General features: G+C 73.8%; 94 protein-coding genes and 3 pseudogenes (1 of these 97 running past the window's edge). 48 read left to right on the top strand and 49 right to left on the bottom strand.

The features are described from left to right. A protein-coding gene (locus IEZ07_RS23045) for a hypothetical protein (protein ID WP_191896627.1) crosses the window boundary here: on the bottom strand, window positions 1-989 show its 5' portion. Its footprint begins 499 nt before the window's first position; only the first 989 of its 1,488 coding nucleotides appear in the window; it begins with the start codon at window positions 987-989; its stop codon lies off the left edge, out of view. A 539-nt stretch (window positions 990-1,528) separates the two neighbouring features. On the opposite strand from IEZ07_RS23045, the gene IEZ07_RS23040 reads away from it, so the two are divergent. After that, entirely contained in the window at window positions 1,529-2,410 is an 882-nt protein-coding gene (locus IEZ07_RS23040; RefSeq protein ID WP_191896626.1) for a hypothetical protein, read from the top strand. A gap of 163 nt (window positions 2,411-2,573) precedes the next feature. Here IEZ07_RS23040 and IEZ07_RS23035 read toward each other — a convergent pair whose 3' ends face one another. Then, on the bottom strand, window positions 2,574-3,152 hold the full coding sequence (locus tag IEZ07_RS23035) for a hypothetical protein (protein ID WP_301549340.1): 579 nt from the start codon (window positions 3,150-3,152) through the stop codon (window positions 2,574-2,576). Between the two features lie 44 nt (window positions 3,153-3,196). Here IEZ07_RS23035 and IEZ07_RS23030 point away from each other — a divergent pair, with 44 nt between their 5' ends. The 3 genes from IEZ07_RS23030 to IEZ07_RS23020 all read left to right on the top strand — a co-directional run bounded on the left by IEZ07_RS23030 (window position 3,197) and on the right by IEZ07_RS23020 (window position 5,777). Then, window positions 3,197-3,883 (top strand): response regulator transcription factor, encoded by a 687-nt coding sequence (locus tag IEZ07_RS23030; protein WP_191896625.1) that lies wholly within the window; start codon window positions 3,197-3,199, stop codon window positions 3,881-3,883. 10 nt (window positions 3,884-3,893) lie between these two features. Continuing rightward, entirely contained in the window at window positions 3,894-5,171 is a 1,278-nt protein-coding gene (locus tag IEZ07_RS23025) for a HAMP domain-containing sensor histidine kinase (RefSeq protein ID WP_191896624.1), read from the top strand. 186 nt (window positions 5,172-5,357) lie between these two features. Beyond that, a complete protein-coding gene (locus IEZ07_RS23020) occupies window positions 5,358-5,777 on the top strand; it encodes a PepSY domain-containing protein (protein WP_191896623.1) in 420 nt (139 codons plus the stop codon). A gap of 119 nt (window positions 5,778-5,896) precedes the next feature. Here IEZ07_RS23020 and IEZ07_RS23015 read toward each other — a convergent pair whose 3' ends face one another. Then, the gene (locus IEZ07_RS23015; protein ID WP_191896622.1) at window positions 5,897-6,376 is read right to left on the bottom strand and encodes a hypothetical protein; all 480 of its coding nucleotides are present in this window, start codon (window positions 6,374-6,376) and stop codon (window positions 5,897-5,899) included. 225 nt (window positions 6,377-6,601) lie between these two features. Between IEZ07_RS23015 and pip the strand changes: the two genes are divergently transcribed. Next, window positions 6,602-7,570, top strand: a complete 969-nt coding sequence (gene pip / locus IEZ07_RS23010; RefSeq protein WP_191896621.1) for a prolyl aminopeptidase — start codon at window positions 6,602-6,604, stop codon at window positions 7,568-7,570. 10 nt (window positions 7,571-7,580) lie between these two features. On the opposite strand, the gene IEZ07_RS23005 is transcribed toward pip, so the two are convergent. The 3 genes from IEZ07_RS23005 to IEZ07_RS22995 form a co-directional block, all read right to left on the bottom strand. Next, window positions 7,581-8,948: a CoA transferase gene (locus tag IEZ07_RS23005; RefSeq protein WP_191896620.1), complete on the bottom strand. Its 1,368-nt coding sequence runs from the start codon at window positions 8,946-8,948 to the stop codon at window positions 7,581-7,583. Between the two features lie 100 nt (window positions 8,949-9,048). Continuing rightward, a complete protein-coding gene (locus tag IEZ07_RS23000; protein WP_191896619.1) occupies window positions 9,049-10,086 on the bottom strand; it encodes a linear amide C-N hydrolase in 1,038 nt (345 codons plus the stop codon). Window positions 10,087-10,242: 156 nt separating this feature from the next. Then, window positions 10,243-11,469 carry a glycosyltransferase gene (locus IEZ07_RS22995; protein ID WP_191896618.1) on the bottom strand — a complete coding sequence of 409 codons (1,227 nt, stop codon included), beginning with the start codon at window positions 11,467-11,469 and terminating at the stop codon, window positions 10,243-10,245. A gap of 561 nt (window positions 11,470-12,030) precedes the next feature. Between IEZ07_RS22995 and IEZ07_RS22990 the strand changes: the two genes are divergently transcribed. After that, window positions 12,031-13,167 carry a hypothetical protein gene (locus IEZ07_RS22990; protein ID WP_191896617.1) on the top strand — a complete coding sequence of 379 codons (1,137 nt, stop codon included), beginning with the start codon at window positions 12,031-12,033 and terminating at the stop codon, window positions 13,165-13,167. Window positions 13,168-13,312: 145 nt separating this feature from the next. On the opposite strand, the gene IEZ07_RS22985 is transcribed toward IEZ07_RS22990, so the two are convergent. Beyond that, window positions 13,313-13,663 (bottom strand): MerR family transcriptional regulator, encoded by a 351-nt coding sequence (locus IEZ07_RS22985; RefSeq protein ID WP_191896616.1) that lies wholly within the window; start codon window positions 13,661-13,663, stop codon window positions 13,313-13,315. 59 nt (window positions 13,664-13,722) lie between these two features. Between IEZ07_RS22985 and IEZ07_RS22980 the strand changes: the two genes are divergently transcribed. Continuing rightward, a complete protein-coding gene (locus tag IEZ07_RS22980; protein WP_191896615.1) occupies window positions 13,723-14,505 on the top strand; it encodes an alpha/beta fold hydrolase in 783 nt (260 codons plus the stop codon). Window positions 14,506-14,599: 94 nt separating this feature from the next. On the opposite strand, the gene IEZ07_RS22975 is transcribed toward IEZ07_RS22980, so the two are convergent. Beyond that, the gene (locus IEZ07_RS22975; protein ID WP_191896614.1) at window positions 14,600-15,298 is read right to left on the bottom strand and encodes a hypothetical protein; all 699 of its coding nucleotides are present in this window, start codon (window positions 15,296-15,298) and stop codon (window positions 14,600-14,602) included. A gap of 275 nt (window positions 15,299-15,573) precedes the next feature. Here IEZ07_RS22975 and IEZ07_RS22970 point away from each other — a divergent pair, with 275 nt between their 5' ends. Beyond that, window positions 15,574-16,182, top strand: coding sequence for a PadR family transcriptional regulator (locus IEZ07_RS22970; RefSeq protein WP_239320511.1), 609 nt, complete (start codon window positions 15,574-15,576; stop codon window positions 16,180-16,182). Beyond that, window positions 16,169-17,023, top strand: a complete 855-nt coding sequence (locus IEZ07_RS22965; RefSeq protein WP_191896613.1) for an SGNH/GDSL hydrolase family protein — start codon at window positions 16,169-16,171, stop codon at window positions 17,021-17,023. The genes IEZ07_RS22970 and IEZ07_RS22965 overlap by 14 nt, the downstream gene beginning before the upstream one ends. 44 nt (window positions 17,024-17,067) lie before the next feature. On the opposite strand, the gene IEZ07_RS22960 is transcribed toward IEZ07_RS22965, so the two are convergent. Genes IEZ07_RS22960 through IEZ07_RS22955 form a run of 3 tightly spaced genes read right to left on the bottom strand, consistent with a single transcriptional unit; the run spans window position 17,068 to window position 20,501 of the window. Next, window positions 17,068-18,672, bottom strand: coding sequence for an ATP-binding cassette domain-containing protein (locus IEZ07_RS22960; RefSeq protein WP_204054571.1), 1,605 nt, complete (start codon window positions 18,670-18,672; stop codon window positions 17,068-17,070). Further along, window positions 18,673-18,798, bottom strand: a complete 126-nt coding sequence (locus IEZ07_RS35880) for a hypothetical protein (protein WP_275413857.1) — start codon at window positions 18,796-18,798, stop codon at window positions 18,673-18,675. After that, on the bottom strand, window positions 18,795-20,501 hold the full coding sequence (locus IEZ07_RS22955) for an ABC transporter ATP-binding protein (RefSeq protein ID WP_191896612.1): 1,707 nt from the start codon (window positions 20,499-20,501) through the stop codon (window positions 18,795-18,797). The genes IEZ07_RS35880 and IEZ07_RS22955 overlap by 4 nt, the downstream gene beginning before the upstream one ends. A 482-nt stretch (window positions 20,502-20,983) precedes the next feature. Between IEZ07_RS22955 and IEZ07_RS22950 the strand changes: the two genes are divergently transcribed. From IEZ07_RS22950 to IEZ07_RS22940, 3 genes are all read left to right on the top strand, one after another. Then, entirely contained in the window at window positions 20,984-21,802 is an 819-nt protein-coding gene (locus tag IEZ07_RS22950) for a DUF305 domain-containing protein (protein ID WP_191896611.1), read from the top strand. Between the two features lie 136 nt (window positions 21,803-21,938). Continuing rightward, window positions 21,939-23,141 carry a sensor histidine kinase gene (locus tag IEZ07_RS22945; RefSeq protein ID WP_204054572.1) on the top strand — a complete coding sequence of 401 codons (1,203 nt, stop codon included), beginning with the start codon at window positions 21,939-21,941 and terminating at the stop codon, window positions 23,139-23,141. 56 nt (window positions 23,142-23,197) lie between these two features. After that, entirely contained in the window at window positions 23,198-23,917 is a 720-nt protein-coding gene (locus tag IEZ07_RS22940; RefSeq protein ID WP_191896715.1) for a response regulator, read from the top strand. A 20-nt stretch (window positions 23,918-23,937) separates the two neighbouring features. Here the strand turns inward: IEZ07_RS22940 and IEZ07_RS22935 are convergent, their stop codons facing one another. Continuing rightward, window positions 23,938-24,417, bottom strand: a complete 480-nt coding sequence (locus IEZ07_RS22935; RefSeq protein WP_191896610.1) for a DNA-binding protein — start codon at window positions 24,415-24,417, stop codon at window positions 23,938-23,940. 232 nt (window positions 24,418-24,649) lie between these two features. Then, window positions 24,650-25,261 (bottom strand): TetR/AcrR family transcriptional regulator, encoded by a 612-nt coding sequence (locus IEZ07_RS22930; protein ID WP_191896609.1) that lies wholly within the window; start codon window positions 25,259-25,261, stop codon window positions 24,650-24,652. 91 nt (window positions 25,262-25,352) lie between these two features. Between IEZ07_RS22930 and IEZ07_RS22925 the strand changes: the two genes are divergently transcribed. The 3 genes from IEZ07_RS22925 to IEZ07_RS22915 all read left to right on the top strand — a co-directional run bounded on the left by IEZ07_RS22925 (window position 25,353) and on the right by IEZ07_RS22915 (window position 28,773). After that, on the top strand, window positions 25,353-26,090 hold the full coding sequence (locus IEZ07_RS22925) for an SDR family NAD(P)-dependent oxidoreductase (protein WP_191896608.1): 738 nt from the start codon (window positions 25,353-25,355) through the stop codon (window positions 26,088-26,090). Between the two features lie 128 nt (window positions 26,091-26,218). Beyond that, window positions 26,219-27,403 (top strand): amidohydrolase family protein, encoded by a 1,185-nt coding sequence (locus tag IEZ07_RS22920; protein WP_204054573.1) that lies wholly within the window; start codon window positions 26,219-26,221, stop codon window positions 27,401-27,403. 203 nt (window positions 27,404-27,606) lie between these two features. Further along, window positions 27,607-28,773, top strand: a complete 1,167-nt coding sequence (locus IEZ07_RS22915; protein ID WP_191896607.1) for a pilus assembly protein TadG-related protein — start codon at window positions 27,607-27,609, stop codon at window positions 28,771-28,773. An 82-nt stretch (window positions 28,774-28,855) separates the two neighbouring features. Here the strand turns inward: IEZ07_RS22915 and IEZ07_RS22910 are convergent, their stop codons facing one another. From IEZ07_RS22910 to IEZ07_RS22895, 4 genes are all read right to left on the bottom strand, one after another. Next, window positions 28,856-29,434 (bottom strand): TetR/AcrR family transcriptional regulator, encoded by a 579-nt coding sequence (locus IEZ07_RS22910; RefSeq protein ID WP_191896606.1) that lies wholly within the window; start codon window positions 29,432-29,434, stop codon window positions 28,856-28,858. Beyond that, on the bottom strand, window positions 29,431-30,018 hold the full coding sequence (locus IEZ07_RS22905; protein ID WP_191896605.1) for a sugar O-acetyltransferase: 588 nt from the start codon (window positions 30,016-30,018) through the stop codon (window positions 29,431-29,433). Before IEZ07_RS22905 ends, IEZ07_RS22910 begins: the two co-directional genes overlap by 4 nt. After that, window positions 30,008-31,846 carry an ATP-binding protein gene (locus IEZ07_RS22900; protein ID WP_191896604.1) on the bottom strand — a complete coding sequence of 613 codons (1,839 nt, stop codon included), beginning with the start codon at window positions 31,844-31,846 and terminating at the stop codon, window positions 30,008-30,010. The genes IEZ07_RS22905 and IEZ07_RS22900 overlap by 11 nt, the downstream gene beginning before the upstream one ends. Before the next feature lie 167 nt (window positions 31,847-32,013). Continuing rightward, window positions 32,014-32,487: a MarR family winged helix-turn-helix transcriptional regulator gene (locus IEZ07_RS22895; RefSeq protein ID WP_191896603.1), complete on the bottom strand. Its 474-nt coding sequence runs from the start codon at window positions 32,485-32,487 to the stop codon at window positions 32,014-32,016. A 57-nt stretch (window positions 32,488-32,544) separates the two neighbouring features. On the opposite strand from IEZ07_RS22895, the gene IEZ07_RS22890 reads away from it, so the two are divergent. Further along, window positions 32,545-33,321 (top strand): alpha/beta fold hydrolase, encoded by a 777-nt coding sequence (locus tag IEZ07_RS22890; protein WP_191896602.1) that lies wholly within the window; start codon window positions 32,545-32,547, stop codon window positions 33,319-33,321. Here IEZ07_RS22890 and IEZ07_RS36355 read toward each other — a convergent pair. After that, on the bottom strand, window positions 33,284-33,562 hold the full coding sequence (locus tag IEZ07_RS36355) for a response regulator (RefSeq protein ID WP_444980676.1): 279 nt from the start codon (window positions 33,560-33,562) through the stop codon (window positions 33,284-33,286). The genes IEZ07_RS22890 and IEZ07_RS36355 overlap by 38 nt on opposite strands. A 189-nt stretch (window positions 33,563-33,751) precedes the next feature. Here IEZ07_RS36355 and IEZ07_RS22875 point away from each other — a divergent pair, with 189 nt between their 5' ends. After that, window positions 33,752-34,087 carry a hypothetical protein gene (locus tag IEZ07_RS22875; RefSeq protein WP_191896601.1) on the top strand — a complete coding sequence of 112 codons (336 nt, stop codon included), beginning with the start codon at window positions 33,752-33,754 and terminating at the stop codon, window positions 34,085-34,087. 219 nt (window positions 34,088-34,306) lie between these two features. Further along, complete coding sequence (locus IEZ07_RS22870; protein WP_191896600.1) at window positions 34,307-35,176, top strand: GNAT family N-acetyltransferase; 870 nt, start codon at window positions 34,307-34,309, stop codon at window positions 35,174-35,176. Between the two features lie 163 nt (window positions 35,177-35,339). On the opposite strand, the pseudogene IEZ07_RS36350 reads toward IEZ07_RS22870, so the two are convergent. Continuing rightward, window positions 35,340-35,429: pseudogene (locus tag IEZ07_RS36350) on the bottom strand (MerR family DNA-binding transcriptional regulator); the annotation flags it as partial. A gap of 90 nt (window positions 35,430-35,519) precedes the next feature. On the opposite strand from IEZ07_RS36350, the gene IEZ07_RS22860 reads away from it, so the two are divergent. Then, window positions 35,520-36,677: an erythromycin esterase family protein gene (locus tag IEZ07_RS22860; RefSeq protein ID WP_239320513.1), complete on the top strand. Its 1,158-nt coding sequence runs from the start codon at window positions 35,520-35,522 to the stop codon at window positions 36,675-36,677. Window positions 36,678-36,733: 56 nt separating this feature from the next. Here the strand turns inward: IEZ07_RS22860 and IEZ07_RS22855 are convergent, their stop codons facing one another. Continuing rightward, window positions 36,734-37,888, bottom strand: a complete 1,155-nt coding sequence (locus tag IEZ07_RS22855) for an alpha/beta hydrolase family protein (protein ID WP_191896598.1) — start codon at window positions 37,886-37,888, stop codon at window positions 36,734-36,736. Between the two features lie 148 nt (window positions 37,889-38,036). Between IEZ07_RS22855 and IEZ07_RS22850 the strand changes: the two are divergent. Further along, a pseudogene (locus IEZ07_RS22850) lies at window positions 38,037-39,214 on the top strand (RNA-guided endonuclease InsQ/TnpB family protein); the annotation flags it as partial. Between the two features lie 54 nt (window positions 39,215-39,268). Here IEZ07_RS22850 and IEZ07_RS22845 read toward each other — a convergent pair. From IEZ07_RS22845 to IEZ07_RS22820, 6 genes are all read right to left on the bottom strand, one after another. Beyond that, window positions 39,269-40,705 (bottom strand): S41 family peptidase, encoded by a 1,437-nt coding sequence (locus tag IEZ07_RS22845; protein ID WP_191896596.1) that lies wholly within the window; start codon window positions 40,703-40,705, stop codon window positions 39,269-39,271. 61 nt (window positions 40,706-40,766) lie between these two features. After that, on the bottom strand, window positions 40,767-41,816 hold the full coding sequence (locus IEZ07_RS22840; protein WP_191896595.1) for an ABC-2 membrane transporter-related protein: 1,050 nt from the start codon (window positions 41,814-41,816) through the stop codon (window positions 40,767-40,769). Further along, the gene (locus IEZ07_RS22835; protein WP_191896594.1) at window positions 41,813-42,703 is read right to left on the bottom strand and encodes an ABC transporter ATP-binding protein; all 891 of its coding nucleotides are present in this window, start codon (window positions 42,701-42,703) and stop codon (window positions 41,813-41,815) included. Before IEZ07_RS22835 ends, IEZ07_RS22840 begins: the two co-directional genes overlap by 4 nt. Continuing rightward, entirely contained in the window at window positions 42,700-43,092 is a 393-nt protein-coding gene (locus IEZ07_RS22830; RefSeq protein WP_301549339.1) for a GntR family transcriptional regulator, read from the bottom strand. The genes IEZ07_RS22835 and IEZ07_RS22830 overlap by 4 nt, the downstream gene beginning before the upstream one ends. Before the next feature lie 524 nt (window positions 43,093-43,616). Next, window positions 43,617-44,483 carry a Cof-type HAD-IIB family hydrolase gene (locus tag IEZ07_RS22825; protein ID WP_204054574.1) on the bottom strand — a complete coding sequence of 289 codons (867 nt, stop codon included), beginning with the start codon at window positions 44,481-44,483 and terminating at the stop codon, window positions 43,617-43,619. A 91-nt stretch (window positions 44,484-44,574) separates the two neighbouring features. Beyond that, entirely contained in the window at window positions 44,575-45,180 is a 606-nt protein-coding gene (locus IEZ07_RS22820; protein WP_204054575.1) for a TetR/AcrR family transcriptional regulator, read from the bottom strand. 129 nt (window positions 45,181-45,309) lie between these two features. Between IEZ07_RS22820 and IEZ07_RS22815 the strand changes: the two genes are divergently transcribed. The 4 genes from IEZ07_RS22815 (at window position 45,310) to IEZ07_RS22800 (ending at window position 48,017) form a co-directional block, all read left to right on the top strand. Further along, on the top strand, window positions 45,310-46,338 hold the full coding sequence (locus tag IEZ07_RS22815; RefSeq protein WP_191896590.1) for a glycoside hydrolase family 113 protein: 1,029 nt from the start codon (window positions 45,310-45,312) through the stop codon (window positions 46,336-46,338). A 52-nt stretch (window positions 46,339-46,390) separates the two neighbouring features. Then, a complete protein-coding gene (locus IEZ07_RS22810; protein WP_275413858.1) occupies window positions 46,391-46,900 on the top strand; it encodes an NUDIX domain-containing protein in 510 nt (169 codons plus the stop codon). Between the two features lie 306 nt (window positions 46,901-47,206). After that, complete coding sequence (locus IEZ07_RS22805) at window positions 47,207-47,452, top strand: hypothetical protein (RefSeq protein ID WP_068900817.1); 246 nt, start codon at window positions 47,207-47,209, stop codon at window positions 47,450-47,452. A gap of 178 nt (window positions 47,453-47,630) precedes the next feature. Beyond that, window positions 47,631-48,017, top strand: a complete 387-nt coding sequence (locus IEZ07_RS22800; RefSeq protein ID WP_191896589.1) for an STAS domain-containing protein — start codon at window positions 47,631-47,633, stop codon at window positions 48,015-48,017. A gap of 39 nt (window positions 48,018-48,056) precedes the next feature. Here the strand turns inward: IEZ07_RS22800 and IEZ07_RS22795 are convergent, their stop codons facing one another. The 6 genes from IEZ07_RS22795 to IEZ07_RS22770 all read right to left on the bottom strand — a co-directional run bounded on the left by IEZ07_RS22795 (window position 48,057) and on the right by IEZ07_RS22770 (window position 53,557). Continuing rightward, a complete protein-coding gene (locus IEZ07_RS22795) occupies window positions 48,057-49,610 on the bottom strand; it encodes an Ig-like domain repeat protein (RefSeq protein WP_191896588.1) in 1,554 nt (517 codons plus the stop codon). 349 nt (window positions 49,611-49,959) lie between these two features. Then, the gene (locus tag IEZ07_RS22790; RefSeq protein WP_191896587.1) at window positions 49,960-51,168 is read right to left on the bottom strand and encodes a cytochrome P450; all 1,209 of its coding nucleotides are present in this window, start codon (window positions 51,166-51,168) and stop codon (window positions 49,960-49,962) included. Between the two features lie 87 nt (window positions 51,169-51,255). Further along, window positions 51,256-52,017 carry an ABC transporter permease gene (locus IEZ07_RS22785; protein WP_191896586.1) on the bottom strand — a complete coding sequence of 254 codons (762 nt, stop codon included), beginning with the start codon at window positions 52,015-52,017 and terminating at the stop codon, window positions 51,256-51,258. A 9-nt stretch (window positions 52,018-52,026) separates the two neighbouring features. Continuing rightward, window positions 52,027-52,797, bottom strand: coding sequence for an ABC transporter ATP-binding protein (locus IEZ07_RS22780; RefSeq protein ID WP_191896585.1), 771 nt, complete (start codon window positions 52,795-52,797; stop codon window positions 52,027-52,029). Between the two features lie 23 nt (window positions 52,798-52,820). Next, a complete protein-coding gene (locus IEZ07_RS22775; RefSeq protein ID WP_191896584.1) occupies window positions 52,821-53,225 on the bottom strand; it encodes a DUF1048 domain-containing protein in 405 nt (134 codons plus the stop codon). Beyond that, window positions 53,222-53,557, bottom strand: a complete 336-nt coding sequence (locus IEZ07_RS22770) for a PadR family transcriptional regulator (protein WP_068900827.1) — start codon at window positions 53,555-53,557, stop codon at window positions 53,222-53,224. The genes IEZ07_RS22775 and IEZ07_RS22770 overlap by 4 nt, the downstream gene beginning before the upstream one ends. A 472-nt stretch (window positions 53,558-54,029) precedes the next feature. Here IEZ07_RS22770 and IEZ07_RS22765 point away from each other — a divergent pair, with 472 nt between their 5' ends. The 3 genes from IEZ07_RS22765 (at window position 54,030) to IEZ07_RS22755 (ending at window position 56,311) form a co-directional block, all read left to right on the top strand. Next, window positions 54,030-54,434, top strand: a complete 405-nt coding sequence (locus tag IEZ07_RS22765) for an STAS domain-containing protein (protein WP_191896583.1) — start codon at window positions 54,030-54,032, stop codon at window positions 54,432-54,434. Between the two features lie 445 nt (window positions 54,435-54,879). Beyond that, window positions 54,880-55,710, top strand: a complete 831-nt coding sequence (locus IEZ07_RS22760) for a hypothetical protein (RefSeq protein WP_191896582.1) — start codon at window positions 54,880-54,882, stop codon at window positions 55,708-55,710. A gap of 97 nt (window positions 55,711-55,807) precedes the next feature. Further along, entirely contained in the window at window positions 55,808-56,311 is a 504-nt protein-coding gene (locus IEZ07_RS22755) for a hypothetical protein (protein ID WP_191896581.1), read from the top strand. Between the two features lie 103 nt (window positions 56,312-56,414). Here the strand turns inward: IEZ07_RS22755 and IEZ07_RS22750 are convergent, their stop codons facing one another. Further along, on the bottom strand, window positions 56,415-57,170 hold the full coding sequence (locus tag IEZ07_RS22750; RefSeq protein WP_191896580.1) for an MBL fold metallo-hydrolase: 756 nt from the start codon (window positions 57,168-57,170) through the stop codon (window positions 56,415-56,417). Window positions 57,171-57,630: 460 nt separating this feature from the next. On the opposite strand from IEZ07_RS22750, the gene abc-f reads away from it, so the two are divergent. After that, window positions 57,631-59,292 carry a ribosomal protection-like ABC-F family protein gene (gene abc-f, locus IEZ07_RS22745; RefSeq protein ID WP_191896579.1) on the top strand — a complete coding sequence of 554 codons (1,662 nt, stop codon included), beginning with the start codon at window positions 57,631-57,633 and terminating at the stop codon, window positions 59,290-59,292. A 163-nt stretch (window positions 59,293-59,455) separates the two neighbouring features. Next, window positions 59,456-60,133, top strand: a complete 678-nt coding sequence (locus IEZ07_RS22740) for a class I SAM-dependent methyltransferase (RefSeq protein ID WP_191896578.1) — start codon at window positions 59,456-59,458, stop codon at window positions 60,131-60,133. Between the two features lie 209 nt (window positions 60,134-60,342). Here the strand turns inward: IEZ07_RS22740 and IEZ07_RS22735 are convergent, their stop codons facing one another. Continuing rightward, window positions 60,343-61,593 carry an EAL domain-containing protein gene (locus IEZ07_RS22735; RefSeq protein ID WP_204054577.1) on the bottom strand — a complete coding sequence of 417 codons (1,251 nt, stop codon included), beginning with the start codon at window positions 61,591-61,593 and terminating at the stop codon, window positions 60,343-60,345. A 275-nt stretch (window positions 61,594-61,868) separates the two neighbouring features. On the opposite strand from IEZ07_RS22735, the pseudogene IEZ07_RS35875 reads away from it, so the two are divergent. Together IEZ07_RS35875 and IEZ07_RS36345 are read left to right on the top strand one after the other, a co-directional pair. Next, window positions 61,869-62,579, top strand: a pseudogene (locus IEZ07_RS35875) (GAF domain-containing protein); the annotation flags it as partial. 18 nt (window positions 62,580-62,597) lie between these two features. Next, window positions 62,598-63,128: a sensor histidine kinase gene (locus IEZ07_RS36345; RefSeq protein WP_373868877.1), complete on the top strand. Its 531-nt coding sequence runs from the start codon at window positions 62,598-62,600 to the stop codon at window positions 63,126-63,128. A 35-nt stretch (window positions 63,129-63,163) separates the two neighbouring features. On the opposite strand, the gene IEZ07_RS22725 is transcribed toward IEZ07_RS36345, so the two are convergent. Beyond that, a complete protein-coding gene (locus tag IEZ07_RS22725; protein ID WP_191896575.1) occupies window positions 63,164-63,664 on the bottom strand; it encodes a MerR family transcriptional regulator in 501 nt (166 codons plus the stop codon). Between the two features lie 48 nt (window positions 63,665-63,712). Between IEZ07_RS22725 and IEZ07_RS22720 the strand changes: the two genes are divergently transcribed. After that, window positions 63,713-64,648 (top strand): MBL fold metallo-hydrolase, encoded by a 936-nt coding sequence (locus tag IEZ07_RS22720; protein ID WP_239320516.1) that lies wholly within the window; start codon window positions 63,713-63,715, stop codon window positions 64,646-64,648. Here the strand turns inward: IEZ07_RS22720 and IEZ07_RS22715 are convergent. Continuing rightward, on the bottom strand, window positions 64,645-65,010 hold the full coding sequence (locus IEZ07_RS22715; RefSeq protein WP_068900849.1) for a DUF5997 family protein: 366 nt from the start codon (window positions 65,008-65,010) through the stop codon (window positions 64,645-64,647). The two genes, IEZ07_RS22720 and IEZ07_RS22715, sit on opposite strands and share 4 nt — an antisense overlap. Before the next feature lie 54 nt (window positions 65,011-65,064). Here IEZ07_RS22715 and IEZ07_RS22710 point away from each other — a divergent pair, with 54 nt between their 5' ends. Continuing rightward, window positions 65,065-65,778: a LysR family transcriptional regulator substrate-binding protein gene (locus IEZ07_RS22710; protein WP_239320519.1), complete on the top strand. Its 714-nt coding sequence runs from the start codon at window positions 65,065-65,067 to the stop codon at window positions 65,776-65,778. A gap of 224 nt (window positions 65,779-66,002) precedes the next feature. Here IEZ07_RS22710 and IEZ07_RS22705 read toward each other — a convergent pair whose 3' ends face one another. Continuing rightward, the gene (locus IEZ07_RS22705) at window positions 66,003-66,551 is read right to left on the bottom strand and encodes a DUF488 domain-containing protein (protein WP_191896574.1); all 549 of its coding nucleotides are present in this window, start codon (window positions 66,549-66,551) and stop codon (window positions 66,003-66,005) included. 162 nt (window positions 66,552-66,713) lie between these two features. Between IEZ07_RS22705 and IEZ07_RS22700 the strand changes: the two genes are divergently transcribed. Beyond that, complete coding sequence (locus tag IEZ07_RS22700; RefSeq protein ID WP_191896573.1) at window positions 66,714-67,922, top strand: RNA-guided endonuclease InsQ/TnpB family protein; 1,209 nt, start codon at window positions 66,714-66,716, stop codon at window positions 67,920-67,922. 110 nt (window positions 67,923-68,032) lie between these two features. Here IEZ07_RS22700 and IEZ07_RS22695 read toward each other — a convergent pair whose 3' ends face one another. Further along, window positions 68,033-69,097, bottom strand: coding sequence for a helix-turn-helix transcriptional regulator (locus IEZ07_RS22695; RefSeq protein ID WP_191896572.1), 1,065 nt, complete (start codon window positions 69,095-69,097; stop codon window positions 68,033-68,035). 157 nt (window positions 69,098-69,254) lie between these two features. Here IEZ07_RS22695 and IEZ07_RS22690 point away from each other — a divergent pair, with 157 nt between their 5' ends. Together IEZ07_RS22690 and IEZ07_RS22685 are read left to right on the top strand one after the other, a co-directional pair. Further along, the gene (locus IEZ07_RS22690) at window positions 69,255-69,677 is read left to right on the top strand and encodes a VOC family protein (RefSeq protein ID WP_191896571.1); all 423 of its coding nucleotides are present in this window, start codon (window positions 69,255-69,257) and stop codon (window positions 69,675-69,677) included. Window positions 69,678-69,882: 205 nt separating this feature from the next. Continuing rightward, complete coding sequence (locus IEZ07_RS22685; protein WP_191896570.1) at window positions 69,883-70,365, top strand: class I SAM-dependent methyltransferase; 483 nt, start codon at window positions 69,883-69,885, stop codon at window positions 70,363-70,365. A gap of 69 nt (window positions 70,366-70,434) precedes the next feature. Here IEZ07_RS22685 and IEZ07_RS22680 read toward each other — a convergent pair whose 3' ends face one another. Beyond that, on the bottom strand, window positions 70,435-71,280 hold the full coding sequence (locus tag IEZ07_RS22680; RefSeq protein ID WP_191896569.1) for an alpha/beta fold hydrolase: 846 nt from the start codon (window positions 71,278-71,280) through the stop codon (window positions 70,435-70,437). A gap of 247 nt (window positions 71,281-71,527) precedes the next feature. Then, window positions 71,528-72,139, bottom strand: coding sequence for a TetR/AcrR family transcriptional regulator (locus IEZ07_RS22675; RefSeq protein ID WP_191896568.1), 612 nt, complete (start codon window positions 72,137-72,139; stop codon window positions 71,528-71,530). A 101-nt stretch (window positions 72,140-72,240) separates the two neighbouring features. On the opposite strand from IEZ07_RS22675, the gene IEZ07_RS22670 reads away from it, so the two are divergent. The 3 genes from IEZ07_RS22670 (at window position 72,241) to IEZ07_RS22660 (ending at window position 75,067) form a co-directional block, all read left to right on the top strand. Further along, window positions 72,241-72,843 carry a flavodoxin family protein gene (locus IEZ07_RS22670; RefSeq protein WP_373868876.1) on the top strand — a complete coding sequence of 201 codons (603 nt, stop codon included), beginning with the start codon at window positions 72,241-72,243 and terminating at the stop codon, window positions 72,841-72,843. Next, window positions 72,843-73,931 (top strand): NAD(P)H-dependent flavin oxidoreductase, encoded by a 1,089-nt coding sequence (locus IEZ07_RS22665; protein ID WP_191896566.1) that lies wholly within the window; start codon window positions 72,843-72,845, stop codon window positions 73,929-73,931. The genes IEZ07_RS22670 and IEZ07_RS22665 overlap by 1 nt, the downstream gene beginning before the upstream one ends. 191 nt (window positions 73,932-74,122) lie before the next feature. Continuing rightward, window positions 74,123-75,067: an acyltransferase domain-containing protein gene (locus IEZ07_RS22660; RefSeq protein ID WP_191896565.1), complete on the top strand. Its 945-nt coding sequence runs from the start codon at window positions 74,123-74,125 to the stop codon at window positions 75,065-75,067. A gap of 129 nt (window positions 75,068-75,196) precedes the next feature. Here the strand turns inward: IEZ07_RS22660 and IEZ07_RS22655 are convergent, their stop codons facing one another. After that, window positions 75,197-75,700 (bottom strand): winged helix-turn-helix transcriptional regulator, encoded by a 504-nt coding sequence (locus tag IEZ07_RS22655; protein WP_191896564.1) that lies wholly within the window; start codon window positions 75,698-75,700, stop codon window positions 75,197-75,199. Window positions 75,701-75,776: 76 nt separating this feature from the next. Here IEZ07_RS22655 and IEZ07_RS22650 point away from each other — a divergent pair, with 76 nt between their 5' ends. Both IEZ07_RS22650 and IEZ07_RS22645 read left to right on the top strand, forming a co-directional pair. Continuing rightward, the gene (locus tag IEZ07_RS22650) at window positions 75,777-76,373 is read left to right on the top strand and encodes a dihydrofolate reductase family protein (protein WP_191896563.1); all 597 of its coding nucleotides are present in this window, start codon (window positions 75,777-75,779) and stop codon (window positions 76,371-76,373) included. Then, entirely contained in the window at window positions 76,367-77,206 is an 840-nt protein-coding gene (locus IEZ07_RS22645) for an MBL fold metallo-hydrolase (protein WP_191896562.1), read from the top strand. The genes IEZ07_RS22650 and IEZ07_RS22645 overlap by 7 nt, the downstream gene beginning before the upstream one ends. A 103-nt stretch (window positions 77,207-77,309) precedes the next feature. Here IEZ07_RS22645 and IEZ07_RS22640 read toward each other — a convergent pair whose 3' ends face one another. Further along, window positions 77,310-80,444: a non-ribosomal peptide synthetase gene (locus IEZ07_RS22640; protein ID WP_191896561.1), complete on the bottom strand. Its 3,135-nt coding sequence runs from the start codon at window positions 80,442-80,444 to the stop codon at window positions 77,310-77,312. Further along, window positions 80,441-87,073 carry a non-ribosomal peptide synthetase gene (locus IEZ07_RS22635; protein WP_239320522.1) on the bottom strand — a complete coding sequence of 2,211 codons (6,633 nt, stop codon included), beginning with the start codon at window positions 87,071-87,073 and terminating at the stop codon, window positions 80,441-80,443. Before IEZ07_RS22635 ends, IEZ07_RS22640 begins: the two co-directional genes overlap by 4 nt. A gap of 259 nt (window positions 87,074-87,332) precedes the next feature. On the opposite strand from IEZ07_RS22635, the gene IEZ07_RS22630 reads away from it, so the two are divergent. From IEZ07_RS22630 to IEZ07_RS22620, 3 genes are read left to right on the top strand one after another with little or no spacing between them, the layout of a single operon-like run. Then, window positions 87,333-88,673, top strand: coding sequence for a thioesterase II family protein (locus IEZ07_RS22630; protein ID WP_191896559.1), 1,341 nt, complete (start codon window positions 87,333-87,335; stop codon window positions 88,671-88,673). Window positions 88,674-88,688: 15 nt separating this feature from the next. After that, window positions 88,689-94,190 carry a non-ribosomal peptide synthetase gene (locus IEZ07_RS35865; protein WP_301549338.1) on the top strand — a complete coding sequence of 1,834 codons (5,502 nt, stop codon included), beginning with the start codon at window positions 88,689-88,691 and terminating at the stop codon, window positions 94,188-94,190. Continuing rightward, on the top strand, window positions 94,187-99,748 hold the full coding sequence (locus IEZ07_RS22620) for a type I polyketide synthase (protein WP_191896558.1): 5,562 nt from the start codon (window positions 94,187-94,189) through the stop codon (window positions 99,746-99,748). Before IEZ07_RS35865 ends, IEZ07_RS22620 begins: the two co-directional genes overlap by 4 nt. Before the next feature lie 126 nt (window positions 99,749-99,874). Here the strand turns inward: IEZ07_RS22620 and IEZ07_RS22615 are convergent, their stop codons facing one another. From IEZ07_RS22615 to IEZ07_RS22605, 3 genes are all read right to left on the bottom strand, one after another. Beyond that, window positions 99,875-100,939: an LLM class F420-dependent oxidoreductase gene (locus IEZ07_RS22615; protein ID WP_239320540.1), complete on the bottom strand. Its 1,065-nt coding sequence runs from the start codon at window positions 100,937-100,939 to the stop codon at window positions 99,875-99,877. A gap of 457 nt (window positions 100,940-101,396) precedes the next feature. Then, entirely contained in the window at window positions 101,397-102,902 is a 1,506-nt protein-coding gene (locus tag IEZ07_RS22610) for an ATP-binding protein (protein WP_191896557.1), read from the bottom strand. Between the two features lie 7 nt (window positions 102,903-102,909). Next, complete coding sequence (locus IEZ07_RS22605; RefSeq protein ID WP_191896709.1) at window positions 102,910-103,584, bottom strand: response regulator; 675 nt, start codon at window positions 103,582-103,584, stop codon at window positions 102,910-102,912. A 443-nt stretch (window positions 103,585-104,027) separates the two neighbouring features. Between IEZ07_RS22605 and IEZ07_RS22600 the strand changes: the two genes are divergently transcribed. Then, on the top strand, window positions 104,028-104,528 hold the full coding sequence (locus tag IEZ07_RS22600) for an SRPBCC family protein (protein ID WP_191896556.1): 501 nt from the start codon (window positions 104,028-104,030) through the stop codon (window positions 104,526-104,528). On the opposite strand, the gene IEZ07_RS22595 is transcribed toward IEZ07_RS22600, so the two are convergent. Both IEZ07_RS22595 and IEZ07_RS22590 read right to left on the bottom strand, forming a co-directional pair. Then, complete coding sequence (locus IEZ07_RS22595; RefSeq protein WP_191896555.1) at window positions 104,525-104,974, bottom strand: nitroreductase family deazaflavin-dependent oxidoreductase; 450 nt, start codon at window positions 104,972-104,974, stop codon at window positions 104,525-104,527. The two genes, IEZ07_RS22600 and IEZ07_RS22595, sit on opposite strands and share 4 nt — an antisense overlap. A 173-nt stretch (window positions 104,975-105,147) precedes the next feature. After that, complete coding sequence (locus IEZ07_RS22590; protein ID WP_191896554.1) at window positions 105,148-105,306, bottom strand: hypothetical protein; 159 nt, start codon at window positions 105,304-105,306, stop codon at window positions 105,148-105,150. A 52-nt stretch (window positions 105,307-105,358) separates the two neighbouring features. Between IEZ07_RS22590 and IEZ07_RS22585 the strand changes: the two genes are divergently transcribed. Further along, on the top strand, window positions 105,359-106,291 hold the full coding sequence (locus tag IEZ07_RS22585) for a hypothetical protein (RefSeq protein WP_191896553.1): 933 nt from the start codon (window positions 105,359-105,361) through the stop codon (window positions 106,289-106,291). Window positions 106,292-106,367: 76 nt separating this feature from the next. On the opposite strand, the gene IEZ07_RS22580 is transcribed toward IEZ07_RS22585, so the two are convergent. After that, window positions 106,368-111,653 (bottom strand): diguanylate cyclase, encoded by a 5,286-nt coding sequence (locus IEZ07_RS22580; RefSeq protein WP_191896552.1) that lies wholly within the window; start codon window positions 111,651-111,653, stop codon window positions 106,368-106,370. A gap of 439 nt (window positions 111,654-112,092) precedes the next feature. On the opposite strand from IEZ07_RS22580, the gene IEZ07_RS22575 reads away from it, so the two are divergent. Together IEZ07_RS22575 and IEZ07_RS22570 are read left to right on the top strand one after the other, a co-directional pair. Continuing rightward, window positions 112,093-112,419, top strand: coding sequence for a flagellar basal body rod protein FlgB (locus IEZ07_RS22575; protein WP_068901043.1), 327 nt, complete (start codon window positions 112,093-112,095; stop codon window positions 112,417-112,419). A gap of 709 nt (window positions 112,420-113,128) precedes the next feature. Beyond that, on the top strand, window positions 113,129-113,435 hold a 307-nt coding region (locus IEZ07_RS22570), incomplete at its 3' end, for a hypothetical protein (RefSeq protein WP_301549337.1).

Here is a 113,435-nt window from a genome sequence, read left to right as displayed (position 1 = left end):
ACGTAGAACAGGTACGGCAGGGCGCTCGCCGCGGCGACGGCCGCCGCCAGCAGCAGGGGGCCGGGGCGGCGGCGGTCGCGCCAGGCGGTCCACAGGCCGACCGCGGCCATCAGCGGGATCGCCAGCCACCAGGCCAGGGCCAGGGGGGAGACGTCGCCGCAGTCGGTGCCCCAGCGGCACAGGGACGGGCCGTCCAGCGCGCCGGCGTGCTCGGTGACGGAGACGGTCAGGCCCGTCAGGTTGGCCCGCCCGGCGGCGTGCATCCGGGCGGCGGCACCGCCGTACCGCAGCTCGGCCTCCAGCAGCCATTCGCCCCAGCCCACGGCCAGTCCGGCGGCGACGGCCGCCAGGGCGGCCGGGCGGCGCGGGCGGGTCAGGAGCGCCGCGGCGGCCAGGGGTGCGGCGACGACGAGCGCGTCCGAGGGGCGCAGCAGCGCCATGGCGGCCATCGCGGCGGCCAGGCCCGCGAGCGCGGCGCGGGAGCGGTGGGGCAGGCAGAGCAGGCCGGTCGCGGCGACGGCGGTCAGCGCCACGTACAGGTTGGGCATGGCCTCGTTGCCGTAGAACAGCGACAGCCAGCAGCCGGCGAACAGCAGCGCGGCCAGCGGGGCGGTGTAGCCGGGGCGCACGCGCGTCCAGATCAGGAAGGCGCCGTACAGGGCGAGGGAGGACAGTGCGGTGAGGTAGAGGCGCAGCGCGGTCACCGAGTCGGTCAGCGCGGTCACCGGTGCGACCAGCAGGGGCACGCCCTGGGCGCGGGGCGCGCTGAACTCGGCCGGGGGCGCGTGCGCGGCGAACTGGCTGGCGTAGATCGCCTCGTCCCAGCCGATGCCCATGCGGGGCGAGACGACCACCAGCTGGGCCGTGCCGTACAGCGCGGCGACCAGCCCGAGCAGGGCGGCGGGGCGGGTCAGCGGGTGCCGCGGGATGCGCGGAGGGCGCGGCGGCGGGGTGGGGGAGGAGGGCGTGCGGGCGAGGGTGCTCGTCATCGCGGCCGTCCGGGGGCGTGCTGCCGGGTGGTCGTCGCAGAAGGCGTCATGTCGGGTGTCTCTCCTGGTCGCCGGTGGTGTCCCGGCACGCCGTGCCGCGGGGCGGCGGTCGGGCGGAGGGAGGGATACCCGGGCGGGGCGGGGCGCACGGCGCACGGCGCGTCAAGGTTGGAGAAACCGGCTGGGGCCGGAGTTGACGCTGATGCGGTGGCCGCGGGTGTGACCGCGGCGGGGAACGCAGTGGGGAGCGGGGCGGGACGTTCCGGCGGCGCCTGGCCGCCTCTGCCGGATTTTTCGGTGTTTTTCTACCGGATGGATCTCGAGGGTGAGCTGGTGGAAGGCGGCGGGCGGGCGGGGCCGGTCGCCGGAGCGGTCGCATGGGCCGCGCGGGAGGGGGAAGTGCCTCGGGGTGCCCGCCGAAAGATCACCGTTACGGCGGATCCGTCGCGATCGTCATCCGCGGCGGAGCGAACGGGCGGTGGTCCCACGCCGTCCCGGCCGGCGGGTGTTCAACCGGATACCGCAGACGGGAGAACCTGGTGACACCGACCGATCACGACAGACGGAACGGACGGAAGCGGGCCGGCGCGAGCGGAGTCCGCCGCGGTCTTCCGCGGCCGCTGATCCTCACCACCGCCGCGGCGCTGCTGGCTTCGGGCGGTCTCGGCGCGGCCGCGGCCTCGGCGGCCACGCCCCCGCCGCCGCAGAGCCCGCCGCCGCAGAGCCCGGCGCCGACGGGGACGGCCACCGAGGCGCCGACCGGCACTCCGGCCCCGACAGGGAGCTCGACAGCGAGCCCGACCGGGAGCCCGACCGCCCCCGGGACCCCCCTGCCGCCCGCGCCGGCGCCCGTGCCCGTGCCCGCGCTGCCCACCGTGCACCCGCTGGAGTTCGCCGGCGCGGTGCACGGCGAGTTCCTGGTGGGCACGGAGGACCCGTGCGTGTTCACGACGGTCTTCGCCCAGACGGGGCAGGTGACCGCCGTGGCCGATGATTCGCTCGCGGTGCGCAGCGCGGACGGCTTCGAGCAGGTGTACGCGCTCACCGACGACACCCGCGTCGTCGCGGGCAGGCGCGGCGACCGCCCGGTCCGCCAGGACGACTGGGTGGTCCTGACCGCGACGCGCGAAGGGGACTCGGCCACGGCCGCCTACGTCTACGACCTGTCCCGGCCGGTGAGGAAGCACCGGCGCGGCTGGTGGTACCAGCGGCAATGGCCGCCCGGTGCGGTCAAGTGGCGGACCCCCGCCCCCTGCCCCACACCGCCGCAGACGCCGGTTCCCACCGCCAGCGCGACCCCTACGGCGATGCCGACCGCGACCCCGACGGTCCCTCCGGAGGCGACGCCCACGGCGACCGCCACGCCCACCGATCCGCCGCCGGCCCCCGGCGGAACCCCGACGGCGACCCCCGCTCCGTGAGCCCGTACTTCCCGAGCGCCTGAAGCGGGTGAAGCGCGGCCCGAAGAACTGAGGCGCGGCCCGAGGTCCTGAGCCGGGTGAAGCGGGTGAAGCGCAGCCCCAGGACCTGAGCCGGGGCCCGGCCCGGCCCGTTCCGGTCCTGCCCCGGTCCGCTCCGGCGGAGTCAGTCGTCGTGCTCGGCGGCGGAGCGGACCTCGGCGGCGGGCGCCCCGGACGGACACGTCACGGTCACCGTGGTGGTGCGGTCGTCGGATTCGAAGACCACCGACACGGCCGGAGCCGGGCCGCGCTCGACCTCGTCGACGCCGTGGCCGGGGGCGGGCGTCCACGACAGCAGCAGGGCCCGGCCCGCGTCGCACGCGGCGGTCACCGATCCCTCGGCGTAGGAGAAGCCGCCGGTGGCCGCGGACGGCCCGGTCGCGGCGGCGGGCGGGACGGCCGGGGCCGCGGAGGCGGTGGCCAGGGCCCGCTCGACCTCCTCCAGGGTCATTGAGCGGACGGCCTGGCCGGCGAGGTCGTCGCCGGCCAGGGACAGCGCCCACAGCCCGGCGACGGTGGTGGCGGCGGCCGCCGCGAGCCAGCCGCCGACGGCCAGCAGCGCGCGCCGGCTCAGCGGTGCGCCGCCGTGCCCCGTGCAGCGGCGCGCCGCTCCGCTGGTCCCGCCCGGTGCCGTGTCCCGCCTGCCCGCCCGCATCTGTCGGCGCCCTCCGGTGTCTTCCGCGTTCCACGGGGAACTTCCCATCCTCGTCGGAATCATCGCTTTCCAGGAGAGGCAGGCGTGTTGCCGTGGCCCACCTGCTGCTCGTCGAGGACGACGCCCGGGTCCGCTCGGCGCTGACCCGCGCGCTGACCGGTCACGGCCATGCCGTGACATCGGCGGGCGCGGGCATGCCGGGGCTGACCCGGGCGCTGGAGGAGCGGCCCGACCTGGTCGTGCTCGACCTGGGCCTTCCCGACCTCGACGGCTGCGAGGTCCTGCGCATGCTCCGGGCCGTCAGCGCCGTCCCGGTCATCGTGGCGACCGCGCGCGACGCCGAGCCGGAGATCGTCCGGGCGCTGGACGCCGGCGCCGACGACTACGTCGTCAAGCCGTTCAGCGCGGCCCAGCTGGACGCGCGGATCCGGGCGGTGCTGCGCCGCGGCCGCACCGACGGAACCGAGCCGGCACCGGTGCGGGTGGGCGGCCTGCTCATCGAGGAGGCGGGCAGGGAGGCGTTCCTCGACGGGGTGCGACTGGAGCTGACGCCCAAGGAGTTCGACCTGCTGCACTACCTGGCGGCCCGGCCCGGGCAGGTCGTCTCCAAACGGGAACTGCTGGCCGAGGTGTGGCGGATGGCCTACGGCGGCGGCGACAAGACCGTCGACGTCCACCTGTCGTGGCTGCGCCGCAAGCTCGGTGAGAGCGCCCAGCACCCCCGCTACCTGCAGACCGTGCACGGGGTCGGCGTCAAGCTCGTCGACCCGGGGGCGTGAGGGCCCCGCGATGAGACGACGCCTGGCCCTGCTCGCGGTGGCGACCACCTCGCTGGTCCTGATCGCCTTCCTGGTCCCGCTGGCCGTGCTGGTGCGGACGCTGGCGGCCGAGCGGGCCACGGCCGCCGCGACCACCTGGGCGCAGTCGGTGGCCACCGCGGCGGCCCTCGGCGACCGCGACACGCTGGAGGCCACCGTACGGCAGGCGCAGGGCTCCGGCGGCGTGCCGATCACGGTCTTCCTGCCCGGACACGGGTTCCTGGGCGCAGCCGCGCCCCGCGGGCCCGGGGTGGAGCTGGCCGCGCGCGGGCGCAGCATCACCGTGGACACCCCGCAGGGCAGGGAGATCCTGGTGGCGGTGCAGGGCGGGGCGAGCGGTCCCACGGTGGTGCGCGCGTTCGTCGGCGCCGACCGGCTGCGGCAGGGCGTCGGGTGGGCGTGGCTGGTGCTCGGCCTGATCGGGCTGGCGCTGCTGGCCGTCGGCATCGCCGTCGCCGACCGGCTCGCGCGCTCGCTGACCGGGCCGGTCGGGCAGGTCGCGGAGGTCTCCCGGCGGCTGGCCCGCGGTGACCTGGCCGCGCGGGTGGACCCGGCGGGCCCGCCGGAGGTCCGTGAGGTCGGCGCGGCCCTCAACCACCTGGCCGCCCGCATCCGGGAGCTGCTCGCCCACGAGCGCGAGGCGGTGGCCGACCTGTCCCACCGGCTGCGCACGCCGGTCGCGGCGCTGCGGCTGGAGGTCGACACGATGCGGGACGCGGAGGAGGCGGCCCGGGTGGGGCAGGCGGTGGCGGGCGTCGAGCGCATGGTCGACCAGGTCATCCGGGAGGCCCGCCGGTTCGACCGGGACGGGGTGCGCGGCTGCGATGCGGCCCGGGTGGTCGCCGAGCGGGTCGCCTTCTGGTCGGCGCTGGCGGAGGACCAGGAGCGGCCGCTCGGCCTCGACCTCGCCGACGGACCGATCGCCGTGGGGGTCAGCGGCCCGGAGCTGGCGGCCTGCGTCGATCTGCTGCTGGAGAACGTGTTCGCCCACACCCCCGACGGCACGCCGTTCACCGTCACGCTGACGGCCCGGCCGGAGGGCGGGGCCCGGCTGGTGATCGCCGACCGGGGGCCGGGTTTCCCCCATCCGGCCCCGCTTGGCCGCGGGGTGAGCGGGGGCTCCTCCACCGGCCTGGGGCTGGACATCGCGCGCCGGACGGCGGAGGACTCGGGCGGGCGGCTGCGGGCCGGCTCCTCGCCTTCGGGGGGAGCGGAGGTCACCCTCGAACTCGGGCCGGGGACGGCTTAACGATTCCTTAGGAACTCCGCAGCATCCCGCTATCGCCCGCAGAGGCACTCTCGGAGAGTGGCCACGGCCGCGGCGGGACCCGCCGGGTGACCGCGGCCTGACCGGCTCCTCACCCGGACCGCTCCCGGCGGCTCCTCACCCGGACCGCCCCTGGCGGACTCTTCTCACGGATACGGAGAAACCCCCATGCGCAAGCCAGTGATCGTCTTTTCCGGACTCGCCCTCGCCGTCCTCGCGGTCGGCGGCGGCGTCGCCTTCGCCGAGCAGCACGAGGCCGCTCCGGCCTCCCCGGCGCCGGCCGCCACGGCCTCTCCCGCTCCGCAGGGCGACGACGACGCGGCCCCCGCGGTCAAGCCCGCCGTCCTGGCGGAGCAGGCCCAGAAGACCGCGCTGTCCCAGGTGAGCGGGGGCTGGATCGTCTCCTCGGAGCTGGAGACCGAGGGCGCCGCCGCGACCTGGGAGGTCGAGGTCGCCGACGGCAAGGGCGCCGAGCGGACGATAGCCGTCGACGCCGCCAGCGGAAAGATCGTTCCCGTGGCGGCCGACACCGAGGACGACGGCCAGGAGGGTGCCGAGCAGGAGAGCGGCGAGCCGGACGACGACTGACCCGGTCGCGCCCGGTGCGCACCCGCCGGTCCGCTCCCGGCCCCGCCGCCCGCTTCGCCGTCCGCTCCGCCGTCATTCGGCTCGCTGTCGTCCGCCCCGCCGCCCGCGGGGCGGGCGGCTCAGCCCGCCAGCTGTGTGCGGGCGGCCCGGATCAGGGACGAGTCGGCGTCGGGGGTCGCCACGGTGAGGGCCGTCTCCGGGGTGCGCTCGCGCACGTCCTGGGCGCGGATGGCCAGCACCGCGGGCGCGCTGCCCAGGTCGCCGTAGGCGGCGGCGACGGCCGCGATGATCGCCGCTCGGGCGTCGGCGAGAACCTCCCTGGCGGACGGGCGCGAGGTCCCGGGGGCGGCCGACAGGAACCCGAGCAGCGCGGCGAAACGCAGGTCGGCGGGGACCGGGCCTAGTGCCCCGGACTCGGCCGGGGGCGCCGGCCGGTCCAGCCAGAACACCCGGCCGTGCAGGTGACCGGGGTAGGGCGCGCCGTCGGGTGAGGGCAGGGCGGCGACCGCGCCGGCCAGCACGCGTCCGAAGGCGGCCAGGTCCGTCTGCGGCGGCAGGTCCGTGGTGACCAGCACGGGAACGCTCAGAAGATGGGTCATGGCGGCCTCCTCGTCGTCAGGAGGCCGATGTTACTGACCGTCACCGACAATGCGGGGCGAGGCCGTCGACGCCGACCCGGCCGGCCACCCGGCCGGGCGTGCCCGGGTGAGTGACCGCACCGCCGCCGCAGGCGACGGGCGACGGTCCGGGTGCGCCCCGGTGCCGCCGGACCCGGTGATCGGCCGAGGTTCATAGATGTAACAGTGCTGTTGTATCTTGGGGCGGTGTACCCACCGATCGAGCCCCACGACCACGGCCACCTCGACACCGGCGACGGCCACCTCGTCCACTGGGAGGTCTGCGGGAACCCCGCGGGCAAACCCGCACTCGTCGTCCACGGCGGACCCGGTTCGGGCTGCACGCCGAACCAGCGCCGCGGCTTCGACCCCGAGCGCTACCGCGTCATCCAGTTCGACCAGCGCAACTGCGGCCGGAGCCTGCCGCACGCCGCCGACCCGGCCACCGACCTGACGACCAACACCACCGGTCACCTGATCGCCGACATGGAGCGGCTGCGCGAGCACCTGGGCGTCGACCGGTGGCTGCTGTACGGCGGGTCGTGGGGTTCCACGCTGATGCTCGCCTACGCCGAAGCCCATCCCGAGCGGGTGTCGGAGATGGTCGTCTGCGGCGTCACCATGACCCGCCGCTCCGAGATCGACTGGCTCTACCGCGGTGTCGGGCGGTTCTTCCCCCAGCAGTGGGAGCGCTTCCGCGACGGGGTCCCCGAGGCCGTCCGCGGCGGCGATCCGGACGACCTGCCCGGCCTGCTGGCCGCCTACGCGCGCCTGGCCTCCGACCCCGACCCCGCGGTGCGGACCAAGGCCGCCCACGACTGGACGGCGTGGGAGGACACGGTCATCTCCCTGGAGGTCAACGGCAAGCCGAACGCCTACAGCGACCAGCCGCCCGCCGACCTGCTGGCCATGGTCCGCATCTGCAGCCACTACTTCTCCAACGCAGCCTGGCTGGAGGAGGGGGTGCTGCTGCGCGAGGCGCACCGGCTGGCGGGCATCCCCGGCGTGCTCATCCACGGCCGCTTCGACCTGGGCTCGCCGCTGGACACCGCCTGGCAGCTGGCCCGGGCCTGGCCCGACGCGCGGCTCGTCGTCGTGGAGGACTCCGGCCACACCGGCAGCGGCACGATGCGCAAGGAGGTCCTGGCCGCTCTGGACGGCTTCGCGGACCGGTAGGACCGACCGGTCAGTCAGCCCAGACGGGACGGTCGCCTCCCCACCGGGTCGGAGGGCGGCTCCACGTTCCGGGCGCGCCGTCGTAGGCGACCGGGGGGAGGGCGTGGCGGAGTGCTCCGTACGGCGAGGCGGTCTCGGCCAGGCAGGGCCGCGGGTCGTAGGCCCCGCCCCCGGCGGGCGCGGGGCGGATGCCGTGCAGGAGCCAGGAGGCGGTGCCCGCCAGGGAGAGCCGCAGCAGCCGCCCGCCGCCGGTGAGCTGCCGGTCGCTCAGCGCCCGCAGGACCGCGGCCGCGAGCAGGTAGCCGGTCGCGTGGTCCAGGGCCTGCGCGGGCAGCACGCCGGGACGGCCGTCGGCTGCGGACTCGACGACGGCGATGCCGCTCGCCGCCTGGACGAGGCTGTCGAAGCCGCGCCGTCCGGCCCAGGGCCCCGACCACCCCCAGGCGCAGAGCTGGGCGACGACCAGGCCGGGGCGGCGCGCGAGCAGCGCGTCGGGGGCCAGGCCGTACCGGTCGAGGCTGCCGGGCCGGTAGCCGGTGACCACGACGTCGGCCGAGCCGAGGAGGTCTTCCAGGACGCGCCGCCCCTCGGGGGCGGACAGGTCCAGCAGCGCCGAGCGCTTGCCCATGCCGGTGTCGGCGTGGGAGTCGGCGTCCTCGGGGATGCCGGGCGGGTCGAGGCGCAGCACGTCGGCTCCCAGCAGGGCGAGCGTACGCGTCGCGACGGGACCGGCGATGACCCTGGTCAGGTCCAGCACCCGTGTCCCGCAGGCCGGCAGCGACGCGGGCGGGAGAACCCGGGGCCCGCTCCCGGCGGCGAGCCGGGTCTCGACGAGCGGGAGCGCGGCCGGGGAGGGATCGGCCACGGCCACGGCCACGGCCAGGCCGCCGGCCGCGTAGACGGCCTCCTGGATCCACCGGGCCGGCCGCGTTGCGATCCGCGCGGCGAAGACCTCGGCCAGCGCCCGGTCGTCCCCGGTGTCGCCGACGCCCACGGCGTCCAGCAGCCGGGAGCGGTGGTGCGGGTAGTTGGCGTGGGTGCGCACCCAGCCGTCGGACGCGCGCCAGAAGCCGGAGAGCGGGGCGAAGGGCGTCGGAGCCCGCCCGTCGATCCGCAGGTGCCGCTCGCTGGTGAAGGCCGTGGCCACCGCCGCCTCCCGCACCCGCACCGCGGGGACCGGTACGGCGTTGCGCCGCGCCAGCAGCTCCGCGGCGGCCAGCGAGCACACGCCCACGCTCGCCCGCGCCAGTTCGCGGACCGGGAGGCGGGCCGGCAGCACTCCACCCGCCCCCTCGTAGGAGACCGCCTCGGCCAGCCCGTCCCGGCCTCCGAGAGCGGCCCACGCGTGAACGGTCGCCGCGTCTTCGCCGTATGCCATCGGGCCAGTCTGCCCGATCGGCCCGCGGTCGCGCGGGCGGCGCCTGGGCCGGGTCTTCCACGTCACCCTGCGGATCGGCCCGCGGCGGGCGGTGCCGTCCTCAGCCCATCGGCAGCCGGAACTCGTGCACGGTGCCGTACCTGCGGCCGGTGGCCAGCCGTACCTCGCCGCTCTTCCCGCCGTAGACGATCGACCACTGGGTGTGGCCCTGCCTGAGGCGGGCGAGCAGGTCCATGGCGCGGTCCGCCGACAGCCCGCCTCCGGCGGCCTCCAGCGCCGCGGTGGCCGTGCGGTAGCGGTGGTCGGCCTGCCGGCTCTGCTCGGTGGACCCCGTGACGGCGAAGTTCACCATCGCCTGCCACGGTCCCCGCCCTCTGTGCACCACCATCTCGCCGTCGACGAACTCGACGACCGCCGACCGGCCCGCGGCGTCGGCGACCATGTAGTGCAGCGGCGGGCTGTCGGAGGGGTCGATGTTGTGGCGCCCGAACACCGCGAGGGCCTCGTCCACCGTCGCGGCCCCGTCCAGCACCAGCCGCATGATGCGGACGCTGCCCACCGTGCGCCGTGCGGGGTCGGAGCCCGGCCGCCACGAGGGGACGGTGGCCATGCCCACGACCAGGCCCTTGGAGTTCATGCCGTCGAACGGCAGCAGCGGGGCCTGCAGCAGCGCGCTGCGGCCGGCGGCGGTGGTGAAGTCGGCCTCGGACTTCAGGCCGAGGTAGGAGACGTCCACCATCGACACCGACGCGTGGCCGTCCGGCGGCGTGGTGAACAGCAGCAGCGCGGGCTGGTGGTCGTAGTCGAAGTTGCGGCCGAACACCGGGGCGGCGGGATCTCCGTGCGCGGAGAACAGTGAGCAGCCGAAGCCGGTCGGCGTCAGTGCGGGCGCGATCTCCGCGAAGCGGTCGTAGCCGCCCCGGTAGCGCATGGTCCACAGGGGGTGGTCGTCGACCTTGCGCAGGCTCGCCAGCGTGGCGGCGTGGTCGGCGGACGGGGCCGCCCGGCCGCTCGCGGACGCGTGCGGGTCCTGCGTGGAGCGTCTCTCCGCCGGCTGCGCGGCCGTTCCGCTCGCGCAGCCGGCGAGCAGCGCGGTGGTGAGCAGGAGCGCCGCCGCGACTCGTGAAGATTCGGCCATCCCGCCATGGTGCCCCGTCGCGGCGGCCTCCGCCAGACCCGTGCGGAGACCGCCCGGGAGGATTCTCCCGGGGCGCCTGGACCCGTGCCCGGGGCTTCGGGCGAGGTCCCGGCGGCGGTTTCGGGACGGGCTTCGAGCGGAGCCCCGGCAGCGGTTTCAGGACGGGCTTCGGGCGCCGGCGTCCGCCAGCAGCCGTGCGGCGGTCTCCGCGCCGTCGGTGCGCACCGCGGCGGCGACGGATCGGGCGCGGGCGGCCACTTCCGGCCGGAGGACGCGGCCGAGGGCCTCGGCCAGCGAGTCGGCGGTCGGCGCGCCGGGCGCGTGCGCGGTCCCTGCGCCGAGGTCGCCGATCCGCTGCGCCCAGTAGTGCTGGTCGAACTGCTGGGGGACGACGACCTGCGGCACTCCGGCCCGTGCGGCGGCGGTGGTGGTGCCCGCGCCGCCGTGGTGCACGGCGGCGGCGACCCGCCGGAAGAGCGCCTGCTGGTTGACCTCGCCGATGGACAGGCAGTCGGGCCCGTCGTCCGGTGGCTCCAGGCCGGCCCATCCGCGGAGCACGACCGCGCGGCGGCCGGCCGCGCGGGCCGCCCGGACCATGTTCCGGCCGAGGTCCCGCGGAGCGCGGATGCTGCCGAAACCGAAGTAGACCGGTGGTTCCCCGGCATCGAGGAACGCCTCCAGCTCCGCGGGGAGCGGGCGTTCGTCCGGCAGGATCCAGGCACCGGTCTGGACGACGCCCGGATCCCCGGGGTCGGGCCAGGGCGCCAGGGCCGGGTCGGCGGCCAGCCAGGGCCGGTCGGTGAGCATGTGGCTCCGCACGTCGCCGACCGGCGCCAGGCCGGCCGACGCCCGTACCGCGTTGAGCGCCGCGCCGAAGAGGTCGTTCCAGCGCCGGGCGTCCCGCTCCCAGAGTGTGCGGTTGTCGGCCGCGCCGTCCGCCGCCGCGTCCCCCTGCATCGGCAGCGGGGGCGGCGCATGATGCGGGGAGGGCAGGGCGATCGGGCAGTAACCGGCGAAGACGTAGCCGATCCCCATCCGCTCGGCCACCGAACGGGCGGCCGGCAGCAGGTAACCGCCCGCCACGATGACGTCGCAGTCCTCGGCGGCCGCCGGCAGCGTCTCGAACTGGACGGCGATCGTGCCCTCCACCATCCGGCGCCGCTGCTCGGGCGAGGGCGGGGGCGCCGCCGGGTCGGCCTTCCCGGTCGGGCGCAGTTCGGGGCCCAGCGGCGTGAACGGGATGCCCAGGCCCTCGACCCACCCGCCGAAGTCGGGCGGCGCGCACACGCGGGCCTCCTGGCCGAGGGCCCTCAACCGCACCGCCAGCGCCACCACCGGCTGGACGTCGCCGCGCGACCCTATCGCCGACAGCAGAACACGCATGGAGAACTCCCCTTCCGAGTAAAGGCCCCGGTCACGGCCGACGTGAGGGCCCCGGTCGCGGCCGGCCGCCGCACGGTCCGACGCGGAGCCCGCACGCGCGTCCGCCTCCGTACGGCGCGCACCGGTCCGGCCCACGGCCTCGAATTCTGGACCGGCACCGGGGCCTTGCCGCAAGCCCCCCTCTCCGCTATAGCTTGAAAGTGGCGAGGAAGATCCAAGGCTTCCGCCCCGCCGTCCTTTCCGCTCCGTGCTCCTGGGGTCCCGCGGTGCCCGGTGTCAGGCCCGGGCGGCCGCCCGGGCGATGAGGAGATCCCCGCCGCTCTCCGCCTGGCCGCCTCGGCGGCGGCTATCAAATGGGTAGATAGTTCTCAAAGGGGACGTATATTAACTAAAACGACTTCAATGGTCTGGTGTCGCGATAGGCCCCGCGTCGTCGCGCGCGGCCGTACCGGCGGCACCACCGTCCGCACGGCCGGAGGCCGTCCCGGAGCGCACGAGAAGCGATCCGGGAGCGCCGTCCGGGTGGAGACGGAGGACCGCGATCCCGGAAAGGAGGCCGCCGTGCTGCGCCCGCTCGGCCATGTCCTCGACCGTTGCGAACGGCTGCGGCGCGGGGCGCGCGGCCGTTCCGGCGACGGCGCGCACCGCGGCCGGAGTGCCACCGCCGCGGGAGCGGCCGTCCTCCTGGCGGTGCCGGTCTTGGTCTGGCTGGTGGCGGTGCTCCCGCCGCTGCTCGCGGACGGCCCGCGGCTCCTGCGCGACGCCGCCTGGACGCAGGTCTTCACCCGGCCCGTCCATTCCTACCTGACCGAGCACGCGGGCGGGCTGGCCGTCACCGTGGAGCAGATCGAGTGGGCCTGGGCGGTGGCCGGTTGCGCGATGTGGCTGCCGGCGGTGCTGTGGCGGTCGTGGGGCGCCCGGGTGGGCTGGACGCTGTACGGGATCGCGGGCCTGACCATGGTGGCCGCCGGCAGCGCGCCGCAGACCCGCTGGGCGGCGACCGGCGTCACCGCGGCCTACTGGGTGGTGCTCACGCTGCCCATGCTGCGCCGGAGCTCCCTCCGGCTCCGCGGGGACGGCCGCCGGGCCTTCGAATCATGGGGGAGCGCGCGCCACGGCCGGGAGCTGGCCGCCGTGCGCAGGCGGCTGGACCGGCTGGAGGCCACCGCCTGGGCCCCGGCCGCCGGTGAGCCCGCCGTACGGGCCCGGCACGTCTGGCCGCCCGGCCGCACCGCGGCGGACGCCGCCCTCCGGCCGCCCGCCGCGGCGGGGCCGGTCCTCACCGGGAAGGACGACGCGGGGGAGGAGGACGGCGGTGCGGGCGGGCTCGCCGGGGGCATCGTGGCCGGGTCCGCATACCTGGTGCGCGTGCCCGACGAGCTGTCACCCGCCGACGACCCGCACGGCGACCTGGGCGCCGCGCTCCACCGGGAGTACGGCCCGCTGCGCGGCGGCGCCTTCACGATGACGGTCACCGCCTGCGGCCCGCACCTGGCCGAGGGGGTGCGCGTGGTGGAGTCCGACGGCGTCGACCTCGAACTCACGCCGGAGCAGGTCGGCGCGTTCGGCCTGCAGCCGGGTGTCTCCTACCGGGTGCGCGGCGAGCTGTGCGACGACGCCGGCCGGGCGGTGGCGATGCCGCTGGCGGTGACGGTCCGGGTCCCCGTCCGGTGGCTGCGCCCGCTCGGCGCCGTCTGACCGGCGCCGTCTGACCGGTGGCGCCGGGTCAGCCAGCGCAGTCTGATGGGCGATGCCGGGCCGGCCGGTCCCGTGTTCCGCGCGGCGGCGCCCGACCGGCGGGCGATCGCTCCGCCGGTGTACGGGGACCGGACTGCCGGGTCCCTCACCCCGGGCGCAGGGTGTCGGCGTAGGCGGTCAAGGCCGCGTGGCGGCGCTGGAGCTCGGCGATGTCCCGGGCGAGGCGGAAGCGGTGGGAGTCGAGCATGTCGGTGTAGCGGGCGCAGCCGGAAGGCTCCGGCCCGTTCTCCGCGCAGGGCAGGAAGTCGCGGATCGTCTCGGTGGGGAGGCCCGCGTCGAGCAGCTCGCGGATGCGGGCGACCCGCTCGACGGACTCGAGGCGGTAGCGGCGGTAGCCGTTGCCGTCCCGTTCGGGGTGGAGGAGGCCCTGCTCCTCGTAGTAGCGCAGCAGACGGGTGCTCACACCGGTCCGCCGGGACAGTTCACCGATCAGCATCACTTTCCCTCCACAGGGACTTGACCTTCACACCGATGTGAAGCCCCAACCTCGTGGACATGAAGCGGATTCCCGAACTCTCCACCACCGTTGTCGGCTCCGGCCCCGGCATCCTGCTCGCCCACGGCGCGAGCGGCAGCGTCGCGGACAACTACGGGGCGTTGATACCTGTCCTGGCCGAGGGCCACACCGTCGTCGGGCCCGACTACCCGGGCTCGGGAGCCACTCCCCGGGCGGCCGCGGGCCTCACCTTGGACGAGCTGACCGACGCGGTGGTGTCCTCCGCGGTCGACGCCGGGGTGGAGTCCTTCACCCTGATCGGTTTCTCCCTGGGGACCACCGTCGCGGTGCGGGCCGCGGCCCGTCACCCGGGACGGGTGCGGGGGCTCGTGCTGACGGCGGGCTTCGCCAGGGCCGACCACCAGATCGATCTCTCCTTGGGTCTCTGGGAGCACCTGCTGACCCGCGGCGACGCCGAGGGCTTCGCCCGGATGCGCACGGTGAACGGCTTCAGCGTCGAGTTCCTCAACGGGCTGCCCGCCGAGCAGTTCGCCGAGCTGCTGGACCCGGGCCCCGCAGGGCCGCCGCTCGGGGTGGTGGAGCAGGCGGCGCTGGGCCGGTCCGCCGACACCCGGGAGGACCTGGCCGGGATCACGGTGCCGACACTGGTCATCGCCACGACCCGTGACGTCCTGGTCGACCCGGCCAACTCCCGCTACCTGGCGGACCGCATCCCCGGGGCGCGCTACGCCGAGGTGGACGCCGGGCACGTGGTGATGGCCGAGCGGCCCGCGGAGTGGCAGGAGCTGATCGAGAAGTTCCTGGTCGAGCACGGCCTCTGAGGAGGCGGGCCCGTCCCGCCGGGAGGGGTTCCCGGCGGGACGGGCCATGGGGTGCGGCGGAGCGGGGCGGAGGCGGAACCACGCGTCCGCTCCGTCACAGGCACACGCCGATCCTGAGCAGTGCCGCATCCGCCTGGACGCCGAGCCGGCAGGTCCGCTCGGGCATCGGCTCGGGCCTCGGATCGTCCGGAGCCGGAGCCGGAGCCGGAGCCGCCGGCCGTGCGGCCGGAGGGGGCGGCGGGGGAGACGACGGCGGGGTCGCCGGGCGCGCGGGCGCGTCGCGTTCGCGTTCCGGTGTGCGTTCCCGGCCGGACTCCCGCCCCTGGCCGGACTCCCGCCCCCGGTCGTGCTCGCGGTCGTGCTCGGTGTCGGGACCCGGCACCGATCGGGGAGCAGGGCGCGGCGTGTCGGTGGACGGCCTGGCCGGGCGCGAGGGTGCCGTGGCCGCCCGTGACGGGCGCGGTGAGGGCCGGGACCTGCCGGCGCTCTTCGGCGGGGGTACGGCTCCGGGCACGCGGAAGGCCTGGGGGGCGGGAGCCGGGGCGCTCGCCAGGACCATGGGGCGGTGTTCGCGGGGCGCCGGTTCGGGGGGCGCCGGTTGGGGGGCCGGGGGCGTCGAGGCGGCGGCCGCCGGGGCGGACGGCGCCGCCGCGGTCGCGGGGACCGGCGTGGGGGCGGCGGCGGGAGCGGAGACCGCGGGCGGCGGCGGTTCGGCGCCGGTGGGGGCGAGCACGCCCGTGTAGACGACGGCGGCTCCGGCCAGCGCGGTGACGGCCGCGGTGCCGGCGCTCACCCGGGCCGGACGCCGGTGGACCCCTCGTCCTGTTCCCGTCCGCGGCCGCAGGGCGGCCGGGGCGGCAGCGGCGGTTTCCTCACCTGGAGAAACTGACATGAGCACCTCGAGACCCGATGGGGACTGGGAGGTCTTCACTTTTGCCGCGTCGCCGGAACGTTGCCCACCAAGAGGACTTCTTGTAATCAGATGGTTACATGGGGTGCCGGTTCGAGGTCGCCGCCGAAGAGGTCCGCGAACAGTCAATAATGTGATTAGTCTTATAATTGACTACGATGCACTGGTCTGTCCGGCCGAAACGAGAGGCGGTGCCGATGGCCCTGCGGCACGCCGTGCTGGCGGCCCTGCTGGACGGGGAACTCAGCGGCTACCAGCTGGCCAAGGCGTTCGACCTGGGAGTGGCCAACTTCTGGCACGCCCTTCCCCAGCAGCTCTACGCCGAACTCGCCAGGCTGGAGCGGGACGGCCTCGTCAGCGGCCGCGAGATCGTGCAGGACACCCGGCCCAACAAGCGGGTGTTCACCGTCACCGACGCCGGTCTGGCCGAGCTGGAGCGGTTCGCGGCGGCCGACGGCAAACCCTCCTTCATCCGCGACGACCTGCTCGTCAAGGTCCAGGCCGCCGACCACGTCGACGCCGGCGAGGTGATCGCGCGGCTCACCGAGCGGGCCGCCTTCGCCGACGCCAAGATCCGGCTGCTCGGCGGCCTGCTGCGCAAGCTGCGCGGCGACCGGGGCGAGGAGGAGTTCCTCCGGCACGGCGAGCGGATCGGCCCCTACCTGACGTGTCTGCGCGGTCTCGCCTTCGAGCAGGGCAACCGCGACTGGTGCCGCCGGAGCGCGGCGATCCTGGAAGAGAGGCGGGCGGCCCATGCCCGGGAGTGAGTATCTGCGCTACGTCGCCCTGGGCGACAGCCAGACGGAGGGGCTCGGCGACGGCGACGAGACCGGCGGCCTGCGCGGCTGGGCCGACCGGCTGGCCGACCGGCTGGCCGACCGGCTCGCAGAGACCAGCCCCGGTCTCCGGTACGCCAACCTCGCCGTGCGCGGACGCCTGGCCTCCCAGGTCCACGCCGAGCAGCTCGGCCCCGCCCTCGCGCTCCGCCCCGACCTGGCCACCGTCGTCGCCGGGGTCAACGACCTGCTCCGGCCCCGGTTCGACGCCGACGAGGTGGCCGGCCACCTGGAGGCGATGTTCGCCGCGCTCACCGCCCAGGGCGCCCTCGTGGCGACCCTCACCTTCCCCGACATCGCGCGGATCACCCCGCTGGCCCGTCCGGCCGCCCCGCGCGCCGCCGCGCTCAACCAGCGCATCCGCGCCGCGGCGCTGCGCCACGGGGTCGTCGTCGCCGAGACCTCCCACCACGCGGTCGTCACCGATCCGCGGCTGTGGAGCCGGGACCGGTTGCACGCCAGCCCGCTCGGACACGAGCGGATCGCGGCGGCCGTCGCCCACGCGCTCGGACTGCCCGGCAGCGGCGACGACTGGACCAACCCACTGCCCTCCCCGGCGGCCGTCCCCTCCGGCTGGCGGGCCGCAGCCGTCGAACTGCGCTGGGCCGCCGCCTTCCTCGGCCCCTGGCTCGGCAGGCGCCTGCGGGGCCGGTCCTCCGGCGACGGCCGTACGGCCAAGCGCCCGCACCTGCTTCCCGTCGCGATCCTCCCCGCGGGAAACCGGCCGGGCGGGCCCATGGACGGGCTCGGCGCGCCCGCGGACACCGCCTGACCGGTGCCCGGGGGCGGCGGGGCCCGTCCACGGGCCGTCACCGGTCACGGCACCGCCGACGATCCCGGCTCGTCCAGCGGGCCGAGCGACCACAGCCGCCGCATCTCCGGGCAGGTCTCCAGCAGCTCGGCCAACGGCCCGCAGCCCGCCACCCGGCCCCGGTCCAGGACGACGACCCGGTCGGCCCGCTCCAGCACGGCGGGCCGGTGGGAGACGACCAGCAGCGTGGTGACGCCGCTGATCCGCTCCCACAGCAGCCGCTCGGTCTCCACGTCCAGCGCCGAGGACAGGTCGTCGACCACGAGCAGGTCCGGCGAGCGGACCAGCGCCCGCGCGGCGGTCGCCCGCTGCGCCTGGCCGCCCGACAGGCGTACGCCCCGGGAACCGACGACCGCGTCCAGCCCGCCCGGCATCCGCGCCAGGTCGCGGTCGAACGCCGCCAGCCGCACCGCCCGCTCCAGCCCTTCGGCGGACCGTCCGAGCAGCAGGTTCTCCCGCAGCGAGGCCGAGAACAGCCGCGGAACCTGCCCGGCGTAGGCGACGCGGCCGGGCACCATGAAGGCGCCCGGATCGGTGACCGGCGCGCCGTTCCAGCAGATCGTCCCGGCCGTCAGCGGTTCCAGCCCCAGCAGGGCGCGCACCAGCGTCGTCTTGCCCGCGCCGACCGCGCCGGTGACCACCGTGAACGATCCCCGTTCGATCTCCAGGTCCACCCCGTGCAGGCCGCGGGCGGTGGTCAGGCCCCGGGCCCGCAGCACCCGCAGCGGGTCGTGGCGAGCCGGGGGGAGCGCGGCCGGGTGGTCCCGGTGGAGCCGGACGCCGCCGTCGCGCGACAGGTCCTCTCCCGGGCCCATGAGCTCGGTGAGCCGCCGGGCGGAGACGGCCGCCTGGGGCATGCGCGCCAGGATCGAGCCGATGGTCCGCGGCAGCGCGGTGAGCCAGCCTGCGTAGGCGGTGAACAGTGCCAGGTCGCCCACGGTGAAGTCGCCGCGGCGCATGGCCGGGGCGGCCAGCAGCAGGAGCAGGCCGATGCCGACCTCGATGCTCGCGCCGGTCGCGGTGCCCAGCAGGTCGGTCGCGAGCCGGTCCCTGACCGCCGCCTCGCGGCGCAGCCGGTTGTGCCGGCGCAGGCGCTCCAGCGCCGCCTCCTCGGCTCCGGCGGTCTTGATCGTCTGCACGCCGGTGAAGATCTCGCCCAGGTGGCCGGTGACGGCCGCGCCCAGTACGGCGGCCCGCCGGTGCAGTCTCCCGATCCGCCGGTTCATCAGCCGGCCGATCAGCCCGACCGCGACCGTCGGCAGGACCAGGACGAGTGTGACGACCGGGTCGACGGACGACATGATCGCCAGGGCCGCGACGCCGAAGAGCGCGGCGCCGGCCAGCGGCACGCTCTCGTCCACGAACTCCACCACGGTGCTCACGTCATCGCGCAGCCGGGCCAGCGCCTCGCCGGAGGACCGGGGCGCCCGCCCTCCGCCGATCAGGACCGAGCGCAGCACGTTGCCCCGGAGCAGGGCCGCGGCGGCGCTCCACCAGTAGTCGCCGTAGGTCCAGGCGACGACGATCGTCAGGCCGCGGACCAGCTCGATCCCGGCGAAGGCCGCGCAAAGCAGCAGCGGCACCCGGTCGGCGGCCAGGTGGTCGAACACCTACTGCAGGACCAGGCCGCCGCCGAGCGGCAGGACGCTGGCCGGCATCCACAGCAGGCCGCCGACCAGGTAGCGGCGCAGATCGAAGCGGATCAGCGCGAGGGCCGTCGCCGTGACGGGGCTCATCGGCGCGCCTCCGCGAGCATGCGGGAGAACCGGCTGCCGGAGTCGGCCAGCAGGTCCCGGCGCGCGCCGTACTCGGCGATCTCACCGTCGGACACGACGGCGATCTTGTCGACGTGGGACAGCGAGGCGAGCCGGTGCGCGATGACCACCCCGGTCCTGCCGGTCAGCAGCCGCGTCATGGCGCGCTGCAGGCCGCGTTCGGCGGCCGGGTCGAGGCGGCTGGAGGGCTCGTCCAGGATCACCAGCCCGGGGTCGGCGAGGAGGGCCCGTGCGAACGCCAGCAGCTGTGCCTGCCCCGCCGAGACCGCGCCGAGCGGGGCGTCCAGGTCCCAGCCGGGGAGCCCCGCCTCGGCCAGCGCCGCCCGCAGGCGGTCGTCGCCGGGGTGCGACCGGAACAGGGTGAGGTTGTCGCGGACGCTCGCGGTGAACAGGTGGACGTCCTGGGTGACCATGCAGACCCTGGCGCGGACCGAGGCCGGATCGGCCTCGCGCAGGTCCACCCCGCCGACCCGGACGGCGCCCGCCGCCGGGTCGTACAGGCGTGCCACCAGGCGGGCGACGGTGGTCTTGCCGCCGCCGGTGCGGCCCACCAGGCCGAGCGTCTCACCCGGCGCGAGGCGCAGGGTGACGTCCCTGAGCACGGGTTCGCCGTCGTAGGCGAAACCGACGGCGTCCAGTTCCAGGCCGAGCGGTCCGGCGGCGGGCAGGGGCCGGGGGGCGGCGGGCACCCGCAGCGCGGGCCGTTCGGCCAGCAGACCGCCGATGCGCGCCAGGCCGGCGACGGCCGTCTGGTAACGGCGCAGCTGGTCGATCAGCCGCTCGAACGGCGTGCGGACCATGAGCGTGTACTGCAGCAGCAGCACCGCGGTGCCGGTGCTGAGCGTGCCCGACAGGGCGAGCATGAGCGCGGTGCCCGCCGCGAACGCCGCGCCCGTACCGGCCAGGATGCCGCTGCCCACCGCGTCCGAGCGCCGCTCGGCCCGCCACAGCGCGGCGCTGAGCTGATGGAACCGGCGGAGGGCGTGCTCGCCGGCGCCGTTGGCGCGCAGGTCCTCGGCTCCGGCCAGCCGCTCCTCCAGATGGCCGAGAAGGGCCGCCCTGGCCGCCTGCGCACGAGTGGCGGAGGGTACGGCCAGGCGCTGCGCGCGGACCGTGCCGAGGCCGGTCAGCATGCAGAAGGCCAGCAGCACCGCGCCGAGGTCCGGGTCGACGGTGAAGACCGTCACGACCACCCCGCACAGCAGCAGCACGCCGACCACCACGTCCAGCAGGAACGCCACGACGAACCCGGCGACGGCGGCCACGTCGCCGTCCACGCGTTCGATCAGCTCACCGGGCGTGTGCCCGCCGTGGAAGGCCGCGTCCAGGCCGAGCACGTGCTCGGCCAGCCGTTCGCGCAGCCGGTCGGTCCCCTCCCAGGCCACCTTGCCGGCCAGCCAGGCGGTGACCAGCCGGGCGGCCTGCCCGGCGACGGCCAGGCCGAGGTAACCCAGCGCGATGAGGGTGAGCCGGCCGGCGCCGGCGCCGGCGGCCGCGTCGTCGACGAACCGGCGGGTGAGTTGCGGCGCCGCGAGCGGCAGGGCCGTGGCGGCCGTGACGGCCAGGGCCAGGAGCGCGGCCGGGCCGGGCCCCGGAAGAAGGGGACGGAGGAGGCGCCTAGCGGAGGCCCTCCCCGAGGTCGATGCGGTCGATGAGGTGACCAAACGTCATGTCCTTTGCGCACAGGGTCGGAGTGTTCCGGATGGACATGGACGTGCGCCTCATCGATCCTCCTCGGTAGCCGGCGGGCGGAACCGCCGATGGCGAGTAGAACAGGCGGCTCGCGCGGGGGGCAACCGGTTATCCGGGCGCGCAGCCGCCGGGGTCATCCGCGGCCCTGCGTTTTACGTCCTCCTGGTCCGTCCCGCCCGCCCTCGGTCGTGATCACGTCAGGGTTCCGCCACCCGCCCGCGCGGCCCCGTGTCGCGCTTGAGCGCGCGGCGCGGTTACACGACGATCACGCGTGACGGTGCGGCACCCGCCCGCCCAGCGGGCGGATGGGAGGGACGCCTGCGGGGACGCCGGTCAACGGCGGCGACCGGCCGGTCGCCGTGTACGTGATCCGGGGGACCCGGCGATCCGGCCGCCCGTCCGGACGGCCCGTTCAGCCGACCCGTTCAGCCGACCCAGAAGAGGTGCCCGCAGCATGCGCCTGACCGCTCTCCGCCGAAACATCGCCGTCGCCACGGCCGTCGCCGTCGGGGCGATCGTCGTTCCCGTCACGATCGCCTGGAGCACCTCGCCCGGCAGCTCCGTCGCGGTCACGTGGAACGCTCCGAACGTCGCCGCCGCGCCGGCCGCGCCGGCCGTGTCCCGCGTCGCGGCGCCCCGGGGCCACCACGACCACGACTCCGACCTCCAGCCGTATCCCACCCCGCCGAGGGCCTACGACTTCGGGGAGACCCTGGCCAAGCTGGAGGGCGATCTGCTGGAGATCGCGTTCTTCGCGCAGATGATCCCGCACCACCGCGCCGGGGTCGAGATGTCCCGGCTGCATCTCCAGCGCGGCGTCGACCCGCAGCTCCGCACCCACTCCGAGAACATCATCGCCTTCCAGGGCTTCCAGATCGGGCAGTTCACCCGCTGGCTGCGCGACTGGTACGGGCTCACTCCGCGGCAGGCCGTGCAGCGGCTCCCCCGAGAGGCCCGCCGGGAGATCGAGGACCTGGACGAGGAACTGGCGATGATGGTCGCGGAACTGCGGGAGGTCTCCGCAGGCAGGCGGTTCGACGTCGAGTTCGCACGGATGATGATCCCGCACCACCTCTGGGGCATCATGGAGTTCCTGGAGCCGGAGGCCCGCGCCGTCCACCCCGAGCTGCGGGTGGCGTCGGCCACGGGCATCGTCGCCCAGCAGGCGCAGGTCGCCGACCTGCGGACCTGGCTGTCCGGGCGCCCAGACGGACGCGACGGACGCGACGGACGCGACGGACGCGACGGACGCGACGGACGCGACGGACACTAGCGCGCCGGGCCGGTGATCCGGTCCGGCACATCCGACCGGGGTCGGAACCTCCGCCCGGCGGTATGACCCCGGACGGACCCGGTTGTCCTACCGTGGGCGGATGCCGCATGATCGGTAAGGCGATACCGTCCTGTTCATGCAATGGACTGGGCGGCGGCTCGATGGGAAGGGCGTCACCGACGCGGTGGTGGCGGTCGCCATGGCGCTGATCATCAGGTACGCCTTCGTCGATCCGCCGGGGCCGTCGTCGCCGTGGCCCGCCTGGTCGGCCTGGCCGGCGGCGGCGGTCGTGAGCTTCCCGATCGCCGTCCGGCGGCGCCGGCCGCGGGCCGCGCTCGCTCTCGCGTGCGCCACGGCCGCGGTGGCGACCATGGCCGGCGCCGTCGCGGTGGGTGCGATCTGGCTGACTTTCGCGCCGACCGTGCTCGTGCTGTACCTGGTGGCCGCCACCGCCCCGATCGCATGGTCGGCGGTGGCTCTGGCGGCCTGCCTGTCCGCCGCGGTGACCGCGATCCTGGTCTTCTACGCGCAGGTGTTCCCCGGCCTCGAACCCGCGGCGACCCCCAGTGAGATACGGCCGGCCTGGCCGATCGAGATCGGTACGACCGGTGTGCTGCTGACCGTCGCGTGGGCCGTCGGAACGGTCGTCCGCTGGAAGCGGAACACGACCGCCCGCCTCGTCCGCCACCTCGCCGACACCGCGGTGACCGACGAGCGCAGGCGCATCGCCCGGGAACTGCACGACATCATCGGCCACAGCATGAGCCTGATCACTGTCAAGGCCACCGTCGCCAACCACGTCGCCGAGGCCCGCCCGCAGGAGGCCCGCGCCGCGCTGGCCGTCATCGAGCAGACCAGCCGCAGCACACTGGCCGAGATCCACCGGGTGCTCGACCTGCTGCGCGCCGACGGCGATCCCCACCAGGCCCCCATGCCCGTCCCCGGCATGGGGGACCTGCCCGAGCTGGCCGCCCACGCCCGCTCGGCCGGGATCGAGGTGGAGCTGACCGTCCGAGGGGAGACCGCGCTGCCCGCCGCGGTCGCGGTGTCGGTGTACCGGATCGTGCAGCAGGCCCTGACCAACGTCGTCACCCACGTGGGGCCCACCCGCTGCACGGTCGACGTCGACGTCGACGGGCGGGAGGCCGTGATCGAGGTCGTCGACGACGGCCCCCGCCACGGCCGTCCGCCGCGCGCGGACCACGGCGGCCACGGTCTGATCGGTATGCGCGAGCGCGCCAAGATGTACGGAGGCGCGTTCGAGGCGGGGCCCCGGCCCGAAGGAGGCTTCCGCGTGGCGGCCCGGCTGCCCTACGACCCGGACGGAACCCAGGCATGAGCACCGAGGACATGAGCACGGACGGCATGAGCACGGACGGCATGAGCACGGACGGCATGAGCATCGAGGACCTGAGCACCGACGTCGCCCCGCACGACCCGCCCCGGCCCGTCCGGGTCCTGCTCGCCGAGGACCAGGTGCTGATCCGCGACAGTTTCAAACTCCTCATCGACGCCACCCCGGGGCTGGCCGTCGTGGGCGAGGCCGGCACCGGTGCCGAAGCCGTGTTCCTGGCCCGCCGGCACCGGCCCGACGTCGTCCTCATGGACGTGCGCATGCCGGACATGGACGGCATCGAGGCGACCCGGCGCATCTGCGCCGACCCCGTCAGCGCCGGCGCGCGCGTACTGATCCTGACCACGTTCGACCTGGACGAATACGTGTACGCGTCGCTGCAGGCCGGGGCGAGCGGCTTCCTGCTCAAGAGCGCCGCCGCGACCGAGCTGCTGGCCGCCATCCGCATCGTCGCCTCCGGTGAGGCGCTGCTCGCGCCCACCGTGACCCGCCGGCTCATCACCGAGTTCCTGCAGGGCCCCCGCCCCGCCCCGGCCGTACGGGACCTCGGCGACGTCACCCAGCGCGAGCGCGAGGTGCTCGCCCTCGTCGGCAGGGGCATGTCCAACTCCGAGATCGCCGAGCACCTGCACCTCACCGTCGGCACGGTCAAGACCCACATCGGCCGCCTCCTGGCCAAGCTGCAGGCCCGGGACCGGGCCCAGCTCGTCATCGCCGCCTACGAGGGCGGGCTCGTCGCCGGTCAGGACGGCCGCCGGTAACCGGTCCGGCCCGGCGCTCCTCAGGAGCGGTCGTCCGGTGATCCGGAGGCGGTCGTCCGTCCGGCCAGCCGTTCGTAGCGCTGCCTGGCGGCCTGCGGGGTGCCGAGTCCGAGGCCGAAGGCGATCTCCTGCCACGTCATGCCGCGGCCCCGCGCCATCCGGATGAGCCCGGCCTCCAGATCGTCCGCCTCCGCACGGGCCTGGAGGACGAGGGTCAGGGCGGCGACGATGTCGGCCCGATCCACCTCCGGCTCACCGTCGTCCGGCAACGCCGCCCCGCTGAGCAGGAACGACACGATCCTGACGGCCTCGTGCGGCCCGAGGACCGAGGGATGGACCTGCCGCCGGCGCTGCGCGTCGGTGGCCGCGTGCCGTTCGGTGATGCGCAGGAGCGACGCGTACTCGCGGTGTGCTCGCGCCTGTCCCGCGGGCGGGGGAGTGAAGGGATCTGCGGGCGGGGGAGTGAAGGGATCTGCGGGCTGCTGGGGAATCGACGACATGCGACCAGGATGATCAGAACACGAATGGTTGTCAACTATTTGTTTTGAACGATTCGTTCAATTCTTGGGAGTGTCCGCGGGCGCCTCCGTCCGCGCGGGCCGGACCCGGCGTCGGTACGTCCCGCCCGGGGTGGGGCCCGCTTCTCCGCCGGGGCGGACGGACCTCGGGATTCCTGCGGAGAGGCGCGGGTGAACCGGCCGTCGCGGTCCGTGGTCCCGGAGTGCCGGGACGTCAGGGCGGCGGCGCGAGGGAGCGCAGGTAGCCGCCGGCGGCGGTGAGGGCGGCGCGCAGCCGTTGCGGGTCGCGGGTCGTCTTGGCGAGCAGGAGGCCGCCCTGGATCGCGGCGAGGGTGGCCTGGGCCAGCGTCGCCGTGTCGGCGTCCGCCCGGATCAGGCCGCGGTCGCGCAGCCGGTCGAGCACCGTGCGCAGCTGTGCGGCCCAGGCGTCGAACGAGCGGGCGAGGTCCTGGCGGGCGGGCTCGTCCGTGTCGGCGAGTTCGGCGGCGAGTGATCCGATCGGGCAGCCGATGCGGCAGTCCAGGGCCTGCTGGTGGGCGACGAGCGCGTCGAACCAGGCGTCCAGGCCCGTCCAGGAGTCGATCGCGGCCAGGTGCTCCGCGATGCCGTCCACGATCGTCGTGGTCTGCCAGGCGATGATCGCGCGGACCAGCGCCTGCTTGTCGGCGAAGTAGTGGTACAGCTGGCTCTTGCTGGCCCTGGCCTCGGCCAGGACCTGGTCGAGGCTGGTGGCCTCGACCCCCTGGCGCTCGACGAGGCCCGCGGCGGCGGCCACGATGCGCTCTCTGGTGCGCCGTCCGCGCTCGGTCCTGGGTTCCTCCGGCACGTTCCGATCCTACCAACTGATTGGACCGTGCAGTCCAATTGTGATTAGGGTGGACCGGACAGTCCAGTTATTGCTCGGAATGAGGCCCCTCATGCAACTCACCGGTTCCCGCGCCCTCGTCACCGGAGCGACCTCCGGCATCGGCCGCGCCATCGCCGAGGCGTTCGGCCGCGAAGGCGCACACGTGCTCGTCGCCGGGCGCGACGCGGCACGCGCCGCCGAGGTCGTCGCCGGCATCGCCGCGTCCGGCGGTACCGCCTCACCGGTCATCGCGGACCTCGGTGCGTCCGGCGGGGTCGCCGCGCTCGTCGAGGCGGCGAAGGCGCACGGCCCGGTCGACGTGCTCGTCAACAACGCGGGCGTCTACCCGGTGCGCGGCACCGCGCAGACCGACGAGGCGACGTTCGAGGCCACCATGAACCTCAACGTGCGGGCCCCCTACTTCCTGACCGCCGCGCTCGCCCCGCTCATGGCGGCGCAGGGCCGCGGCCGGATCATCAACATCACCTCGATCGCCGCCCACCTCGGCACCGACAACATGGGGTTGTACGGCGCCTCCAAGGCCGCGCTCGAACTGCTGACCAAGTCGTGGGCGGCGGAGTTCGGGCCGTCCGGCGTCAACGTCAACGCGATCGCCCCCGGCCCGACCCGCACCCCCGGCACCACGCCCATGGGCGCCGGGCTGGACGAGTTCACCAGCGGATTCCCCGCCGGGCGCCCGGCCGTGCCGGAGGAGATCGCAAGCGCCGCCGTCTATCTCGCCGGACCGGGCGCGGCCTTCGTGCACGGTGCCACCATCACCGTCGACGGCGGCCGGACGGCCATCTGACCGACGCCCGCGGCGGCCGGGAGGGGCCGGGGCCGGCAGGGGCCCCACCGCTCCCGGAACGGTGCCCGGCCGCAGAGCCGCCGCCGCTCCGGGAGACGGCGTCATCGCTCCTGTCCTACTGTGATCCGGTGACTTCTCTGGCGATTCGGGTGGCGAGGGTCTTCGACGGGGAGCGGCTGCTCGACGGGATCTCCGTGGTGCTGGTGAAGGACGGCCGCATCGCCGGCGTGGAGCCGGGTCCGGCCGTACCCGACGGGTGGCCGGTGCGGGACCTGCCGGGCGGCACCCTGCTGCCCGGTCTGATCGACGCACACGTGCACCTGTGCGCCGACGGAGGCCCGGGCGCGCTCGACCGGCTCGGCGGGCGCACGGAAGAGCAGACGGACGCCATCATCGAGGCGTCCCTGCGAGCCCACCTGGCCACGGGCGTCACCACCGTGCGTGATCTGGGCGACCACCGCGACGCCGTACCGGCCTGGCGGTCGAGGGGCGGACCGGGTCTGCCGGCCGTCGTGGCGTCCGGTGCGCCGATCACCAGCGTGGGCGGGCACTGCGGGTCGATGGGAGGCGAGGCGCGAGGCGCGGACGGGCTGCGCGAAGCCGTACGGCTACGGGCCGAGCGCGGCGCCGACATCGTGAAGATCATGGCGAGCGGCGGCGTGCTGACACCGGGCACCGACACGATGAGCCCGCAGTTCACCGACGACGAGCTGAGGGCGGCGGTCGCCGAGGCGCACGCGCTCGGGCTGCCGATCACCGCGCACGCCCACGCGCTCGCGGCGGTACGGCAGGCGCTGGACGCGGGTGTCGACGGCATCGAGCACTGCACCTGCCTCACCCCCGCCGGCGTCCGGCTCGACGACGCGCTGCTCGCCGCGCTCGCCGGGTCGCGGGTCGCCGTCTGCGCGACCCTGGGGTCGGACCCGGGCGTGGTGGTGCCGCCGCAGGTCGTGGCGATGGCCGAGCGCGCAGGCATCACCGAGGCCGTCCTGCAGGAGGCCGTCGCCCGCCTGCACCGGGGCGGAGTGCGCCTGGTGGCCGGTTCGGACGGGGGCATCGGTCCCGCCAAGCCGCACGGGCTGCTGCCCGCCACCCTCGGCGAGTACGTCAGGTCCGGCCTGCCGGAGACGTCCGCGCTGGCCGCGGCGACCTCGGCCGCCGCCGGCGCCTGCGGCGTGGGAGACCGCAAGGGCCGCATACGGACCGGCCACGACGCGGATCTCCTGGTGGTCGACGGCGACCCGACCCGTGACATCGCCGCGCTGGGCCGGCCCCTCGCCGTCTATCTCGCCGGCCGGCCGCCGACCGGCTGAACGGATCGCTCCCCGGCGCCGCCCCGTGGCGAACAGGACGGTCATTCCGGCGAGAGCGAGCGTTCCATCCGGAACGGGTTTTCTTGAAGAGCCGCCGGGCACCGCCTGCGGCCGCACCCGGCGGGCAACCGTCCCGCAACCGCTCCGCACCTCACTCCGGCTTAGCGTGATCGCGTTGTCACGTAAAGGCATCGGAGGCGGGAATGGGAACGAGGCGTTCGGCGCGGCGGCCCGGACGGGTGTCCGGCGTCGTGCGGGTGCGCCCGAATCCGCCGGTCCGCCCGCGTCGCGGGGATGACGGCGGCGGCGTCGCCGTCCTGCTGTGCGTGCTGCTCGCCGGCGGGGTGCTGCTGGCGATGGCCGCGCTCACCATCGACGTGGGCCGGCTGTACCTGGAGCGGGAGGAACTGCTGAGCGGTGCGGACGCGGCCGCCATGGCGGTCGCCGAGCAGTGCGCGCGCGACGGCGGCCGGTGCGGGCCGTCACCGCACGCCGTCGCGCAGCGGTACGCCGACGCCAACGCCAAGGACGGCGTCTCGGCGGTCGAGACGGTGTGCGGGCGGACCGGGCGGGGGGAACTGCCCGGCTGCCCGCCGCCGGCCGCCAACCTGACGGCCTGCCTCGGCGACGCGCCGGTCACCGCGACCTACGCCGAGGTGCGCACGCTGTCGCGGACGCCGGACGGCCGGACGCTGCTGCCGCCGGTCTTCGCCCGGACGCTGCTGGGGCGCGGCGACTACGCCGGGACCCGGGTGCGGGCGTGCGCGCGCGCCGCCTGGGGGCCGCCGCTGCGGACCCGGGGCCTGGGCGTGACCGTCTCACTGTGCGAGTGGAACGACGCCACCGCGGGCGGCACCGCGTTCGCCCCCGCCCCGCCGCAGGCCGCGCCCGCCGCGGCCGAGACGGTGCTGCGCCTGCACACCACCTCACCGGGGCACTGCACCACCCGCGGCTCCGGCGGCGACACCCCGGGCGGGTTCGGCTGGCTGGACGACGCCGACGACGACTGCTCGGTCCTGGTGGAGACCGACGGCACCTACGGCGGGGATCCGGGCGTGTCGGCGTCCCAGGCGTGCCGGTCGCTCCTGCCCCGGCTGCGCGCCGACGGGACGGTCACCTACCTGCCGATCTTCCGCGGCGTCGCCGGAACCGGCCAGCACACCACGTACACGATCGAGGGCTTCGCTCCGTTCGTGGTGACCGGCTACGCGCTGCCCGGTGCCTCCGAGCCGTCGAAACTGACCGGCGCGCAGCACTGCGACGGCTCCGACAAGTGCCTGTACGGGTACTTCACCCGGGCGCTGATCCCGGCGAAGGGCGTGATCGGCGGCCCGGACCTGGGCGCGGTCATCGTGACGCTGATCGGCTGACGACGTGCCGCCGCGGTGCTCCGCCGGCGGAGGGCACCGGCCTTCCGGTCACGGAGGTGCAGGCGGAGCAGGGGCGGGATTGTCAGCGCAGGTACCGGTGGATGGCGTGGCGGATCTGCCCGGGTGTCATCGGATCGGTCGACAGGGCGCTGTGCAGCACGAGCCCTTCGATGAGCGCGTCGAGTCCCCGGGCGGTCGCGGCGTCGAAGTGGCGTTCCAGCGCCCGGCGGCTGCGCGCCATCCAGGCCTGGGTGACGGCTCTCAGGGCGGGGTTGCGCGCCGCCGCCGCGTACAGCTCCACGGCCAGGACGAGGTCGCGCTCCGACCCGAGCAGGGCGTCCGAGACCAGTGCGACGACGGCTTCGACCGCCGCGTCGCGGTCCCGGGCGGCGCTCAGCCGTTCGTCGAAGACGCGGGCCACCGACTCGGCGTGCCGGGTGAACGCCTCGGCCAGGACCTCCTCCAGGGAGCTGAAGTGGTAGGTCGTCGACCCCAGCGGGACATCGGCGACGCGGGCGATCTCCCGGTGCGTCGTCGCGGCGGCGCCGCGCTCGGCGATGACGGTCAGGGCGGCGTCGATCAGCCGGTCCCGCCGTCCGGGGTCGTGCCGCCGGGGCCGCCGGGGGACGGACGGCCGCGGGGGGGAGGCGGGGTCGCTCATGCCGTGCCGGGCTCGATCGTGCGGATCACACGGGCGGGGTTGCCCACCGCCACGACGTTCGCCGGCAGGTCGCGGGTGACCACGGCGCCGGCGCCGACGACGGTGTTCTCCCCGATCGTGACCCCGGCCAGGACGATCGACCCGCTGCCCAGCCACACGTTGTCGCCGATGGTGATCGGTGCGGCGGCCTCCCACTTGGCCCGGCGGGGTTCCGGATCGACCGGGTGCGTCGGGGTGAGCAGCTGGACGTTCGTGCCGATCTGCACGTCGTCGCCGATGGTGATCGGCGCGACGTCCAGAGCGACGAGACCGAAGTTGGCGAACGACCGGGCGCCGATGCGGATGTGGCCGCCGTAGTCGACCCGCAGCGGCGGCCGGATCTCCGTGCCCTCGCCGAGCGAGCCGAGCAGCTCGGTGAGCAGCCGGCGCCGCTCCTGCGGATCGCGGGCCGAGGTCGTGTTGAACGCGTCCATCAGGTCCATGGCCCGCAGGCTGTGCTCGGCCAGCTCCGGGTCGTCGGCGATGTACGGGTCACCGGCGAGCATGCGCTCGCGCATCGAGCGGTCGTCTCCATCAGATGTCATGCGTACGAGTGTACACATCGAATGTACGCGTGTACGTATGACCGTCCCGTGCAGGATCAGGTGCGGGTACGGCGCGGCCCGCTCGGCCGGTGCGGCCGCCGACCCCGCCGGCCGTCCGCCGGCCACCGGGGCCCCCTGGCCGGCCGCGGTCCGGGCCGGGCGCCGGGACGGGCAGGTTGAGCGTGAAGGTCGAGCCCTCGCCCGGGGTGCTGACGGCGGTGACGGTGCCGCCGTGCGCCTCGGCGATCGCCTCGGCGATGGTCAGCCCCAGCCCGACACCCTGGATGGCGTGCTCGTGGGCGTACCGGGTGCGGTAGAAGCGCTCGAACACGTGCGGCAGCTCGTCGGCGTCGATGCCGGCCCCGGTGTCGGTGACCGCGATCGCCACCTGCTGCCCGGCGGCGGAGGCGTGCACGGTGATCGGCGTGCCGGTGGCCGAGTATTTGACCGCGTTCGACAGCAGCGCGCCGACCGCTCGCACCAGCAGGTCCCGGTCGCCGGGGACGTGCCCGGCCCCGGCGTCCAGCCGTACCTGGAAGCCGTGGCCGCTGTCGCGGGCCGCGGCGGCGGTGACGCGCACCGCCTCCTCGACGATCTCGCCGACCGGCACCGGAGCCGCGTCGACCTCCAGGCGGTCGGGGTTGATGCTGTTGATCGCCAGCAGATCCTCGACCAGGTCCTGCAGCCGGGCGGCGTTGCGGATCATGGCGTCCAGCATCCTGCGGCCCGGCGGCGAGGCCTCCACCACTCCGGCGTCGGCGTCGGCCATGACCTCCAGATAGCCGATCAGAGAGGTCAGCGGGGTGCGCAGCTCGTGGGAGACGGTGGCGATGAAGGCGTCCTTGGCCGCGTCCAGCTCCTTCAGGCGCGCCACCGTGGCCTGCTCGGCCTCGTAGGCCTCCCGCAGGGCGCGCTCGGCACGGCGCCGGTCGGTGATGTCGTGCACGAACGAGTGGAAGGCCCACTCGCCGTCCTCGCGGGTGGCCCACACGACGATCTCGATGGGGAACTCGCTGCCGTCGGGCCGCCATCCGGCCAGCTCCAGACGCCGCCCCAGGACGTTCGACCGCCCGGTGGACAGGAACCGGGCCCGGCCGGCCTCCTCCGCCTTGCGGTAGCGGGGCGGCACGATCGTCTCGTGCAGCAACCGGCCCAGCGCCTCCTGGCGGGGCCGGTCGAACATGCGCTCGGCCACGGCGTTCCATTCGGTGATCCGCCCGGAGGCGTCCATGGAGATGAACGCCTCCATGGAGGTCTCGATGAGCTGCCGCAGGCGGTGCCGGTTGCCTTCGACCAGCTGGTGGACCCGCTGGCGGTCGATCACCCGGCCCAGTTGGTGGCCGAGGGCGGTCAGCATCCGCAGCAGCGGCTCGTCGCGCTCGGCCGCCTGCTCGGAGAAGAACTCCAGCACCGCCGCCACCCCGTCGGCGGCCACGACCGGGAACGCGAACGCGGCCCGAACCCTGAGGTCGCGCTCCTGCTGGGCGCGGAAGAACAGCGGATCGGCGGTGACGTCACGCGACCAGACCGGTTTGCCGGTGGTCACCACCTGGCCGATGGTGCCGGTCCCCGGGGAGAAGAGGGTGCGCAGCGTCACCTCGCGCAGCGCCGGGAAGTCCTCGATCGAGCCGGCCCAGATGTCGGCCGAGACGAAGTCGTCACCCAGGTCGGCCGGCACCCACAGATGCCCCAGCGGCCAGCCGATCAGCTCGCAGACCGAACCCAGCGTCGCGTGGGCGGCCGCCTCGAAGTCGTCGCTGGCCTGCGCCAGGGTCGTGATCTCGTCGAACAGCGCCACCAGCGCCGCGTCCCGCTGCGTGCCCGCCACCGCAGAACCCCCTTTCCCGTGGCCCGTACCCGCAGAGCCGCCGCAGCCACCTCCCGATCGGACCGGGAGTGAGCGGACGGCCGCGCTCGGGCGGGCGGCCGTGGCCCGGGCCGGCCGCGACCCGGCGCACCGGGCCCGGCCACCGGGGTCTTCCCGCGGGAGGACCGTCAGTCCACCTCGACGTCGTCGAGGAGCCGGAGGAGACGCGAGAGCACGCGGACGCACGCGGTGATCTCGGCGTCGGTCAGGTCGCCGCCGATCCGGCGCAGCACCGCGCGCTCGCGCTCGATCACCGCGGTGATGGCGGCCCGGCCCTCCCCGGTCAGGCGGATGAGCGAGGACCTCCTGTGCGCCGGATTGGGCACGGACTCGACCAGGTGCCGCGCGGCCGCGTCGTTGATCATGCGCTGCACGAACTGGCGGCTCAGCGCCTGGGCCCGGCCCATCTGGGGGACGGTCATCGGGCCGTGCTCGCGGAGCAGGTTGAGCACGGCCCGCACCCCGACCGACAGCCCCTCGATGGGCGCGTCCTGCTCGACCTTGCGATGGGCGCGCCGGTACAGCGGTCCCACCAGGTCGAACACCTCGATGAGCCGGTCCGCCGACTCTGCGGAGGCCGGGCCGCGGTCTGCTTCGCTCACCCCACCATGATGACACCGAAGTTGTCATCTTTCGCCAAAGATGACAACTTGGGTGTCATGAAGGATCTGTTCTGGCTCGACACCGGTACCGGCCGCCCTCTCGTCCTGCTGCACGGCGGCTTCCTCGACCACGGCATGTGGGACGACCAGATTCCGGCCCTCGCCCGGCGCCACCGCGTCATCGCGCCCGACGCCCGCGGCCACGGCCGGTCCGCCAACGCCGCCGAGCCGTACCGGCTCACCGACGACCTCGCCGCCCTGCTGCGCCATCTGGAGGCCGGTCCCGCGGTCCTGGTCGGAGTCTCCATGGGGGCGTCCACCGCGGTCGACACCGCGCTGGAGCACCCCGAACTGGTCGGCGCCGTGGTCGTCAGCGGCGCCGGCACCAGCGAGCCGTACTTCACCGATCCCTGGACCACCCGGGTCCGGGCCAGGTGGCACGCGGCGATGGCCGCCGGTGACCTGGACGCCTCCGTCGAGGCGTTCACGCTCTTCGCCGCAGGCCCGCACCGCACCCTCGACGACCTCGATCCCGGGGTCGTCGGCCGCCTGCGCCGGATGACCCGGGGCACCATGTCCAAGCACGCCGCCGGTGAGCCCGACCTGCTCGTCCCCGTACGGGAGACCTGGGAACGCGCCGCCGGGATCGGCGTCCCCGTGCTGGCCGTCAACGGCGCCGCCGACTCGCCCGACCACATCGGCATGGCGGAACGTCTCGTCCGCACCGTCGCCGACGGCCGCGCGGTCTCCGTCGACGGGGCCGCCCACTATCCCAACATGGAGCACCCGGAACTCTTCAACGAGATCCTCGAAGGCTTCCTGCGCACCCTGTGACGCCGAGCCTGGCCAGTTCGGTGACGGCGGTCAGCCCGTCCATGCCGGGCATGCGCAGGTCCATCAGGATCACGTCGGGCCGGAGCTCCCGGGCGAGCCGTACGGCGATGTAGGGCGCGGGGGTGAACAGCCCGAACGCGGGATCCCTCACCACCAGGACGGCTGTGATCACCAGCAGTCCGGTGAAGAACACCCCCATGAGCCGTGGGCGCTCCCACCAGGCGGGACGCAGGGTGAACATGCCGAGCATCCACGCTGCGGCCAGCCCGCACAGGCCCAGGTCGAGGAGGAGCCGGTCGCCCGCCGGGTACCGCGCGATGCCCGGCGGAACCGGCGGAACCGTGGACCGCGACGAGCACCGGCCCGGCCGGTCTTCATCGGGGACACCGGTTAGCCTGATCCCGGGACGACCCGGACGGAGGTGCCGCAGATGAGCGAGACCGATCCGCACATTCACGTCGAGCAGAAAGCGGTGCAGGCCGGTGCCGCCTTCCGCAACGCGATCGTGTCGTCGCTGGGACTCGTGCCCGACGCGCCGAGTACGGTCACCACCGGCTGCGGACTCCAGGTGCCCTATGCGATGACCTCGCCCCGTCCGGAGAGCGTCACCTGCCTCCCCTGCCGGGAACACGCCCACCGCGAGCACCTGCGCTTCGCCGAGCAGGTGGAGCGGCTGAGCCGGATGCCCGGCGCGCCGTTCACCGGCGACCAGGCGGCCGAGGCCGCGCGGTGGGCTCGGGACCGTGCGGAGAGGTTCTCCGGCTGACCCTCCGGCCGGAGATCGGCGGCTCTGCCGCAGCCGGCGGCGGGGGGCGTCCGACGGCTCGGGCAGGAGCGCTGATGCGGTGACGTCGCCGGTCGGCAGCGGACCAGGCCGGTGGACGTCTGCACGCCGGCGCACGGCCTCCGGTCCGGTGCGCCGGCCGCTGATCACCGGCGGGAAATCCCGGTGCGGAGGGGCGGAGGGGTGGTGTGTGATTGGGGGATGGCGATCGAGATGGGCAGGCCGGGGGTCGACGGGCTCGGCTACGTGGTGCGGGTGATGGGGGAGTGGCAGTGCGACGGGGAGCCCCTGCAACTGCATCCGGGGGATGTGGGGTGGTTCTGGCGGTTCGGCGCGGAGCGGACGGCGGAAGCCGTACGGACCTGGAGCCGGGCCGGGGAGGTCCTGGCGGTCGGGCTGCTGGACGGTGCGGAGCTGCTGCGGCTGGCGTTCGCACCGGAGGCGCTGCGGGACGAGGAGCTGGCGCGGCGGGTGGCCGAGGACGTGTCGGCGCCTGAGCGCGGCGTGCTGCCCGGGGGCGAGGCGTACGTCGAGGCGCCGACGGGCGCGGTGGTCCAGGACCTGCTGTCCGAGCACGGCTGGAAGAGCGGCGAGCCGTGGACGCCGCTCCGGCGTGACCTCGGCGCGCCTGTGCCGGATCCCGGCGTCCGCGTCGAGGTGATCGGGCCGGAGCGGGCGCACGAGTGGGCCGCGGTCGTGCGGGCGTCGTTCGAGGGGTCGACGTTCACCGGCGAGCGCTGGCACGCGATGGCGGCTGGCGCGCCGTACGCCGGCGCGCGCTGCCTGCTCGTCCGCGACGAGCAGGGAGAGGCGGTGGCGGCCGTGTCGGTGTGGTCGGCGGGTGAGGGCAGACCGGGGCTGATCGAGCCGATGGGGGTGCACCCGGCACACCGCGGTCACGGTTACGGCCGGGCGGTCACGGTCGCCGCGGCGCATGCGCTCCAGGGGTCGGGTTCGTCCAGTGTGGTCGTCTGCTGCCCGAGTTCCAACGCCGGTGCCGTCGCCACCTACCGGTCGGCCGGCCTCGATCCGCTGCCCGAGAGGCGGGACCTGTACCGCGACGCCTCCTGAGGCTCGCGACGCCAGGCCGGACCGCGTCCTCCGCGGCGCCCCGGTTGACCGCCTGCATGATCGACGTGGCCGTGCGGTGGCCGTGCCCGGGCGCGAGGGACAGGAACGCGCGCAGGGCCTGCGCGTGCAGCGGCGTGTAGGTGCGGTAGCCGTGGGCGGTGCGTCCGGCGGCGGGCAGGACGCCGGCGTCTTCGTAGTTCCTGATCGCCTGGGTGGACAGGCCGTGCTCCCGCGCCAGGTCCACCGGTCTCATGGATGCATCACCGATTGAGGGTCCATCACGGTCAGAGAGGGGATTTCTCCGAAAAGTTTACACCGAATGTTCAACGATACCGTTGAAGGCATGGACATCAAGGACACGGCCCGGCCGCTCGACGGCCCGGGCGTCTCGGCGTTCCTCCGGTCGCTTCCCGCCGAGCCCCTGCTGCTCGGCCTGGGCGAGGCCAGGCACTTCGTCGGGGAGCTGGGCGAGGCGCGCAACGAGATCTTCCGGCACCTGGTCGAGCAGGAGGGATACCGGTCGTTCGCCATCGAGAGCGACTGCCTCATGGGGCTCGTGGTCGACGACCACATCACGACGGGCGCGGGTGCGCTCGACGACGTCATGGAACGCGGCTTCAGCCACGGCTTCGGCGCGTCCCCGGCCAACCGCGAGCTCGTGCGCTGGATGCGGGCGTACAACGAGGAGCACGACGAGAAGCTCCGGTTCTTCGGGATCGACGGCCCCCTGGAGTACTGGGCGGCGAGCCCGCGCCAGGCGCTCACCGCCCTCTGCGACCTCCTCGACGGCCCGCTGCCCTGCAGCCGGGAGACCCTGGACACGCTGCTGGGCCCGGACGACCGGTGGGCGAGCGAGGCCGCGGTCAGGGACCCCTCCCGGTCGATCGGCCGGTCCGGCGAGGCCCGGCGGCTGCGGCTGATCGCCGACGACCTGGTGGCGCTGCTCGACACGCAGGCGCCGGGGCTGAGCGCGCAGGACCGGGAACGGGCGGAGCTGTACGGGCGCACCGCCGTCGGCCTGCTCCGCTACCACCACTGGATGGCCGACGCGTCCCCGGCACGGTGGACCCGGCTGTCGGCCCTGCGGGACGCGATGATGGCCGCCAACCTGCGTGCCGTCGCCGGGCGCGGCCCGGCCCTGGTCTTCGCCCACAACGTCCACCTGCAGCGGTACAAGAGCCGCATGCCGTTCGGCGACCAGGTGCTGGAGTGGTGGAGCGCGGGGGCGATCGCCGAAGCGCACCTGGGCGGCCGGTACGCCTTCCTGGCCTCGGCCTTCGGCACGGCCGGCGACGACGCTCCGCCCCCGGACACCGTCGAGGGCCTGCTGTCCGCGCTCCCGTGGGACCGCTGTCTCGTCGACGCCCGCCGCCTGGCCGAGGCCGTCACGGAGCCCGTCCCGCGCGTCTCCCGCGACTTCGCCTATTTCCCGCTGGACCCGGCCCGGCTCGACACGATCGACGGCGTCGTCTTCCTCGACCAGGCCGTCAGACTGGGCTGACAGGCGCATACGCGTCAGGCTGCGCCGGGGCAGTCGAACCTTCAGGGAGCCGGGGCTCAGGACCGGCCGCACGACGCGGGGCAGAACGCGACCTCGGGATGGCGCGACGAGGGCCCCTCCAGCAGGGGCTGCCGCCGCGACTTCAGGTGCCGGTCGAGAAAGGCCGCCACGTACGTGCGGGTGAGCTCGGCGGAGCGCGCCGCGGGCAGGGCGCCCGGGGCGGGCCTGATGCCGAGGGCGCCCGCCAGCAGCGGCAGGTCGGTGAAGGAATGGTGTTCGGCACGCGACAGCACGAGCCAGCGCTTCCACCCGGCCAGCAGTTCCCAGTCGCGGTCCCAGGAGGTGTCGCGGCCCCCGGGGACGTGCTGCGGCGCACCCATGAACATGAACGGCCGGGAGAAGCCGCTCCCGGGGATCCGGGCGTAGGTGGTGCCGTCCATGTCGATCCCGGCGCGTACGCGGGAGTCCGCCACCATGGTCGCCAGGGCGGCGGCACCGCCGATCGACTGACCTGCCATCGCGATCCGCGAGCGGTCGATCACCTCGGCGCCGTCCCACTCCGATGGCAACCGGTCGAGCACGAAGGAGACGTCGGCCGCCCGGCCCTGGACCACACCCGCGCCGAAGCCCGGGTCGGTGTCACTGTCACAGGCGAGGCATTCGGCGACCCGCCCGCCGGGGAGGGTCGTGGCGTAGCTCTCGTAGGGGTGGTCGATCCCGGCCACGACGTACCCGCGGCTGGCCAGGTCCTCGGCCAGGGACGTGAGCGTGCTCACCGGCTTGGTGAAGCCGGGGGAGAGCACCACCAGCGGGAGCCCCCGCCCCGCGGGGCCGGCGTCTTCGAGGGCGTTCGTCCGGGTCCTGCTCAGCGTGTCGTACGGCACGCCGGTGATCCTCGAGCGTTTCAGGAAGAGCTCCGACTCCTTCGCCGTCATGTACGGCGCGCGCCGCCCGTCCCGCCGCCCGGTCGGATACCACAGGGTGACCTTGAGCTCTCTGGCGCCGGCGTCGAGGTTCCAGGGGTCGGGGCGGGAGGTGTCCTTCAGGTAGAGGGCGGTGGTGCCGACCGGGTGGGCACCGGTGGGGGCGGGAAGGGCGGCGGTGCCGGTCGGCGTGGCCGACGGGACGGCGGACCGGGGCGGTGCGGGTGCGGAGCAGGCGGACGCGGCGAGGACGACCAGTCCCGCGGCGACCGCCAGGAGCTGTCTCATCTGATACCTCCGAGGAAACCCCCGCCTTCAGGCGGGGGAGGAATCGGATGCCTGCGGAGCAGGCAGGAGCAGGGGATTCGCCGCCCGGCGAACCGCCATATCGAACAACCATGCGCTCCTTAACCGAACACGCGATACGGTGTGAGGCGTGGCGCGGATCGTGAAGCGGGCCTACAAGTACCGCTTCCACCCGACCCCCGAGCAGGCTTGCGAGCTCGCCCGGACGTTCGACTGCGTCCGCTACGTCTACGACAAGGCCCTGGAGATGCGCTCCCGCGCCTACACGATCGAGGGCCGCAAGGTCTCCTACGTGGAGACGCCGGCGACGCTGACGGCGTGGAAACGCACCGAAGGGCTGGAGTTCCTGCCGGAGGTCTCCTCCGTGCCGCTGCAGCAGGCGCTGCGGCACCTGCAGGCGGCGTTCGCGAACTTCTTCGCCCGGCGGGCGAAGTACCCGGTGTTCAAGTCCCGCAAGAAGTCCCGCGCGAGCGCGGAGTACACCCGCTCGGCGTTCCGCTGGCGCGACGGCACGCTCACCCTGGCGAAGATGGACACGCCGCTGGACATCGTGTGGTCCCGGCCGTTGCCCGAGGGCGCCGAGCCGTCCACGGTCACCGTGTCCAAGGACGCGGCCGGGCGCTGGTTCGTCTCGATCCTCGCGGAAGAGACGATCCGGCCGCTGGAGCCGGTGGACGCCTCGGTGGGGGTGGACGCCGGGATCACCTCCCTGGTCACCCTGTCGACCGGCGAGAAGATCACCAACCCGAAGCATGAACGCCGCGACCGGCGACGCCTGGCCAAGGCCCAGCGCAACCTGTCGCGCAAGGCCAAGGGCAGTAGCAACCGGGCCGAGGCGCGACTCAAGGTCGCCCGCGCCCACGCCCGGATCACCGACCGCCGCCGCGACGTCCTGCACAAGCTCACCACCCGGCTCGTCCGTGAGAACCAAACGGTCGTGATCGAGGACCTGACCGTCCGCAACCTGGTCAAGAACCACAACCTGGCCCGCGCGATCTCGGATGCCTCCTGGCGGGAGCTGCGCTCCCTGCTGGAGTACAAGACCGCCTGGTACGGGCGGGACCTGGTCGTGGTCGACCGCTGGTTCCCCTCCAGCAGGCTGTGCTCGGCCTGCGGTGCGTTGCAGGAGACGATGCCGCTGGGCGTGCGGGAGTGGACCTGCGCCTGCGGGGCGGTCCACGACCGGGACGTCAACGCCGCGAAGAACATCCTCGCCGCCGGGCTGGCGGAGAGGTGAAACGCCTGTGGAGCCGGTGTAAGACCTCAAGAGGAGTCCTCCTCGGCGGGCGGTCGGCGGTGAAGCAGGAATCCCCTCCCTTCAGGGAGGGGAGCAGTCAAGAAGAGGTCCGTTCACTTGTGCGGTCACTTGTGCAGCAAGGCCAGGGCCTTGGTCAGGGCGGGGTCGCGCCCGGCGGCCGCGTCCTCGGCGGTCAGGGGCACGTGGTGGTCGGGCGGCACGCCGATCCGGTCGATCACCTGGCGGCGGGGTCCCAGGTGGCGCTTGGACGGGAAGGCCAGCAGGGTGTTGTTCGCCAGCAGGTACGACCGGGCCGGACCGGAGATCATGCCGGCGGTCCTGGTGCCGACCAGCCGGCCGGCGCGCAGGTCCTTGACCGCGGAGCCGAAGTGCTCGCAGGCCGAGGCGCAGCCGCGGTCGACGAGCACCACCAGCGGCAGGCCGAGCGGCTCGACGGTGTCGTCGGTCCGCAGGCTCTCGCACCTGTCGTCGGCGGTGCACTGGTAACCGGTGACCTTGCCGCGGGCGAACGCGCTCACCAGCCGGGTCGCCTCCGAGGGGCTGCCGCCGCCGTTGCCGCGCAGGTCCAGCACGACGCCGGACAGCGTCCGGCCGGTGCGCAGCCGGGAGACCGCCCGCAGGGCCCGGTCGGCGGAATCAGGAGCGAATCCGGCTATCCGTACGTAGGCGACATCGCCGTCCAGCAGCTTGGCCTGCACCGCCCGCAGGGTGGCCGGGTCCTGCGGGAAGAGGCCGGGTGCGAGCGTGACGGACCAGCGGCGGCCGGTGGTCTGCCGCAGCAGCCGCAGCCGGACCGGGCGGGCCTGCGGGTACTGCGGGTAGAGGGCCGCGATCGCGGGGCCGGCCCTGCCGTCGATGAAGGGCGCCGAGCCGTCGATGGACTCGATGACGTCGCCCGGGCGCAGTCCGGCGGCCTGCGCGGCGCCGCCCTGCACGGCGGTGACGAACAGCGGGGGGATGGTGGGGCCGGGGGCGCCGCTCGCCTCCGAGCCGGTGACGTTCGTCTGTAGGCCCAGGCCGTAGCCGTCGCCGTCGTAGTGGTCGGGGTGCCGCTGCCGCTCGATGTCGTGCGCCCAGCGGGCGTGGTCGTCGTCGAGGGCGGCCACGACGGCCTCGAGGGTGACGACGGCCAGTTCGTCGCGCAGGGCGGGGACCTGGTCGGTGGTCGTGCGGTAGGCGGCCTCGAAGGCGGCCCAGTCGGCCTTCCGGTCACCGGTCAGCGCCGGGATGGTCGCCTCGGGCACGTCGTGCCCGTTGCGGTTGAGCTCCCGGATCAGGGCGGCGAACCCGGCGGTCAGCAGCGCGCGGGCGTTCAGTGCGGCGCCGCCGTGGTGGTTGCCGAGGATGCAGAAGTACGCCTGCTCGACGACGTCGATCGTGGTGGGCGTCTCCGCTCCGGGGATCGCCCGGGGCGGCGCGCAGACCGCACCGGCCGCCGCGCCCGCCTGGCCGCGCGGCGGCGTCGGCGTGGTGCAGGCCGCCGCCAGCAGGAGGGCGAGCCCGGCGGCCGTGGTCCTGACGGCGGTCCTGACGGCGGTCATGTGCCCTCCACCGGTCGCCCGGCCGGAGTGCCGTGTCCGTCGACGGCCTCGATCGGCCCGGTCATGACAGCCGCCTGCGGATCCACCAGAAGCAGAACCCCGTGAGGCCGGCGGTGAGCAGGGCGTAGATCCCGGTCTCGATCCACTGGAAGGGCCAGAAGCGGTCGAGGGGGTGGTAGGTCGCCCGCTGCCGGTAGCCGAGGCGGCTGACCTCGGCCAGGCATGCGCCCATGTTCGGCGGTCCCGCCGCCGGCGCGCAGGGGCCCGACGTGGTGGAGACCTTGACGGGGCCCTCCTCGCCGCGGCCGGCGATGACGCGCCCGGACGGATCGAGGAGGTCGCTGGACAGGGCCCAGGCCCCGGCGTGCCCGGGAACGGCCGGCCCCAGCACGACGTGCGCGGATCCCGTGTCCCCCTGGATGCCGATGCCGGACACGTTCGCCTCGCTGATCTCGAAGGTCGACGTGACCGGGGGTATCAGGTGGGGCCGGACCAGCAGCGGCATGGCGAGCTGGATCGCGGCGAAGGCGGCCAGGGTGAGGGCCATGGCGGGCAGCGTGCGGCGCACCAGCATGCCCACGGTCACGCCGAGGACGAAGGCGAAGGCCGCATACCCCATCGGGGCGATGCCGCGGGCGCCGAAGACCAGGGGCGCCATCACGGCCAGTTCCGGGAAGGCCGACTTGTCCAGGGGGCCGGACCACCAGGTCACCACGAGGCCGCACAGGCAGGTGGCGGCCGCGGCGGTCAGGCCGATGAGCCCGAGCTTGACCGCCAGCCAGCGGCCGCGGGTGACGCTCTGGTTCCACACCAGCAGATGCGTGCCCGCCTCCAGCTCCCGGGCGATCAGCGGTGCGCCCCAGAAGAGCCCGACGAGGGCGGGCAGGAGCAGCACGACGAGGCTGACGGCCAGGAACGGCAGCTGGTACTCGTCGAAGAAGCGGTCGTAGAAGCGGGCGCAGGAGTCGTCCTGCGTGCAGGAGGCGATCCCGGTGGCGTAGCGGGAGGCCAGGTCCGGGCCGGTCAGCGTCAGGACGGCGGTGAGGACGACGAGCAGGGCGGCCGTCATCACGGCCGAACCGCGGAACTGGCGCCAGGTCAGCCAGATCATCGCTGCACCTCCAGGGCGGCGCGCCGGCTCTCGGCGGGAGGCCCGTCCATGTGGGCCAGGACGAGGTCCTCCAGGCTGAGCCGGCTGACCGTCCAGGCGGGGTCGTGGATGGGGGCGTCGGTGCGGACCACGTACGTGCTCTGCCGGTCGGTGTGGCTGGCGGAGACGACGTGCTGGTCGGCGGGGAGCCGGCCGGGGTCGCGGCGCGGGCCGGTGAGCCGGTGGTGGGTGGCCAGCAGCCTCTCGGTCTCCCCGGCGACCCGGACATGGGAGTCGACCAGCACGATCAGGTAGTCGCAGATCCGCTCCAGGTCGGAGACCAGGTGGGAGGAGAGCAGCACGCTGAACTCGTGCTCGGCGACGGCCTCCATCAGCCCCTGCAGGAACTCGCGGCGGGCCAGCGGGTCGAGCGCGGCGACCGGCTCGTCCAGGATCAGCAGCTCGGGCCGCTTGGCCAGGCCCAGGGTGAGGGCGAGCTGGGCGCGCTGGCCGCCCGACAGCCTGCCCGCCCGCTGGCCGGGGCCGAGGCCGAGCCGTGCGACGCGCTCCCGTGCCACGTCGGCGTCCCAGCGGGGGTTGAGTCGTTCCCCCAGCCGGAGGTGGTCGGCGACGGTCAGCCCCGCGTAGACGGGGGTGTCCTGGGCGACGAACCCGACCCTGGCCAGTTGCGCGGGCGTGGCCCCGGGACGGCCGCCGAGCACCGTGATGTCGCCGGCCGTCGGCTCGAGCTGGCCGCCGGCCAGCTTCAGCAGCGTGGTCTTGCCGGCCCCGTTGGGGCCCACCAGCCCGACGACGTGGCCCGCCGGGACGTCGACGGTGCAATCGCGCAGCGCCCAGCGCCTGCCGTACCTCTTGCCCAGTGCCCGGGCCTCTAAGACGGAAGTCACGCTATGTCCTCCTGAGCGGTGGTCCGAAAGGTGGTCGTGAAGAGGGCCTCGATGCTCTCGTCGTCGAGGCCGGCCCGGCGGGCCTTGGCCAGCCAGCGCTGCAGCTCCAGCCGGAGCGGTCCGTGCGCGGCCAGCGAGGTGTCGGTGAGCGTCTTCGTCACGAACGTCCCCACCCCCGGCCGGGCGGCGACCAGGCCCTCGTGCTCGAGTTCCCGGTAGGCCTTCAGGACGGTGTTGGGGTTGATCGCCAGCTGCGCGACCGCCTCCTTGACGGTCGGCAGCCGGTCTCCCTCGCGCAGCAGGCCGAGCCGGAGCGCGTGCCGTACCTGCTGGACCAGCTGCAGGTACGGCGAGACCCCGGACTTCGCATCCAGATGGAACTCGATCACCGGTATCTCCATTTATCTAGTCTCCTAGTACATTAGATATTGTCATATAAGGAACCCGTCAAGGAGGCATCCGGAAGGAGACTCGCCCGGGGCGCTGCGGGAAAGGGGGTGCGCTCGCCTGCGGCCGTCGGCGGATCCGCGCACCGGACGGGCGGCGGCGACCCTGCTCGGGGTGGCAGTCCCATGCGGGCAGGCCGGGCGCGCCGGGAGGAGCCGGCAGGCCTGGGGCCGTCCCCGTCCCGTTCACCCGCTTCCGGAAGCGAGGGGGCCGGGTGCCGGATGACGGGGCCGACGCGGGCATGTGGCGCAGGCGGTCGCGGAAATCACCGGGAGGCGGGATGGTCGCTGACGGCGCGCCGGGCGAGCGGCCACGGGTGGACGGGCGCGGGCCGGCGGATGGGGACGCGCTTGAAGCCCGTGCACGGAGGGCCGGGTGACGCGGGTGCGCATGCCGACGAAGGCGCCCGAGCCGGAGGCGTCGGCAGGAGGCGGTCGGCAGGGGGCGGTCGGCGGGGCGCCGACCGCTACGGGGTCAGGCCGGTGACCCGGGCGATGGCGTGCAGGACGCCGTGCTCGTTGTTGGAGCCGGCCAGGTAGCGGGCCCGTCCGATGACCTGCGGGTGGGCGTTGGCCATGGCGAAGGACCACTCGGCGGCGTCGAGCATCTCCAGGTCGTTGAGGTAGTCGCCGAAGACCATGGTCTGCGCGGGCGTGACGCCCAGCTCCTGCTGGAGCCGTCGCACGGCCGCGCCCTTGCCGGTGCCGGTGTGCATGACGTCCACCCAGTGCTCGCCGGAGACCACCACCTGGTGGGTCTCGTCGAACGGCTTCAACGCCGGCGCCGTGCTGTGCTCGGCCGTACCGAAGTCGAACAGGGCGATCTTGATGATGTCGTCGTCTACGGAGGCCAGGTCGTTCACCGGGGTCAGGAGGGCGTAGTACTTGACGGCCTCGGCCAGGAAGGCCGGGTCGGTGCGTTCCACGTAGGCGGTGCGCTTGCCGCAGACGACGGCGCCGATGTCCACGCCGTCCGCCGCCAGGTCGCGCGCGGCCGCCACGACGTCGCGGACGAACGGCGGCTCCAGCAGGTCGGAGCTGATCTCCTGGCCGTCGCGGACCACGAAGGCGCCGTTCTCGGCGATGAAGACCGTCCCGTCGAAGGCGTCCTTGAACTGCACGGCCAGCGAGGCGTACTGGCGGCCGCTGGCGGGGCAGAACAGCACGCCGCGGCTGCGCAGCCGCTCCAGCAGGGGCCACAGGTCCGCGGGGATCCGCCCGTCGTCGTCCAGGAGCGTGCCGTCCATGTCGGTGACGATCAGCCGGATGTCGGCGGGCAGGTCCGGCCGGTCGGCGGCCAGGGGCCGGGCGGGAGCGTTGCCGGGGTGTGTCACAGGCGTTCCTCGGGGTGGGGGCGGTCTTCGCATGCTACGTGCGGCGGTTCCGGGCCTCGGACGCGGGTCTCCCGGGAGGCTCGTCGGGCGCTCAGGTCGGGACCGGACCGCGTCGCCGCACCAGGGGGAGGTACACCTCGTCGACGATCTCGACGAGGACGTCGTCGGGCGCGGTGGGCGCTCCGCGCATGACGAACTCGTTGCGCAGCAGGACGATGGCCACGGTCGCCACCCGTGGGTGGAGCGCTTCGGGGGAGGCTTCGCCACGCGCGACCGCGCGGCCCAGGACGGTCAGCCAGGGGGCGGCCGCGGCGTCGCCGGACCGCCCCTGCAACTGCGCGAGGAGTTCCGAAGCGCCGCCGGCCGCGGCGAGCAGCTCGCGCAGGATCGCGCCGGAGGGCGAGCTCCAGTAGCGGTTCGCCTGGCGGAGCAGCTCCAGGACGTCGCCGCGCAGATCGCCGGTGTCGGGGGGCGGGGTCGTCGTGGCCAGCCGCCGGTAGGCGGCGACGCCCAGTGTGAGGCGGTTCGGCCAGCGGCGGTAGATGGCGTTCTTGTTGGTGCCGGCCCGGGCGGCGACCTTGTCCATGGTCAGCCCGGCGTATCCGGACTCGGCGAGCTCGTCGGTCGCGGCCCGCAGGATCGCCTCCTCGAGGGCGGCGCCGCGTCGCCGTGTCTGCCCGGCGCCTGAGCGCCTCATCGGATCGCCCGCCATGGCCCCTTCCTGGAACCGGTACCGACCGTACCTTCCCATTCTGGTTGGCATGCTCGCGTCCGGCAATTAGGGTACGTTCCGTACCTTAACCATCTGGCTGAGAGAAGACGGCACATGCGAGCCAAAGGCATCAGTTACGACACCGGCTTCGTCTACAAGGGAGCGATCGGCCATCCGCGCTTCGACCCGGAGGCGGTCGAGCGCGAGCTGCGCATCATCCGTGACGACCTGCACTGCACCGCGGTCCGCATCATGGGCGGCGATCCGGAACGGATGGAGCTCGCGGCGGCGCACGCCGCCGACCTCGGCCTGGAGGTCTGGTTCTCGCCCTATCCGCTGGAACTGACCGCAGACGAGATGCTGCCGCTGTTCGCCGACTGCGCCGCCCGGGCGGAGCGGCTCAGGCGGCGGGGCGCCGAGATCGTGTTCGTCACCGGTGCCGAGCTCAGCCTGATGAACAGGGGGTTCCTGCCCGGCGACGGCATCGACGAGCGGATCGAGCTGCTGAGCCGGCCGCACCGGTCGCGGGAGCGGATCGGCGAGGTCGGCGCACGGGTCAACGACTTCCTCGGCAGGGCCGTGGCACTCGTCCGCGAGCGCTTCGGCGGCCGGGTGACCTATGCCTCCGTACCGCTCGAGCGCGTCGACTGGGCCCCGTTCGACATCGTGTCCGTGGACCTCTACCGGTCGGCCGAGATCGCCGGCCACTTCGCCGAGGGCGTCCGCGAGCTCGTCGCGCAGGGAAAACCGGTCGCGATCACCGAGTTCGGTGCGGCCTGCTACCGGGGCGCCGGAGAGAGGGGCGCCCGCGGCCTGGAGATCGTCGAATACGACGCGGTCACCCGCGCTCCTGTCCGGCTGAACGGCGAGTACGCCCGCGACGAGGCAGGGCAGGCCGCCTACCTGTGCGAGCTGCTGGAGGTCTTCGACGCCGGAGGCGTCGACGGCGCCTTCGTGTTCACCTTCGCGCTGCACGACCACCCGTACCGTCCCGGCGGTGACCCCCGAGAGGACCTGGACTTGGCCAGTTACGGCATCGTCAAGGTCTACGAGGACCGCCTCGGAGCCGCCTACCCCGGCCTGCCGTGGGAGCCCAAGGCCGCGTTCGCCGCCCTCGCCGCCTACTACCGGGACCCGGGCTGAGGCATGATCGCTGTGGCGGCCCCGCCCGGTGGGCGCCGGGAGAGGGGGCCTCATGGGGATTTCCGCCTACCTGGAGTGGCTGCGGCGGTACGTGGGGCACGACCTGCTGCTGATGCCGGCGGTGACGGCGGTCATCGGCGACGGCGAGGGCCGTTTCCTGCTGGTGGAGGACATCGACACCGGCCGGTGGATGCTGCCCGGCGGGGCGGTCGACCCCGGTGAGGGACCGGCGGACGCCCTCGTCCGGGAGATGCGGGAGGAACTCGGCATCGAGGTCGAGCCGACGGCCGTACTGGGGGTGTTCGGCGGCCCGGAGTTCGTCGCCGAGTACCGCAACGGCGACCGGGTCGCGTACGTGGCGACGGTGTTCGCCTGCCGGATCGTCGCCGGTGAACCGGTGCCCGACGGAGAGGAGGTCGCCCGCTTCCGCTTCGCCGCCCCGGGAGAGTACGACGGGATGCCCATGGCGCCGACGATGCGTCACATCCTGGCCCGGATCGACCCGGCCTCACCCGAGGCCTGGTTCGATCCGCCCGCCCCGCGGCGGTGCGGTTCCTCGTAGGGCCGGTGACGATCCGGGCTGCACGCACCCACCTCATTCACACATTCACCCACCGTAACGGACCGAATGCTGATAGACACATCCGTGCGGGCGGGGACGCCACAGGGGGAGGACCCGTGTTCGCATCCGGGGACGCGGGTGCCTCGGTCGTCGGCGCACGGCGACCAAAGCACCCGCGTCCCCGGTGGCCTTGCGGCAGCCAGGCCACATCCACCGCACAGGACGGCCGAGTCCCCGGGACGGTCCACCGGCCGGTGCGGGCGGCCCACGCGACGGACGCGTGGCAGCCGGACATCCGGAGGCGTCATGGAGATTCCCGCTCAGCTCGTGTGCCGCACCTGCACCCGCGTCCTGGTGGCCGAGGGCGGAGCCGACGGCGGCGTCTACACCCCGGCCCGGGGCCGGCTCATCGTCGCACGCGGCTACTGCCTCTGCCCGGCTCCCGGTGAGCCCTCCGTGGACCAGCCGACCGCGGCCTTCCCGGCGGCGAGGGAGGACTCCGCCGGCCCGTTGGTGCCGTCGCCCCGACCGGCGGACGCCCCGGCCGGCTGAGCCGGCCATCCGGCGCCGGAGGGTGCCGGCCGCTTCCTGCCGGAGGGCGCCGGAGACGCCGCGGACACGAAATCGTACGCTTCATTCCACGCCGAGGCTGCCCGGGCGTTATACGGCGGTGATCGTTGGTAGGGGTGATGGACACGTGACACCCACCCTGCAGGCAGGAACTTCTACGATGACATCCCCGACCGGCTCCGGCCACCGCCCGAACCTGACCGTTTCCCTCGTCCGGCGTGAGCAGATCGTCGTGGTTCGTCTGGGCGGAGAGCTCGACCTGCACACCGTGCCGATCCTGCGCGATGCGCTGGAGTCGGGCGCCGTCTGGGGTCCGCCCGCCACCCGCGCGGTGATCCTGGACCTGAGCGGGATCACCTTCTGCGACTCGTCCGGACTGGGTGAACTGATCGCGACGATGAAACACGGCCAGGCCGCCGGCATCCGGTTGCTGCTCAGCGCGGTGCCCGCCGTGATGGCCCGGCTGCTGGCCATCACGGGTCTGGACAAGGCGTTCATCATCTGTCCCGACACCGATGAGGCCCTCCGCCGGGCCGCGGAGAGCTGACCCCGCCGGTGCCCCGGCAGGCCGCGCCCGGCCGTGCGGTCACAGCAGGCCGACGACGGTGACGGTGCGCGGCGGCGAGGCCGAGGGTTCGCAGTCGGCGTCACCGGAGTAGATGGCGGTGATCTGGTGGGCGCCGCGGCTGCGGAAGGCGGTGATCAGCACGGCTGCGCCGGCGAGCACCGGGACCGTGCCCAGGGTGACGGCGCCGTCCATGAAGCGGACGGTGCCGGTGGGGATGTCGGAGTCGCAGGTGACGCGGGCGGTGAGGGTGACGGGCAGGAAGACGAGGGCCGGGTTGGGCACGGCGAGGACCTGGACGCTGGAGATGCCCTTGTTGACGGTCAGGAGCAGGGGAGGGGAGACCGCGGGCGGGCAGGTGCCGTCGCCGGAGTAGACGGCGGTGATCTGGTGGTCGCCGGCGTCCAGGCCGCTGGTGGTGAGGACGGCGGTGCCGGCCGCGTTGAGCGGGCGGGTGCCGAGCAGGGCGGCGCCGTCGTAGAAGCGGACGGTGCCGGCCGGGGTGCCGGTGGTGCAGGCGACCTGGGCGGTGAGGGCGACGGGCCGGTGGACCTGGGCCGGATCGGGGCTGGCGGTGAGGGTCACCGCCGAGGAGACGGGGACGGCGGCGACCGCCACCCCGCGCGGGTCGTCGCCGGCGGTGACGGTGTCGACCACGGTGCCGGTGGCCGTGTCGATGACCGAGACCGTGCCACCGTCCTCATGGGTGACGTAGACGGTGGCGCCGTCCGGGCTGACCGCCGCGTCGTACGGGTCGGCGCTGACGGTGATGGTGGCGGTCACGGTGCCGGTGGCCGTGTCGATCACCGAGACCGTACCGCCGCTGTTGCCGGGGACGTAAGCGGTGGCGCCGTCCGGGGTGACCGCCACAGCGTACGGGCTGTTGCCGACGGTGATGGTGGCGGTCACGGTGCCGGTGGCCGTGTCGATCACCGAGACCGTACCGTCACCGGGGTTGGCGACGTAGGCGGTGGCGCCGTCCGGACCGAAGGCCACGCTGATCGGGCGGTCGTCGACGTCGATGGTGGCGGTCACGGTGCCGGTGGCCGTGTCGATCACCGAAACCGTGTCGTCGGACTGGTTGACGACGTAGGCGGTGGCGCCGTCCGGGCTGACCGCGACCCCGAGCGGGTCGTTGCCGACGGTGATGGTGGCGGTCACGGTGTTGGTGGTCGTGTCGATGACCGACACCGTGCCGCCGTTGCTGTTGGAGACGTAGGCGGTGGTGCCGTCGGGGGTGACCGCCACGCCGTACGGGCTGTTGCCGACGGTGATGGTGGCGGTCACGGTGTTGGTGGTCGTGTCGATGACCGACACCGTGTCGTCGTCGGCGTTGGGGACGTAGGCGGTGGTGCCGTCGGGGGTGACCGCCACCCGGTACGGGTCGTTGCCGACGGTGATGGTGGCGGTCACGGTGTTGGTGGTCGTGTCGATGACCGACACCGTGCCGTCACCGCCGTTGACGACGTAGGCCAGGGTGAGGAGCGCGGCGGACGCGTCGGCCGTGGCCGCGGCGGCGCGGCGGGCGGGTCCGGAGCGCAGGAAGGGGAGGCGGAGCGGTGAACCGGCGGGCATGGGGAAGGCCCCCTTCTGGATGGCTACGGCGTCCCGCCGGGCGGTCGTCTACGCGGTCGGCACCTGCGGTGATTCACCGTAAATGATCGTCTGATTACCAAAGGTAATGATTTACGGTCGGGCCGCAAGGGCGCGTTACATAGACGTGTCGTGATCGTTAGGCCTGTGGCCTGCATAAACGTGCGAAATCGGCTCTTTTGGCCCACTGGCTGGTAACCGCCGCCCCGCAGGGCCGGACAGTTGGCTGGTAACCGTCGCGCCGTAGGGCCGTACGGTGACCGCCGTGGGTCGGCCGCCGTCACGCTGGGGGGCCGGGTCGCGGAACGGAGTGCCCGTCACCGGCTCGCGGTCATGCGTCCCAGGCGACCGGGAGGCTCTTGACCCCGTGGATGTCCGCGGCCTCCGGGCGCAGGGCGACCTCTTCGGCCGGTACGGCCAGACGCAGCGAGGGGAAGCGGCGGACCAGCGCGGGGAGCGCGACCCGCATCTCGACGCGGGCCAGCTGCTGCCCGAGGCACTGGTGGATACCGTGGCCGAAGGCCAGGTGGCTGCCGTCGTTCCGGCGCAGGTCGAGCACGTGGGGGTCGGGGAAGCGCTCGGGGTCGCGGTTGGCGGTGTTGAGGGACAGGATGAGCGTCGTGCCGGCCGTGATGGTGTGGCCGCCCAGCTCGACGTCCTCCAGAGCGACCCGGTGGAACTGCTTGGCGACGCTCAGATAGCGCAGCAGCTCTTCGACGGCCCGGTCGGCGAGCGCGGGCTCGGCGCGCAGCGCGGCGAGCTGGTCCGGGTTGCGCAGGAGGGCGAAAGCGCCCAGGGCCAGCGTGTTGGCGGTGGTGTCGAACCCGGCCGCCAGCAGGATCAGGGCGATGCCCCGCAGTTCCTCGTCGGTCAGATCGCTGTCGAGCAGGTCGCTGAGCACGTCGTCGGTGGGGTCGGCGCGCTTGGCGGCCACCAGCTCCGAGAGGTAGGCCTGGACCGCGGTGTAGGCCGCGATCAGCTCCTCGTCGCTGGTCTCCCCGTTCATGAATCCGTCGATGTTCTCCTGGAAGCGGCCCCGGTCCGCGTACGGCACGCCCAGCAGTTCGCAGATCACGATGACGGGGATGGGCTTGGCGAACGCGGTCACCAAGTCGGCCGGCGGTCCGGCCTGCGCCATGGCGTCCAGGTGCTCGGCGGTGATCTGCTCGATGCGTTCGGTGAGTAGCCGCATCCGCCGGGCGGTGAACTTGCCCGCCAGCGGTTTGCGGTACCGGCTGTGCTGGGGTTCGTCCATGAGCAGGAACTCGCCGGGCGGCGCCGGGGGGACCTCGATGTCGCCGTAGTCGATGAGCGGGTGGTGGCGCATGAGCTCCTTGCGGGAGCTGAACCGCGCATCGGCCAGGGCCGACCGGACCAGGTCATAGCCGGTGACCAGCCAGCCCTGGTGCCCGCTGGGGAAGGGGAGGCGGCTGATCGGGCCGTGCTCGCGGGCCTGGGTCAGCTCCTCGGGCGGGTCGAAGGGGCAGCCGGGCCGGCGCTCCGCCGGCATCGCCGTGACGGTGTGCAGGGATTCGCTCATGATCTCTCCTCGTTTCGGGGGGAGTGCGTCTTCGGTGAAGGTGGAAGCCGCGTTCGATCCGGATCGGGGCGGGCGCGGGTGAAAGGGCTAGGAGATCTTGCGGCGGTAGGTGTTCATGGCGAAGGCGTACGCGATGACGAGGATGCCGACGCACCAGGCCAGGGCGATCCAGATGTCGGCACCGACCGGCTGCCGGGTGAACAGGTCGCGCAGGGCGTTGACGACGGAGGTCACCGGCTGGTGTTCGGCGAAGGCGCGCACCGGGCCGGGCATGGTGTCGGTGGGCACGAAGGCCGAGCTGAGGAACGGCAGGAACAGGAGCGGGTAGGAGAACGCGCTCGCGCCTTCCACGGTCTTGGCGGTCAGGCCGGGGATGACGGCGATCCAGGTCAGTGCCAAGGTGAACAGGATCAGGATGCCGGCGGCCGCGAGCCATGCCGGCGCTCCCGCCGCCGAGCGGAAGCCCATGAGCAGGGCGACGAGCACGACGACCACCAGTGAGACCGCATTGGCGACCAGCGAGGTCAGCACGTGCGCCCACAGCACCGACGAGCGTGCGGTCGGCATGGACTGGAAGCGCTCGAAGATGCCGCCTTTCATGTCCATGAACAGCCGGTAGGCGGTGTAGGCGATGCCCGAGGCGACCGTGATGAGGAGGATGCCGGGCAGCAGGTAGTTCACATACGAGTCCGACCCGGTGTCGATCGCGCCGCCGAAGACGTAGACGAACATCAGCATCATGGCGATCGGCATGACCGCCGTCGTGACGATGGTGTCCGGGCTGCGCGCGATGTGGCGCAGGGACCGTCCCAGCAGGACGGCGGTGTCGCCGAGGAAGTGCTTGGTCATCATGGTTCCTTATGCCTTCGTGCCGACGAGGGTGAGGAAGACGTCCTCGAGGGTCGGCTGCTTCTCGACGTATTCGACCTTGGCGGGCGGCAGCAGCCGCTTGAGCTCGGCCAGGGTGCCGTTGACGATGATCCGGCCCTGGTGGAGGATCGCGATCCGGTCGGCGAGGTGTTCGGCCTCGTCCAGGTACTGCGTGGTGAGCAGCACCGTCGTGCCGCGGTCGGCGAGTTCCCGGACGGCCTGCCAGACCTCGATGCGCGCCTGGGGGTCGAGCCCGGTGGTCGGCTCGTCGAGGAAGATGACCGGCGGGTCGCCGATCAGGCTCATCGCGATGTCGAGGCGGCGGCGCATGCCACCCGAATACGTCGACACCCTCCGCGTGCCCGCCTCGGTCAGCGAGAAGCGCTCCAGCAGGTCGTCGGCGATCTTTCCCGGGTGCTCGAGGTGCCGCAGCCGGGCGACCAGCACGAGGTTCTCCCGCCCGGTGAGGATCTCGTCGACGGCGGCGAACTGTCCGGTGAGGCTGATGGACTCGCGCACGTCGGCGGCCTGCGTGGCGACGTCGAAGCCGTTCACGCGGGCCGTGCCCGCGTCGGCCCTGAGCAGCGTGGACAGGATCTTCACGACCGTGGTCTTGCCCGCCCCGTTCGAGCCGAGCAGGGCGAAGACGCCGCCCCGCGCCACGTCGAAGTCCACGCCGCGCAGCACCCGCAGCTCCTTGTACGACTTCTCCAGACCCTGCACGCGGATCGCCGGTTCCTGGACCTGATCGACTGTCATCCGTCCGTCCGTTCTCTGTTCCGTCACGGCTCGTCGCCCGTGGCGTGATCGGCGGCGCGGTCGATGGCGTCGGCCAGCCGCTCCCGCTCCCGGTGGATCCACTGGCCCTCGGGGTAGTTGCGGAGGAACGTCTCGGCGAACTCCACCGGGTCCTCGCCGACGACTTCGCGGATCGGGATCCCGTCCGCCGCGCTCTGCTCGAAGAGGTCGGCGAGGTCGTCCAGCATCGCCAGCAGGCTGTCGGCCTTCCCCGGGCCGAAGAACTGCATGTACCGCTCCAGCGCGTCGACCGCCGTGCGGTAGTCCGCGGGGAGCGCTCTGACGCGCGCCTTGTGGCGCCGGTAGCGCCGCTTGTCCTCCAGCGGCCCGGTCACCGTCTCCAGGTACTGCAGGTAGCGGTTCTTCTGCTCGTTCGACTCTGCGGTCATGTCTGCTTGCCTCCTTCGCGGAGCTGTTCGAGCCGTTCTGCGAGGAAGCTCCAGGTCCTCCAGAACTCGTCGAGGTACTCCCGGCCCTGGGCGTTGAGGGAGTACACCTTGCGCGGCGGCCCCTTCTCGGACGGGACCTTCTCCACGTCGACCAGGCCGCGCTGCTCGACCCTGACCAGCAGCGCGTAGATGGTGCCCTCGGCGATGTCGGAGAAGCCCTGATCCCGCAGCCGCGCCGTGATCTCGTAGCCGTACGCGGGCCGGCCGGACAGGATCGCCAGGACGATGCCCTCCAGCGTCCCCTTGAGCATCTCCGTCATCTGCTTGCCCATGGCGGCACCCCCCTCCAGCTACTTGGTGTCACTGACTACTGGTACAAAGTAACACTTACTACCACTACCTAGCAACACTTAATAGCTCGGAGGGGGCCGAGACCGCGAACCCGGCCACGAACGCCGCAGTCCCTGGACACCTCGTGGCACCCACCATCACCGGCCGTGCTGACACCGGGCCGTCGCCGTGCTGACACGGCCGCTCCGGCGGCGCCGCTCGCGGGGGCAGGGGCTGATGGGGCGGCGCGGGAAGGCCGCCGCGGACGGGACCGCCCGGGCGCGATGCCGTTCCGCGGCCGGAGAAAAAGAAAATCCCCATCAGCGCAGGACAGCGTCCGGTGGCGGGCGCACTCCCGACCGCATGGTTAGGGAAAAGGATCCGGACGGCGTACGGTGAAAGCAGCGGTCACCGCCTGCGGGTGTTCTACCTGCGCGCGAAGTCTCCATCCGCCGTGGATCGGGAAACCCCCGCATGACCTTCCTCTCGATCACCGTGAGCGATCACCGCGCATTCTCGGTGGTCACCCTGAACGGTGAACTCGACACCCTTTCCGCCGGACGTCTGAGCCAGGTGATCGAGCGGGCCCTCGCCTGCGGCCGCGTGCATCTCGTCGTGGACACCGCCGGCCTGAGATTCTGCGACTCCTGCGGCCTGCGGACGCTGATCGCCGCATGGCGGCGGACGGACGAGCAGGGCGGGAGCCTGCGCCTGGTCCGGGTGCACGGCCCGCTGGGCCGCCTACTGGAACTGACCGGACTGAGCACGCTGTTCCCCACCGGCGGCACGTTCGACCGGCAGGCGACCGCACCGGCCGGCGCCGGACACACCGGCCTGGCCCGCGCACAGCCCGTCCGCGCCCGGATCGACCACCTCTGACACGTTCCGGCGGCGGCGAGCCCGCAGCCGCCCCCGTGGCATGCCGATCACCGTCCCCCGGATCCCGAAGCCGCGCCGAGGTCCGCAAGCAGGACCGAGGCCCGTGGAACAGCGACCGCCGGTGTCTTCCTCGCGTCTTGCCGGTTTCCCTACGCCGCCGGGCGGATCACCGACGCGATCCGTACTCCTGCGGCCGCACGGCGCGAAGGCAACCGTTCCGCACCGCCGGCGCACTCCTCCTGCTCCAGCGGTCCGGCTCACTGGATGACGAGGACGGCCGCGGCATGTGCGACGCGGCCGTCGTCCGTGCTCACCGTACGAGCCGCTCCGCGGGTGCGCTCACGCCGGTCGGCCTGGACCGGGGCCTCGAGGGTGCCCGCATCGATCCGCCGGACCTCTCGGCCGAGGAACCAGGAGGCCGGATTCCACGGAAGGAACACCCCTCATGCGTTCTGTCTCCCGCCTGGCGGCCGCGCTCGCCGGGACCACCGCCCTGACCACCGCGCTCGTCGCTCTGCCCGCCCTGGGCGCGCAGGCCGCGGCCGAGGACGACGGCCTGCAGCTGGTCGTGCCGACGCTCGCCTCCATGCTGCCCGGCCAGCAGGGCTGGATCAGCGCCGTGTGGAAGGCCGCCACCGACGTGTGCGACGTGAAGGTCACCGCCACCGCGCCCGGGCTGACCATCGGCTATCCCACGAACACCGGCTCCTACACCTCGCTGTACGAGGCGGACAAGCTGGCCGCCGACGCGATGGACTTCACCGCGCTGAACGTGAGCGTCCCGGCGAGCGCGTCCGGCGCGGCGAAGGCGACGTTCGACGTCTCCTACACCCGGCTGCCGCCGGGCCAGGCCAAGAAGGACGACCCGTCCGTGGTGGAGAAGTTCGACTGCAAGGGTCCCAAGGGCAACCAGACGGTGACCGCCACCTTGCCGATCGCCTCGGCGGCCGGTGCCGCGGTGCTGCAGAAGACCACCGCCGTCACCGTGGCCAGGGGCACCCCTTCCTGGGTCAGGATCGCCTTCGAGGCACGCAGGCCCGGCCTGCGGGACTTCCGCGTCACCGTGGCCCCGCCCGCGGGGCTGGAGATCGCCTACCCAGGAGAGAAGACCTCCGCCGGCCTGTACGACGACGTCGCACCGGCGGTGGCTCGCGAGGACTACGCCGCCGTCCGCTTCGACGCCTCCGGTCTGGCCGCGGGCACCTACAGGCTCCCGGTGCGCGCCTCCTACACCGGCGGCGGCCACACCGGCGAGCTCGCTCTCACCGTCGAGTGACCCCGGCGGTGCGGCCGGCCCGTGAGGACCCGGCCGCACCGCCCCGGCCCATCCGCTCGTCCACCACCGTCCGAGCCCTTTGCAGGAGGAACCCGACGTGAAGCACCGCACCGGCACCGCCCCGGCCTCCGCGACCTCCCCGCAGGAGCGGCCGCAGCCGTCCGCGAACAGTTCAGCGGGCAAGCGCCGCGCCGTCGTGGCGGTCGTCGCGATCCTGTCCGCGCTCGCCGCGGCCGCCCTCGTGATGCTCCTGTCCGACGCCACCGGCGTGGTCGGACGGCAGGCCACCGCGGCTCCGGCTGCGGCTCCGGTCACCGCTCCGCGGCCGGCCGCGGCTCCGGTCACCGCCCCGCGGCCGGCCGCGGAGCGGACACCGGAGGATCTCTTCCTGACCTCCCACGCCGGTCACCTGTGCCGGGTGCAGTCGACCGTCTACGCCGACCCCGCGCAGATGGCCGAGGCCTACCGGGCGATCCCGGACCACCCGGGCCTGTCGGAGGCACAGACGGACACCTTCAACGAGCGCCTGCAGAACGACGGAGCCTTCGCCGCCCGGCTGGCCCGGCTCCTGGCCGACACCTGCCGGCCGACCACCCCGTAACGCCCGGCCGGCGTCCGCCGACCCCACCCCTGCGTCGACCCCACCCCTGCGTCGACCCCACCCCTGCGTCGCCCCCGCCGATGGCGGCGGCGAGCCCGCCCGTTCACCCGGTGTATCGGGTCAGTTCGGCGGCGTCGTGGGCACTGAAGACCTGGATCTGCTCGGGCAGTTCCCGCAGCCGGGCCACGTTGGCCAGCCGCTGGGTGTGGTCGACGGCGACGAGCCGCTGGGCGAGGCGCAGCGTCAGCGGGCAGTGCGACGGTGCGGAGAGCTCTCCGTGGAACCAGTAGGCGTCGCCGGCGTGCAGCAGCCAGCCGTCCCCGGTGTCCACGGCCACGCCGGAGTGTCCCCGGCTGTGCCCGGCCAGCGGGACCAGCGCCACGCCCTCCACGCCGTCCAGCGGACGGGCCCGCAGGCCGTACAGCTCCTCCCCGGCGTCGTCGTAGGGGGCCCAGTCGGGGCCGTGTGCCCACTGGGCGGGCAGGTAGCGGCGTCGCTGGGCCAAGCCGCCGCCAGGACGGGTGGCCGCCGCCAGTTCGGCGGCGTGCACGTGGACGCGGGCGTGCGGGAAGTCCCGCAGCCCGCCGGCGTGGTCGGGATCCAGGTGTGTGAGCACGATGTGGCGCACGTCCTCGGGATCCAGTCCCAGGTCTCGGAGCTGCCGCACGGCGGACTCGGCGGGGTCGAGGGAGGGCCGGGCCGTGCGCAGGAAGGCCGCCTCCAGACGGTCCTCGCCGAGGGCGAAGCCGGTGTCGACCAGCACCAGGTCGCGTGCGGTCTCGAGGAGCAGGCAGTGGGCCACCATGCGCGGCGCGGCCGGCGGGGTCATCGTCCCGCAGTTGAGGTGATGGATCTTCATCTGCACATGGTGGCCCCCGGAGGACGATCCGGACAACGCCGGTACGGAGGCGGACCGCCCCGCCAGCGCCCCGGTGTCACAGGAAGTCGCGCACCATGTCGGCGGACTCCTCCGAGCCGACGAGCTTCACGCCCGGCCCTTCGGGTTCGGCCCGCTTCGACCCGGCCCTCGGGAATCCGATGTCGCCGGACCGCGCAAGGAGCTAGACGAGACGGACCGTCTTGACGGGATGAGGACAAGCCGCTACCGTCGTAAATCGAGACGATACGGTTCGTCTCGAAAAAAGCGGCAGATCGGAATACTGCATGTGCACACCCCGGACATGCCCTATCCCTCGGATCGCCCGGGAGGCCGCCGGTTGACCGGCTCCGGAACCGGCCTCTCCGTAACCGGAACCGCCGGACCGCCGGCTCCGCCCACGACCGTCCGGCCACCGTCCCGACATCAGGAGGTCGCTCATATGCGCACCGGTCATCCCTCGTCCGACACCCGGCTCGTCCTGTCCGGCGTCACCAAGCGGTATGACGACACGATCGTCCTGAACGAGATCTCCCTCACGGTCAAGCCCGGTGAGAAGGTCGGGGTGATCGGAGACAACGGCTCCGGGAAGTCCACTCTGCTGCGCCTGCTCGCCGGACGGAGCCGCCCCGACAACGGCTCCGTCACCGTCGCGGCGCCCGGTGGCGTCGGTTACCTGGCCCAGGCCTCGGATCTGCCCGCAACCGCCCTCGTCGGCGACGCCGTCGATCTCGCGCTGGCGGACCTGCGCGATCTGGAGCGCCGGATACGCCGCGCCGAGCTCGGACTGGATCATGCGACACCCGCCGAGCTGACCGGCTACGGCGACCTGGTCGCCCTGTTCGAGGCCCGCGGGGGATATCAGGCCGACACCCGGGTCGAGATCATGCTGGACGCGCTCGGCCTGCCCGGGCTGGACCGCGACCGCCCACTGGGCACCCTGTCGGGCGGACAGAGGTCCCGGCTCGCGCTGGCCGCGACCCTGGCCGCGGCCCCCGAGGTGCTGCTCCTCGACGAACCCACCAATGACCTCGACGACCAGGCCGTCGCCTGGCTGGAGAACCACCTGCGGAACCACCGGGGCACCTTGGTCGCGGTCACTCACGACCGGCTGCTCCTGGACCGGACCACCTCCACCATCGTGGAGGTGGACCACGATCTGCGCACCGTGCACCGCTACGGCAACGGCTACACGGGATTCCTGGCGGCCAAGGCGGCGGCCAGGGCACGCTGGGCGCGAGAGCACCAGGAGTGGCGCACCGAGGTGACCCGCCAGGAAGGTCTGGCCGACTCCCACGCGAAACGGCTGGCCGCCATCCCGCGCAAGGCGCCGGCCGCCTTCAGCGGGGCGGGTGCGTTCCGCGCCAGATCACGGGCGCACGGGGCGATGAGCAGGATCCGCGGTGCTCGTGAACGGCTGCGACGGCTCCGGCTGAACCCCGTTCCGCCGCCGCCGCTTCCTCTGCGGTTCACCCCCCACGTCAGAGCCCACGCCACCGCCGCCGACGTCGCAGGCCCCCTCGTGGAGCTGACCGATGTGCGCGTCGGCGAACGCCTGCACGTCGAATCGCTGCGCATCGAACCGGGAGCACGGCTGCTGGTCACCGGCCCCAACGGGGCGGGCAAGACCACGCTCCTGCGCGTCCTGGCCGGCGAGCTCGCCCCCGACACCGGCACGGTCCGCCGGGTGCCCCGCGTGGGTCATCTGCGCCAGCACGACGGCACGGCGTACGGCGGAGGCACGGTCCTGGAGGCGTTCGCGGCGGGCCGGCCGGGAGATCCGGCCGAGCACGCCGACGCGCTGCTCGCGCTGGGGTTGTTCCGCGCCACCCGGCTCGCCTCGCCGGTCCGCTCCCTCTCCCCGGGCCTGCTCCGCAGGCTCGAACTCGCCCGCATCATCAGCGAACCGACCGATCTGCTGCTGCTGGACGAACCCACCAACCACCTGTCCCCGGACCTGATGGACGACCTGGAGGACGCTCTGACCGCTTACCCGGGTTCGCTCGTCATCGTCACCCACGACCGGCGCATGCGGGACGCCTTCACCGGCTCCCGCCTGGAACTCGACGCGGGCAGGGCGGTACCGCCGCAGGTGACCGCATGACCGCGACGAGCCCGCTCCCCGGTCGGAGGGCCGTCGACGCGGAGCACGGTCCCGTCCCGGCCACCGGACCGCACGGGCCGCCGCGCGCCTTCCGGACGCCCGTCCGTGTTCCGTCCTCGTTCCGGCCGCGCTCCGGCCGCCCGCGGCGCCCAGACTGGGAGGCATGGAGATCTACCACGGCACGGGACCAGGACCGATCACTCCCGACGGGTGCGCGGTCGACTACTACGCCACCCTCACCGCAGGCGGCGAGCCCGGACTCATCCACGCCGCCGTCCCGCTCGGGGCGGCCATCCTCGAACTCGGTGCAGGAGCCGGGCGCATCACCCGTCCCCTGCTGGAACTCGGGCACGAGGTCGTCGCCGTCGACGAGTCTCCCGAGATGCTCGCCCACATCACCGGAGCCGAGACCGTCTGCTCTCCCATCCAGTCCCTGGCCCTGTCCCGGACCTTCGATCTGGTGCTGCTGATGTCGTTCGTCGTCGAGACCGCCGACGACGACCTGCGCGCGGCGTTCCTGGACACCTGCCGCCGCCACGTCGCCGACGACGGCTGCGTGATCCTGCAGCGCAAGCCCCCCGAGTGGTACGACACCGTCCGGCCGTCCGAACGCCGGACCGGCGACGGCGGCACCGTCCGGATGAAGGACGTCAGCCGCCCCGGCCCCGGCCTGCTGAAGGCCACCATGGAGTACGTCATCGGCGAACGGTGCTGGACCCACACCTTCGTCAGCCGCCGCCTCGACGACGACCGTCTCGGCCGTGAACTCGGCCGGGCCGGTCTGACGCTCTCCGGGTTCCTCGACGACGACCGCGAGTGGGTGCGCGCCGTACCCCGCTGACCCGCGGCCTTCCCGCACGGTCCGGAACGGCCGCGCCGGTCCCCGCTCTCGCCGGCCGCCGGCGCACGGGCGAGGGACCGGCGCGGGCGGGGCCGCATGCCGCTCCTGCCGCTCGGCGCGCCGCGAAGCCCATGAGATCCGCAGGCGGACCGTCACCCGCTGGAGCCGGCGGCGGGGGAGCGGTGTTCACCCGCGCCGATGGGCCCGGCCTACCGGCCGGCGGCGAGCGGGTCCAGCCGCTCGGCCGCACTGTCCAGGCGCCGCATCAGCATGCGGGAGATCGCGTGCACCAGGTCAGGCTCGTGGGTCAGCACGAAATCCACCCCGTCACCGGCGCCCGGCCGCACACAGAGGGCGGCTGCGGTGTGCGGGCCGACCACGGCCAGGACCGTCTCGGCATCGGCCGGGGTCACCGCCACCCGCACCGGATGCGGAGCGGCGGCGATCGGCCCGGGGCCGGCGACACCGACCAAGGCCACCTCGTCGCCCAGCGACGCCAGGCGAGGCAGCCAGGCCCGGCCGACGGCCGGTTCCGGATACGCGCCGAGCACCACCGCGTGCGGGCCGGCGCTCGCCGCCAGCGACAGCAAGTGGTCGATGAGGCCGTCGATCATCGTCTGATCTCCGACCCGGCTGTGGTTGCGCACCGCGGCCGTGCTGAACGGGGTCCCGTCGGGCAGGTGCAGGTTCGGCCGGGGCGATCGCAGCCGGGCGTAATGGTCGATCGGCCGGCCGGCGAGCGCGCCGAGCCCGCCGGGCCGCCCGAACAGCCAGCCCTGTCCCCAACGGGCGCCGAGCGCCCGCGCGGTCGCCGCGTCGTCCTCGGTCTCGATGCCTTCGGCGAGCACCACCGCCCCAGTGCGCTCGGCGTGGGCGCTGACGATCGCGGCGGTCGCGATGGTGCCCGTGGCGTACGGGTCGCGCAGCAGGTGCATGTCCAGCTTGATCACCTCCGGCTCGATGAGCGGCAGGAAGGCCAGCGACAGCGGGTCGGCACCGACGTCGTCCAGGGCGAGCGCCCCATCGGTCCGCTGCACGGCGGCGGCGATGTCCAGCAACGCCGCCGGATGGTCGGCCAGAGCCCGTTCGGTGAACTCCAGCACGGCCCGGTACGGCCGCTCGGACAGCGCCACGGCCAACAGCTCAGGGGTGAACGGATGGTTCAGCGCAGCCGGTTCGGCGTTGAAGAACAGCAGCGGCGGAACCTCCTGTTCGGCGTCCCGGGCGATCTCCATGGCCCGGGTGGCGCACAGCTGGTCCAGCAGCGGCATCACGCCGGCCCGGGTGGCCGCCGCGAACAGAGCGTCCGGGAACTCCAGCGGAGAGCCGGCCGGACCGCGCGCCAGCGCCTCGACACCGACGATGTTCCTCGTCGTGAGGTCGACGATCGGCTGGTACAGCGGGAAGACCGCGCGCTCGTCGAGCACGCGCAGGATGAGCGTGGCCGGATCATCGCGCATGTCCCGTCCGGCGCTCCAGTTTTTCGGCGCCATCCGCCCCATCCATTGCACGAGTCCCGACCTTGACGGAACACCTATCGACACCGCACGGCCCGACCTTAGAGTCCGCTGACGAAGGGTTCGACCGCCTGATATGAGCGCGACTCATCGGCGGTCGCTCGTTGGACATGACGCGGATGCGTTCCTTGAGATGGGGGAACACCAACACCCAGGCAGGAAGGTCAGCGCTGACCAGGGCAAGGAGCACGGGTGTGGATGAGCCGTTGATCCCTCCGATGCGGCTGGACGACCTGCTGGCCGAGTTGCAGGACCGGCTGAAGACGGTGCTGGCCGCCCGCGACCGGGTCCACGCCCTGCTGGAGGCCGTGATCGCGGTCGGCAGCGACCTGGACCTGGAGACCATGCTGCGGCGGATCATCGAGACGGCCGCCACGCTGGTGGAAGCCCGCTACGGGGCGCTGGGCGTGATCGGCCCGGGCGGCACGCTGGAGCGGTTCATCCCGGTGGGCATGAGCGCCGAGGACATCGCCCGGGTGGATCACTGGCCGCACGGTGAGGGGCTGCTCGGGCTGCTGATCAGGAAGCCTCAGCGGTTGCGGCTGGCCGACCTCGCCGAGCACGCCGACTCCTACGGCTTTCCTGAGGGCCACCCGCCGATGCGCAGCTTCCTGGGCGTGCCCATCCGGGTGCGCGGCGAGGTGTTCGGCAACCTGTACCTGACCGAGAAAACCGGAGGCGAGACGTTCACCGACGAGGACGAGGCCGTGGTCGTCGCACTGGCCACCGCCGCAGGCGTGGCCATCGAGAACGCCCGGCTGTATGAGCAGACCCGGCGGCGCGAGGCCGAACTGCAGATGTTCGCCGGCGTCGTCGCCCACGACCTGAAGGCCCCGCTGACGGCGGTGCGCGGCTTCACCGAACTGGCCCACGACGCCCTGGCCGACCAGTCGGGCCGAGAGCACCCCGCCGACCTGCTGAAACGGGCGCTGACCGCCTCCGCCCGGATGGGCCACCTGATCGACGACCTGCTCACCTACGCCACCGCCCGCGACGCCACCCTCGTTCCGGTCCAGGTCGACCTGACCGCCCTGGCCGACCAGATCGTCGAGGAACACCGCAGTGCGATCCGCTCCACCGCATCCGCATCCGAACCGCAGGTGTACATCGGCCCGCTGCCGACCGTCGAGGCCGACCTGTCCATGATCCGCCAGCTGCTGACCAATCTGATCGGCAACGCGATCAAATACACCCCGCCCGGACACGCCGCCCACGTCGACATCACCGGGACGCGGACCGGCGACGGCCGGGTGTGCGTCGAGATCGCCGACCGCGGTATCGGCATTCCTCCGGGTGAGCATCAGGCGATCTTCGCCGGGTTCCACCGGGCCGCCACCGGCTACACCGGCACCGGGCTCGGCCTGGCCATCTGCCAGCGGATCGTCGAACGCCACGGCGGCACCATCACCGCCACCGACAATCCCGGTGGCGGCGCCCGCTTCACCTTCACCCTCCCGACCGCCGACGGCCCATCATGACACCGGCGGACCGGACCGCCGGTCCCATCGGCCGACTAGCTCTGACCGCCTAGGTTCACCGGGTTGGATCTGCTCCCGTTCGGACGTGCCATGACATCCGCTCCGGCGGTGTGAACCGGACCGCGATGGCCGTCCTCACGCCCGGCGGGCTCGTTGCCGATGGCCTGTTTGAAGTCGGGGCACTCGACGATCGGCTCATGATCGCAGACGGCGGCGTGCCGGAGACTGTCGCGCAGCCGGGAGAGCCGGCCGATCTGCTCATCGAGGGCGCGTGCCCTGGCGGCCATGCGGACACGCAGGTCCGGGTCGCCGGGCCGGGCCACCAGGAACCGGCTGATCTCCGCGATCGAGAATCCGGCGCCACGTGCGCACGTGATCAGTTCCAGGCGTTCCAGCACGTCCGGCCGGTAGGTGCGGCGGAGTCCGTTGCGTCCCGCGGAGGTGATCAGTTCTTTCTTCTCGTAGAACCGCAGTGCCGAAGGCGCCAACCCGGACCGCCGCGCCACCTCGGCGATATCCAGCGAACCCTCGTTCATCGACGCCCCCTTGACTTGAACCGCGATTCAAGTCGCAGTCTAGACGCCATGAAGATCCATCACCTGAACTGCGGGTCCGTCCGGACGATCGAGGCCACCTACGACGGCCCGCAGCCCGCACCCGCGGTGAACCACTGTCTGCTGGTCGAAACCGACGCCGCCGGCCTGGTGCTGGTCGAGACCGGCCTCGGCCTCGGCGATGTCCGGGACCCGCGCGGCATGCTCGGTGCCGAATGGGTCGAGATGGCACAACCGGCCCTGGACGAGGAGGAGACGGCCGTCCGCCAGATCGCCCGGCTCGGCCACACGCCGTCCGACGTGCGCCACATCATCGTGACCCATCTGGACGTGGACCACTCCGGCGGCCTTCCCGACTTTCCTGGCGCACGGGTCCATGTGCTCGCCGCCGAACTCGAGGCGGCACTGGCCCAGGCGCCCAGCTTCCGCTACCGTCCCGCCCACTGGGCTCATGGTCCCGACTGGGTTGCCTACTCTCCCGTACCGGGGGAGGAGTGGTTCGGCTTCACCGCGGTGCAGCCGGAGGGGTTGCCGCCGGAGATCAAGCTGATCCCGCTCGGCGGGCACACCGCCGGTCATACCGGGGTCGCCGTGCACGGCGGCGACCGGTGGCTCCTGCACTGCGGTGACGCCTATTACTACCACCGTGAGCTCGAGGCGCTGAAGGAGCCGCACCCGCTGATGGACATCGTCCAGACCGGTTCGGAGGTGCACCGCGACCTGCGGCTCGGCACCCAGGCCCGGCTGCGCGAGCTGGTGCGCGACCACGGGGGCGAGGTCGAGGTGTTCTCCGCGCACGACCCGTGGGAACTGGCCCGCTACAGCTGGGAACGTGGTGATGCGGCGGTTTCACGCGGCCCATGCCGACCGCTCCTACCTGCGCCGACGCGGTATCCGAGCGACCATCCGGAGAAGACGGGTCAGGCGGCCGGCCGCGTGGAGGTCCGAACTCCGGACGGCTCCTAACGCTGCTTGAGGCGCTGCGCCTCCTTGCGCACCTCGGCCTGGACCGACCGCTCGTGCTTCAGCCACTCGGGGTCCTCCGCCTTGATGGCGTCGATCTCGGCGGTGGTGAGCGGCCCGGTGATGCCGCCCCTCGCCAGGCCCGAGTTGGAGACGCCCAGCTTCACGGCGACGACCTGCCTGGGGTGCGGCCCGTTGCGCCGCAGCTCGGTCAGCCAGGCCGGCGGAGTGGCCTGCAGTGCGTTCAGCTCGTCCCTGGAGACGACTCCCTCCTGGAACTCGGCGGGAGTGGCCTCCAGGAGCACACCCAGCTTCTTGGCCGCGGTCGCGGGCTTCATCGTCTGGGTGGTCTTGAGCTTGGTCATGGTGCCAAGGGTATGGTGCGAAGCCGCTTTCCCTGACATCGGTACTCTGAGGAGGTGACTGACAGAGAGTTCCGGCTGGCTTACGTGCCCGGGGTGACGCCCGCCAAATGGGCCGGAGTCTGGGCCGAGCGGGTGCCCGACGTGCCGCTCACCCTGGTCCCCGTCGCCGCCGCCGAGGCGGTGCGGCTCCTGCACGACGGCGGCGCCGACGCCGGTTTCGTGCGGTTGCCCGTGGACCGCGAAGGGCTCAGCGTGATCCCTCTCTACGTCGAGACCACCGTGGTCGTGGTGCCGAAGGACCACCTGGTGGCCGCCGCCGACGAGGTGACCGTCGCCGATCTCGCCGACGACGAGGTGCTCCACCCGATGGACGACACCCTTGGGTGGGCGGCCCCGCCGGGGCTGCCGGCCTTCACGCGTCCGGACACGACCGCGGAGGCGGTCGAGCTGGTGGCGGCGGGGGCCGGGCTGCTGCTGGTCCCGCAGTCGCTGGCGCGCCTGTACCACCGCAAGGACCTGACCGCCCGGCCGGTCGCGGAGACGCCGCAGTCGCAGATCGCGCTGGCCTGGCCCGCGGAGGCGACGACCGAGCTGGTGGAGGACTTCATCGGCATCGTCCGCGGGCGTACGGTGAACAGCTCGCGGGGCCGTGCCCCCGCCCCTGCCCCGGGGAAGGCGCGGAAGCAGCAGAGGAGCCCCGCCCCGGGCGGGTCGGGCCGCCGGGGCGCGCAGACCGGCCGGGGCGGGAAGGGCCACCGGCCCCGCTGAACCGTCGTTCCCGGCGGCGGCCGGCGAGACCCCCGGAGCGGTTCTCCGCCTGTCGGAGGAGGACATGGGAGACGAGCCGGGCTGGAGTTCGCCGACCCGCTCGCGCCGGGCTGACCGGTCCTCGGCGGTGTGCCGCTGGAGCCGCCGGGCCCGGACCGGCGGGGCATGCGGCAGCGCGCACGAGAACGACCGGTCGGGCATGTCCCGAGAGCTCGCCCCGGCGGTCACCGCCGGTCGTACACGAGACCGGCGGCGGTGAGGCGTGCTCCGGCCGACGGCGGGTGCGGGGTCCGCCGCCCGTCGTGGCCGAGGTGCTCGACGGGCAGGCCGTGGACCAGCACGGCCACGTCGCTGATGAGACGCCGGTGGCAGCGCCACCACACCGTCTCACTGCACATCACCACCGTCGCCCCCGGCCTGGTGGCTCTCACCTCGTCCAGCAGGGCCGCCATCGCCTCACCGAACTCCTGGGAGCGGCAGTGGGCCGCGTAGGCGCGGAAGGCCTCGACCCGCCACCAGGAGTCGGGCGAGGACTCCGCCGAGGCCACGCGGCGCCGACCACCGAGCCGCGGCTCCCACCGGTACGCGATGCCGTCGGCCGGCAGCCACCGAGCCAGGGCGTCCCGGGCGACATGCGGGTGGCGACGGCTGCCGGGAAAGCGCCTGACGTCGACGAGCAGGCCGGCTCCCGCGTCGTGGAGCACCTCCAGGATCCGCGACCGGTCCGCCGTCCCGTGCCCGAAGGTCAGGAGGGGCGGGTCCGTCGATGTCATCAGATGTCCTTCCGTGGATACTCCGGCCTTCAGACTGGAGAGGAAACGGAACCCCTGCGGAGCAGGTCGGCGATAGCCGATCCGCCGTCAAGGCGGATGGGCGTCCACCGCCCGGAACCAGCGCACAAGATCGCTTCCAAACCAGTGCGCTGCCTTGTGAGCATGACCTCAAGCGTGAAGCGGGCGTTCAAGTTCCGCTTCTACCCGACCCCGGAGCAGGCGGACCTGCTGAACCGGACGTTCGGGTGCGTACGCAAGGTCTACAACCTGGCGCTGCAGGCCCGTACCGAGGCCTGGTACCAGCGGCAGGAACGGGTGAACTACAACACGACCAGCGCGATGCTGACCGCGTGGAAGAAGTCCGAGGACCTGGCGTTCCTCAACGAGGTCTCCTCTGTGCCGTTGCAGCAGTGCCTGCGCCATCTTCAGGGCGCGTTCTCCGCGTTCTGGGAGAAGCGGGCCAGGTACCCGCGTTTCAAATCCAAGCGCAAGTCCCGTGCTTCGGCCGAGTTCACCCCCAGCGCGTTCCGCTTCGAGAGCGGTCGGCTCACCCTGGCCAAGATGACCGCCCCGCTGGACATCGTCTGGTCCCGGCCGCTGCCCGAGGGGCGCTCCCCGTCGACCGTGACCGTGTCCCGCGACAGCGCAAGCCGCTGGTTCGTGTCCCTGCTGTGCGAGGACACCATCGAACCCGCCCCGGCCACCACGGCGGCGGTCGGCATCGACGCCGGTCTGACTCATCTGCTCACCCTGTCGGCCGGGGAGAAGGTCGCCAACCCCCGCCACGAACGCGCCGACCGCAAGCGGCTGGCCCGCGCCCAGCGGAAACTGGCCCGCAAGGACAAGGGCTCCGCGAACCGGGCCAGGGCCCGGCTCAAGGTCGCCCGCATCCACGCCCGCATCGGCGACCGCCGCCGCGACTTCCTGCACAAACTCACCACTCGGCTCGTCCGTGAGAGCCAAACGGTCGTGATCGAGGACCTCACCGTCCGCAACCTGGTGAAGAACCGCAGCCTGGCCCGCGCCATCAGCGACGCGGCCTGGCATGACTTGCGCTCCATGCTGACCTACAAGGCTCAGTGGTACGGCCGGGACCTGGTCGTGATCGACCGCTGGTACCCGTCGTCCAAGGTCTGTTCGGCGTGCGGAGCCATCGCTGACAAGCTGCCGTTGAACGTACGGGAGTGGACGTGCCGGTGCGGCACCGTGCACGACCGTGACGTGAATGCGGCACGCAACATTTTGGCCGCCGGGCTGGCGGTGTCCGCCTGTGGAGCTGGCGTAAGACCTCAACGGGGGAATCTCCGTTCGGGGCGGCAGGCTGTGAAGCAGGAAACCCGGCGGGCGACCGCCGGAATCCCCGTCCTTTAGGGCGGGGAGGATGTCAAGCCATCAGAGTGCCACGAGAGCGCTGCGTGTCTCCGGCCAGGATCGCTCGGCGGTCCTGGCCGCGCCGAAGGAGACCCGAGGGTATGCCGCCATCAGTGTTCGGCCGTCGAGCCGTCGTCCACCGGCGCCGGCGCCGGCGCCGGAGCCGGAGCGGCGGCGGCATAGCGGCGGGCCAGGTGGGCGAAGGCGGCCTTGAGCTCGGCCGGGCCGACGACCTCGATGTCGGCGTCGAACCTGCCGACGGCGGCGGCCAGGCCGTTCCACGACCACGAACCCAGGACGAGCCGGCAGCGGTTCGGGCCGACTTCCTCGACGGCTCCGTCGTGGATGTAGGGGGACACGTCGGCGGCGGGCAGGTCGAGGATCACCTCACCGCGGCAGGGCCAGTCGGCGGGCCCGCCGGAGCCCCGGAACCTGCCGGTGACGAAGGACGCCGCGTCACCTCCGGGCACCTCTCGCGGGGTGAAGCGGGGACCGGTGGGACTGCCGGGTGAGATGCGGTCCACGCGGAAGGTCTGCCAGTCGGCACGGTCGGTGTCCCAGGCGAGGAGGTACCAGCGGCCTCGCCAGGTGATCAGGTGGTGGGGCTGCACCCGGCGCCGGTCCGCAGCACCCTGGTCCTGGTCCTGGCCTTGGCCTTGGCCTTGGCCTTGGGCCGAGGCGGAGCGGAAGGCGGGGGCGTAGTGGAAGCGCAGTTCCTCGCGGGCGTGGATGGCGGTGCTGATCGCCATGAGCACCCGGCTGTCGGCCTGCGCCGGGCGCGCGTCGGACGGGGTGACCGCGGTGACCCGGAGCATGTCGATCCGGTGGTGCAGCCGGGCGGGCATGACCTGCCGGACGGTGTTGAGGGCGCGTTCCGCGGCGTCCTGGATGCCGGCGCCGGTCGCGGCGGCCGTCTGGAGGGCCACGGCGAGGGCGACGGCCTGATCGTCGTCGAACAGCAGCGGGGGCAGCTGCGAACCGGCGTCCAGCCGGTATCCGCCGTCGGGCCCCTTGAAAGCCGTGATCGGGTAACCGAGGTCCCGGAGACGGTCCACGTCACGGCGGACCGTGCGCGTACTGACGTCCAGCCGCGCGGCCAAGTCCTCACCCGACCAGTCACGGCGGGTCTGCAGCAGTGAGAGAAGCGCGAGCAGCCGCGCGGACGTCTTCGGCATGAAACTCATCCTGCCTCAAGTACAGGACACACCCTGTCCTGTACCGGTGGAAGTGTGAGGTCACCGGCGCAGGCGGCCACTGCGGCACCGCGTGCCCGCCCGCTTCCGGCACGAGCCCGTCCGGCGCTCGTCCGACCGATCGAAGGCTGGAGCCCTCATGCCCATCACGACCACGACGCACCTGAACTTCCGCGGCGACGCCCGCGCAGCGCTCGACTTCTACCATTCCGTCTTCGGCGGAGACGTCGTCGCCGTCACCTACAAGGAGGCGGGCGGCGTGCAGAATCCGGACGAGGCGGACTGGGTGATGTGGGGCCAGGTGGTCGCGGGCACCGGCTTCCGCGTCATGGCCTACGACGTGCCCTCCCGGACGCCGTGGAACCCGGGCGAGAACGCCGTCTTCGTCTCCGTGCGCGGCGACGACACCGAAGAGATCACCGCGCTCTGGGACAAACTGGCCGTCGGCTCGACCGTCGTGCAGCCGCTGGAGCCCGCGCAGTGGGCCCCGCTCTACGGGATGCTCAAGGACCGCTTCGGCGTCGTCTGGGTCCTGGACGTCACGGCCCCGTACAGCGGCTGACCGTGGCGAGGCCTGCACCGTCGGCTCCCCGACCACCGCTCTCGGAGCTCGCGAGCCCGGTCCCGGTCCGCTCGTCGGGCGGGCCGGCGGGCCGACCTGACGCGCCGGACGCCGATCCTCGAGTCACGGTTTCAGCGATCATGTGTCCATGACCGGACAACCGATACCCGAGCGGATCTCCTGGGCCGTGGGGACACTGGATCTCATGCCGTCCGATCGGGTCCTGGAGATCGGATGCGGCCGCGGCCTCGCGGCCGCACTCGTCCTCGGCCGCCTCACGGAGGGATCGCTCGCCGCGATCGACCCGTCCGCCGCCGCCATCGCGGCGGCCGCGCAGCGCAACAGCAGGGACGTGGCGGCCGGCAGGGCGAACTTCCTGGTGGCCGCGCTGGAGGAGAGCGCGTTCCCGGCCGGTTCCTTCGACCGGATCTTCTCGATCAACGTCAACCTGTTCTGGACCCGGGACCCCGTCCGGGAGCTGGGTGCCCTGCGCCGCTGGCTCGCTCCCGGCGGGAGCCTCCACCTGTGCTGGGAGCCGCCGCACCCGGGAAGGGTGAAGGAGATCGTCGCTGCGGTGACACCGGCGATGGAGGCGTGCGGCCTTGCGGTCACCGTGCTGACCGGACGGACCTCCCGCTCGGCCGGCCTGGTGTGCCTGGTGGGCAGAGTTCACCACGACCCTTCGTAACCCCAGCGGTCCGTGTCATCGGGCCCCACCTTATTTCTGCGTCCCCCCGGGCCGCCGGCGGGGAGCGGCTCATCCCCGGGCCGTGAGGAATTCGGCGATCGGCTCGGCCTGGCCGAAGACGGCGTGACCGACCTCGGGGAGCAGGTTCACGGTCGAGTGCGGGACGCACTCACGGACACGCCGCGCGGTCCGGTGGGAGTCGAACATGGCGTCACGGCCGCCCACGATGACGAGTACGGGCATGGTGAGGCCGCGCAACGCGTCGTCGGGGAAGACCGGGAGCCTCTCCCGGCGCGGATTGAAGTGCGTGAACGTCAGGACGACGGCGTCGAGCGCCTGCCGGTCCCTCTCCGGGTCCAGGCCTGCGACGGCGATCGCCGACTCGCGCAGTCCGCCGCGTCGGAACGGGCGGGCCAGCAGGGCCTTGAGGATCCAGCCGACCCTCTGCCGTCCCACGCCGCCGGGGCACATCAAGGCCAGGCGGGTGACCCGTTCCGGGCGGCGGATGGCGTAGTCGAGGGCCGTCCAGCCGCCGAGGGACGCGCCGACGAACGCGGCGCCGGCGATCCCGAGCCCTTCCAGTACGTCGTCCAGCCAGAGGGCCACGGCGTCGGAGTCCAGGGCCGGGCGTGAGGGCGCGCTCAGGCCCGGCTCGCCGACGAGGTCGACGGCGTACGTGCGGAAGCGCCGGGACCAGGTGGCGACGTCCGCCCGCCACATCGACGTGTTCGCGCCCGAGCCGTGCAGCAGCACCAGGGGCGGCGCGTCCTGCGGACCGGAGGCGAGGACGAAGGTCTCGCCCTCGCGGGTCGGCACCCGTACGTGCTCGGCGGGAACCGGCCAGGTGTCCAGCACCTTCCGGTAGCGGTCGCGAAGCTCGCGTTCGCCGGCCTCGGACTTGTAGATCACGGTCATGGCGGCTGCACCTCCGGTCGCGCGTCGAGCGCGTCGAGATCTGGGACGGACCCCGCCTGGCCGGATCCGTCCGGCCAGGCGGCGGGGTGCGCAGAGCAGGACCGGCCGCCGCCACGTCCTGTTCCGGCACGGCATCGGGGACGCCTCCTCGGCGACAGTGAAGCCCTTGTCACGGTGTCAAGGTCAAGTGAGGAAGGCCGCCCTGGAGCGCCGTGAGCGCGAGGGGGCAGGAGCCGGTGCGGCCGGTCTATGCGGTGGGGGAGAGGTCCTCGGCCACGCCCAGCAGGAGCCTGGCCTGCTCCCAGAGATCGTTCAGGACCTCCGGATCGTTGCTCAGTTTGGCGAACAGGACCAGCCCTTCCAGCTGGGCCACCAGTGAGCGGGCCGTGCTCGGCCGCGGCGGCGGGACGGCCCCCTCGTGCGCCGCGTCGTCGAGGGCGGCCTGGACCAGGCCGACCTGCTCGGCGAAGATCTCCTCCAGGCGTTCCTGGACCGGGCTGTCCTGCTGACTCAGCTCGAGCGCCAGATTGGCCAGCAGGCAGCCGTGCACCGCCCCTGCGGTCAGCTTGGTCCGGCGCTGTCCCTCCACCTGCTCGCGGAAGAGCCGTTCCAGCCGGTCGAGCGCGGGCACCGGCTCGCGCAGGACGGCGGTCCAGGCCGATCGTTGCGCCTGCCAGTGGGCATCGACGACCGCGATGGTCAGCGCCTGCTTGGACTCGAAGAAGTGGTAGAAGCTGCCCTTGCGCACGTCGGCGCGCGCGCAGATCTCCGCGACCCCGATGCTGCCGTACCCCCTGCTCAGCATGAGCTGGCAGGCGGCGTCGAGAAGCCGTTCGCGGGCGGTGCTCGATCGTCCCATAACCGAGAGTATACGGTCGGTCAACTACGATTGGACATAGTTGACCGGTCGTCTATAAGCTCCTGCTGCACCTGCGAACCAGAAAGGGCATCATGCCTGACTTGATCACTGTCGCCGTCGCCTACCACAGCGGCTACGGCCACACCGCGCGCCAGGCGCGGGCCGCCGCAGACGGCGCGCGCTCCGTGTCCGGCGTGCGGGCGGAACTGCACGACGTCACCTCCCTGACCGACGGACTGTGGGAAGGGCTGAGCGGGGCCGAGGCCATCATCTTCGGCTCTCCGACCTACATGGGCAGCCAGTCGGCCGCCTTCCAGGCCTTCGCCGAGGCCAGCGCCAAGATCTGGGTGGACATGGGCTGGCGCGACAAGGTCGCCGCTGGTTTCACCAACTCGGCCGGGGTGAACGGCGACAAGCTCAACACGCTCACCTCCATGGCGCTCCTCGCCGCCCAGCACGGGATGACCTGGGTGACCCTGGGTCTGCCGCCGGGCTGGCTGTACAGCGCCGACGGCCGCGACGACGACCTCAACCGGCTCGGCGGCTTCCTGGGCGCGATGGCGCAGTCGCCTTCCGACGCGGGTCCTGAGACCGCCCCTTCCCTCGCCGACCTGCGCACGGCCGAGCACCTGGGCCGCCGGGTCGCCCAGACCGCGCTCCGGCTCGCCTCCGGTCGCCGCGCCCTGGACGGGACGGCCGCCTGATGAGCACGAGCACTCCCGCATGGTCCGGCGGCAGGCTGGAGCGGCTGCTCGGCCTGGACCACCCGATCGTGCAGGGCCCCTTCGGCGGCGGCCTGTCGTCCGTCGCGCTGACGGCGGCGGTGTCCGAGACGGGCGGCCTCGGGTCCTACGGCGGGCACATCCTCACTCCCGACGAGCTCACCGGCCTGGTGACCGCGCTCAAGGCCGCCACCACCCGAGCCTTCGCGGTCAATCTCTGGGTCCCCCACCCCGGCGAGGCGCAGCTGCGGGCGACACCGGCCGACGTCGACCGGCTCCGGCCCTACTTCGAAGAACTCGGCCTGCCGGCGCCCGAGGCCGGCCACCCGGCCGGGCAGGACTTCGACGATCAGGCGGACGCGCTGCTCGCGGCCGGTCCCCCGGTGCTCAGCTTCGTCATGGGCGTCCCGCCCGCACGGGTCCTGGCCGAAGCCCGGCGCAAGGGCATTCCGACGATCGGCACCGCGACGACCGTGGACGAGGCGATCGCCCTGGAACAGGCGGGACTGGATGCCATCGTCGCCTCCGGCAGCGACGCGGGAGGGCACCGGGGCGCCTTTCTGCGGCCCGTGGGCGAATCACTGGTCGGCACGTTCTCCCTCGTCCCGCAGATCGCCGACGCCGTCTCGGTCCCGGTCATCGCCGCGGGCGGGATCGCCGACGGGCGCGGCGTCGCCGCGGCGATCACCCTCGGCGCGCACGGTGTGCAGATCGGCACCGGTTTCCTGGCCACCCGGGAGTCGGGAGCGAGCACGTTGCACAAGGCCGCTCTGCACACCCCCGCGGCCCGGGTCACCGTGCTCACCAGATTGTTCTCCGGACGCCTGGCCAGAGCGATCCCCAACCGGTTCGTCCGGGAGATGGCGGCCTTCGAGGCGGAGGTGCCGCCCTACCCGGTGCAGAACACGCTGATGCTGGGCCTGCGCCGGGAGGCGGGCCGCCGCGGCCTGACCGACCTGGTGAACCTGTGGGCGGGCCAGGCGGCACCGCTGGCCAGGGCGGGCACGGCCCGCGACTACATCGGGCGGCTGCTCGCCGAGACGGAGAGGATCATGGGCGACGGCCGGTGACGCCTCCCCGGGGAGGCCGGGCCGGAGGGTGATCGCGGGCGTCGCCGGCGTGGGCACTGCCGGAGCGGATCCACTGAACCGGGACACCGAGTCAGCACAGGCTGCGGCCGTCCGTCGGAACTCAAGGGGTGTTCGCCATCGGGAAACCAGCGGCTGGAGCGGCGACCCCACCGGTCGGTAAGATCGTCCGCGTGGACCTGGACGAGACCGCCGCCCGGCTCGGAGTAGCCGTCGAGGACGTCGACCGGGTGCACCGGCTCGCCGGTGACCGCCCGTCGGCTCCGCTGCCGGCCAAAGCCGACGCGCCCGCGATCCTCGACCGGCTCGCGGTGCGGCCGGACGATGCCGCCGAGATCATGGCGGGCTGGCCCGACCCCGGATCTCCGCTGTGGACCCCGGAGCTGCGCTGGCTGCTCGACCGTTCGATCGCCCTGGTCCGCGCGGATCTCGGGGGCCACGGCTGGCTGCCTCCCGGCCCGGAGCTGCCGCGCGAACGGGGTCCCGCCTGGCGGCATCTCTACGTGTACGCGTATCTCGCCCTGGTCGGCGTCGTCAGGGGGTACCACCGCGACCACGGCATCGCCGACGCCGTGTCATGGGCGGCCCTGGCGGACGTGGGCCGCAACCTGGCGATCGACCGGAGGATGCGCGGCGAGGGCTGGCCGGTCATGCAGAGCTGGCTGACGCTGCACGCGCGCGGCGCCGTCTACGAGCTGGGCCGGTTGCAGTACCAGCGCGGCGATACCGCCATCGGCCTGCACATTCCGGAGTCGGGGCCGATGACGCCGGAGGCGGTCGCGGCGTCGCTCGACGAGGCCCGCGCGTTCTTCCCGCGCCACTTTCCCGACGAGCACTACACGGCGTTCTCCTGCGGTTCGTGGCTGCTCGACCCGCAGCTGCTGGAGTACCTGCCCGAGGACTCCAACATCGTCCGGTTCCAGCGGAGGTTCGAGCTGGAGCCCTACGAGGAACCTGAAGGACTGGACGCCGACGTCGAGGTGCTGCGGTTCGTGTTCCGCACCCTGACCACGCCGCTCGACCGACTGCCGCGTCGCACCGTGCTCCAGCGCGCGATCATCGATCATCTGAAGGCCGGCCGCCACTGGCGGTGGCGTCGCGGTCGCTTCCCGATCTAGCCCTGTCCGAGTGCGGAAGGCGCGACGCGCTCAGTGCAGGCCGGCAGGCCTTCGAGAGGGCCGGACCAAGGACGGTCCAGGAGGCCCGGCGGCTGTTCGGCTGCGACGGTCAGGGCCGGGACCGGCCCGTCACCGTTGGTCGGCGTGTTCCCGTCCGGTGGCCGCGGCGTAGGCGGCGTCGAGGCGCTCGAACGCGCCCGGGCCGTCGTGCGGCTTCGGCGGGGCGCCGAGGTGACGGACACGGAGCTCGTCCATGAGCTCTTCGATGAACGCCGGACCCTCGTCGCGCATGAGCTGCTGCCGGATGCGGAGCTCGTCGTCGCCCGGGCGCCAGTCGAGGCCCCAGTTGCCGAGGGCGTGGATGACCGGAAGAGTCTGGATGCCGGCTTCGGTGAGGCTGAAGCGAGCGCGCTGCCCCCGCGCGGCGGTGCCGCGGGTGAGGATGCCCGCGTCGATGAGCCGCTTGAGGCGGTCGGCGAGGATGTTCGAGGCGATGCCCTCGATCGACCCGGTGAGCAGTGCCCGGAAGTGGCGGCGGTCGCCGAAGATGACGTCGCGCAGCACGAGCAACGACCAGCGGTCTCCGAGCACCTCGACGGCGGTGTTGATCGGACACCCGGACCGTGGTTCCACTGTTCCTCCTTGACAGGTGTTCCGTGCCCGACAATAGTGATTGCAGAATGCAATCACTATACGGGAAAGAGGGCTGATGGGCCGCTTCGTCTACTCGATGCAGGTCTCCCTCGACCTGCGGATCGAGCAGGTTCCGGGGGACAACGGCGCCGGCGAGTGGCTGCGCATCGGCGAGGAACTGCACCGCGAAGCCAACGCGCAGACGCGGGCGCTCGCGCTCATGGTCCACGGCCGGGTCTTCTACGAGGTCATGGAGGAATACTGGCCGCGGGCGCGCGAGGACGCCTCGCTGCCGGACTACATGCATGAGTACGGCGAGATCTGGACCGCCAAGCCCAAGGTGCTCGTCTCCCGCACCCGCCGCAGCGCCGATCACAACACCCGGATCATCGGCGGGGACGACGCGATCGAGCGGCTCGCCGCCCTGCGGGCCGAAACCGACGGCAGGATCAGTGTGGGCGGGGCGGCGCTCGCCACCCAGCTGCTCCGGGCGGGACTGCTCGACGAGGTGCTGCTCTTCACCCATCCTGCGATCCTCGGCTTCGGCAGGCCGCTGTTCGACGACCACGACCTGCCGGTCGACCTCGACCTGCTGGAGCAGCGATCGTTCGGGCAGGGCGTCACGATGCACCGCTACGCCGTCCTGGACGCGAAGGAGGCGGGCCCGTGCTGAGGCCGGTCGCCGAGGGCGTGCTGGTCCACGAGAGCCGGTTCATACAGAGCAACGCCGTTGTGGTGCAGGGCGGCCGGGCCGGTGTGCTGCTCATCGACCCCGGAGTGACCGGCTCCGAGATCGGCTGCCTCGCGAACGACCTGTCCGAGTCGGGTCAGCCCGTGGTGGCGGGGTTCTCCACGCACCCGGACTGGGATCACCTGCTCTGGCACGACCGGCTCGGCGTGGCGCCCCGGTACGGCACGGCACGCTGTGCGGCCACCGTCCGGGAGCAGCTGTCGGACGCGGGCGCGAAGGCCCGCGTCGCCGAGCACCTGCTCGAGACGGAGATCGCCGGGCAGGTGCCGCTGGACCTGCTCGGCCTCATCACCGGCCTGCCCGCCGAAACCACGCAGATCCCCTGGGACGGCCCCAGGATCCGGATCATCGAACACCGAGCGCACGCCCCGGGCCACGCGGCGCTGCTGATCGAGGAACGCCGGGTCCTCGTCGCCGGCGACATGCTCTCCGATGTCCTGGTCCCGATGCTCGACTGGGACGGCGCCGCAGACCCGATCGAGGACTACCTCGCCGCGCTGCGGCTGCTCGAGGGCGTGGCGGGCGGCGTCGACGCCGTCGTCCCGGGCCACGGGTCCGTCGGCGGACCCGGCCAGGTGCAGGCACGGATCGACCGGGACCGGGCGTACGTCCTCGCGTTGCGCGACGGCCGGGTCCCCGCCGACCCGCGGATCGGCCCATCGGCCGAGCCCGGCTGGGAATGGGTGAGCAACGTGCACGAAGGGCAGCTCCGGCGCCTCGCGCAGAGAAGCGGGCGGGGCGGGGCGCCCCGCTAGCGATCGGTGTGCGGCACAGCCGGCGCGGGCGGGTCGCCGGCCGGGATCCGCGGCTGAGCCGCGGTCCCGCGGCTCAGCCGTGACCGTCGATCAGTTCCGCGGCTCAGGCGCGCCCGTCGATCAGCGACTCGGCCTCCTCCTCGGACAACTGGTCGATCTCGGCGGCCAGGCGCTCCTCGACGACGGCCGCGAGGCGGCGGATCGTGCGGGTGGTGAACACGACGTTCAGCGGCAGGTCGATGCCGACCTCGGAGCAGATCCGGGCGACGACCCGGGTGCCGAGCAGCGAGTGGCCGCCGACGTCGAAGAAGTCGTCGTCGATCCCCAGGTTCGCCCGGCCCAGGACCTCGCACCAGACATCGTGCACCAGCTCCTCGCCCGCCGTGGACGGCCCCGCCGCCGGGGACGGCCCGCCGTCCGCGTGCGGGGCGGGCAGGGCGGCCCGGTCCAGCTTCCCGTTGGGCAGCCGGGGGAAGCCGCCGACCCGCACGTACAGGCTGGGCAGCATCGTCGCGGGCAGGTGGTTCTGCAGGAACGACCGCAGCTCCCCGGCCGGGACCTCCGTGTCCACGTAGGCGACCAGCGCTCGGCCTCCGGGGGCGTCGTCCCGCACCGCCGCGACCGCCCTGCGCACCCCGGGATGGGCCGACAGCGCCGCCTCCACCTCGCCCAGCTCGATCCGCACGCCCCGCACCTTGACCTGGTCGTCGACGCGTCCCAGGAACTCGATCGTGCCGTCGGGCGCCCGCCGTACGAGGTCACCGGTCCGGTACAGGCGGGTGCCGTGCCCGAAGGGGTCGGCGACGAAGCGCTCGGCGGTGAGGCCGGGGCGGCCGTGGTAGCCGCGGGCCAGGCCGTCGCCGCCCAGGTACAGCTCGCCCGCCACCCCCGGCGGGACCGGCTCCATCGCCCCGTCGAGCACGTGGGCGACGGTGTTGGCCACGGGCAGGCCGATGGGCACGGTCCCGGCCCCCCGGGACGTGCGGTGGACCGTCGACCAGATCGTCGTCTCCGTCGGCCCGTAGAGGTTCCACAGCTCACCGGCGACCTCGTGGATCCGGCCGGCCAGGCGGGCGGAGAGCGGCTCGCCGCCGCTGAACACCCGGGGCAGCCCGGCGGGCAGGTGCCGGAGGACCTCCTCCAGGACCGAGGGCGGCGCCTGCACCGTGGTCACGCCGGCCTCCGCGACCAGCGGGCCGAGGCCGTTGGTCCCGTACGGCGGGGCGATCACCACGGTGCCGCCCGCCAGCAGCGGACCGAAGATCTCCAGCGCGGCGATGTCGAACGACAGGGAGGTCAGCAGCAGCATCCGCTCCGCCGGGGTGAAGCCCAGGCCGGTGACCAGGTTCACCACGCCCCGGTGCGGGACCATCACCCCCTTGGGGGTGCCCGTCGACCCGGAGGTGTAGATGACGTAGGCGAGCGCGTCGGGGGAGGGCTTCTCCGGGGGCAGCGGCGGGAGGGACCCGGACAGGAGCGCGTCCAGCAGGATCGCCGGCGGGTGGTCGGCGGGCAGACGCTCCACCAGGGCCGAACGGGTCAGCAGCAGCCCGGCGCCCGAGTCGGCCAGCATGAACCGGAGCCGGTCGGCCGGGTAGTCCGGGTCCAGCGGCACGTAGCAGCCGCCGGCCTTCAGCACCGCCAGCAGCGCCACGACCAGCTCGGCGTCGCGCGGCAGGCAGACCGCCACCGGCGCCTGTGCGCGGATCCCGCGCCGGCGCAGCCGTCTGGCCAGGTCGTCGGCCCGTTCCTCCAGCTCGGCGTAGGTCAGCGTCACCGTGCCGCCCGAGCCCCCCGGGCGGCCCGACACGATCGCCGGGGCGTCCGGCGTCCGCGCCGCCTGCTCCGCCACCAGCTCGTGCAGGCAGCGGCCGGGGTACGGCGAGGCGGGGCCGTGCCAGGCGGTCAGCAGCCTCTCGCGCTCCCCGGCGTCTATGAGGGGGAGCCGGGAGACCGGCCGCCCCGGGTCGCCGACGGCCGCCTCCAGCAGGACCAGGAAGGCCGAGAGCAGGCGGCGGACGGTGCCCTCCTCGAACAGCTCGGTGCTGTACTCGATCCAGCCGCCCAGCCGCCCCTGCGGGCTCTGCACCTCCAGGGTGAGGTCGGTCTTGGCCGTCCCGGTGGAGAGCTGGCGGCCGTGGGCGTCGATCGGGAGCTGGTTGAAGCCGATCTGGTAGAGCGGGGTCCGGCCGGGGTCGCGGGGCGGCCGGAGGGCCTCCACCAGCTTGGCGAACGGCACGTCCTGGTGGTCGAGGGCCTCCATGACCGTGGCGCGGACCCGTTCCAGCGCCTCGCCGAACGCCGGGTCGCCGCCCAGGTCGATCCGGAGCGGCAGCGTGTTGACGAACATGCCGATCAGCGGGTTCAGCTCCGGCGTCTCGCGACCGGCCACCGGGGAGCCCACGACGACGTCCGTCCGGCCCGTCCAGCGGGCCAGCAGCGTGGCGAACGCGGTGAGCAGGACCATGAACGGCGTGGTGGAGGTCCGCCTGGCCAGCTCGGCCACCCGCTCGGACGTGCCGTCCGGGACGGAGAACCCGATCGCGGCCCCGGCGTAACCGAACTCCTCCGGGCGGGGCCGGTCGGGCGGCAGCTCCAGCGGGACGCTCCCGGCCAGCTTCTCCCGCCAGTAGTCCAGGTCGGCGTCGAGCGCGCCGCCGGCCAGCCGGTCGCGCTGCCAGACGGCGTAGTCGGCGTACTGGATCGCCAGTTCCGGCAGGCGCGGCGGGCGCTCCTCGCGCAGCGCCGCGCAGAGCTCGGCCAGCTCCTCCGCGAAGAGCTGCGCGGACCAGGCGTCGTAGACTGTGTGGTGGGCGACGAAGAGCAGCCGCCACTCGTCCTGGCCCGTCCCGTCCGGTCCCAGGCGGACCAGCCGGGCCCGCCAGAGGGGAGCGCGGTCCAGGGGGAACGGCGCCGACGACTCCTCGGCGGCGATCCGCTCGAACTCCGCCCGGGGATCGTCCGCGCCCGACACGTCGCTCCTGGACAGGACCACCGGGACGTCGGCGGAGACGATCTGCACGACCTGGCCGTCCCGGAGGGCGAACGAGGTGCGCAGCGGCTCGTGCCGCCGTACCAGCAGGCCGAGCGCGCGTTCCAGCAGCCCGGGGTCCACCGGCCGCATCCAGGGCAGGACGGAGCACGTGGCGATGTTGTACACCGCCAGCCCCGGCTGCAGTTCGCTCAGGAACCAGATCCGCTCCTGGGCGAACGAGGCGGGAAAGACGTCACCGGTCAACGGGCCTCCTTCGACGGGTCCTTCAGGCAGTCGCGGATCTCACCGGTGATGGGGGCCAGGGCGTCGGTCTCGCCGATGGTGGCCAGCCAGCACCACTGGTCCAGCGCGTGGTAGAGGCGGTAGAGGGCGACGCGCCCGGCCCAGTCGGCGGGCAGCGCGCCGTACCCGGCCAGCAGTTCCCGGCGGCGCACGGGATCCCCCCGGACCGCGAAGTAGTCGGTCTTCGCCAGATCCATGAGCGGGTCGCCGCCGAGGGCGTTCTCCATGTCGATGACGCCGGTCAGGTGCCACGACCCGTCGCGTTCGGCGACCATCACGTTCCGCTCGTGGAAGTCGTGGTGGCACAGGACGGGCGTGCGGCAGCGCGCGAGCAGGTGCCGCCGGGCCGCGACGTACCCGGCGATCTCGGCGTGCAGCGCCGGATCGCCGCCGAACTCGGCGAACTGGGCCGTCCGCAGGTCGAGCTGCCCGCCCAGGTAGGCCTCGTTGGTCGGCTCGCGGACCCCGTCGACCGGCCCGAACTCCTGCAGCTCCACCCCGTGCAGGGCGCGCAGCGCGGCCCCCATCTCCCGGTACAGGGCCGCGATCACCGGCTCGGGCAGGGCTCCGGACACCTCCGACAGGGGCCTTCCCTCGATCTTCGTCATGACCAGGTAGGCGTGGGGGAGGTCGCGCCTGGACTCGTCCTGTTTCACGACGGCGGGCGCCGGGACGCCGCTGCCGCGCAGCAGGTCGTAGACGAGCAGCTCCTTGCGGAGCCTGGCGGTGAACAGGTCGGGGTAGAGCTTCACGACCAGGTCCGGGTGCGGCAGGCTCCGGTCGGCGCAGCGGACCTCGTAGACCGCGCTGATCTCCCCGCCGGTGCGCAGCACGACCCGCTCCACCTCGGTGCCCAGCAGGGCGGACGCCTTCTCCGGTGACAGCGGCATGGTGAGCGCCTTGGCGAACGCGGGCGCGCTCCAGGCCAGGCTGACCCGGTTGCCCGCCCGCTCGCGCAGGGCCTGGGCCCCCACCAGGTCGTCGGGCACGGCCTCGGGCACCTCGTCGTCGAACCGGGCCAGCACGGGGATCCGCATCGAGACGAGCACGTGTACGGCGATGCCGAGGCCGAGCACGATGTACATGAAGGCGATCCCCCGCCCCTCGCCCACGCCGATCACTGCGCCCACGGTCGGGGCCAGGGCGCCTCCGGGGACCAGCAGCGGCTCCAGCAGGCGCTCGCCGAGCGGTGCGACCACGGCCATGCCGAGCGGCAGCGTCGACCACGAGATCATCTGATTGACCGCCATGACGCGGCCGTGGAACCGTTGCGGCACCTTCACGTGCACGATCGTCATGAAGACGCCGTTGACGATCGAGAGGCTGCCCCACAGGCCGAAGGCGCCGACGCCCACGACCAGGGGGGAGGCGTGCAGGCCGGTCACGATCGCGAAGAGGCTCAGCAGCAGCGTGGCCAGGAGCACCCCGCGCATCCGGCGCCGGCGCGGGCCGCCCCACAGCGCGATCACCAGACCGCCCAGGGCGGCGCCGACGCCGCCCGCGAAGGAGATCTGCCCGGCGGTGGCGAGCGGGGCGAAGGACAGCACCAGCGGCGAGATCGACAGCAGCAGCGCCGCCAGCATCACGTTCAGGACCGCGAAGTAGAGCAGGGCCGCCCGCAGGTGGCGGTTGCCGAACGACATCCGGAAACCGTTGGCGATCTCCGCCGTCAGCGTCTCCCGGCGCACGTGGGCCATGGTGGCGGGGAAGCGGACGAGCGCCAGCACCCCCAGCAGCACCGCGAAGCTGGCCACGTCGACGACGAGGATGCCGCTCAGGCCGATGGAGGACAGCAGCGCCACGGCCACCAGCGGCGCGACGAACTGGGAGGTGCCCATCACCATCTGCACGATGCCGGCCGCGTGGCCCAGGTACTGCTTGGGCACCAGCTGGGGGAGGGCGGTGGTGAAGGCCAGCCGCTGGAAGATCAGGGCGACCGACAGGCAGGCCGTCAGCGGGTAGAAGTGCCAGATCTCCAGGTTCCCGGTCCACAGCAGCGCGCCCAGGACGAGCTGGGTCCCGCCGGCCAGGCAGCCGCCCGTGACCATCATCCGGCGTTTGCCCGCCCGGTCCACCAGCGCTCCGATCAGCGGCGCGGCCACCACTCCCGGCATGATCGACAGCGCGGTGAACAGCGCGAAGTCCACCAGCGACCCGGTCGTCAGGTAGATCCAGACAGGGATCGCGAAGTCGGTGATCGCGGTGCCCGTCATCGAGACCAGCTGGGCCAGGGCCACGGCCATGAACCGCCGCATGCTGGGGGCAGGCGCGGGCCGCCCGCCCGCCCGGCGCTTCCACGTTCGGGCGTCCGGCACCGTACGGCCGTCCGGGCGGCGCTCCGGCGGGGAGCCGTCCGCGCCGGCCTCCGGCGGGGAGCCGTCCGCGCCGGCCTCCGGTGGGGCGGAGCCGGGGGGCGCGGTCCCCGGGGTCTGCGGCGGGGCCTTCCGGGGCAAGGTGGAGGTCTCCTCGATCCACCAGCCCGCGGCCGGGCCGCGGGACGTCCGGTCGAGGGTGTGCGCGGCGCCGTACCCCATCGCGATGTGGGTGTTGGTCAGGATCTCCGCCAGGTCCTCGGCCCGGTACTTCAGGAAGTAGTGCCCGGCCTCGTCGAGGACGACCAGAGCCGTCACCGGGCTGAGGAAGTGCCACTCGCGGTAGCGCTCGCGGTAGTAGTCCGTCGCGGGGTCCTGCTCGCCGACCACGGAGACGACCGGCGCGCGGAGCGGGGCGATCTCCTCGGCCAGCAGCCGGGTGAAGCTCTCCTCCGCGATCAGGGTGTCCCGCCGCTGGTTGCGGACCATGAACCTGATCTGCTCCTCGTCGAGGCCGGAGACGTCGTTGCCCATCGACTTCATCCGGTTCTCGTAGGCCCGGTCGCCGCGCAACCGGTCGAGGCGGGTCAGCCGGCCCAGCGGGCCCGCGATGCGGCCGGTGGGCCGGGCGAAGGGGAAGATCGCGCCGATGTAGACCGCCTCCAGGTCCCGGCCGCGCGCCTCCAGCCGCCGGGCCACCTCCACGGCGAGCGCGCCGCCGATGCCGCAGTGGCCGTAGATCGCCAGCGGGCCCTCGATGCCCTCCAGGATCTCCGTGACGCACAGGTCGGCGATCTCGTCCAGGGGCCTGGTCTCCTCGTCGGGCAGGCCGGGGTCGTGCCCGGGGAAGGCCATGGCGTACAGCGCGCACTCCTCGGGCAGCGCGTCCGCCAGCGGCTGGAAGACCATCGCCTGTCCGCCGCCGTACGGGATGCAGACGTAGGTGATGCTCCGCCGGGGACCCGGCCGGGTCAGCTCGTACAGCAGGGACCGGGGTCCCCGCGGGACGTCCGTCCGTTCCACGAGCTCGGCCAGGGCGCGCACCGTCGGGTGCTTGAACAGGTCCATGACCCCGACCGCGCGTCCCCCCTCCAGGCCGGGCAGCACCTTGCGCAGGCGCGCGACCGCCTGGACGGCCACCAGGGAGTGGCCGCCCAGCTCGAAGAAGTCGTCGTCCACGCCGACGGTCTCCACCCCGAGCAGTTCCCGCCAGAGCCCGGCGATGGCCTGCTCGGCGGGGGTGCGGGGCCCGGCCCCCCGGCCGCCCGGCTCGCCGTGCCGCTGCGGGGCCGGCAGCGCCGCCCGGTCCAGCTTGCCGTTGGGACTCAGCGGCAGCGCGTCCAGCACCACGATCGCGGAGGGCACCATGGCGTCGGGCAGGACGGCTTTGAGCGCCGCGCGCAGGCCGGCCGGGTCGAGCGCCGCCTCGGGCCGCGTCTCGGGCACGACGTAGGCGGCCAGTCGCCGGTCGCCGGGCGCGCCGTCCTCCCGGACGACCGCCACCGCCTCGGCCACACCCGGCTGCTCGCGCAGGACCGACTCGATCTCGCCCAGCTCGATGCGCTGGCCCCGGATCTTGACCTGGGTGTCGATCCGGCCGAGGAAGACGATCGCCCCGTCGCGGCGGAGCCGTACGAGGTCTCCCGTCCGGTACAGGCGCGCGCCCGGCGGCCCGAACGGATCGGGCACGAACCGCTCGGCGGTCAGGCCGGGGCGGGCGTGGTAGCCGGTGGCGAGCTGGACGCCGCCGATGTGCAGCTCGCCGGGGACCCCGAAGGGCACGGGCCGCAGGTGCCGGTCGAGGACGTACAGCTCGGTGTTCTGCACCGGGTGCCCGATGGGCACCGTGGCGTCCCCCGGCACGCACCGCCACCGGGTGACGTCCACGGCCGCCTCGGTCGGGCCGTACAGGTTGTACAGCTCCACGCCCGGCAGCCGGGCGAAGAACCGCTCGGCCACGTGCGGGGCCAGTTCCTCGCCGCTGCACACGACCCGCCGCAGTGAGGTGCAGCGCTCGATCCCCTCCTCGGACAGGAACGCCGCCAGCATCGACGGCACGAAGTGCATCGTCGTGACGCCCCGCTCGGCGATCAGGTCGCGCAGGTAGGCGGCGTCCCGGTGCCCGCCGGGACGGGCGAGCAGGAGCCTGGCGCCGGTGACGAGGGGCCAGAAGAACTCCCACACCGACACGTCGAAGCCGGCCGGGGTCTTCTGCAGGACGACGTCCCCGGCGTCCCCGGCGTTCCCACCGGACAGGCGGTGGGCCCGCTGCATCCAGTCGAGCCGGTTGACGATCGCCGCGTGGGTGTTGGGCACGCCCTTGGGGCGGCCCGTCGACCCCGAGGTGTAGATCATGTAGGCGACGTCGGAGGGGCTCGCGGAGGGCGGAGGCTCATCCTCCGGCCCGTCCGCCGTCTCGTCCCAGGCCGTCTCGTCCCACGCGTCCTCCAGCGGCACGGTGACGGCGCCGGTCGGCGGCAGGCGGTCGGCGACGGCCCGCTGCAGGAGCAGGGCCGTCACCTCGGCGTCGGCGAGCATGAAGGCGAGCCGGTCGGCGGGGTAGTCCGGGTCCAGCGGGACGTAGGCCCCGCCCGCCTTCAGCACGCCCAGCAGGCCGGCGACCAGCTCGGGTGAGCGCTCGGCGCAGATCGCGACCCGCGCGCCGGGACCGACCCCCAGCCCGCGCAGCCGGCGGGCCAGCCGGCCGCTCCGCGCGTCGAGCTCGGCGTAGGTCAGCCGCACGTCCTCGAACTCCACGGCCACGGCCTCCGGGGTCCGCGCCGCCTGCGCCCGGAACAGGGCGCCGAGGGTGGCCTCGCGGTCGTAGGGCTCGCGCGGCCCGGCGGCGTGGGAGAGGATCCGGGCCCTCTCACCGGGGGTGACGATCTCCAGCTCCGAGATGCGGGTGTCCGGCTCCGCCGCCGCCGCGCGCAGCAGCGTCTCCAGGTGCGAGGCCAGGCTCGCGACCGTCTCGGCGCCGAACAGGTCGCGGTTGTAGACGAAGACCCCGTGGAGCCCGTCCGGCTCCTCCTCCAGGAAGAGCTCGAGGTCGAAGCGGGCGGCCCGGGCCTCCATGCCGAACGGCTCGGCCGTCAGACCCGGCCAGCCGTCCCGGCGGTCGTCCCGGTAGCTCTGCAGGGTGAGGACGACCTGGAAGACCGGCGGCCTGGAGACGTCCCGGACGACTCCGAGCTCTCCGACGAGCCGCTCGAAGGGCAGCTCCTGGTGGGCGTAGGCCTCGGTGGCGCTCCGCCTGACCCGGGCGAGCAGTTCCCGGAAGGTCGGGTCGCCGCCCAGCTCGGCGCGCATCGCCAGCATGTTGACGAACAGCCCGATCACGCCTTCGAGCTCACGCCGCGGCCGGCCGCCCACCGGGGAGCCGACCGCGAAGTCCTCCTGCCCGGAGTGGCGCCCCAGCAGCACCTGGTAGGCCGCCAGCAGCGCCATGTAGAGGGTCGCGCCGCCCTCTCCGGCGAGCCGGGCCACCGCGTCCACCAGCTCGCGGTCCAGGCGGAAGGCGTGCGAGGCGCCGGCGAAGGTCTGCTCCGCGGCGCGCCGGCCGTCGGCGGGCAGTTCCAGCGGCGGGACCCCGGCGAGCCGCTCCCGCCAGTGGTCGAGGTCGGCCTCGGCGACCGGGCGCTCGCGCTGCCACAGCGCGTAGTCGCCGTACCGGACCTCGGGGTCGGGCAGGTCGGCGCCGCCGTACAGGGCGCGCAGCTCCTCGGTGAGGATCTCGGTGGACCAGCCGTCGGCCGCGATGTGGTGGACCGTGACCAGCAGCGCGTGGTCGTCCTCCGCCAGCCGGACCAGGATCGAGCGGATCAGGGGCCCCTCGGCCAGGTCGAAGGCCCGGGCCGCCTCGGCGCTGAAGAGGTCCGCGGCGGACGCCTCGTCGGCGGTGGCGCGGCGCAGCTCGATGTCGGCCGTCTCCCCGACGACGACGTACGGGCGGCCGTCCTCGTCGGCGGGGAAGCGCATCCGCAGGCTCTCGTGCCGCGCCACGACGGCGCGCAGGGCGAGCTCCAGCCGGTCGGGGTCGAGGGGGCCGCGCAGCCGCAGGGAGATCGGAATCGTGTAGGCGGCGCTCCCCGGGGCGAACTGCTCCATGAACCAGAGCCGCTCCTGCCCGAACGAGAGCGGGACCGGCCGGTCCGGAGGGCGCGGGGGGATGGCGGCGGGCCGGCCGGGGGCGCGGCGGCGCAGCCGCTGTTCGAGGAGGGCCCGCTTGGTGTCGGAGAGCCGGAGACCGCTCGGGGAAAGGTCGGGCGTGGATGTCACACCTGGCTCACTTTCGGGTGGGCGGCGCGTTACATCGGATGAAGGACATTCATGCATATCCGCCCGTCCCGAGTCGAGATGAAAAGCGGGTCATAAATGACTCTTCTGTGAATAGACATGTCCGAAACCTCGGTTATCGGACTACATTAAGGAAGGTTGACGCCGGGTTGTGTGTGTGGATATAAGGTGATTTGTCGTGCGCATTAAATCCTTCTGAACCGTCAGGGGCGATGCGGCCCCGCGGAGGAGCACCTGGCACATGGCGATCGAGCCCCTCTCGATTACGCGACCCACCCCCCCTCCGACCCCCCATCCGGATTCCCCGGCCGGACCCGCCCCGGCCCTGCTCTGCCTCCCCTACGCGGGAGGGGCGGCAGGCGCCTATCACGGCCTGAGAGGCGCCTGCGGCGCGGTCGAGGTCGTCGCCGTCCAGCTTCCCGGCCGGGAGAACCGGATCGCGGAGCCGCCCGAGTTCTCCGTGCCGCGGCTCACCGACGAGATCGCCTCGCACACGGCACGGCCGTACGCCCTCTACGGGCACAGCATGGGCGCCCGGATCGCCTTCGAGGTGGCACGCGAGCTGCGCCGCCGGGGACTGCCCCCGCCGCTGAGGCTCTACGCGGGGGCCGCCCACCCCCCGGACCGGAGGGTGCCGCTGGCCGCGACGGCGGACCTGCCCGACGAGGCGTTCATCGACCAGCTCGTACGGCGAGCCGGCGCCCCCGAGGAGCTCAGGGACGTGCCCGAGCTGCGGGAGTTGCTCCTGCCGGTGCTGCGGGCGGACTTCACCTGGATCAAGCGGTACCGCTACGCGCCCGAGCCGCCGCTGGACGTCCCCGTGGTGGCGTTCGCGGGTCTCGGCGACGCGGAGGTGCCGCCGGGCGACATGCTCGGCTGGGCGCGCCACACCCGCGCCGGATTCGCCCTGCGGACCCTGCGCGGCGGCCACCTCTTCGTCAGGGACGGCTCCGCGGAGCTCGCCCGGCTGATCACCGCGGATCTCGCGGGCCCCGGGCCCGGCAGGGGCACGGACCCGCCGCCCGTGCAGGACGACGAGATCCACGTCCGCGTGTTCCCCGCCGACGAGCCGCCGGGAACGCCCGGCTCGGACGAGGGCGGGTCCTCCCGCGCGGCGGACCGGGCGGGCGGGTCCTCTCAGGCGGTGGACCGGGCGGGCGGCCTGGCGGTCGAGGCGACGGTCCGCGGCGGTGCCGTCGGCGCGGCCGTGGGACTGCCGGCGGCGTACGGCGCCGCCCGTGACGCCGCCCACGGTGCTTCCCCCGGCGCCGGCCGTGGTGACGGACCCGGTGACGGGCTCGGGCCGGGGGAGTGGGAACAGCTGGTGGACGCGGCCGAGGAGGACCGGCCCTGGCTGGAGCTCCGCGCCAGGACTGCCAGGCGGGCGCTGGCCCGCGCGGGCGCGCACGCCCAGGCCGCGGAGGGATTCCCCGACCTGGCCGCCCCGGGGCCGTGGCCCGCGGACGACGGCTGGCAGGTGACCTTCCTGCCCCTGCACACGCCGCTGGGCGAGGCGCTGGCGGCGGTCGCGGAGCCCCGCGGCCGGACCCGGCTGAGCGCCGACGTATGGACCGATCGATGACGGAACGGTGAGCTGATGACCTCGGTGCGGTCCCTGCACGATCTCGTCATGGGGCAGGCCGCGCGCACGCCGGGCGCGACGGCGGTCCGGCAGTGGGACCGGACGCTGACCTACGGTGAGCTGGTCGGCGCCGCGGGCGCGCTGGCCGACCGGCTGCGCGCGGCGGGCGTCCGGCCGGAGACCCGGGTCGGCGTCTGCGGCCGCCGCACGCCCGACCTGCTGGTCTCGGTACTGGGAATCATGATGGCGGGCGGGGCCTACGTGCCGCTGGACCCCTCGCACCCGCCCGCCAGACTGCGCACGATCATCGAGGACGCCGGCATCGGCACGGTCGTCGCCGACGACACCGGGCGCGAGCTGCTCGCCGGGGCCCCGGTGCGGCTGACGGGACCGCGCGCCGAAACGGCCGCGGAGGAGCCGCCCGGACGGCCCGGGGACGGCGGCGCCCGGCGGGGGCCCGCGGCCCGACCGGCGGAGACGCCCGTCCCGCCGAGCCCGGCCCGTCCCGATCAGGCGGCCTACGTCCTGTACACCTCCGGATCCACCGGGCGGCCCAAGGGCGTCGTGGTCGGCCACGCCGCCGCCGTCTCCTTCGTCACCATGGCCGGCGAGCTGTTCGGCCTCGACTCCGGCTGCCGCAGCATCGGCTTCGCCGCGCTCGGCTTCGACGTGTCCGTCCTCGACGTGTTCGCCCCGCTGGCCAGGGGCGGTTCGGTGATGTTCGTCCCCGACGGCGACCGGACCGATCCGGCGCGGCTGCAGCGCTTCCTGGAACACCACGAGGTCACCTGGGGGACCATCCCGCCCGCGCTGCTCCCGCTGCTCGACCCGGACCGGCTGCCTCTGCTGCGCGACCTGCTCACCGCCGGGGAGCCGGCCGGTCCCGAGCAGGTGGCCCGCTGGTCGCGCCCGGGAGTCCGGCGCTTCCACAACTGGTACGGCCCCACCGAGACCACGGTCTGCGTGGTCGGCGGCGAGCTGACCGGCAGCTGGGACCGGCCGCTGCCGATCGGCCACGCGCTGCCCGGGTGCACCGCCCGGATCCTCGACGACCGGCTCGCCCCCTGCCCGCCGGGCACGCCGGGCGAGCTGTGCATCGCAGGCCCCCAGCTCGCCCGGGGCTACCTCGGCCGGCCCGCTCTGACGGCCGAGCGCTTCGTCGCCGACCCCTACGGCCCGCCCGGCTCCCGCCTCTACCGCACGGGCGACCGGGCGGTGCTGGAGGCCGACGGCCGGATCGGCTTCCTCGGCCGGCTGGACCGCCAGGTCAAGGTGCAGGGGCAGCGGGTGGAGATCGGGGAGATCGAGTCGGTGCTCCGCGCCCACCCGGACGTCGGCCACGCGGTGGTCGACCTGGACTCCGGGCCCGGCGGGCTGGCCGAGCTCACCGCCTACCTGGCCCCCGAGTCCGCCCCCGGCCCGGACGGGGTCCGCGACCACTGCCTGGCCAGGCTCCCGGTCTACATGGTCCCCACCCGGGTCGTCCGCCTGCCGTCGCTGCCGCTGACCGTGGCGGGCAAGGTGGATCTCGCTCGCCTGCGCTCCCACGGTGAGGACCTCCGGGGACAGGCCCACGGTGGGGAACCCCGCCCGCGCTCCCGCGGTGAGGACCCCCGCGGGCAGGTCCGGGGCGAAGACCCCCGCGGGCACGAGGACGGCCTGCCCGCCGGGACGGGCCCGGCGGCTTCGCGGGAGACCCCCTCCGGGGGACGGCGGGTTCCCCGGGACGCGGTGGAGCGGGCCGTCGCCGCCGTCTGGTCGAGGACGTTCGAGGTGCCCGAACCGGGCCTCGACGACGACTTCTTCACTTCGGGCGGCCACTCCCTGCTCGCCATGCACCTGGTGGCCGGGCTCCGGGCCGAGCTGCGCAGGGAGATCGCCGTCGAGGACGTCCTGGCCGGCCGCACGGTGGAGGGCCTCGCCCTGCGGGCCGGGCAGGCCCCGCCGATCGAGGACGCGCCCGTCGCGGCCGCCGCTCCCGCGCTCACCGCCGCGCAGCGGCGGATGTGGTTCGTGGAGCGCCTGGCCCCGGGCACGCCGGTGCACAACATCGCCATGGCGCAGCGGCTGACCGGCCCGCTCGACACCGGAGCCCTGCGCGCGGCGCTGTCGGCGGTCTCCGCCAGGCACGAGGTGCTCCGCTGGCGGATCGAGGAGGCCGGGGGCGTGCCGCGCGTGGTCGTCGACCCGGTGGGGGAGGTCGCGCTCCCGGTCGACTCCGGAACGGCGGAGCCCTTCCCAGGGCCCTTCCCAGGGCCCTTCCCAGGGCCCTTCCCGGACGGGGCCGGCCGGGCACCGGAGGCGGACGGCGCCGCACCGGAGGCCCCGGCCGGGGCACGGGCGGACGGAGATCTCCCGGAGCGGGCACGGGCGGACGGTGACCTCCCGGAGCGGGCACGGGCGGACGGTGACCTCCCGGAGCGGGTCCGGGCATGGCTGGAGGAGGAGGCCCGCACGCCCTTCGACCTCGCGGCGGGACCGCTGTGGCGGGCGCGGCTGCTCCGGCTGGCACCCGGCGACCACGTACTGGCCGTCACGGCGCACCACATCGTGTTCGACGGCTGGTCGCAGGACGTCCTCTACGACGACATCGCACGCGCCTACCGGGGCGACCCCCCGGCCCCGCTCCCCGCCTCCTTCGCCGGGTACGCGGCCTGGCTCGCCGTGCGCGAGGACACCGCGGCCCTGGAGCGGCGGGTGGAGCAGCTCGGCGGGGCGCCCGCCGTACTGGACCTGCCGCGCGACCTGCCGCGCCCCGCCGTGCAGACCTTCGAGGGAGCCGCCGCCCGGGCCGAGGCGGACGCGGAGACCGGCGCCGGGGTCCGCGCGCTCGCCGCCCGGCTGGGCGCGACGCCGTACGCCGTGATGCTCTCCGCGTTCGCCCAGGTCATGAGGAGGCTCACCGGGCAGTCCGAGATGATCGTCGGGACACCGGTCGCCGACCGCCGCGACCCGGCGTTCGAGCCGCTGGTCGGCTGCCTCGTGCAGGTCGTCCCGGTACGGCTGGCCGTGACGGACGAGGCGGGGTTCGCCGGCCACGTCACCGCGTGCCAGCAGGAGCTGTCCCGCGCCTTCGCCCACCTCGACGTCCGGCTGGAACGCCTCGTGGAGAGACTGGGCGCAGGACGCGACCTGTCGCGCAACCCGCTGATCCAGGTCCTGTTCAACATGTACGACTTCACCGAGCCCCGCCTGGACCTGCCGGGGGTGAGCGCCCGCCCGCTCCCGCCCGGGCTGCCCGGCTCCCTGTTCGACCTGACCCTCTACGTCGGCGAGCGCGGCGGCCGCTACGTCTTCCAGGCCGTGTACAACCCCCGGCTGTTCCACGCCGGGCGGATCGAGGCGCTGCTGGCCGGATACGTCCACCTGCTCGGCGAGCTGGTCGCCGCCCCGGAACCGCCCGTACGGCTCGCGTCGATGCGCCCTCCCGGCGCCCCGCTGCCCGGGACCGCGACCGTCGTGTCCGCGAGAGCCCGGCCCGCCGCGGCCGCCGTGTTCGCCGGAGCGCCGCCCGGCCCGGCCGCCGGCGGCCTGGTGGAACGCGTCCTGGCCAGGGCGGCCGAGCACCCCGGCAGGATCGCGGTCACCGGAGCCGGGGGCGAGCTGACCTACGGCGAGCTGGCCGCCCTGGTGACACGGACCGCCGCCGCGACCGCCGCCGCGGCGGGTCCCGGACAGGCCGTCGCGGTCCTGGCCGCCCGCCGGGTCGAGCTGCCCGCCCTGCTGCTCGGAGTGCTGGCCGCCGGAGCCCGCTGGGCCGTGCTCGACCTGTCCCTCCCGCCCGCCCGGCTGGCCGCCCAGGCGGCCGCCGTGGACGCGCGTGCGCTGCTGTGCTGCCCCGGCACGGTCCCGCCGCCCGACCTGGCCGGCCTTCCACCGGTGCGGCCCCTTCCCCCGGGAGAGGCCTGCACGGAGGCGCTCCCCGGAGAGGCCGGTGCGGAGACCCTCTCAGGAGGGGGCCGCGACCAGGAGACGGGACCGTACCCCGGGCCGGTCGCACCGGCCGGAGAACGCGGCTACCTCTCCTTCACCTCCGGCAGCACGGGCGACCCCAAACCCGTGCGGGCGGCGGAAGGACCGCTCGCGCGATTCCTCGACTGGTACCCCGGAACGTACGGCCTGACCGGGCGGGACCGGTTCGCCCTGCTCGCCGGGCTCGCGCACGACCCCCTGCTCCGCGATGCCTTCACCCCGCTCGTCCTGGGAGGCACGCTGCACGTGCCCGACCAGGACGACATCCGCGACCCCGCCCGCCTGGCCGCCTGGCTGCGGGACCGCGCCGTCACCGTCGCCCACCTCACCCCGCAGCTGGCCGTGCTCGTGGCCGCCGCCGGGGTGCCGCTGCCGGACCTGCGGCTGGTCCTGCTCGGCGGAGACCGGCTCACCTGGGCACAGGCCGCCCGGTTCCGGGAGGTCGCGCCCGGCGCGCGCCTGCTGAACGCCTACGGCACCACCGAGACGCCCCAGGTCCAGGCGGTATACGAGATCACCGGCGGAGACCGCCGCGGCCGGGCGGAGCAGACGGATCACGGCGGCCGGGCGGAACAGGCGGACCCCGGTGGCCGGGCGGGTCACGGCGGCCGGGACGACCGCGGCGACGCCGTCCCGGTCGGTCACGGGATCGCCGGCGCGGAACTGCTCGTACTCGCCGGGAACGGGCTGCCGGCCGCGGTGGGGGAGCTGGGCGAAGTGGTGGTCCGCAGCCGGCGGCTGGCCGAGGGCTACCTCGACGAGCGGCTCACCGAGGAGCGCTTCACCCTGGAGGGGGACGGCGAGACGGGCCGGTACCGGACGGGCGACCTGGGCCGCTACGATCCCGCCGGACGGGTCGTGCTCGCCGGGCGGGCCGACGGCCAGGTGAAGATCCGCGGCCACCGGGTCGAGCTCGGCGAGATCGAGGGCGTGCTCATGGAGCACCCGGACGTCCGGGCAGCGGCGGCGGCGGTCGCCGACCGGCCGGGCGGACCGGTGCTGCGCGCCTACGCCGTCCCCGCGGGGGCGGGGGTCCGCCCGGCCGCCCTCCGGCGGCACCTGGGCGACCGGCTGCCCGCCCACGCCGTCCCCGCCGAGGTGGTCCTGCTGCCCGCGCTGCCCCTCACCCCGAACGGGAAGGTCGACCGGGCCGCGCTGCCTGAACCCGCGCCCCGCCCGGCCGGCACGCGCGCCGACGAGCCGTCCGGCGCGACGGAGCGGCTCGTCGCCGGGGTGTGGCGGGAGGTCCTCGGCCTGCCGAGGATCTCCGCCGGAGAGAACTTCTTCGAGATCGGCGGGCACTCGCTCGCCACCGCCGAGGTCCAGGCCCGGCTCGCCGCGCTGCTCGGCCGCGCCGTCCCCATCGTGGACCTCTTCCGCTTCCCCACGGTCCGCTCCCTCGCCGCCCACCTCGACGGCGCCGGGCGCACCCCGGGTCCGGAACGCGCCTCCCGGCGGATCGCCGCCAGGCAGGTCCGGACCCCGTCCCGCAGGGCACCATCCCGCCGGCCCCACCCGGCCGGAAGACAGGAGAATGAGGAATGACCGAGGAATACGCGGTCGAGCCGATCGCGGTGGTCGGGCTCGCGTGCCGGATGCCGGGGGCTCCGGACGTCCCGTCGTTCTGGCGCAACCTCGTCGACGGAGTGGAGTCGGTCAGGTTCTACACCCGGGAGGAGCAGGCCGCGCTCGGCGTGCCCGACTATCTGCTCGACGACCCGAACTTCGTGCGCGCGGCGTCCATCGCCGACGACTACGGCGCCCTGGACGCCGCCTTCTTCGGCATGTCCCCCCGCGAGGCGCAGCTGCGCGACCCGCAGCAGCGGATGTTCCTGGAGCTGTCGCACAGCGCCCTGGAGGACGCCGGCTACGACCCCGCGCGCTACCCGGGAGAGGTCGGCGTCTACGGGGCGATCGGCTCCGACGAGTACCAGTGGATGTTCATCCGCAGGGACCGCAGGACGCACGCCTCCGTCGGCAACCTCGCCATCTACACCGGCAACCACCCGGACTACCTGTCGACGCTGGTGTCCTACAAGCTCGACCTGCGCGGCCCCAGCCTCACCCTGCACACCGCCTGCTCGTCCTCGCTGGTCGCCATCCACACGGCCTGCGAGGCGCTGCGGTCCGGCGAGTGCGACATGGCGCTCAGTGGCGGCGTGTCGATCGAGATGCCGCCCGAGTGGGGCTACCAGTACCACCAGGACGGCATCTACGCCCCGGACGGGCACTGCAGGGCGTTCGACGCCTCCGCCGCGGGCACCATCTGGGGCGGCGGCGGGGGCATCGCCGTGCTCAAGCGGCTGTCGGACGCCCTCGCCGACGGCGACCACGTCCGGGCGATCGTGATCGGCAACGCCATCAACAACGACGGCGCCACCAAGGTCGGCTTCTCGGCGCCGAGCGTCGAGGGGCAGGCCGTCGCGGTCTCCCAGGCCCTCGACCTGGCCGGCGTCGACCCGCGCACCGTCACCTACGTCGAGGCGCACGGCACCGGCACCTCCCTGGGCGACCCGATCGAGGTGGCCGCGCTGTCGAGCGTGTTCGGCAGGGACACCGCCGAGACCGGCTGGTGCGGGATCGGCTCGGTCAAGACCAACATCGGGCACCTCGGCCCCGCCGCGGGCATCGCCGGGTTCATCAAGACGGTCCTGTCGATCGAGCACGGCATGATCCCGCCGAGCCTCAACTACACCAGCCCCAACCCCCGCATCGGCTTCGGCGAGAACCCCTTCCATGTCGTGTCCGCTCTGACCAAGTGGGAGACCGGCGACCTGCCGCGCAGGGCCGGGGTCAGCTCCTTCGGCATCGGCGGCACCAACGCGCACGCCGTACTCGAGCAGGCGCCGGCGGTCCCGCCCGCCCCCCGCGAGGACCGCCCGGTCCACCTCCTGCGGCTGTCGGCCCGCACCCCGGCTGCGCTGGACGCCATGGCGGGCAGGCTCGCCGACCGGCTGACCGGCGCGGCCGACCTCGACCTGGCGGACGTGGCCTTCACGCTGCGCACCGGGCGCAAGGAGATGAAGCACCGGGCGGTCGTCGTCGCCACCGACACCGAGGACGCGGCCCGCGCGCTCACCGACCCCCGCCGCCTGGTCAGGGGCGCGGCGGGCACGGCGCCGCGGGTGGCGTGGCTGCTGCCCGGCCAGGGCGCGCAGTACGCCGGGATGGGGTCCGGCCTCTACCGGACCGAGGAGGTCTTCCGCCAGGCCGTCGACGAGTGCGCCGAGATCCTCCGCGCCGAGCTCGGCCTCGACCTGCGGGACCTGCTCTTCCCCGGCGACGGCGAGCGGGAGGCCGCCGACGAGCGGCTCCGGCAGACCGCGCTCACCCAGCCCGCGCTGTTCACCGTCGAGTACGCGCTGGCCCGCCTCTGGCGCTCCTGGGGCGTCGAACCGGCCGCGATGATCGGCCACAGCATCGGCGAGTACGTCGCGGCGACCGTGGCCGGGGTCTTCGACCTGCCCGGCGCGCTGCACGTGGTCGCCGCCCGGGGCAGGCTCATGCAGAGCATGCCGCCGGGCTCGATGCTCGCGCTCCGCCTGGACGAGGCGGAGGTCCGCCAGGACCTGCCGGACGGGCTGTCGATCGCGACCGTCAACGGGCCGGGCACCTGCGTCGTGGCCGGGCCCACCGGCCTGGTCGAGGAGTACGGCGCGCGGCTGGCCGGGCAGGGGGTCGGAGGCACGGTGCTGCGCACCTCGCACGCCTTCCACTCGGCCATGATGGACCCCGTCCTCGCGGAGTTCCACGAGGTCGTCGCCTCGACCCCGCGCAACGCCCCCGCCCTGCCCTTCCTGTCGAACGTCACCGGGACGTGGATCACCGCCGAGGACGCGACCGACCCCGCCTACTGGACCCGCCACCTGCGGGAGGCGGTCAGGTTCGGCGACTGCGTGGCGACCCTCCTGGCGGAGGGGGAGTGGCGGCTCGTCGAGTGCGGCCCCGGCCGCCAGCTGGCCGGCCTGGCCAGGACCCAGCTGCCCTCCGGCGCCCCGGCGCCGCTGGCGAGCCTGCCCGGCCCCGCGGACCCCAAGCCGGACGCGGAGGTGCTCCACGCCGCGGCCGGGGCCCTGTGGGCCTCGGGCGTCGCGATCGACCCGGACGCCGCGGGCGCACCCGGGCGCCGCGTCCCGCTGCCGGGCTACCCCTTCGAACGCTCCCACCACTGGGTGCCGATCCTGCCCGACCCGCAGCTGATCTACCCGGTCCCGCCACGCACCGGCGCGCTCCCCGTCGAGGAGTGGTTCAGCCTGCCCGCCTGGCGGCAGGATCCCGTCCCCGTATCCGGCGCGCCCGCGCCGGAGCGCTGCCTCGTCTTCGCCGGCCCGTCCGCCGCCCCGCTCACGGCGGCGCTGCGCGCGGCCGGGACGCAGGTGCTGACCGTCGCCGCCGGAGAGCGGTACGGCCGCACGGCCGACGGCGGGATCACGGTCCGGCCCGGTGCCCGGGAGGACTACGAGGCCCTGATCGCCGAGGTCGGGGTGCCGGAGCGGATCGTCCACGCCTGGGCGCTCGACGGCCCGCCCGCCCGCGACGCGGCCGGCACGCTGGCCGCCCAGGACCTCGGCTTTTTCAGCCTGCTCACCCTCGTCCAGGCGCTGGCGGCGGCCGAGCGGGAGTCCGCGGTGCACCTGGACGTGCTGACCGCGGGCACGCAGGGCGTGCTCGGTCCCGACCTGCGCCGCCCCGAGCACGCGACGGTGGCCGGGATCGCCAAGGTCGTCCCCCTGGAGGCGCCCTGGCTGTCGGTCCGCCACATCGACCTGGAGGCCGCAGCGGAGACCACGGAGATGGCAGCGGGGGCGGCGGGGGAGCCCGCCGGAACCGGGGCGGTGCCGTACGGCTTCGGTCCCGTGCTGGCCGAGCTCGCCCGGGACCCGCGGCTCGACGCCCCCGAGGAGGGGACGCCGCCCTCCCCGGTGGTGCTGCGGTCCGGGCGGCGCTGGGTGCGGGGGTACGAGCCCGTCCCGGTGGCCGCCCCGGCCCCCCGCGACGGTGCGCCGGAAGGGCTGCGTGAGGGCGGCGTCTACCTCGTCACCGGCGGCCTCGGCGGGATCGGCCTCACCCTGGCCGAGGACCTGGCCCGGCGGGTGCGGGCCCGGCTGGTCCTGCTCGGCCGCTCGGGGCTGCCCCCGCGGCAGGAGTGGGAGGCGCTCGCCGGCGGGACGGACCGGACCGCCCGGGCCGTCGCGGCGGTCCGCCGGATGGAGGAGGCGGGTGCCGAGGTGCTCGTGCTGGCCACCGACGTGACCGATCCGGCGAGCGTGCGGCGCGCCCGCGACGAGGCGCTCGCGCGGTTCGGCCGGATCGACGGGATCGTGCACGCCGCCGGCCTGCCCGGCGGCGGCATGGCCGAGGTCAAGGAGCGCGCGGAGGCCGAACGGGTGATGGCCCCCAAACTGGCCGGCACCATCGCGCTCCGCGAGGCGTTCGGCGACCTGGAGCCGGACTTCGTGCTGCTGTGCTCCTCGGTGACCGCGGTGGCCGGCGGGTTCGGCCAGGTCGACTACTGCGCCGCCAACAACTTCCTCGACGCCTACGCGCAGACCTGGCCCGGACGGGTGGTCTCGGTCAACTGGGGCGCCTGGCTGGAGGTCGGCATGGCCGCCGAGGTCGCCGCGCCGGTGGCCTTCCGGGCGCTGCAGCGCGGCGACCGGGTCAGCCCGCTGGACCATCCCGTGCTCACCCACCGGCACGACTCCGCCGACCGGCTGCCCTGGACCTCCGGGACGGTCTCCCCGGACACCCACTGGCTGCTGGCCGAGCACCGCGTCGCCGGGGAGCCGGTGCTGCCCGGCACCGGCTACCTGGAGACGGTCCGCCACGCCTTCGAGGCGACCGTGCCCGCTCCGGGGCCCGGTCACGCCGTCGAGCTGCGCGACGTCGCCTTCGTGGCGCCGCTGGCGGTCGCCGAGGGCGCCTCGGCCGAGCTGCGGGTGCTGTTCTCGCCCGGGGGGGACGGCGTGGACTTCGAGGTGGTCAGCGTCGTCGGCGGGACGACCAGGCAGCACGCCAGAGGCGGCGCGGCGTGGGTGCCCGCGGACGCGCAGGCCGCGGACCTGGCCGAGCTGCGGGACCGGTGCTCGTACGGCTCCCGCGGCGAAGCGGCGGACATGTTCGCCTCCGCGTCCGGCCTGGTCGCCTTCGGACCCCGCTGGCGGAGCCTGCGCGCGGTGCACCTGGGGCAGGAGGAGGAGCTCGCCCTGCTGGAGGCGGCGCCCGAGGTCGCCGCGGAGCTCGGCCGCTTCGGGCTCCACCCGGCCCTGCTCGACGAGGCGACCGCGTTCGTCAGCGCCGCGGGCGAGCACAGCTACCTGCCGCTGGGCTACGGCAGGATCACCGTGCACGCACCGCTGCAGGAGCGGGTCTGGAGCCACGCCAGGCACCGGGACACCGGGGGAGGGGAGATCGTCTCCGTCGACCTGACGCTCTACGGGGACGACGGCCGCGTCCTGGCCGACGTCTCCGACTTCGTGCTCCGCCGGGTCGACACCGGCGCGGTCGCCGCCACCGTCGGGGAGGGCGCCCGGCAGACGGCGGAGCAGCCCGTCGTGGCCGAGGAGTCCGCGGCGGCCGGGGCGGGCGTGGACCTGGAGGGGGCACAGCGCGGCATCTCGCCCGCGGGCGGCGCGGACGCCTTCCGGCGGCTGCTCGCCGCGGACCTGGGACCCCAGACGGTCGTCAACGCGACCGCGCTGGCGGAGTTCGTGGCGGGCGTGCGCGAGCTCACCCAGGAGACCGTGGCCGAGGAGCTGGACCTGGCGGCGGACGGCGGCGGGGGGAGCGCGGACGGCTACGTCGCGCCCCGCAACGAGACCGAGAGCATGCTGGCGGGGCTCTGGGGCGAGGTGCTCGGCGCGGGACGGGTCGGCGTGGAGGACGACTTCTTCGAGCTCGGCGGCAACTCGCTCGTCGCGGTCCAGCTCATCGCGCTGCTGCGCAAGAAGGCGGGGGTGAAGCTCCCCATGCGGACCCTGTTCCAGGTCCCCACGGTGACGGGGATGGCGGCGCTCGTCGAGGAGATGCGGGCGAAGGGGGCCGCCAAGGAGGCGGCTCCGGCCGCCATCGTCCGCCAGCCCCGGACCGCCACGCCGGGCTGACCCGGCCCGCTCTGGAGGGGCGGTCCGCCGGTCCGCCCTTTCCCCGCCGTTTCCTCCTTCCCTCACCGGAGCGGCGGGCTGCCTGCAGGTTCCGGGAGACGACCTCCCGGAACCCGCGGGCACCTGTCAGGAGTTCAGCTCGGCCAGCCAGCCGAGCTGCTCCAGGCGGTCGTCCAGGGTCGGCGCGTTCAACCCGACGACGAGGGCCGTCGCCCCCGCCTCGCGGTAGGCCTCCAGCCGCTCGCGCACCCGCCCCGGAGTGCCGCACAGCGCCAGCGCGTCCACCAGGTCGTCGGGCAGCTCCTCCATCGCCTCGCCCATCCCGCCGTCGAGGTAGGCGTCCTGCACCCGGGCGGCCGCGGCGGCGAAGCCCAGGCGCCGGGCCAGCCGGTTGTAGAAGTTGACCTCCCTGCTGCCCATGCCGCCCAGATAGAGCGCGAGCATCGGGCGCACCACGTCGCGGGCGTAGTCGGCGTCCTCGTCCACCATCGCCATCACCATGGGGGAGACGGCGATCTCCGCCGGGTCGCGCCCGGCCAGGGCCGCCCCCGAGCGCAGTCGGCCGAGGGACTCGGCCACGTGCTCGGGCGGGAAGTGGATCGGCAGCCAGCCGTCGGCGATCTCACCGGCGAGGGCGATCGCCTTGGGCCCCATGGCCGCCAGATGGATCGGCAGCGGCCGCCGTACCGGCCCGATGGCCATGCTCAGCGCCTTGCCGCGGCTGTCGGGCAGGGGCAGATGGAGGGTGGGGCCCGCGTGGCGCACGGGCTCGCCGGCCAGCGCGGTCCGCACCACCTGGACGTAGTCGCGTAGGTGGGCCAGCGGACGCTCGTAGCGCCGCCCGTGCCAGCCCTCCGTCACCTGAGGGCCGGAGGTGCCCAGGCCCAGCCGGAACCGGCCGCCGGACAGCCGGTCGATCGTCGCCGCGGCCATGGCGGTGGCGACGGCGGTGCGACCGGATATCTGGATGATCCCGCTGCCGAGCTCCACGCGTTCGGTGCCCGCCGCCAGCCAGGCCAGCGTCGTCGCCGGGTCGGCGCCGTACCCCTCGGAGGCCCAGACGGACTCGTACCCCAGCCGCTCGGCCTCGGCGACGAGCTTGAGATGCTCGTCGGGAGCGGACGCGACAGGCCCCAGGGTGCCGATGCTGAATCCCAGACGCACGAACGCCTCCTCGCTTCTCGCGATCACCGGTTCCTCATGTCCGTGATCGCATCATCTCTGGAGAAGGCCCCCGCGCACAGGGCATCTGCGGAGAAACCGGATGTCTCATGGGATCGAAGCAAGTATTTAATCTACATTGTAAAGTAGATGGTATGAAAAACCCGACCAGGAACCACCCACAACCCAGCCCCTAAAGGCAGTGGCGCATCTTCGCCCGGGCAGCCGGGCAAAGGTGCCGCCGAAGGGCCGAGCGCAACGGTGTACGACGACAGGTCGCCACCGCCGCCCCGGGCGGCTTCCGGGGCCGGCCTTGTGACCGGCCCCGACTACGGTGACCCCGGCAGGGTGACCGCGGTGGTCGGTGCGACGGGTCCGCTCGGCGGGTCGCCTGCGGGGATGACGTCGCTGGGCCGCACGCCGCAGCCGGCCACCGCGATGAGCGCTACGAGACCCGCGGCGAGCACGCGGCGAGGCGGCCCGGTCCTCACTCGGGGCCCCCGTCCGGATCGTGTGCCCGGCGCGGCAGGCGCAGCGTGAACACGGCGCCGCCGTCCACGGCGTTGGTGACGGTGAGGTCGCCCCCGTGCAGGCGCGCGTTCTCCCGCGCGATGGCGAGGCCGAGACCGCTGCCCTCGGACCTGGCCCTGGCCGCGCCGGCCTTGTAGAACCGGTCGAACACGTGCGGCAGCACCGTCTCGTCGAGGCCCGGCCCGTGGTCGCTGACCTCCAGAGCGATCCGGTGCGGGTCGGCGGAGAGCCGTACCGACACCGGCGGCTCGCCGTGCCGCAGGGCGTTGCCGACCAGGTTCGCGAGGATGACGTCCACCCGGCGCGGGTCCAGCGGTGCCGCCACCCCGGGCGGGAGCTCGGTGCGCACCGCCTCCGACCAGCCGCGGGCGCGCAGGGTCGCGTGCACCAGCTCGGCCACGTCGACCTCGTTCAGGGCGAGGGCCGCGACGCCGGAGTCGAACCTGCTGATCTCGATGAGGTCGTTCACCAGAGCGGTGAGGTTGAGCGTCTCCTGGCTGACCAGCCTGGCGGCCCTGCCGGCGGGTTCGGGCAGCCGGGCCGCCTCCTCGTCGAGGACGTCGGCGACCGCGGCGAGCGCGGCCAGCGGGGTGCGCAGCTCGTGGGAGACGTCGGCCACGAACCGGCGGGCGTCGGCCTCCATCTGGCGCAGCTGCTCGACGTGCCGTTCCAGCTCCGCCGCGGTGGTGTTGAACGTGCGCGCCACGTCGGCCAGCTCGTCGGAGCCGCGGACCGCGATCCTGGTGCGCAGCTCGCCCTCGCCCAGCAGGCGCGCCGCCCGGCCGAGCTCGCGCACCGGGCGCAGCACGCCGCGGGTGGCCAGCGACGCCAGGACGACCGCGAACGCCAGGGCCGCCCCGCCGGTGAGCCAGGCGCGTACGGCGAGCCCGTCGATGCTGCGCTGTTCGGGAAGCAGGCTGCGCGCGACGTAGACCTCGATGCCGGACGACCGCGTCGTCCGGTCCCGCTCGGTGATCAGCAACGGCGTGCCGATGATCAGGAAGGGGGCGTCCCGCCAAACCACGCGCTGCCACGCGACGTCGCCGCCGGCCACCGTCCGCCGCAGCTGCGGTGAGATCACCCCGAGGTCCAGGACCGGCGCGCCGCCCGGCCTCCGGTGCTCCGGCGGCGGACCGGGGACCGGGGCGCCGGGGCGCTCCGGGGGCGGGCCGGCCGGTGAGTGCTCGCCGCGGTGGAAGGCGACGGCGAAGACGTTCCCGTCGCTCACGGCGCCGGCGATGCCGCCGAGCTCGGCCCGGTCCGGCGCCGGACTCCGCAGCGGGTAGAGCGCCTGCAGGCGGCTCATCATCGCCTGCACCGCGGCGTCCTGGGTCCTCTGCAGGATGGCGTTGCGGGCCTGGACGTAGATCCCGCCGGCCACCGCCACCGTGGTGACCACGCACAGCAGCGCGAACGCGGACGACAGGCGGGCCCGCAGCCCCAGACTCGGCCAAGGTGCCACCCGCGGCTCACACCGGCCCGAACCGGTACCCGAACCCACGCACCGTCTGCACGTAGACGGGTGCGGCCGAGTCGTCCTCGATCTTCGCGCGCAGCCGCTGCACGCATGCGTCCACGAGGCGCGAGTCGCCGAAGTACCCGTGCTCCCACACCGACTCCAGCAGCTGCTGGCGGCTGTGCACCCGGCCCGGCGTGCCGGAGAGCTCGAGCAGCAGGCGCAGTTCGGTGGGGGCGAGGCCGACCGGCACGCCGCGGTTGGCGACCACCAGCCCGGCCCGGTCGATGGTCAGGTCCCCGTGCCGCTCCAGCTCCGCCTGGTCCCGGCCGATCCGCCGGAGGACCGCGCGGATGCGCGCCTCGAGCACCCGGGGCTGCACCGGCTTGACCACGTAGTCGTCGGCGCCCGCCTCCAGTCCGGCCACCACGTCGATGTCGTCGCCACGCGCGGTCAGCATGATGATCGGTGTCTCACCGGCGGCCCGGATGCGGCGGCAGACCTCGAACCCGTCGATGCCGGGCAGCATGAGATCGAGCACGACGACGTCGGGGAGGTCCGTACGCAGCCGGTCGAGTCCCTGCTCACCGGAGTCCACCGCGCGCACCCGGTGCCCGTGCCGGGTCAGGGCCAGCTCGAGGCCCTCCCGAACGGCCGGGTCGTCCTCGATCAGCAGCACCCGCGACACGCCCCCGGATTTCACAGCACGCTCCGTAACTCGTCCGCCGGTCGGTCCCGTCCACTGTCGTCCGGCCGTGTCCCCGCCCGGTCCGCGCCGTGTCATGGTCGTGTCACGGTCGCGCCGACGGCGGCGGCCGTCGGCGAACGGTGACATGAGGCTGACGACGCGCGCATCCGGTGCCAATCGTAATTCGTCATGAACGAACCACGCACCATCCCGCCTCGGCCTCGGGACCGGCTGTACGCCGCGGTCACGCCGGTGCTCGCCGTGCTGCGGCCTCCACCGCGTCTACGACGACGAGCGGCGGCACTTCGAGTACCGGCCGGACGGCGGCCCGCCGCGACGACGACCCCATCCCGGCGCGGGCCGCCGTTGAACCGCACCCGCGTTCCTGTGTGATCCGGTTGATACCGTACGGTTCCACCGGAGACCGGCGGATGGGGAGCGATATGAGGAACGTCCAGCAGCGGTCGGTCAACGCGTCGGCGGACAGGCTCGGTGCGTTGCTGGACGGGGTGTCGACCGCCGATGACCGTCTCTGGCCCACCCCGTCCTGGCCGCCGCTCGTCCTCGACGCGGGGCTGACCCCCGGATCGCGCGGCGGTCACGGTCCCATCCGCTACAGCGTCACCGAATACGAGCCCGGCCGTCGTCTGCGGTTCTCCTTCGACCCGGAGCTGGGCCTCGACGGCCATCACGAGCTCGTCATCACCGCCGAGGGAGCGGATCGCTCCCGTCTCACGCACACGATCGTCGGCACCACCCGGGGGCGCATGAGGATCCTGTGGCCGCTGCTGATCCGCTGGTTGCACGAGGCGCTGATGCAGGATCTGTTCGACAACGCCGAGCGTGCCGCGGCCGGTCGGCTCAGCCGCCGCCCCGCGCGCTGGTCGGTGTGGGTGCGCCTGCTGCGGCGGGTCCGGAGCGCCCGCCGCCAGGACCGGCATTAGAGCTCGGGGAGGCGTTCCAGGATCACCAGAGGGATGTCCCGGTCGGTCCGGGCCCGGTAGTCGTCGTAACGGGGGAAGACCGACGCCATCAGCCGCCACAGCGGTGGTTTCTCCTCCGCGGTCGCGACGCGGGCCCGGGCGGCGAACTTCTCCGGGCCCACCTGGAGGAAGACGTCGGGGTGTTCGACCAGGTTGAGGTACCACGCGGGGTGCCGGGGTGCTCCGCCGTTCGACGCCACGAGGAGGTGGCGGTCGCGGTCCCGCCCGTAGATCAGCGCGGTACGGCGGAGCGTCCCGGTCCTGCGGCCGCGGGTGGTGAGCAGCAGCGTCGGCAGCCCTTGATAACGGTGGCCCTTCTCGCCGCCTGACTCGACGTAGGTGCGGATGTGGTCGGCCACCCAGCCCGTCGGGCTGTCGGTGACCTCTTCATCGTCGTGCGGCGTCATCGGATCTCCTCCGCTGTCGAGCCGGATCCGGGGGTCGTCGGCCGGATGTCTCGTGCCGTTCCCCTTCGGGTGCCATCCTGCCAAGGATCTCGGGTTGCGGGCTGTAGGAACGTGTACAAATGTGGATCTTCGGATGGGCCGCCCCGGCGGTGAGTGTGGCCGGGTCGGCGTCGTCACTCATGAGCTTGACCCGTATCATCCCGCACCTGCCTGCCTGCCTGCCCGCCCGCCCGCTCGCGCTGTGCGTCGGCGTCCTCGCCGACCTGGCCGCAGACCGCCTCGGAATCCGCCACCTCGGAGATCATCCGGATGCCGAGGAGTTCGGCATGCACGCTACAGTCACCCGGGAAAGATCGTCTGCACTCCCCACCTTGGATGTTCGACATGCACCCCCTCATCGTCGCCCTGATCCTGGCCGGCGCACCCGCCATCGCCCCGGTCCACACCGCCGAGCCCGACCCGGTGGCGGGCCTGCGGTTCCTGCTGGCCCGCGGGGCCGGCGCAACAACGGAGTTCTACGGCGACACCTCCACCGACCTGGAGCGGCAGGTGCAGCTGAGCAACGGCCGGACCACCATCATCACCACCGGCATGGAGGTCAAGGGCACCGGCAAGGTCAAGCTGGGACGGGCCGGCGTGATCGCCTCAGAGCACACCCGGCACATGAGCATCGGTGGTGAAAAGCAGCTGATGGTGGAGGCGGCGGCCACCGACCCCTACTTCGCCGGCGTGCTGCGCGCGGCGGGCAGGCTGCGTCTCATCAGCGTGGGCGGCTGGCAGTACCAGCTGGCGCCGGGAGCCACATCCTGGGTGCGCATCGGGCGTGCCAGCGGAGCCGCCGCCGCTTACGGCGATCAGTTCATCAACGTCCTGGAGCCGGCAACGCTGCGCACGCTGCTGGCGGCCGCCAGCAGCAAGGACGTCACGCCCTGGCTGAAGGACAACACCAGCGGGCGCAGGCAACGGATATACACCCTGAGCGGAACGATCACGCTCAAGCAGCTCCACCGTGTCTCGCCCAGTTTCCGTGAGGCTGCGGGAACCGCGGATTTGGGCACCTCGGAGGTGAACTGGACCTACATGTACGACGACCGCGGATGGCCCTATCGGATCGTATGGAGCTTCAACCTGCACCCGGACCTGCGCTCCAAGGCCGCAGGGTGGGGAGAGGGCCGGATCGATCAGGCGCGCCTGGGCACGCAGTACCGCAAATGGGACAAGCCGATGACGATCGTCGCGCCCAGGGCGAAGCCGGGACGAGGGCTGGCCGTCGATGAGTTCAGCGACGTGCTGAGCGCCCCGGCGCGCCGCAGGTAAGTCGGCCCGATCACCGCCCTGCCGGATCCGGCCCCGGACCCCGGCCGTGGGAGCGGGCGCGCGGCGGCTGCTCCGGTCAGCCCGGCTGGACCCGGTTGCGGCCGGAGCGTTTTGCCTGGTAGAGGGCTTGATCTGCGCGGTCGAGCAGGCTGTCGAGGGTGTCGTCGATTTTGAGTTCGGAGATGCCGATGCTGACGGTGAACCGCACGCGGTCGCCGTCGGCCGGGACGCCGAGGCCGGCGACGGCTGCGCGGAGCCGTTCGCCGATCTCCAGCGGGTCGCCGTGTACCTCGCTGAGCACCGCGGCGAACTCCTCGCCGCCGTACCGGCAGAAGACGTCGGGCTCCCGGAGGTGTCCGCGGAGGACCTGCGCGACCGCACGGATCACCTCGTCGCCGGTGGCGTGCCCGTAGGTGTCGTTGATCCGCTTGAAGTGGTCGATGTCGACCATCATCGCCGCGAGCGGCCGGCAGCTGCGTTTGGCGATCTCCACCTGGGGGGCGGCGAGGGTGGCGAAATGCCGGCGGTTGTACGCGCCGGTCAGCCCGTCGGTCGTCGCCAGCTGCTGCACCCTGGTGAACAGCCGGGCGCTGTCGTAGGCGGCGGAGCCCTGCCCGACGATCGCGGCGGTGACGTCGCGGTGGGTCTGGGTGAAGCCGTCGGGGTCGGCGGAGCCGGCGATCAGCAGGCCGTCTCCGTGACCGTGGGTGCGGATCGGCACGGCCAGCCAGCCGGCGGCGCCGTCCAGCAGGGTGGCGACGGCCGCCGGGGCGGACCGCAGGTCGCCGTGCCCGGCGGGCATGGCGGTCAGCAGCGCCGAGGGGTCGGCCGCGGTGCCCCGCCCGGCTCCGCGGTGCAGGGCCGTCACCTGTGAACCGTCGCGGTGCAGCAGGTGCAGCCGGTCGGCGGGCAGCGTCCGGGCGAGAACGTCGAGCAGCTTCTCCAGCACCCGGCCGGGGTCGAAGGTCGCGGAGAGCTCGGTCATCGAGCCGCGCAGCAGCTCGGCGGTGTCGCGCTGCTCGTTGGCCACCTGGACGGCCAGTTCCAGCTGTGCGGCCCGGGCGGTCTCCAGCGAGACCGCGATGTGGCTGGTGACCGCGGTGAGGATGTCGATGTCGGCGTCGGTGAAGACGCCCTTGGCGACCCGGCTGTCGAGGTAGACGACGCCGATGAGTCGCTCTTCCAGTTCCAGCGGTGCGACCACGATGCTGCGCAGGCCGTACACGACCGCGCTCTGCGACCCCAGGGCGGCGCCTTCCTCGCTGCCGGTGACCACCACCGGCCGGCGGTCGGCGGCGACCCGGTCGACCAGGGTGGACGAGTAGCCGGTGAGCTCGGCGAGGTCCGCTCCGCCGGCGTCGCGGCCCAGGTCCGGCCGGAGCCGGCCATCCGGCTCGTCGGCGAGGAAGAGCATCGCCCGCTCGGCGCCGAGGATGCGCAGCGTCTCGTCCAGCGCCACCCGGGCCAGCTGCCGCGGGTCGAGCACCTTGGCGGCGGCGGTGCTGACCTGTTGCAGCGCCTCCAGCCTGCGCCGGTGCGGGTCGGTGGCGGACGTCGGGGGGTGTCCGGCGTAGCCGGTGCCGACGGTGCCGCGCGAACCGGCCAGGGCCGGACCGAACTCGCTGCGCACCCAGCGGGCCCGCCGCGCCCAGCGGTGCTCCGCGGCCAGCGCGAGCGCCGCGTTCGCCTGTCGTCCGGCGAGGACGTCGTCGCCGAGTGCGGCCAGCGCCCTGGCGCGGACCCGCGCCGCCTCGTACTCGACCAGAGGGGCGTCCAGCCGGACCAGGTCCACTCCGTCGCGGGCCAGCCGGGCCAGCGCTTCCTCAGGCCGACCGCGCAGCTGGAGCAGGCTGGCCGCGGCGACGGTCGCGTAGCCGCGCAGCAGGGCCAGAGTGAGGGGGCCGGCACCCGGCGCGGTCTTGGCGGCTGCGCGCTCCAACGCGCGGACCGCCGTCTCGGCCGCCGCCAGGCGTTCGCGCCGGGCCGCCGGATCGGTCGCGCGCCGCAGCTGGGTGAGGCGGCCGTAGGCGAGATGTGCGTAGACCATGCGGTATTCGGTGGTGATCACTGAGATCGGCAGTGCGAGCCGCTCGAACGCCGCGGCGGCCTGTTCGAACGGCTCACCCAGTTCGTCCCGCTCCAGCGCGATCTGGGTCGCGCCGAGGATGAACTGGACGGCGTGGCCGGGGTCGAGTGGATCGGCGCAGCGGGCGGCGAACACGGACGCGTCGTCACCGGCGTCGCCCAGTAGCGCGTGGGACATGCCGGCGAGGATGCCGAAGCCGGGAAACGTGTCGGCGGCGACCTGCGAGATCCGGCTGCGGCCCTGGTCATGCCAGATGAGGGCGTCCGCGGCGTACCCGCGCTGGACGAGGTTGAAGCAGCGCACGAGCAGGATGTTGGTGTAGTAGTCCACCTCCAGCCAGCGCCGTTGGGTTTCGGCCGCGTCGGCCCACTCGTACATCAGGGTCTCTCCGCTGAGCAGCTTCGAGAACGCGTCGAACCACACGGCGTTGGCGTACGCTTTCGGATCGCCGAGCCTGGTGGCCAGGTCCTTCGCCTGCCGGTAGATGCGCGCCCGGCGCCTGCCCAGCCTCATCGAGCCGGCGAGCGTACCGACCATGGTCAGGTGGTTCGCGAACCCGCTGGTCGCTCCGAGGCGGTGCGCGAACGACTCCGCCTGCAGGGTGAACGTGACCAGTACGTCGGGTTTGAAGTCGATCGAGGCCGCCGCCACGGCGGCCCGGATCAGCATCAGGCGCAGCAGGAGCCGCTCGGCGGTCTCGCCCGTGGCCGGCGAGGCCGCGGGGGAGCGGGTGCCGGCCACCAGCCAGCGCAGCATGATCCGGGCCGTCGACAAGCCCAGCAGCACCGGGTTCTCCGGCACCGGCACGCCCAGCTCGGCCAGCCCCTGCCGGGCGCGGGCGACCGCGCTGCCCAGCTCCCAGCCGGTCCGCAGCACGTGCGCGAGCTGCAGCAGCAGCGCGGCGCGCCGCACCGGGTCGGTCTCCTGTGCGAGGCCCGCCTCCAGTTGCCGCCGGGCCTGCTCGATGCGTCCGGTCGACCAGTACGCGACCCCGAACGTCTCCCGGAACCGGCTGTCCGGCTCGATGCCGGCCCGCTCCGCCGCGTCCTGCGCGCTCTCCAGGAAGGCCAGAGCCGTGTCCGGGGCGTTCTCGGCCAGCGCGAGCCGTCCCGCGGCCCATCCGGTGGCGAACACCCGTTCGGGGTTGCGATCGGTCTCCCCGGCGCCGTAGTGGCGCGCGGTGGCGTACACCGCGGCGGGGCCGGTGTGCTCGGCGGAGTCCAGGACGGTGGCGATGCGCTGGTGCAGCGCCCGCAGCCGGTCGGCGTCGACCGCGGCGAGCAGCGCCTCCCGGATCCGGTCGTGCACGAAGGCGTACCCGTCGGCGTGCGGCTGGATCAGGCCGTGCTCGGCCGCTTCGGCCAGCGCCACGGCGGGCTCGGCGCCGATCACCTCGGCCAGCAGGCCGGTCGGCACGACGGTGCCGATGGCGGCGGCGACCGCCAGCACCGAGCGGACGTGCTCGCCCACCCCGTCGATCCGTGCGATGACCAGGTCCAGCACGTCGGCCGGCAGGTCGATCTCCCGCAGCAGGTCGGTGTCCAGCCGCCAGGCTCCCCAGTGCGGACGCAGCGCGCCGGCGTCGACGAGGGAGTGGAGGTATTCGAGGATGGTGAAGGGGTTGCCCCGGCCCCGCGCGGACAGTTCGGCGACCACCTCCGGCCCCACCGTCGAGCCGGCCAGGTAGGACGAGATCAGCGCCGCCGTACCCGCGTCGTCCAGCGGCCCGACCGGGATCCGCAGATCGACGGCGGCGCCGACCGCGTCGTCGAACCGCTCACCGCCGGCGCTGCTGGCCTCGTCGTCGCGGGCCGTGGCCACCACCAGGAGCGGCACGTCCGCGAGCTCCTCGGCGAGACGGCGCAGTACGGCGAGGCTGGAGCCGTCGAGCCACTGCACGTCGTCGAGGATCAGCAGGCCGCCCGTCTCGCCCGGCAGCGCGGCCAGGAACAGCGCCACCGCCCCGGCGAACTGCTCATGCCGGCCCTCGGCGTCCAGCTCCGGCGCGTCCAGCAGCACTCCTAGCAGGGGTGACAGCGACCGCAGCAGGCTCGCCCCGGCTCCCGCGGCGGCCCGCAGCCGGTCCACGGCTGCGGCTCTCGCCTCGGGCGCGAGCACCGCGATCGCCCCCATCCGCTCTTCGACCGCGGCGCGCAGCGCCGCCAGCGGCAGCGACGAATCCGGATCGCACTTGCCGGACATGACCAGTGCGCCGCCCGCCCGCGCCGCCGCCGCGAGCTCACGGGCGAGGCTGGTCTTCCCGCTTCCCGGAGCACCGCTGAGCAGCACCACACCGCCGGTGCCGGCCCGCGCGCGGGCCCAGCGGGCCGCCAGCGCCGCCTGCTCGGCGGACCGGCCGGCCAGTGCCGATCCGGCCGCGGCGTGCGGCGTGGGCGGAACGGCCTCCGGTGCCAGGCGGGCCAGCACGGTGAGCAGCTCGTCGGCGGTGGCGAACCGGTCGTCCGGGTCCTTGGCCAGCAGCCGCCCGATCATCTCGGCGAACCCGCTCGACAGCTCCGGGCGCAGTGAGCGCGGATCGGGGGCCGGCAGGTTGGCGTGCATCGCGATCAGCTCGCCGACGTTGCCGCTGACGAACGGAAGCACGCCGGTGGCGGCCTGGAACAGCACGACGCCGAAGGCGTACAGGTCCGCCCGCCGGTCCACCGGGCGGTTGAGCATGCCGGTCTGCTCCGGCGCGCTGTAGTGGAACGTGCCCACCGCGGCATCCCCGGTCAGCACCCGGTCGCCCGCCGCGGCGAGCCCGAAGTCGACCAGCCGGGCGCGGCCCTCACCGGTGATGACGATGTTGTCCGGTTTGATGTCACGGTGCACCAGCCCGGCACGGTGCGCGGCCGCCAGCGCCACCGCGCCGTCCGCGGCGAGCGCCACCACCCGGTCCTCCGGGAGTGCGGCGTCCTCCAGCAGCGCGGTGAGCGTCCGCCCCTCCAGCAACTCCTGAACCAGGTACGGGTATCCGGCCGCGATCCCGGCGTCGAACACCTTCGGCACTCCGGGATGGTCGACCCGGGCCAGCAGCGCCGCCTCGCGGCTGAACGACGCGGCCATCCGCTCCCGGTCCGCCGGAGAGCCCTGCAGCACCTTCAGGGCGTAGTCCACGCCGTTACGGCGGATCCGGTACACCGCCGTATGCGCGCCGCGGCCGAGCTCGGCGACCGGCTCCGCGTCCAGCCCGAGCCCGTGCCAGAAGGCGGCCATGCTCCGGGTCGCCGCCGTCGGCGCAGTGACCCCGTTCGACACGCTCGACAGCCAAGTCATGTCCGCCTCATCGGCCGGCCGCCTCTTCTTCTGAAGAAATCACGGCCGGTGGCGGCGTGGTGTGACAGAGCCCACCGGCCGTTCCGGCCGGAGCCGTACCGCCGCCGGTCCTCCTCCGAAGGCAGGATCATCCGCTGCGCGTGCGCGGCCGCGGGTCACGTCCAGCTAAGGGGTGTACATAAGCCGAACCTCCATCGGACACTCGTGATCTTGAGTGGCGGGAGGACGTGACCTGCGCGGATGCCGTCTCATATAGGTGGTCGGCGTCGGCGGGGCGGGTGGTCACCGTGACGGTGAACGCCGGAGCGTGCGTCGGGTGCGGTTTCGCTCAGCATCGGCCCCTTGCTGCCGATGTGGCGGACGAGGTCAGGCTCCCGCACCGCAGGTGGGGCCGTGGCGATCCCTGGAGGACGCGATGCTCGACGGCACAGTGGTACAGATGCTCCATGTCGCCCTGGACGGGTTGGCCATGCGGCAGAGGGTGGTCGCGGACAACATCGCGAACATCGAGACGCCCGGTTTCCTGGCCGGGCGGGTGCAGTTCGAACGCGAGCTGCGTGCCGCGATCGACAAGGGGGACTCACCCGCGCAGGTGCGGCCCGGTGTCGCCCGGTCCCTGGAGCCCACCCGCATCAACGGCAACAACGTCAACCTCGATCAGCAGGTTCTCACCCACATGGACACTACGCTGCGCTACCAGATGTTGCTGCGCATCCTCGACGGCAAGTACAACGGCATCCGCCGGGTCATCGGCGGCCAGGGGTGAGCCTCCGGCGCCGGTGACATCCCCTCGGGCGGTCTCGGGCGGTTTGGTGACCTGACCGGGAACGAGGCCAGAGGCCGCACGAGCGGGGAGGCGGCTGCTGCTGCGGCTGTCCGTCCCGGGCCGCCGGGCACTCGATAGATCACGTCGTCGCCGCGGCCCTCGGCTATGCCGCTGGGGCGCGAGCGGCCCATCGGGTTCGCCGCGGCATGCGCCGGCTCACGCCATGATCAGAGCTGGGCGGCCCGCACGTTGGATCCGCCGAAAATCGGGCATAACAGCCAATCTGGCGGATAGTGTCCGGTCGCTGGTAGCCATCTCCCGTTCTCGGGCGGCTGCCCGCCGGACCACCCGCGATCAGTGGGAAGCCACGTGCGCCGGGCGCCGACTCGGTGCGCGGCGGGCCACCGGCCTCGGGGCTCACGGCCGGTCGGTCCGGCCGCGGGAACCCGCGGACCCGGCGGTGCTGCGTGCACGCTCACGTGAATGTTCGGGGAATCGTCCGTACAGCGCTGTACGGCCAACCGCGGGGGAGAACCGGTCCGGACTTCGGCGGCGGGACGCTTCGTAGAGTTCACCGTCGCCGGGCCGTGCGGGCCGGAGTCCAGGCGGACGCTTGCGGGAGGCCGATCTCTGCCTGCCGCCCCGTGACTGCGTAACGTGGCAGGTGGAACCGGATGCGGGGCGGCGAATCCCGGGGGAGATGAGATCCGTGTCGGCAACAGATCACATCCAGGACGTCCAGCGGCTGCGCACGCTGCACGCCACCGGCCTGCTGGAAGCCGAGGAGGTGCCGCCGCTGGATCGGGTGACCCGGCTGGCGGTCGGATGCCTGCACGTGCCGGCGGCGATGGTGTCGCTGATCGACGCCGACCGCGAGGTCGTCATCAGCGCGGCCGGGTCCGCGCGTCCCGAGCGCCACTTGCAGACGCCCCTGTCGCAGACGCTGTGCCGGCACATCGTGATCACCGACGCGCCGCTGACCGTGCCCGACACCCGCGCCGATGAGCGCTGGCGCC

Source organism: Planomonospora parontospora (assembly GCA_014647935.1).
In the GTDB taxonomy this organism is placed as follows: Bacteria; Actinomycetota; Actinomycetes; order Streptosporangiales; family Streptosporangiaceae; genus Planomonospora; species Planomonospora parontospora.
Note: the sequence above shows the minus strand (reverse complement) of the source record. Positions and strands in the feature narration are given on the sequence as shown.

Bases quoted from the DNA above. Each gene is read 5' to 3' on its own strand.
- IEZ07_RS23035 (WP_301549340.1), bottom strand. From the start codon at position 3,152: ATGGGAAGTTCCCCGTGGAACGCGGAAGACACCGGAGGGCGCCGACAG.
- IEZ07_RS23025 (WP_191896624.1), top strand. From the start codon at position 3,894: ATGAGACGACGCCTGGCCCTGCTCGCGGTGGCGACCACCTCGCTGGTC.
- IEZ07_RS23020 (WP_191896623.1), top strand. From the start codon at position 5,358: ATGCGCAAGCCAGTGATCGTCTTTTCCGGACTCGCCCTCGCCGTCCTC.
- IEZ07_RS23015 (WP_191896622.1), bottom strand. From the start codon at position 6,376: ATGACCCATCTTCTGAGCGTTCCCGTGCTGGTCACCACGGACCTGCCG.
- IEZ07_RS23005 (WP_191896620.1), bottom strand. From the start codon at position 8,948: ATGGCATACGGCGAAGACGCGGCGACCGTTCACGCGTGGGCCGCTCTC.
- IEZ07_RS23000 (WP_191896619.1), bottom strand. From the start codon at position 10,086: ATGGCCGAATCTTCACGAGTCGCGGCGGCGCTCCTGCTCACCACCGCG.
- IEZ07_RS22995 (WP_191896618.1), bottom strand. From the start codon at position 11,469: ATGCGTGTTCTGCTGTCGGCGATAGGGTCGCGCGGCGACGTCCAGCCG.
- IEZ07_RS22985 (WP_191896616.1), bottom strand. From the start codon at position 13,663: ATGCTGATCGGTGAACTGTCCCGGCGGACCGGTGTGAGCACCCGTCTG.
- IEZ07_RS22980 (WP_191896615.1), top strand. From the start codon at position 13,723: ATGAAGCGGATTCCCGAACTCTCCACCACCGTTGTCGGCTCCGGCCCC.
- IEZ07_RS22970 (WP_239320511.1), top strand. From the start codon at position 15,574: ATGCACTGGTCTGTCCGGCCGAAACGAGAGGCGGTGCCGATGGCCCTG.
- IEZ07_RS22965 (WP_191896613.1), top strand. From the start codon at position 16,169: ATGCCCGGGAGTGAGTATCTGCGCTACGTCGCCCTGGGCGACAGCCAG.
- IEZ07_RS35880 (WP_275413857.1), bottom strand. From the start codon at position 18,798: ATGAGCCCCGTCACGGCGACGGCCCTCGCGCTGATCCGCTTCGATCTG.
- IEZ07_RS22950 (WP_191896611.1), top strand. From the start codon at position 20,984: ATGCGCCTGACCGCTCTCCGCCGAAACATCGCCGTCGCCACGGCCGTC.
- IEZ07_RS22945 (WP_204054572.1), top strand. From the start codon at position 21,939: ATGCAATGGACTGGGCGGCGGCTCGATGGGAAGGGCGTCACCGACGCG.
- IEZ07_RS22940 (WP_191896715.1), top strand. From the start codon at position 23,198: ATGAGCATCGAGGACCTGAGCACCGACGTCGCCCCGCACGACCCGCCC.
- IEZ07_RS22935 (WP_191896610.1), bottom strand. From the start codon at position 24,417: ATGTCGTCGATTCCCCAGCAGCCCGCAGATCCCTTCACTCCCCCGCCC.
- IEZ07_RS22925 (WP_191896608.1), top strand. From the start codon at position 25,353: ATGCAACTCACCGGTTCCCGCGCCCTCGTCACCGGAGCGACCTCCGGC.
- IEZ07_RS22915 (WP_191896607.1), top strand. From the start codon at position 27,607: ATGGGAACGAGGCGTTCGGCGCGGCGGCCCGGACGGGTGTCCGGCGTC.
- IEZ07_RS22910 (WP_191896606.1), bottom strand. From the start codon at position 29,434: ATGAGCGACCCCGCCTCCCCCCCGCGGCCGTCCGTCCCCCGGCGGCCC.
- IEZ07_RS22905 (WP_191896605.1), bottom strand. From the start codon at position 30,018: ATGACATCTGATGGAGACGACCGCTCGATGCGCGAGCGCATGCTCGCC.
- IEZ07_RS22890 (WP_191896602.1), top strand. From the start codon at position 32,545: ATGAAGGATCTGTTCTGGCTCGACACCGGTACCGGCCGCCCTCTCGTC.
- IEZ07_RS36355 (WP_444980676.1), bottom strand. From the start codon at position 33,562: ATGTTCACCCTGCGTCCCGCCTGGTGGGAGCGCCCACGGCTCATGGGG.
- IEZ07_RS22875 (WP_191896601.1), top strand. From the start codon at position 33,752: ATGAGCGAGACCGATCCGCACATTCACGTCGAGCAGAAAGCGGTGCAG.
- IEZ07_RS22870 (WP_191896600.1), top strand. From the start codon at position 34,307: ATGGCGATCGAGATGGGCAGGCCGGGGGTCGACGGGCTCGGCTACGTG.
- IEZ07_RS22860 (WP_239320513.1), top strand. From the start codon at position 35,520: ATGGACATCAAGGACACGGCCCGGCCGCTCGACGGCCCGGGCGTCTCG.
- IEZ07_RS22855 (WP_191896598.1), bottom strand. From the start codon at position 37,888: ATGAGACAGCTCCTGGCGGTCGCCGCGGGACTGGTCGTCCTCGCCGCG.
- IEZ07_RS22845 (WP_191896596.1), bottom strand. From the start codon at position 40,705: ATGACCGCCGTCAGGACCGCCGTCAGGACCACGGCCGCCGGGCTCGCC.
- IEZ07_RS22840 (WP_191896595.1), bottom strand. From the start codon at position 41,816: ATGATCTGGCTGACCTGGCGCCAGTTCCGCGGTTCGGCCGTGATGACG.
- IEZ07_RS22820 (WP_204054575.1), bottom strand. From the start codon at position 45,180: ATGAGGCGCTCAGGCGCCGGGCAGACACGGCGACGCGGCGCCGCCCTC.
- IEZ07_RS22815 (WP_191896590.1), top strand. From the start codon at position 45,310: ATGCGAGCCAAAGGCATCAGTTACGACACCGGCTTCGTCTACAAGGGA.
- IEZ07_RS22810 (WP_275413858.1), top strand. From the start codon at position 46,391: ATGGGGATTTCCGCCTACCTGGAGTGGCTGCGGCGGTACGTGGGGCAC.
- IEZ07_RS22805 (WP_068900817.1), top strand. From the start codon at position 47,207: ATGGAGATTCCCGCTCAGCTCGTGTGCCGCACCTGCACCCGCGTCCTG.
- IEZ07_RS22800 (WP_191896589.1), top strand. From the start codon at position 47,631: ATGACATCCCCGACCGGCTCCGGCCACCGCCCGAACCTGACCGTTTCC.
- IEZ07_RS22795 (WP_191896588.1), bottom strand. From the start codon at position 49,610: ATGCCCGCCGGTTCACCGCTCCGCCTCCCCTTCCTGCGCTCCGGACCC.
- IEZ07_RS22790 (WP_191896587.1), bottom strand. From the start codon at position 51,168: ATGAGCGAATCCCTGCACACCGTCACGGCGATGCCGGCGGAGCGCCGG.
- IEZ07_RS22785 (WP_191896586.1), bottom strand. From the start codon at position 52,017: ATGACCAAGCACTTCCTCGGCGACACCGCCGTCCTGCTGGGACGGTCC.
- IEZ07_RS22780 (WP_191896585.1), bottom strand. From the start codon at position 52,797: ATGACAGTCGATCAGGTCCAGGAACCGGCGATCCGCGTGCAGGGTCTG.
- IEZ07_RS22775 (WP_191896584.1), bottom strand. From the start codon at position 53,225: ATGACCGCAGAGTCGAACGAGCAGAAGAACCGCTACCTGCAGTACCTG.
- IEZ07_RS22770 (WP_068900827.1), bottom strand. From the start codon at position 53,557: ATGGGCAAGCAGATGACGGAGATGCTCAAGGGGACGCTGGAGGGCATC.
- IEZ07_RS22765 (WP_191896583.1), top strand. From the start codon at position 54,030: ATGACCTTCCTCTCGATCACCGTGAGCGATCACCGCGCATTCTCGGTG.
- IEZ07_RS22760 (WP_191896582.1), top strand. From the start codon at position 54,880: ATGCGTTCTGTCTCCCGCCTGGCGGCCGCGCTCGCCGGGACCACCGCC.
- IEZ07_RS22750 (WP_191896580.1), bottom strand. From the start codon at position 57,170: ATGAAGATCCATCACCTCAACTGCGGGACGATGACCCCGCCGGCCGCG.
- abc-f (WP_191896579.1), top strand. From the start codon at position 57,631: ATGCGCACCGGTCATCCCTCGTCCGACACCCGGCTCGTCCTGTCCGGC.
- IEZ07_RS22740 (WP_191896578.1), top strand. From the start codon at position 59,456: ATGGAGATCTACCACGGCACGGGACCAGGACCGATCACTCCCGACGGG.
- IEZ07_RS22735 (WP_204054577.1), bottom strand. From the start codon at position 61,593: ATGCGCGATGATCCGGCCACGCTCATCCTGCGCGTGCTCGACGAGCGC.
- IEZ07_RS36345 (WP_373868877.1), top strand. From the start codon at position 62,598: ATGGGCCACCTGATCGACGACCTGCTCACCTACGCCACCGCCCGCGAC.
- IEZ07_RS22725 (WP_191896575.1), bottom strand. From the start codon at position 63,664: ATGAACGAGGGTTCGCTGGATATCGCCGAGGTGGCGCGGCGGTCCGGG.
- IEZ07_RS22720 (WP_239320516.1), top strand. From the start codon at position 63,713: ATGAAGATCCATCACCTGAACTGCGGGTCCGTCCGGACGATCGAGGCC.
- IEZ07_RS22715 (WP_068900849.1), bottom strand. From the start codon at position 65,010: ATGACCAAGCTCAAGACCACCCAGACGATGAAGCCCGCGACCGCGGCC.
- IEZ07_RS22705 (WP_191896574.1), bottom strand. From the start codon at position 66,551: ATGACATCGACGGACCCGCCCCTCCTGACCTTCGGGCACGGGACGGCG.
- IEZ07_RS22700 (WP_191896573.1), top strand. From the start codon at position 66,714: ATGACCTCAAGCGTGAAGCGGGCGTTCAAGTTCCGCTTCTACCCGACC.
- IEZ07_RS22695 (WP_191896572.1), bottom strand. From the start codon at position 69,097: ATGCCGAAGACGTCCGCGCGGCTGCTCGCGCTTCTCTCACTGCTGCAG.
- IEZ07_RS22690 (WP_191896571.1), top strand. From the start codon at position 69,255: ATGCCCATCACGACCACGACGCACCTGAACTTCCGCGGCGACGCCCGC.
- IEZ07_RS22685 (WP_191896570.1), top strand. From the start codon at position 69,883: ATGCCGTCCGATCGGGTCCTGGAGATCGGATGCGGCCGCGGCCTCGCG.
- IEZ07_RS22680 (WP_191896569.1), bottom strand. From the start codon at position 71,280: ATGACCGTGATCTACAAGTCCGAGGCCGGCGAACGCGAGCTTCGCGAC.
- IEZ07_RS22675 (WP_191896568.1), bottom strand. From the start codon at position 72,139: ATGGGACGATCGAGCACCGCCCGCGAACGGCTTCTCGACGCCGCCTGC.
- IEZ07_RS22665 (WP_191896566.1), top strand. From the start codon at position 72,843: ATGAGCACGAGCACTCCCGCATGGTCCGGCGGCAGGCTGGAGCGGCTG.
- IEZ07_RS22650 (WP_191896563.1), top strand. From the start codon at position 75,777: ATGGGCCGCTTCGTCTACTCGATGCAGGTCTCCCTCGACCTGCGGATC.
- IEZ07_RS22630 (WP_191896559.1), top strand. From the start codon at position 87,333: ATGGCGATCGAGCCCCTCTCGATTACGCGACCCACCCCCCCTCCGACC.
- IEZ07_RS35865 (WP_301549338.1), top strand. From the start codon at position 88,689: ATGACCTCGGTGCGGTCCCTGCACGATCTCGTCATGGGGCAGGCCGCG.
- IEZ07_RS22620 (WP_191896558.1), top strand. From the start codon at position 94,187: ATGACCGAGGAATACGCGGTCGAGCCGATCGCGGTGGTCGGGCTCGCG.
- IEZ07_RS22600 (WP_191896556.1), top strand. From the start codon at position 104,028: ATGAGGAACGTCCAGCAGCGGTCGGTCAACGCGTCGGCGGACAGGCTC.
- IEZ07_RS22595 (WP_191896555.1), bottom strand. From the start codon at position 104,974: ATGACGCCGCACGACGATGAAGAGGTCACCGACAGCCCGACGGGCTGG.
- IEZ07_RS22585 (WP_191896553.1), top strand. From the start codon at position 105,359: ATGCACCCCCTCATCGTCGCCCTGATCCTGGCCGGCGCACCCGCCATC.
- IEZ07_RS22580 (WP_191896552.1), bottom strand. From the start codon at position 111,653: ATGACTTGGCTGTCGAGCGTGTCGAACGGGGTCACTGCGCCGACGGCG.
- IEZ07_RS22575 (WP_068901043.1), top strand. From the start codon at position 112,093: ATGCTCCATGTCGCCCTGGACGGGTTGGCCATGCGGCAGAGGGTGGTC.